Annotated in this window: 117 protein-coding genes, 1 tRNA gene, 4 pseudogenes and 2 riboswitches (1 of these 124 running past the window's edge); of the genes and pseudogenes, 23 read left to right on the top strand and 99 right to left on the bottom strand. The window is 47.3% G+C overall.

The window, feature by feature from the left end:
* Nucleotides 1-432, bottom strand: partial view of a glucose PTS transporter transcription antiterminator GlcT gene (gene glcT / locus ACKX14_RS04670; protein WP_422445139.1) — the 5' portion only. The gene continues 429 nt to the left of window position 1, outside the view; the window shows 432 of its 861 coding nt (coding positions 1-432); it begins with the start codon at nt 430-432; its stop codon lies beyond the left edge, outside the window.
* Between the two features lie 362 nt (nt 433-794).
* Between glcT and ACKX14_RS04665 the strand changes: the two are divergent.
* The 6 genes and pseudogenes from ACKX14_RS04665 to ACKX14_RS04640 form a co-directional block, all read left to right on the top strand.
* A pseudogene (locus ACKX14_RS04665) lies at nt 795-971 on the top strand (IS3 family transposase); the annotation flags it as partial.
* Between the two features lie 355 nt (nt 972-1326).
* Nucleotides 1327-2370 carry an Ldh family oxidoreductase gene (locus ACKX14_RS04660; RefSeq protein WP_422445137.1) on the top strand — a complete coding sequence of 348 codons (1044 nt, stop codon included), beginning with the start codon at nt 1327-1329 and terminating at the stop codon, nt 2368-2370.
* Nucleotides 2371-2401: 31 nt separating this feature from the next.
* The gene (locus ACKX14_RS04655) at nt 2402-3313 is read left to right on the top strand and encodes a peptidase (protein ID WP_422445135.1); all 912 of its coding nucleotides are present in this window, start codon (nt 2402-2404) and stop codon (nt 3311-3313) included.
* Nucleotides 3314-3481: 168 nt separating this feature from the next.
* Entirely contained in the window at nt 3482-4327 is an 846-nt protein-coding gene (locus ACKX14_RS04650; protein WP_422445133.1) for a fumarate hydratase, read from the top strand.
* Between the two features lie 18 nt (nt 4328-4345).
* Nucleotides 4346-4897 carry a Fe-S-containing hydro-lyase gene (locus tag ACKX14_RS04645; protein ID WP_422445131.1) on the top strand — a complete coding sequence of 184 codons (552 nt, stop codon included), beginning with the start codon at nt 4346-4348 and terminating at the stop codon, nt 4895-4897.
* Between the two features lie 15 nt (nt 4898-4912).
* On the top strand, nt 4913-6157 hold the full coding sequence (locus ACKX14_RS04640) for an NAD(P)-dependent malic enzyme (RefSeq protein WP_422445129.1): 1245 nt from the start codon (nt 4913-4915) through the stop codon (nt 6155-6157).
* 154 nt (nt 6158-6311) lie between these two features.
* On the opposite strand, the gene ACKX14_RS04635 is transcribed toward ACKX14_RS04640, so the two are convergent.
* From ACKX14_RS04635 to ACKX14_RS04520, 25 genes and pseudogenes are all read right to left on the bottom strand, one after another.
* The gene (locus ACKX14_RS04635) at nt 6312-6578 is read right to left on the bottom strand and encodes an MFS transporter (protein WP_422445163.1); all 267 of its coding nucleotides are present in this window, start codon (nt 6576-6578) and stop codon (nt 6312-6314) included.
* 366 nt (nt 6579-6944) lie between these two features.
* Complete coding sequence (locus tag ACKX14_RS04630; protein ID WP_422445127.1) at nt 6945-7301, bottom strand: cupin domain-containing protein; 357 nt, start codon at nt 7299-7301, stop codon at nt 6945-6947.
* Between the two features lie 34 nt (nt 7302-7335).
* Nucleotides 7336-7560 carry a ubiquitin family protein gene (locus tag ACKX14_RS04625; protein ID WP_422445125.1) on the bottom strand — a complete coding sequence of 75 codons (225 nt, stop codon included), beginning with the start codon at nt 7558-7560 and terminating at the stop codon, nt 7336-7338.
* A 16-nt stretch (nt 7561-7576) separates the two neighbouring features.
* A complete protein-coding gene (locus tag ACKX14_RS04620) occupies nt 7577-9280 on the bottom strand; it encodes an aldehyde ferredoxin oxidoreductase family protein (protein ID WP_422445123.1) in 1704 nt (567 codons plus the stop codon).
* An 18-nt stretch (nt 9281-9298) separates the two neighbouring features.
* Entirely contained in the window at nt 9299-10771 is a 1473-nt protein-coding gene (locus tag ACKX14_RS04615; RefSeq protein ID WP_422445121.1) for a tripartite tricarboxylate transporter permease, read from the bottom strand.
* A 21-nt stretch (nt 10772-10792) separates the two neighbouring features.
* Nucleotides 10793-11275 (bottom strand): tripartite tricarboxylate transporter TctB family protein, encoded by a 483-nt coding sequence (locus ACKX14_RS04610; RefSeq protein ID WP_422445119.1) that lies wholly within the window; start codon nt 11273-11275, stop codon nt 10793-10795.
* Between the two features lie 11 nt (nt 11276-11286).
* The gene (locus tag ACKX14_RS04605) at nt 11287-11475 is read right to left on the bottom strand and encodes an ATP-binding protein (protein ID WP_422445117.1); all 189 of its coding nucleotides are present in this window, start codon (nt 11473-11475) and stop codon (nt 11287-11289) included.
* Between the two features lie 329 nt (nt 11476-11804).
* Nucleotides 11805-12872, bottom strand: coding sequence for a tripartite tricarboxylate transporter substrate binding protein (locus tag ACKX14_RS04600; RefSeq protein ID WP_422445115.1), 1068 nt, complete (start codon nt 12870-12872; stop codon nt 11805-11807).
* Between the two features lie 81 nt (nt 12873-12953).
* The gene (locus ACKX14_RS04595; RefSeq protein ID WP_422445113.1) at nt 12954-13712 is read right to left on the bottom strand and encodes a CoA-transferase subunit beta; all 759 of its coding nucleotides are present in this window, start codon (nt 13710-13712) and stop codon (nt 12954-12956) included.
* An 11-nt stretch (nt 13713-13723) separates the two neighbouring features.
* Nucleotides 13724-14632, bottom strand: a complete 909-nt coding sequence (locus ACKX14_RS04590; RefSeq protein ID WP_422445111.1) for a CoA transferase subunit A — start codon at nt 14630-14632, stop codon at nt 13724-13726.
* Between the two features lie 6 nt (nt 14633-14638).
* The gene (locus ACKX14_RS04585; protein ID WP_422445109.1) at nt 14639-15082 is read right to left on the bottom strand and encodes a hypothetical protein; all 444 of its coding nucleotides are present in this window, start codon (nt 15080-15082) and stop codon (nt 14639-14641) included.
* 22 nt (nt 15083-15104) lie between these two features.
* Complete coding sequence (locus tag ACKX14_RS04580) at nt 15105-15764, bottom strand: nitroreductase family protein (RefSeq protein WP_422445108.1); 660 nt, start codon at nt 15762-15764, stop codon at nt 15105-15107.
* 47 nt (nt 15765-15811) lie between these two features.
* Nucleotides 15812-16768 (bottom strand): 3-dehydro-scyllo-inosose hydrolase, encoded by a 957-nt coding sequence (gene iolN, locus ACKX14_RS04575; RefSeq protein WP_422445106.1) that lies wholly within the window; start codon nt 16766-16768, stop codon nt 15812-15814.
* A gap of 267 nt (nt 16769-17035) precedes the next feature.
* The gene (locus tag ACKX14_RS04570; protein ID WP_422445104.1) at nt 17036-19018 is read right to left on the bottom strand and encodes a sigma 54-interacting transcriptional regulator; all 1983 of its coding nucleotides are present in this window, start codon (nt 19016-19018) and stop codon (nt 17036-17038) included.
* 453 nt (nt 19019-19471) lie between these two features.
* Nucleotides 19472-19813, bottom strand: a pseudogene (locus tag ACKX14_RS04565) (IS1634 family transposase); the annotation flags it as partial.
* A 797-nt stretch (nt 19814-20610) separates the two neighbouring features.
* Nucleotides 20611-21195: a hypothetical protein gene (locus tag ACKX14_RS04560; protein ID WP_422445102.1), complete on the bottom strand. Its 585-nt coding sequence runs from the start codon at nt 21193-21195 to the stop codon at nt 20611-20613.
* Between the two features lie 102 nt (nt 21196-21297).
* Complete coding sequence (locus tag ACKX14_RS04555) at nt 21298-21753, bottom strand: hypothetical protein (protein ID WP_422445100.1); 456 nt, start codon at nt 21751-21753, stop codon at nt 21298-21300.
* Nucleotides 21754-22406: 653 nt separating this feature from the next.
* Nucleotides 22407-22496, bottom strand: a complete 90-nt coding sequence (locus tag ACKX14_RS04550) for a hypothetical protein (protein ID WP_422445161.1) — start codon at nt 22494-22496, stop codon at nt 22407-22409.
* A 37-nt stretch (nt 22497-22533) separates the two neighbouring features.
* Nucleotides 22534-22782: a transposase gene (locus ACKX14_RS16545; RefSeq protein WP_479685978.1), complete on the bottom strand. Its 249-nt coding sequence runs from the start codon at nt 22780-22782 to the stop codon at nt 22534-22536.
* Between the two features lie 21 nt (nt 22783-22803).
* A pseudogene (locus tag ACKX14_RS16540) lies at nt 22804-22989 on the bottom strand (ISLre2-like element ISTxy1 family transposase); the annotation flags it as partial.
* Nucleotides 22990-23096: 107 nt separating this feature from the next.
* Nucleotides 23097-24353 carry an N-acetylglucosamine-6-phosphate deacetylase gene (gene nagA / locus ACKX14_RS04540; RefSeq protein WP_422445096.1) on the bottom strand — a complete coding sequence of 419 codons (1257 nt, stop codon included), beginning with the start codon at nt 24351-24353 and terminating at the stop codon, nt 23097-23099.
* A 76-nt stretch (nt 24354-24429) separates the two neighbouring features.
* Nucleotides 24430-25176 carry a glucosamine-6-phosphate deaminase gene (gene nagB / locus ACKX14_RS04535; protein ID WP_422445094.1) on the bottom strand — a complete coding sequence of 249 codons (747 nt, stop codon included), beginning with the start codon at nt 25174-25176 and terminating at the stop codon, nt 24430-24432.
* A 104-nt stretch (nt 25177-25280) separates the two neighbouring features.
* The gene (locus ACKX14_RS04530; protein WP_422445092.1) at nt 25281-25994 is read right to left on the bottom strand and encodes a GntR family transcriptional regulator; all 714 of its coding nucleotides are present in this window, start codon (nt 25992-25994) and stop codon (nt 25281-25283) included.
* 80 nt (nt 25995-26074) lie between these two features.
* Nucleotides 26075-26884 (bottom strand): TRM11 family SAM-dependent methyltransferase, encoded by an 810-nt coding sequence (locus tag ACKX14_RS04525; RefSeq protein ID WP_422445090.1) that lies wholly within the window; start codon nt 26882-26884, stop codon nt 26075-26077.
* Nucleotides 26885-26908: 24 nt separating this feature from the next.
* Entirely contained in the window at nt 26909-27862 is a 954-nt protein-coding gene (locus ACKX14_RS04520; protein ID WP_422445088.1) for a DNA adenine methylase, read from the bottom strand.
* 215 nt (nt 27863-28077) lie between these two features.
* Between ACKX14_RS04520 and ACKX14_RS04515 the strand changes: the two genes are divergently transcribed.
* Together ACKX14_RS04515 and ACKX14_RS04510 are read left to right on the top strand one after the other, a co-directional pair.
* Complete coding sequence (locus ACKX14_RS04515; protein WP_422445086.1) at nt 28078-29268, top strand: PDDEXK family nuclease; 1191 nt, start codon at nt 28078-28080, stop codon at nt 29266-29268.
* A 224-nt stretch (nt 29269-29492) separates the two neighbouring features.
* Nucleotides 29493-29795: an ArsR/SmtB family transcription factor gene (locus ACKX14_RS04510; RefSeq protein ID WP_422445084.1), complete on the top strand. Its 303-nt coding sequence runs from the start codon at nt 29493-29495 to the stop codon at nt 29793-29795.
* Nucleotides 29796-29814: 19 nt separating this feature from the next.
* On the opposite strand, the gene hemL is transcribed toward ACKX14_RS04510, so the two are convergent.
* The 29 genes from hemL to ACKX14_RS04365 form a co-directional block, all read right to left on the bottom strand.
* Entirely contained in the window at nt 29815-31107 is a 1293-nt protein-coding gene (gene hemL / locus ACKX14_RS04505) for a glutamate-1-semialdehyde 2,1-aminomutase (RefSeq protein ID WP_422445082.1), read from the bottom strand.
* A gap of 5 nt (nt 31108-31112) precedes the next feature.
* Entirely contained in the window at nt 31113-31703 is a 591-nt protein-coding gene (locus ACKX14_RS04500) for a precorrin-2 dehydrogenase/sirohydrochlorin ferrochelatase family protein (protein WP_422445080.1), read from the bottom strand.
* Entirely contained in the window at nt 31685-32659 is a 975-nt protein-coding gene (gene hemB, locus ACKX14_RS04495; protein WP_422445078.1) for a porphobilinogen synthase, read from the bottom strand. The genes ACKX14_RS04500 and hemB overlap by 19 nt, the downstream gene beginning before the upstream one ends.
* Nucleotides 32660-32710: 51 nt before the next feature.
* Nucleotides 32711-34231, bottom strand: a complete 1521-nt coding sequence (gene cobA / locus ACKX14_RS04490) for a uroporphyrinogen-III C-methyltransferase (RefSeq protein ID WP_422445076.1) — start codon at nt 34229-34231, stop codon at nt 32711-32713.
* Entirely contained in the window at nt 34231-35142 is a 912-nt protein-coding gene (gene hemC / locus ACKX14_RS04485) for a hydroxymethylbilane synthase (RefSeq protein ID WP_422445074.1), read from the bottom strand. Before hemC ends, cobA begins: the two co-directional genes overlap by 1 nt.
* Nucleotides 35135-36400: a glutamyl-tRNA reductase gene (gene hemA, locus ACKX14_RS04480; RefSeq protein WP_422445072.1), complete on the bottom strand. Its 1266-nt coding sequence runs from the start codon at nt 36398-36400 to the stop codon at nt 35135-35137. The genes hemC and hemA overlap by 8 nt, the downstream gene beginning before the upstream one ends.
* Nucleotides 36390-37148, bottom strand: a complete 759-nt coding sequence (gene cobK / locus ACKX14_RS04475) for a precorrin-6A reductase (RefSeq protein ID WP_422445070.1) — start codon at nt 37146-37148, stop codon at nt 36390-36392. The genes hemA and cobK overlap by 11 nt, the downstream gene beginning before the upstream one ends.
* Nucleotides 37145-37876 carry a precorrin-3B C(17)-methyltransferase gene (cobJ, locus tag ACKX14_RS04470; RefSeq protein WP_422445068.1) on the bottom strand — a complete coding sequence of 244 codons (732 nt, stop codon included), beginning with the start codon at nt 37874-37876 and terminating at the stop codon, nt 37145-37147. The genes cobK and cobJ overlap by 4 nt, the downstream gene beginning before the upstream one ends.
* 42 nt (nt 37877-37918) lie before the next feature.
* Entirely contained in the window at nt 37919-39001 is a 1083-nt protein-coding gene (cbiG, locus tag ACKX14_RS04465) for a cobalt-precorrin 5A hydrolase (protein ID WP_422445066.1), read from the bottom strand.
* Between the two features lie 42 nt (nt 39002-39043).
* Nucleotides 39044-39796: a precorrin-4 C(11)-methyltransferase gene (gene cobM, locus ACKX14_RS04460; RefSeq protein ID WP_422445064.1), complete on the bottom strand. Its 753-nt coding sequence runs from the start codon at nt 39794-39796 to the stop codon at nt 39044-39046.
* Nucleotides 39793-40476, bottom strand: coding sequence for a precorrin-2 C(20)-methyltransferase (gene cobI / locus ACKX14_RS04455; protein WP_422445159.1), 684 nt, complete (start codon nt 40474-40476; stop codon nt 39793-39795). Before cobI ends, cobM begins: the two co-directional genes overlap by 4 nt.
* Before the next feature lie 49 nt (nt 40477-40525).
* Nucleotides 40526-41047: a precorrin-6Y C5,15-methyltransferase (decarboxylating) subunit CbiT gene (cbiT, locus tag ACKX14_RS04450; RefSeq protein ID WP_422445062.1), complete on the bottom strand. Its 522-nt coding sequence runs from the start codon at nt 41045-41047 to the stop codon at nt 40526-40528.
* A gap of 14 nt (nt 41048-41061) precedes the next feature.
* Nucleotides 41062-41697 carry a precorrin-6y C5,15-methyltransferase (decarboxylating) subunit CbiE gene (gene cbiE, locus ACKX14_RS04445; protein ID WP_422445157.1) on the bottom strand — a complete coding sequence of 212 codons (636 nt, stop codon included), beginning with the start codon at nt 41695-41697 and terminating at the stop codon, nt 41062-41064.
* A 32-nt stretch (nt 41698-41729) separates the two neighbouring features.
* On the bottom strand, nt 41730-42818 hold the full coding sequence (gene cbiD, locus ACKX14_RS04440) for a cobalt-precorrin-5B (C(1))-methyltransferase CbiD (protein WP_422445155.1): 1089 nt from the start codon (nt 42816-42818) through the stop codon (nt 41730-41732).
* A gap of 17 nt (nt 42819-42835) precedes the next feature.
* Nucleotides 42836-43468, bottom strand: a complete 633-nt coding sequence (locus ACKX14_RS04435) for a precorrin-8X methylmutase (RefSeq protein WP_422445060.1) — start codon at nt 43466-43468, stop codon at nt 42836-42838.
* Nucleotides 43456-43830, bottom strand: a complete 375-nt coding sequence (locus ACKX14_RS04430; protein WP_422445058.1) for a sirohydrochlorin chelatase — start codon at nt 43828-43830, stop codon at nt 43456-43458. Before ACKX14_RS04430 ends, ACKX14_RS04435 begins: the two co-directional genes overlap by 13 nt.
* Nucleotides 43827-45206 (bottom strand): cobyrinic acid a,c-diamide synthase CobB, encoded by a 1380-nt coding sequence (locus ACKX14_RS04425; protein ID WP_422445056.1) that lies wholly within the window; start codon nt 45204-45206, stop codon nt 43827-43829. Before ACKX14_RS04425 ends, ACKX14_RS04430 begins: the two co-directional genes overlap by 4 nt.
* Nucleotides 45207-45276: 70 nt before the next feature.
* A complete protein-coding gene (locus ACKX14_RS04420; RefSeq protein ID WP_422445054.1) occupies nt 45277-46107 on the bottom strand; it encodes an energy-coupling factor ABC transporter ATP-binding protein in 831 nt (276 codons plus the stop codon).
* The gene (cbiQ, locus tag ACKX14_RS04415) at nt 46104-46880 is read right to left on the bottom strand and encodes a cobalt ECF transporter T component CbiQ (RefSeq protein ID WP_422445052.1); all 777 of its coding nucleotides are present in this window, start codon (nt 46878-46880) and stop codon (nt 46104-46106) included. Before cbiQ ends, ACKX14_RS04420 begins: the two co-directional genes overlap by 4 nt.
* Nucleotides 46867-47160, bottom strand: coding sequence for an energy-coupling factor ABC transporter substrate-binding protein (locus ACKX14_RS04410; RefSeq protein ID WP_422445050.1), 294 nt, complete (start codon nt 47158-47160; stop codon nt 46867-46869). Before ACKX14_RS04410 ends, cbiQ begins: the two co-directional genes overlap by 14 nt.
* The gene (locus tag ACKX14_RS04405) at nt 47150-47863 is read right to left on the bottom strand and encodes an energy-coupling factor ABC transporter permease (protein WP_422445153.1); all 714 of its coding nucleotides are present in this window, start codon (nt 47861-47863) and stop codon (nt 47150-47152) included. The genes ACKX14_RS04410 and ACKX14_RS04405 overlap by 11 nt, the downstream gene beginning before the upstream one ends.
* A 157-nt stretch (nt 47864-48020) precedes the next feature.
* Nucleotides 48021-48206: riboswitch (cobalamin riboswitch) on the bottom strand.
* A 179-nt stretch (nt 48207-48385) separates the two neighbouring features.
* Nucleotides 48386-48988, bottom strand: coding sequence for a class I SAM-dependent methyltransferase (locus tag ACKX14_RS04400; protein WP_422445048.1), 603 nt, complete (start codon nt 48986-48988; stop codon nt 48386-48388).
* Nucleotides 48989-49003: 15 nt separating this feature from the next.
* Nucleotides 49004-49534: an ECF transporter S component gene (locus ACKX14_RS04395; RefSeq protein WP_422445046.1), complete on the bottom strand. Its 531-nt coding sequence runs from the start codon at nt 49532-49534 to the stop codon at nt 49004-49006.
* A gap of 299 nt (nt 49535-49833) precedes the next feature.
* A complete protein-coding gene (locus tag ACKX14_RS04390) occupies nt 49834-50628 on the bottom strand; it encodes a P-loop NTPase (RefSeq protein ID WP_422445044.1) in 795 nt (264 codons plus the stop codon).
* Nucleotides 50629-50662: 34 nt separating this feature from the next.
* Nucleotides 50663-51031, bottom strand: coding sequence for a NifB/NifX family molybdenum-iron cluster-binding protein (locus ACKX14_RS04385; protein ID WP_422445042.1), 369 nt, complete (start codon nt 51029-51031; stop codon nt 50663-50665).
* Nucleotides 51032-51128: 97 nt separating this feature from the next.
* Nucleotides 51129-51485, bottom strand: coding sequence for a NifB/NifX family molybdenum-iron cluster-binding protein (locus ACKX14_RS04380; protein ID WP_422445040.1), 357 nt, complete (start codon nt 51483-51485; stop codon nt 51129-51131).
* A 210-nt stretch (nt 51486-51695) separates the two neighbouring features.
* Entirely contained in the window at nt 51696-52094 is a 399-nt protein-coding gene (locus ACKX14_RS04375) for a DUF5320 domain-containing protein (RefSeq protein WP_422445038.1), read from the bottom strand.
* 80 nt (nt 52095-52174) lie between these two features.
* Nucleotides 52175-53014, bottom strand: a complete 840-nt coding sequence (locus ACKX14_RS04370) for a P-loop NTPase (protein WP_422445036.1) — start codon at nt 53012-53014, stop codon at nt 52175-52177.
* A gap of 112 nt (nt 53015-53126) precedes the next feature.
* Entirely contained in the window at nt 53127-53591 is a 465-nt protein-coding gene (locus ACKX14_RS04365) for a DUF134 domain-containing protein (RefSeq protein ID WP_422445034.1), read from the bottom strand.
* 240 nt (nt 53592-53831) lie between these two features.
* On the opposite strand from ACKX14_RS04365, the pseudogene ACKX14_RS04360 reads away from it, so the two are divergent.
* A pseudogene (locus tag ACKX14_RS04360) lies at nt 53832-54164 on the top strand (AAA family ATPase); the annotation flags it as partial.
* 833 nt (nt 54165-54997) lie between these two features.
* Here ACKX14_RS04360 and mtnA read toward each other — a convergent pair.
* The 3 genes from mtnA to groES all read right to left on the bottom strand — a co-directional run bounded on the left by mtnA (nt 54998) and on the right by groES (nt 58200).
* Complete coding sequence (gene mtnA / locus ACKX14_RS04355; RefSeq protein WP_422445032.1) at nt 54998-56053, bottom strand: S-methyl-5-thioribose-1-phosphate isomerase; 1056 nt, start codon at nt 56051-56053, stop codon at nt 54998-55000.
* A 218-nt stretch (nt 56054-56271) separates the two neighbouring features.
* A complete protein-coding gene (groL, locus tag ACKX14_RS04350; protein ID WP_422445030.1) occupies nt 56272-57882 on the bottom strand; it encodes a chaperonin GroEL in 1611 nt (536 codons plus the stop codon).
* Between the two features lie 33 nt (nt 57883-57915).
* Nucleotides 57916-58200: a co-chaperone GroES gene (groES, locus tag ACKX14_RS04345; RefSeq protein ID WP_422445028.1), complete on the bottom strand. Its 285-nt coding sequence runs from the start codon at nt 58198-58200 to the stop codon at nt 57916-57918.
* Between the two features lie 453 nt (nt 58201-58653).
* Between groES and ACKX14_RS04340 the strand changes: the two genes are divergently transcribed.
* The gene (locus ACKX14_RS04340; RefSeq protein ID WP_422445026.1) at nt 58654-59289 is read left to right on the top strand and encodes a lactate utilization protein; all 636 of its coding nucleotides are present in this window, start codon (nt 58654-58656) and stop codon (nt 59287-59289) included.
* 30 nt (nt 59290-59319) lie between these two features.
* On the top strand, nt 59320-59724 hold the full coding sequence (locus ACKX14_RS04335; RefSeq protein WP_422445024.1) for a bacteriohemerythrin: 405 nt from the start codon (nt 59320-59322) through the stop codon (nt 59722-59724).
* An 86-nt stretch (nt 59725-59810) separates the two neighbouring features.
* Here ACKX14_RS04335 and ACKX14_RS04330 read toward each other — a convergent pair whose 3' ends face one another.
* From ACKX14_RS04330 to ACKX14_RS04310, 5 genes are all read right to left on the bottom strand, one after another.
* Entirely contained in the window at nt 59811-60731 is a 921-nt protein-coding gene (locus tag ACKX14_RS04330) for a molybdenum cofactor synthesis domain-containing protein (protein ID WP_422445022.1), read from the bottom strand.
* Nucleotides 60719-61213: a cyclic pyranopterin monophosphate synthase MoaC gene (gene moaC / locus ACKX14_RS04325; protein ID WP_422445020.1), complete on the bottom strand. Its 495-nt coding sequence runs from the start codon at nt 61211-61213 to the stop codon at nt 60719-60721. The genes ACKX14_RS04330 and moaC overlap by 13 nt, the downstream gene beginning before the upstream one ends.
* A 2-nt stretch (nt 61214-61215) precedes the next feature.
* Nucleotides 61216-62187 carry a GTP 3',8-cyclase MoaA gene (moaA, locus tag ACKX14_RS04320; RefSeq protein WP_422445018.1) on the bottom strand — a complete coding sequence of 324 codons (972 nt, stop codon included), beginning with the start codon at nt 62185-62187 and terminating at the stop codon, nt 61216-61218.
* Nucleotides 62188-62226: 39 nt separating this feature from the next.
* Nucleotides 62227-64173 (bottom strand): molybdopterin biosynthesis protein, encoded by a 1947-nt coding sequence (locus ACKX14_RS04315; RefSeq protein WP_422445016.1) that lies wholly within the window; start codon nt 64171-64173, stop codon nt 62227-62229.
* Nucleotides 64174-64236: 63 nt separating this feature from the next.
* Entirely contained in the window at nt 64237-65469 is a 1233-nt protein-coding gene (locus tag ACKX14_RS04310) for a molybdopterin molybdotransferase MoeA (RefSeq protein ID WP_422445014.1), read from the bottom strand.
* Nucleotides 65470-65638: 169 nt separating this feature from the next.
* On the opposite strand from ACKX14_RS04310, the gene ACKX14_RS04305 reads away from it, so the two are divergent.
* From ACKX14_RS04305 to ACKX14_RS04280, 6 genes are all read left to right on the top strand, one after another.
* On the top strand, nt 65639-66958 hold the full coding sequence (locus ACKX14_RS04305) for an MFS transporter (RefSeq protein WP_422445012.1): 1320 nt from the start codon (nt 65639-65641) through the stop codon (nt 66956-66958).
* Nucleotides 66959-67271: 313 nt separating this feature from the next.
* Nucleotides 67272-68435, top strand: a complete 1164-nt coding sequence (locus ACKX14_RS04300; RefSeq protein ID WP_422445011.1) for an ABC transporter substrate-binding protein — start codon at nt 67272-67274, stop codon at nt 68433-68435.
* A gap of 79 nt (nt 68436-68514) precedes the next feature.
* Nucleotides 68515-69387, top strand: a complete 873-nt coding sequence (locus tag ACKX14_RS04295) for a branched-chain amino acid ABC transporter permease (RefSeq protein ID WP_422445009.1) — start codon at nt 68515-68517, stop codon at nt 69385-69387.
* Nucleotides 69388-69398: 11 nt separating this feature from the next.
* Nucleotides 69399-70283 carry a branched-chain amino acid ABC transporter permease gene (locus tag ACKX14_RS04290; RefSeq protein ID WP_422445007.1) on the top strand — a complete coding sequence of 295 codons (885 nt, stop codon included), beginning with the start codon at nt 69399-69401 and terminating at the stop codon, nt 70281-70283.
* Complete coding sequence (locus tag ACKX14_RS04285; protein ID WP_422445005.1) at nt 70284-71072, top strand: ABC transporter ATP-binding protein; 789 nt, start codon at nt 70284-70286, stop codon at nt 71070-71072.
* Nucleotides 71060-71764 (top strand): ABC transporter ATP-binding protein, encoded by a 705-nt coding sequence (locus tag ACKX14_RS04280; RefSeq protein ID WP_422445003.1) that lies wholly within the window; start codon nt 71060-71062, stop codon nt 71762-71764. Before ACKX14_RS04285 ends, ACKX14_RS04280 begins: the two co-directional genes overlap by 13 nt.
* On the opposite strand, the gene ACKX14_RS04275 is transcribed toward ACKX14_RS04280, so the two are convergent.
* From ACKX14_RS04275 to ACKX14_RS04260, 4 genes are read right to left on the bottom strand one after another with little or no spacing between them, the layout of a single operon-like run.
* Nucleotides 71749-72639 (bottom strand): DMT family transporter, encoded by an 891-nt coding sequence (locus ACKX14_RS04275; RefSeq protein ID WP_422445001.1) that lies wholly within the window; start codon nt 72637-72639, stop codon nt 71749-71751. The two genes, ACKX14_RS04280 and ACKX14_RS04275, sit on opposite strands and share 16 nt — an antisense overlap.
* 14 nt (nt 72640-72653) lie before the next feature.
* On the bottom strand, nt 72654-74075 hold the full coding sequence (locus ACKX14_RS04270) for a peptidoglycan D,D-transpeptidase FtsI family protein (protein ID WP_422444999.1): 1422 nt from the start codon (nt 74073-74075) through the stop codon (nt 72654-72656).
* Entirely contained in the window at nt 74068-75291 is a 1224-nt protein-coding gene (locus tag ACKX14_RS04265) for an FtsW/RodA/SpoVE family cell cycle protein (RefSeq protein ID WP_422444997.1), read from the bottom strand. Before ACKX14_RS04265 ends, ACKX14_RS04270 begins: the two co-directional genes overlap by 8 nt.
* Nucleotides 75263-75697, bottom strand: a complete 435-nt coding sequence (locus tag ACKX14_RS04260; RefSeq protein WP_422444995.1) for an FHA domain-containing protein — start codon at nt 75695-75697, stop codon at nt 75263-75265. Before ACKX14_RS04260 ends, ACKX14_RS04265 begins: the two co-directional genes overlap by 29 nt.
* 127 nt (nt 75698-75824) lie before the next feature.
* On the opposite strand from ACKX14_RS04260, the gene ACKX14_RS04255 reads away from it, so the two are divergent.
* Nucleotides 75825-76316, top strand: coding sequence for a YhcN/YlaJ family sporulation lipoprotein (locus ACKX14_RS04255; protein WP_422444993.1), 492 nt, complete (start codon nt 75825-75827; stop codon nt 76314-76316).
* Nucleotides 76317-76390: 74 nt separating this feature from the next.
* On the opposite strand, the gene ACKX14_RS04250 is transcribed toward ACKX14_RS04255, so the two are convergent.
* From ACKX14_RS04250 to ligD, 5 genes are all read right to left on the bottom strand, one after another.
* The gene (locus ACKX14_RS04250) at nt 76391-77059 is read right to left on the bottom strand and encodes a hypothetical protein (RefSeq protein ID WP_422444991.1); all 669 of its coding nucleotides are present in this window, start codon (nt 77057-77059) and stop codon (nt 76391-76393) included.
* Between the two features lie 27 nt (nt 77060-77086).
* A complete protein-coding gene (locus ACKX14_RS04245) occupies nt 77087-79507 on the bottom strand; it encodes a homocysteine S-methyltransferase family protein (protein ID WP_422444989.1) in 2421 nt (806 codons plus the stop codon).
* Nucleotides 79492-79929: a methylenetetrahydrofolate reductase gene (locus ACKX14_RS04240; RefSeq protein ID WP_422444987.1), complete on the bottom strand. Its 438-nt coding sequence runs from the start codon at nt 79927-79929 to the stop codon at nt 79492-79494. Before ACKX14_RS04240 ends, ACKX14_RS04245 begins: the two co-directional genes overlap by 16 nt.
* A 58-nt stretch (nt 79930-79987) precedes the next feature.
* Nucleotides 79988-80101, bottom strand: a riboswitch (SAM riboswitch).
* A 140-nt stretch (nt 80102-80241) separates the two neighbouring features.
* Complete coding sequence (locus tag ACKX14_RS04235) at nt 80242-81312, bottom strand: NAD(P)/FAD-dependent oxidoreductase (RefSeq protein ID WP_422444985.1); 1071 nt, start codon at nt 81310-81312, stop codon at nt 80242-80244.
* A 186-nt stretch (nt 81313-81498) separates the two neighbouring features.
* On the bottom strand, nt 81499-82392 hold the full coding sequence (gene ligD / locus ACKX14_RS04230; RefSeq protein WP_422444983.1) for a non-homologous end-joining DNA ligase: 894 nt from the start codon (nt 82390-82392) through the stop codon (nt 81499-81501).
* A 340-nt stretch (nt 82393-82732) separates the two neighbouring features.
* Here ligD and ACKX14_RS04225 point away from each other — a divergent pair, with 340 nt between their 5' ends.
* On the top strand, nt 82733-83683 hold the full coding sequence (locus ACKX14_RS04225; protein ID WP_422444981.1) for an ATP-dependent DNA ligase: 951 nt from the start codon (nt 82733-82735) through the stop codon (nt 83681-83683).
* Between the two features lie 52 nt (nt 83684-83735).
* Here the strand turns inward: ACKX14_RS04225 and ku are convergent, their stop codons facing one another.
* A complete protein-coding gene (gene ku, locus ACKX14_RS04220; protein WP_422444979.1) occupies nt 83736-84569 on the bottom strand; it encodes a non-homologous end joining protein Ku in 834 nt (277 codons plus the stop codon).
* Nucleotides 84570-84993: 424 nt separating this feature from the next.
* Between ku and purK the strand changes: the two genes are divergently transcribed.
* Together purK and purE are read left to right on the top strand one after the other, a co-directional pair.
* On the top strand, nt 84994-86139 hold the full coding sequence (purK, locus tag ACKX14_RS04215; protein WP_422444977.1) for a 5-(carboxyamino)imidazole ribonucleotide synthase: 1146 nt from the start codon (nt 84994-84996) through the stop codon (nt 86137-86139).
* Between the two features lie 152 nt (nt 86140-86291).
* Nucleotides 86292-86804, top strand: a complete 513-nt coding sequence (gene purE, locus ACKX14_RS04210; protein WP_422444975.1) for a 5-(carboxyamino)imidazole ribonucleotide mutase — start codon at nt 86292-86294, stop codon at nt 86802-86804.
* 29 nt (nt 86805-86833) lie between these two features.
* Here purE and ACKX14_RS04205 read toward each other — a convergent pair whose 3' ends face one another.
* The 10 genes from ACKX14_RS04205 to ACKX14_RS04160 form a co-directional block, all read right to left on the bottom strand.
* A complete protein-coding gene (locus tag ACKX14_RS04205; RefSeq protein ID WP_422444973.1) occupies nt 86834-86998 on the bottom strand; it encodes a hypothetical protein in 165 nt (54 codons plus the stop codon).
* Nucleotides 86999-87012: 14 nt separating this feature from the next.
* Nucleotides 87013-88119: a DUF917 domain-containing protein gene (locus ACKX14_RS04200; RefSeq protein WP_422444971.1), complete on the bottom strand. Its 1107-nt coding sequence runs from the start codon at nt 88117-88119 to the stop codon at nt 87013-87015.
* A gap of 42 nt (nt 88120-88161) precedes the next feature.
* On the bottom strand, nt 88162-89205 hold the full coding sequence (locus ACKX14_RS04195; protein WP_422444970.1) for a 2,5-dihydroxypyridine 5,6-dioxygenase NicX family protein: 1044 nt from the start codon (nt 89203-89205) through the stop codon (nt 88162-88164).
* A 20-nt stretch (nt 89206-89225) separates the two neighbouring features.
* Entirely contained in the window at nt 89226-89345 is a 120-nt protein-coding gene (locus ACKX14_RS04190) for an S-methyl thiohydantoin desulfurase domain-containing protein (RefSeq protein ID WP_422444968.1), read from the bottom strand.
* 30 nt (nt 89346-89375) lie between these two features.
* Nucleotides 89376-90350, bottom strand: coding sequence for an ABC transporter ATP-binding protein (locus ACKX14_RS04185; RefSeq protein ID WP_422444966.1), 975 nt, complete (start codon nt 90348-90350; stop codon nt 89376-89378).
* A complete protein-coding gene (locus tag ACKX14_RS04180; protein ID WP_422444964.1) occupies nt 90331-91326 on the bottom strand; it encodes an ABC transporter ATP-binding protein in 996 nt (331 codons plus the stop codon). Before ACKX14_RS04180 ends, ACKX14_RS04185 begins: the two co-directional genes overlap by 20 nt.
* A 12-nt stretch (nt 91327-91338) precedes the next feature.
* Nucleotides 91339-92232 carry a nickel transporter permease gene (gene nikC / locus ACKX14_RS04175; RefSeq protein WP_422444962.1) on the bottom strand — a complete coding sequence of 298 codons (894 nt, stop codon included), beginning with the start codon at nt 92230-92232 and terminating at the stop codon, nt 91339-91341.
* A 13-nt stretch (nt 92233-92245) separates the two neighbouring features.
* Nucleotides 92246-93256 (bottom strand): ABC transporter permease, encoded by a 1011-nt coding sequence (locus ACKX14_RS04170; protein ID WP_422444960.1) that lies wholly within the window; start codon nt 93254-93256, stop codon nt 92246-92248.
* A 64-nt stretch (nt 93257-93320) separates the two neighbouring features.
* Complete coding sequence (locus ACKX14_RS04165; protein ID WP_422444958.1) at nt 93321-94931, bottom strand: ABC transporter substrate-binding protein; 1611 nt, start codon at nt 94929-94931, stop codon at nt 93321-93323.
* A gap of 312 nt (nt 94932-95243) precedes the next feature.
* Nucleotides 95244-96377 carry a PucR family transcriptional regulator gene (locus ACKX14_RS04160; RefSeq protein ID WP_422444956.1) on the bottom strand — a complete coding sequence of 378 codons (1134 nt, stop codon included), beginning with the start codon at nt 96375-96377 and terminating at the stop codon, nt 95244-95246.
* Nucleotides 96378-96651: 274 nt separating this feature from the next.
* Here ACKX14_RS04160 and ACKX14_RS04155 point away from each other — a divergent pair, with 274 nt between their 5' ends.
* Complete coding sequence (locus ACKX14_RS04155; protein ID WP_422444954.1) at nt 96652-97293, top strand: MtnX-like HAD-IB family phosphatase; 642 nt, start codon at nt 96652-96654, stop codon at nt 97291-97293.
* A 55-nt stretch (nt 97294-97348) separates the two neighbouring features.
* Here the strand turns inward: ACKX14_RS04155 and ACKX14_RS04150 are convergent, their stop codons facing one another.
* From ACKX14_RS04150 to ACKX14_RS04090, 13 genes are all read right to left on the bottom strand, one after another.
* Nucleotides 97349-98314 (bottom strand): acyl-CoA dehydratase activase, encoded by a 966-nt coding sequence (locus ACKX14_RS04150; protein ID WP_422444952.1) that lies wholly within the window; start codon nt 98312-98314, stop codon nt 97349-97351.
* Entirely contained in the window at nt 98315-99442 is a 1128-nt protein-coding gene (locus ACKX14_RS04145) for an acyl-CoA dehydratase activase-related protein (RefSeq protein WP_422444950.1), read from the bottom strand. It abuts the gene before it with no gap.
* The gene (locus ACKX14_RS04140) at nt 99439-100398 is read right to left on the bottom strand and encodes an acyl-CoA dehydratase activase-related protein (protein ID WP_422444948.1); all 960 of its coding nucleotides are present in this window, start codon (nt 100396-100398) and stop codon (nt 99439-99441) included. Before ACKX14_RS04140 ends, ACKX14_RS04145 begins: the two co-directional genes overlap by 4 nt.
* Before the next feature lie 173 nt (nt 100399-100571).
* On the bottom strand, nt 100572-104183 hold the full coding sequence (locus tag ACKX14_RS04135) for an NAD(P)-binding protein (RefSeq protein ID WP_422444947.1): 3612 nt from the start codon (nt 104181-104183) through the stop codon (nt 100572-100574).
* A 17-nt stretch (nt 104184-104200) separates the two neighbouring features.
* The gene (locus ACKX14_RS04130) at nt 104201-105955 is read right to left on the bottom strand and encodes an NADH-ubiquinone oxidoreductase-F iron-sulfur binding region domain-containing protein (RefSeq protein ID WP_422444945.1); all 1755 of its coding nucleotides are present in this window, start codon (nt 105953-105955) and stop codon (nt 104201-104203) included.
* A 13-nt stretch (nt 105956-105968) separates the two neighbouring features.
* Complete coding sequence (gene nuoE / locus ACKX14_RS04125) at nt 105969-106493, bottom strand: NADH-quinone oxidoreductase subunit NuoE (RefSeq protein WP_422444943.1); 525 nt, start codon at nt 106491-106493, stop codon at nt 105969-105971.
* Between the two features lie 207 nt (nt 106494-106700).
* Nucleotides 106701-107516, bottom strand: a complete 816-nt coding sequence (locus tag ACKX14_RS04120; protein WP_422444941.1) for an Asp23/Gls24 family envelope stress response protein — start codon at nt 107514-107516, stop codon at nt 106701-106703.
* 181 nt (nt 107517-107697) lie between these two features.
* Nucleotides 107698-109155, bottom strand: a complete 1458-nt coding sequence (locus ACKX14_RS04115) for a stalk domain-containing protein (protein WP_422444939.1) — start codon at nt 109153-109155, stop codon at nt 107698-107700.
* 37 nt (nt 109156-109192) lie between these two features.
* On the bottom strand, nt 109193-109420 hold the full coding sequence (locus ACKX14_RS04110) for a hypothetical protein (RefSeq protein ID WP_422444937.1): 228 nt from the start codon (nt 109418-109420) through the stop codon (nt 109193-109195).
* Between the two features lie 162 nt (nt 109421-109582).
* Nucleotides 109583-110155 (bottom strand): DUF2284 domain-containing protein, encoded by a 573-nt coding sequence (locus ACKX14_RS04105; RefSeq protein ID WP_422444935.1) that lies wholly within the window; start codon nt 110153-110155, stop codon nt 109583-109585.
* A 23-nt stretch (nt 110156-110178) separates the two neighbouring features.
* Nucleotides 110179-110256 (bottom strand) — tRNA-Arg (locus ACKX14_RS04100).
* An 89-nt stretch (nt 110257-110345) separates the two neighbouring features.
* A complete protein-coding gene (locus ACKX14_RS04095) occupies nt 110346-111104 on the bottom strand; it encodes a prolipoprotein diacylglyceryl transferase (RefSeq protein ID WP_422444933.1) in 759 nt (252 codons plus the stop codon).
* 64 nt (nt 111105-111168) lie between these two features.
* Nucleotides 111169-111594 (bottom strand): PaaI family thioesterase, encoded by a 426-nt coding sequence (locus ACKX14_RS04090; protein ID WP_422444931.1) that lies wholly within the window; start codon nt 111592-111594, stop codon nt 111169-111171.
* A gap of 213 nt (nt 111595-111807) precedes the next feature.
* Between ACKX14_RS04090 and ACKX14_RS04085 the strand changes: the two genes are divergently transcribed.
* Nucleotides 111808-112047, top strand: a complete 240-nt coding sequence (locus ACKX14_RS04085; RefSeq protein ID WP_422444929.1) for a YkoF family thiamine/hydroxymethylpyrimidine-binding protein — start codon at nt 111808-111810, stop codon at nt 112045-112047.
* Between the two features lie 135 nt (nt 112048-112182).
* Here ACKX14_RS04085 and ACKX14_RS04080 read toward each other — a convergent pair whose 3' ends face one another.
* The 3 genes from ACKX14_RS04080 to ACKX14_RS04070 are packed head-to-tail and all read right to left on the bottom strand — an operon-like array spanning nt 112183 to nt 115153.
* A complete protein-coding gene (locus ACKX14_RS04080) occupies nt 112183-113670 on the bottom strand; it encodes a tripartite tricarboxylate transporter permease (protein ID WP_422444927.1) in 1488 nt (495 codons plus the stop codon).
* A gap of 16 nt (nt 113671-113686) precedes the next feature.
* A complete protein-coding gene (locus ACKX14_RS04075) occupies nt 113687-114121 on the bottom strand; it encodes a tripartite tricarboxylate transporter TctB family protein (RefSeq protein WP_422444925.1) in 435 nt (144 codons plus the stop codon).
* 42 nt (nt 114122-114163) lie between these two features.
* Nucleotides 114164-115153, bottom strand: coding sequence for a tripartite tricarboxylate transporter substrate-binding protein (locus ACKX14_RS04070; protein WP_422444923.1), 990 nt, complete (start codon nt 115151-115153; stop codon nt 114164-114166).
* Nucleotides 115154-115343 lie beyond the last annotated feature (190 nt).

Here is a 115343-nt window from a genome sequence, read left to right as displayed (position 1 = left end):
TATCATGGCGGCGGCTCTACATGCCAGTTCGTAATCTACAGGATAAAGGGCTTTTATTTCTTCCAGAAAGGGATTGGTTATCTCAAGACCGCCGGCCAGGCGCTCCAGAGTAAAATTTATATGATCCGCCAGCGCCACATGTATGTGTTCGTTTAAAGGTTCCTGTAATTCGCGGGAGACCATTGCCAGGATTTCTTCGGTAAGTCCTATTATGTTCGTGTCAATGTGGTCAATTAGGCTCTTATACTGTTTAAACTGACTTTCATCGAAAAAATAGAATTGTTTTTCTATTTTTTCACCGGGCACACGCTCCCCCGCCCTGGCGTTATACCCCAGGCCCCTTCCCACCAGCACCGCTTCCTGGCCGCTCTTTACTTCCTCTGCAAGGATCACGTTGTTGTTAAAGACCTTTTTGACAATAAAATCCCGCACCCCTACCAGTCCTTTCCCGCCGCTGTACTTTTGATATTATTATAGCACATCCGGCCCCTAATCGTAATAATATACACTTCAGGGCCGACCTTGACATGGAACCTCGCAACCATGTTGCTTTGGAGCCAGAGGGTTCAGTGAGACAATACATCGAAGAATTCAAAGAACAAATCTTAGCCGAATGCCAGGAAGTCGGTTAACGTAGCCCTGGTGGCCATGCGTCAGCAAATCTCCGAGAATACTATCTATACCTGGATTAAAAAGATGCGTAAAAACGGCTCTCCGAAACCTCTGCCTAAAGCTTAAAAACAACGCCTCGAAGAACTCCAAAAAAGGCTTAAAGCTGTCAGAATGAATTTCAGAGCTTTATGGAAGCCTATGCGGAGGTCTCCAGGTATATTGAGTATTATAACCGTAAAAGGAAGCATGGTAGCCTTGGATATATGAGCTCTGAGGAGTTTCACAAAGCATTCATGAGTAAATTGATGAAAACAGAATCTTTTGGGAGGATAATTTCTATAATTAGGGGGCCAGCCTGACTTTTTTATAAAATCATATTGATTAAAAGCGGAATATAATTGCAAATAATTTAAAACCCGGGAGACATCTAGCATCTTCCCGGGGCATTTTTTATTTTTCTTGCATACATTTGCGAGTATACTCTCATTCTCATCCGGATAAAAACCAAAACATTTCAATTATTATTTCATTATGATTTATTTAATTCATTATGAAATGCCTATTTCAACCTGCCTCATTAAATACAAAGGCAAAATAATTACTCATTGTAGGCTTCAGGGAAATCAGGCCGAAAAATCCTCAAAATGTGAAGGTTGGCATAAGTTTTGCTGGCTCTAATACATCAGAACAGCAGGTGAATCCGGAGGTGATAAAGTGAGCAGCCAACCAATTAATGTAAGCAGAATTCAAGACTTCTGTACCAGCATTTTTTTAAAAGCAGGCCTGAGCCAGCACAACTCCAGAATAATCGCCGAATCGCTACTGTGCGCCGAATTAAGAGGCGTAAAATCCCACGGAATAGTCAGAATACCGACTTACCTGCAGCGCTTAGAGACCGGGGCAATCAACGTCCAGGCCAGGATGAGGGTCGAGAAAAGGCAGAAGGCAGCAGCCCTGCTCAATGCCGATAACGGATTTGGGCAAGTCGCCGGTTACAATGCCATGAGGCTGGCCATAAGCCTAGCTGAAAATTATGGAGTGGGTTTAGTCGGGGTAAGACAGTCTAATCATTTCGGAATAGCTTCATACTACTCAATGCTTGCGCTGGAAAAGGACATGATAGGTATTGTCCTTACAAATTCTTCTCCTGCCATAGCTCCCTACGGGACATCCAAACCCCTTCTCGGGACGAATCCTCTTTCAGTTGCGATTCCAGCCGAAAACGAAAAGCCCATAGTGCTGGATATGTCTACCTCGGTCGTAGCCAGGGGCAAAATAAGGTTTGCCCAGCTGAAAAAAGAAAAAATACCTCTGGGATGGGCGCTGGACTCTGAAGGAAATGATACGGAAGACCCGGAAAAGGCTTTAAAAGGCAGCCTTCTTCCAATCGGCGGGGTAAAAGGTTCTGGCCTTTCGCTGGTTATCGATATTCTGTGTGGAGTCCTGACAGATTCCTGCCTGACTGGGCAGGTAAAGAACGTAACCGATATGAGCGGCCCTTCTAAAACAGGTCACATGTTTTGCGCCTTAAATATCTCAAGTTTTATCGACGTTAATCTGTTTAAGTCAAACATAGACTTGATAATCAAAAAAATAAAGTCTTTGCCTGCAGTTAATAACACCCAGGTTTTTCTACCGGGTGAAATTGAATACAATCTAACTTCAAAAGCAAAGGAGGTAGGTATTCAGGTTGAATCCACCGTAATTGAAAGCTTAAATTCAATTGCCCGCCGGTACGGTATTTCTGAACTGCATTAAAAAATATATTATTATGAAAGGAGTAATTTTAATGTTTGAAAAGACAAGAGAATTCATGAAAAAGCTGGGTTTGCCGGAAGGGGATCTGTACAGTTTACCCACTTCCACAAAAAAATTTCCTGATGGTGCGGATTACAGGCTTGAAGTTCCCACAATAAACTCTGCTGAAGCCATGAAAGCGCTTCTGGAAGAAGCGGAAAAGCTCGGAATAACCATCAACCGTGTGGATGAGACATACGGAGCTTTCCGCCATACCCTTGCAGAATTAAAGGAATATGTGGCCATAGCAAAGCATTACAGAGTTGAGCTGAATCTGTCAGTCGGGCCGAGAGCTACTTACGACACCAGTGCTACAAGGCTCAGCCAGCAGGGCGTGAGAATCGGTTACCGCCTCAGAGGTATGGAACAGGTTGTCAGGGCAGTCGAAGACGTAAAGAGAATTGCAGAAGTCGGCTGCAGAGGCGTACTTGTTTACGACGAAGGTTTGCTCTGGGTATTAAATGAGATGCGCAAGGCCGGAGAACTGCCGAAAAACATGCACTTCAAATGCTCAGCCCATGTGGGTCACGGAAATCCCGCCAGCTTTAAACTGATGCAGGACCTGGGAGCAAATTCCATCAACCCTGTCAGGGACCTTACATTACCCATGATTGCAGCATTAAGGGCCGCAGTAGATGTGCCCATTGACGTACACACAGATAACCCGCCAGGATCAGGTGGATTCATTCGAGTGTATGAAGCCCCTGAAATGGTGCGCATAGGTGCCCCAATTCACCTGAAGACGGGCAACTCAGTCATATCAGCCCATGGAGAACTGACCACCGCCCAAAACGGCAGAGACATGGCAAAACAGGCGGCAATTGTAAAAGAAATGGTAGAAAGATACTATCCACAGGCAGTGCAGAGCAAGGCCGGAACCCCAGACATGGCCATACCCGAGTAATTTTTACAAGCCCCTACTATATTTCATAGTGGGGGCGCTGAGTTATTGCAAAGGATTAAGCTGGGCGGTTGTTTTAAAAAAATTAAGGCATTTTAGCCTTTTATATTATTAAAACAAGTTCAAGTATGTAGTTTTTTAACAATACTTATGAAAGGAGAATTGTTCAGAGTGAGAGAGATCAGTGTAAATGAAATCACGTCTACAGTCGAGAGGCTCTGCATCGAATCCAACATAAAATTGCCCGGTGATGTCAGGTGCGCCCTAGATGAGGCATTAAAGAAAGAGGCTTCCCCTCTCGGCCAAGAAATTTTAAAAGACATAATAAGAAATGCGGAAATTGCTGAAAGCAGGAGTATCCCCATCTGCCAGGACACCGGCTTTGCCGTGGTGTTCCTGAAGCTCGGCCAGGATGTAAGGATAACCGGGGGAAGCCTCGTCGATGCCATAAATGAAGGCGTAAGGCGCGGTTATGTAAATGGTTACCTGCGCAAGTCCATAGTCACCGATCCGTTTTTGACAAGAAAAAACACCAAAGACAACACTCCCGCCATAATTCACACAGAAATAGTTCCTGGGGACAAAATCAACATAATCCTCGCACCCAAAGGCGGGGGCAGTGAAAACATGAGCGCACTCTGCATGCTGAAGCCGGCGGACGGAGTGGAAGGCATAAAGAAATTTGTGCTGGAAACAGTGGATAAAGCTGGACCCAACCCTTGCCCTCCAATAGTTGTGGGAGTAGGTGTGGGAGGGACAATTGAAGTTGCAACACTTATAGCAAAAAAAGCACTCCTCCGCCCCATAGGCCAGCACCACCCGCAGGTGGAAGTAGCCAACCTCGAAAAGGAACTGCTGGAGGAAATAAATAAGCTCGGGATAGGGCCCCAGGGCTTCGGAGGCACCACGACAGCCCTTGCCGTTCACATAGAAACTTTCCCTGCCCATATCGCAAGCCTTCCCGTAGCCATAAACATCCAGTGCCATGTGGCAAGGCATATGGAAGCAGAAATATAGGATCAGGGGGTAATTCGAATGACAAAAATAGTTACCACACCTTTAACCATGGACACGGTAAAGGATTTAAAATGCGGCGACAGGGTGCTACTCAACGGCACAATATACACAGGCCGTGACGCTGCCCATAAGCGCCTGTTTGAAATGATACAAAGAGGCGAAGAACTCCCCTTTGACCTGAAAGGGCAGGTAATATACTATGTCGGCCCATGCCCGGCCAAACCCGGCACCGTAATCGGTTCTGCAGGCCCCACCACAAGCGGCCGCATGGACCCGTATACCCCACTCCTGCTGCAATCAGGCCTGAAGGGCATGATCGGCAAAGGCCTGCGCTCGCAGGCGGTTGTGGATGCAATAATAAAATACAGCGCCGTGTACTTCGCCGCCATAGGCGGAGCCGGAGCACTTCTTGCCGATTCCATTAAAGAAGCAGAAGTTCTGGCCTTTCCTGACCTGGGGCCAGAAGCAATATACAGGTTGAGAGTGGAAGACTTTCCGCTCACAGTCATAATTGACGCAGAAGGAAACAACCTTTATACTTCAGGGAGAGAAAAATACAGGCAAAAGTAAAAAGGAGGAATTTTCATGGCATTAAGAGAGGATGCTTTAAAACTTCACAGAGAAAACAAAGGTAAGCTGGAAGTAATAAGCAAAGTCCCGGTTAAAGACAAGGAAAGTTTGAGTCTTGCGTATACTCCTGGTGTTGCGGAACCGTGCAAAGAGATTCACGCTGACAGAGAAAAGGTATACGATTACACCGTAAAAGGAAATATGGTTGCAGTCGTATCAGACGGCACAGCAGTTTTGGGGCTGGGAAATATCGGAGCCCACGCAGCCCTTCCGGTTATGGAAGGCAAATCGATTCTTTTCAAGTGCTTTGCGGGCATAGATGCTTTCCCGATTTGCGTAGACACTACCGATGTGGATAAAATCGTTGAAACAGTGACCCTCCTTTCACCGGTGTTCGGAGGTATTAATCTTGAGGATATAGCAGCACCTGCCTGCTTTGAGGTGGAGAATCGCCTGAAACAAAAACTGTCCATACCTGTTTTCCACGATGACCAGCACGGCACCGCAATAATCGCTCTGGCTGGCCTTATAAATGCCCTGAAAATTGTCAAAAAGGACTTAAAGAATATAGTTGTGGTGATAAACGGCTCCGGCGCTGCGGGCACCGCCATAGCAAAGATTTTTTTAAAAGCAGGCGCCGGCGATATACTGATGTGCGACCGCAGCGGAATAATTTACAGAGGTAGGACCGCAGGCATGAACTGGGCTAAAGAAGAGCTGGCTCAGATTACCAACAAGGAAAACCGTAAAGGCACTCTTGCTGATGCGATAAAGGGTTCAGACGTTTTCATCGGCGTATCTTCTGCAAAAGTTGTAAACCAGGAAATGGTAAAGAGCATGAAAAAAGACCCGATTATTTTTGCAATGGCAAATCCCGTCCCCGAAATTGACCCGAAAGAAGCAAAAGAAGCTGGCGCCCGCGTGGTGGGGACAGGAAGGTCAGATTATCCAAACCAGATAAACAACGTGCTGGCTTTCCCCGGAGTATTCAGAGGAGCGCTCGATGTGAGGGCCACTGAAATCAATGAAGATATGAAGCTTGCTGCAGCTTACGCCCTGGCGGACCTGATTCCTGAAGGTGAGCTAAACGAGGATTACATCATACCAAAACCCTTCGACCCCAGAGTCGCCCCGGCAGTTGCCAAAGCTGTGGCCAAAGCTGCCATGGAAAGCGGAGTGGCAAGATTGAAAGCTGACCCTGAAGAAATAGCCAAGAACACGATGGAACTGGTGAAAAAGGCCAACTCATATTTTAAATGATTTAAATGAATTTAAAGAATATAATCCCGCCACAGGAAAATTTTTTGCGGCGGGATTTTCTCTTCTCTTTGCAAAAGGTGATTTCTTCATTAAAAATCCCGCCGCATAACCGTGTATAAACAGCCTGTTGACCTATCATGAGAAATGCTCTCCTTTAAAATCCCAATTTGTTCCATTTCAAATATAAAAGCACCCCTGCAAGCGGCGCCCAGGAAGCTGCTATGTACATAGCAGAATACCCGCCGTAATTTGCCAAAACCCCCAGCAATACCGACCCGGCACTTACCCCCAGGTCAAAGGCAGACATCACCGTCCCTTTGGCCGCACCTCTCCTGTGGGTCTCTATGCCTTTAACCGACAGGGCAAGAAGCGCCGGCTGCAACGAGCCATAACCTGCGCCAAAGACAATACCGCTTATTATGAACAGCCAGATTTAAATGCAACTGCCATTAATATGTTTGATATAAAATAGTGCCAGCACGCTCATGATAATAATGAGGGCGGGGCCTCCTTGTGTAATAGTAGTTTCCCCTCAATCCCCGAGCTGGTGCAACTGCCATAGCTATGGTGCGGAAATAACCCGAAATAACCATGCCTTCTCCTCTACGCTCTGCAGGGACCAGATCGGTTGTTATTGTATTTGAAGATGTTGAACACTCTGCCCAGCAGGCACCGTGAATCATTTGCAGAGCAAGACAATGTCAAAAAGGAGCCTGAGCAGAAATAAACCGACGGCTTTGAGCATTTGATGTAAAGCTCAAAGCCGTCAAATTTACTCCAATTCGCATCATCCCAGGTGTTCCGGCAGCGGAGGCCCATATGCCCACACTATTTTAAACGGTTCATCCCCTGTGTTTATTATCTCGTGTTTCACACCTACCGGCGAAAATATTGCCATTCCAGGGGAAAGTTCATATTCCTCTCCCTCTGCTATCAGTTTTCCTTTCCCGGAAATGACATACATGGCTTCCTCCTGATTCTCATGACTGTGGAGAGGAATTTTGCTGCCCACTTCGGTGATATTTACACCCATGGATATTTTCGTAGCTCCGACCGTCTTGTTGCATATCAGCACTTTTGAAACCCTCGGCGGTATCTTTTTTGTGCCCTCGATTTCACTTTCCTTTACCACCAATTTTGCCATCTTTAATAACCCCTTTCAATATAATTTTTAATATTTAACCTCCAAGAAGGTATGGAAATAATTCGATGCTGTCGCCATCTTCCACTGTACAAGTTTTGCTCTGCCAGATGCCGTTGACGACCACTATCCCCACTTCATCTTCTGGCACTCCTATTTTAACCAGAATTTCTTCCAGAGGTGTTTCCCTTTCTATATTTAAGTTAATCTCCCTTTCATTCGAATGCATTGTCAGATGAAGGTGCAACTTAATTTTAACCACTTTTTCCACCCTGACCTTATACTATTGCCTTTTCCATTTCTTCAACACCCAGGTCGAAAACTGAATTTGTAGGTGCAAGCGGTTCCCTGTAGCAAAACTCCGGCAGCTTATCTTGCGCCGGGCTGATACCCGCCTTAACATTAAACTCTCTCTCGATCTTCAAAGTAGTTATCCCGATTTCCCATATATCGTCGACACTGAGATTGACACCTAAAAAGTTATTTACCAATGCAGCCATACTAGAAGGTTCTTTGAACAGCGGGCCACGGGCAAATATGCAGAATCCCAGGCTGTCCAGAGTAGCTATTCGCTTCTGAAGCGTGTTTGATAATTCACCCTGGTTCTCGCGGCCCAAGGGATTTACTTCCTTCCTTGAACCAAAGGCATTGCCAGCTGTATGATCAGCACCCATGGGCGACATGGCATAGGTGACTCCATTTCCCTTGAGCGCCCTTGGGTCGTAGCCCGGAAAAGCCTGTCCTTTTGCTGCTGGAATCCTGTTGGTCCCGAGCACTCTCCCTGTAACCTCAACTCCATTTGCCAGCACTCTTCCCAAGATGGTATTTTCCCTTATTTCTTCCATCAACCTCATGCACCTCTCCTCATCGCCGAATTTGGCCAGCCCGGCATCTATTGCTACACCAAGTACAGCTCCCATTTCTATAGTGTCAAGGCCCAGGTCATTGCACTGCCAGTTCAATCTTGCCACAGAGTCCAGGTTGTCAAACCCGCAGTTGGAACCCATCAGCGCTATTGTCTCGTATTGAAGTGTCGATACCATCTTTTTGCCGTGCGAATCAGGATACACGTTGCTGCACTGTATTACGCACCCGTTCATGCACGGAATTCCTGTTTTGCCGCATCCGCCCCTCTTTATTATGGTATCATACATAACTTCACCGCTCAGTCTCTCTGCAAATTCAAAGGAACCGTATCTGAAATTTTTTGTGGGCAGTGCCCCTATGGCATTTACCGCATTTACAATTCCCGCCGTCCCGTACTTCTTATACGTGTCGCCCGTCTTTGGATCTGATATTAGTTCTTTGTTTATTTTCCTCGCAACATCCATAAATTCATCTTTGGCGTGGTACTCTACCTGTCTGCTGCGGTTATCGCGGACAACCACAGCTTTTATTCCTTTGCTGCCCATTACAGCCCCAACTCCTCCTCTTGCGGCAAACTTGAGTTCACCAGTTGGGTCTGTGGCAGCAATTGATGCTGCCCTCATCAGCCTTTCGCCGGCAGGCCCTATGCAAAGTATGCATATGTCTCTACCGTATATCTCTTTTAGCCTGGAAACGGTATCGTAGCATCCCAGGTACCTTAACTCATTTCTAACCGTCAAGCTTGTACTCTCACCGTCTATTTCCAGCACATAGCAGTTATCATCCCCGGCTAACTCTTCTAATACTATGGCTTTTACGTCATTTTTGGCCAGGGCAGCACCTATAGTCCCACCGCAGTTGGCTTCTTTTATGCCATTGGTCAGGGGGCTTTTGCATCCCACTGACAGTCTGCTGGCACTTGATACGGCAGTGCCTGCCAGCAAACCCGGAGCTATGACCAGTTTGTTGTATTCCCCCAGCGGGTCGCAGGTTGGATCTACCTCTTCGTATACTATCCTGGAAGTTAATGCCCTGCCGCCCAAAAGTTTGTATTTTTCATTGCTGGTAACCTCAATTTCTTTTGTGTTCATGTTTACTCTTACAATTCTGTCCAACCACATCCTCCCCCTTGTTTATTCATTTGCACTTAACTTTTCCATTTTAGACAAGATTATAGACTGGGCTACAAAAGTAGCTATTATTATTATCAATAAAACCAGGCTCAATGGACGAGTTACAAAAGATGCAAGCAAACTTCCCATGCTGCCGGTGCTTATGAGGGCCTTTCTGAAATTGGTCTCTATCATGGGCCCCAGTATCAATGCTAGAACAATCGGGCTCACAGGAAATCCGGCCTTTTCAAAAAGATATCCAACCAGTCCGAAAATCACCATAAACAGCACGTCATATATATTGTTTTGCAGAGCATAGGAGCCTACGATACAGAGAATCGAAATAAACGGAATCAAATACCACTTGGGCAGATTCAGCATCTTCAGCATCACATTGCTTCCCAGAATACCGAGAAAATAAGCTATAAACTCGCTTATAAGCAGAAAGCCTATAATCAAGTAAAAGTAGTTTCTTTGAGTCATCATAAACGTCGGTCCCGGCAAAATGCCGTGCAGATAAAAGGACCCTAATATGACTGCTGTGACGGAGTCTCCAGGAATTCCCAGGGTCAGCATGGTTGTAATCGCGCCGCCGATAGCCGCATCATTCGCGATTTCGGGGGCAGCCACTCCTTCGTATGCCCCCTCACCAAAAGGCCTGCTGGGATTCTTTATAAGCTGTTTTGTAAACCCGTATGCAACGAGTGATCCAATATCTCCTCCCGTCCCCGGAAGTAGACCTATAATTGCGCCAATCGGCGCTGACCATGTAAAACATCCGAGTGTCTTTTTAATAATTTTAAATTTCGGTAACAGATCCTTTATTCTGTAATGCTCATTTTCAATTTTAAAGGTCTGCTTGCTACTTAGCTGGGTAAAAACTTCCTTCATTCCAAATAGGCCTATCATTGCCACTATATAATTGATGCCGCCGCTCAGCAGCTTGGATCCGAATGTAAATCTCATAAGGCCTGTGATGGGGTCCATTCCGATCATGGCGATAATCAGACCCACACATGTGGCTGCAATTCCTTTCAACAGATTACCTTTACTTAAAACGGCTATCAAAGATAATCCCCACAGGGTTATAAGAAAATATTCCTGGCTTCCGAATTTCAGGGCAATGTCTCCCAGCAGTGCTCCAAAAACCGCAAGAAAGACTATACCGAACAAACCACCCAACAAACTTACAAATAACGCCACACCCAATGCGTTGGCCGCTTCCCCTTTTTTCTTCAGAGGATAGCCGTCAAAAATCGTTGACACCGCTGCTGCAGTCCCGGGAATGTTCAAAGTGATCGCAGAAATGGACCCACCCATAACTCCGCCGCAAAACGCCCCGATTATAAACGCCAGTGCATCAATCATGTTCCAGCCAAAAGTCAGCGACACCACTAAAACGATTGTCATTGTAACCGTCAAACCCGGCAATGCTCCCATTATCAAACCGATTATTGCTCCCACCGTCATGTAAATCAGTAATAAAAGGCTCATTAAAGTTCCTCCTCTTAATATTTACGGTAGTATTACATCGAATATGCCGTTAAACACAAAATACACAATTGGAACTGTAATCAAACACGGAATCAGTATTTTGTAAACCCTTTCAACAAAACGATTCGACTCATGGAGTAAAAACATCACTGCAAAGATATAAATAATTGTTCCCAGAATGAAATGCAAGTTTTTCAACAGCATGATGTAAACCACTGTTCCAACAAAATAAATCACAACAGCCTTTAAGTCCTTTATAATCTCTGCATCATCTTTATCTGAGCCTTTGCGGGCAGTCCATATCCTTATTTCTCTAACAGCAATAGAAATCAAGCAAATTAACAACACCATGCAAATCAGAAAAGGAAAGATGATGGGCGAATCCACCGTCAGCAGCGGAATTCCCTGGGTAAACACAAAATACCCAATGTCCCCGAAGGTAAGCAAACAGACTGCAGCAACTATAATAATCGATGTTGCGTTCATCAGCTTCGAATCCTCCACTGTAATCACCCCTAATCTTTCTTTTCTATTACTTCATATATGGCTTCCTGAGGGCATACATTTATACAGGCATAGCATTCTACACACATATCGGGAGATATTTCTGCCTTTCCGGAATCTGTCATACGAGCGGCACCTGTGGAGCATACTGTGGTGCATACTTGATCTCCTGTGCATTTGTTTTTATCAACTTTTAGCATCGTTATCCTCCTTAATCCTTTATTAAGAAGACTATTATATTTTTTAGTTATCATAAAAAACGCAATTTTAAATCTTACACTGGACTATGATAACTATCTATTCATTTATTTTCCAAACCATACCATTTTTCAGGAGGTTTGAGCTGTTAATTTTGCTAACTTGCTGTCATTGTGGGTAAAAATGGGCAAATTCAATTTGTTGACCTAAAGGTTCCGGCTAAAGCCGAGGGATTTAACCCCATTATACAGACATTTAGAACAATATACTTACTTCATGCTATGCATCCGCCCTCTAAACTCTTAGAGGGCGGATTTTTATAATTTAATTTTTACTGCTGAGGCCTTGGAATGCCGAATTCAGCTGGCGATTTTTTAGCACCGCCGGCATCGTATAATATCCATGCCGATTTTGAAGTCCAATCGTTGAGGAATTTTATCGCTTCTTCTCCGCTGTAATCTATTGGAACCAGATACAGCTTCTTGCAGTAATCAAGCCATTTTGGATCTTTTACTGCATTGTCCATGCCCGCTTTCAATACATCAATAACCTCCTGCGGTGTGCCCTTCGCCGCAAAAAGTCCGAAATAAGGACCGTAAGGCAGGTACTTGCTCATCTGTGGATATACTTTCCCTATGGCCGGTATAGTCTCCAGCCCTGAAATAGGTTCGTTTGTAAAGGAGGCGAGAATCTTTAGCTTATTGCCTTTATATGCCTCAACCATGGACTGCACCATTTCAATAGTAGCGTCCACCTGCCCGCCCATGACGGCTGTTACTGCAGGCCTACCGCCATCATACGGGACGAAAGTGAATTTGCTCCCGAGTTCTTTTTCCAGGAGCAGCCCGGAAATGTGAGGCACTGTGCCGGGACCTGCTGTACCTATCCTCAATTTCGATGGGTTTTCTTTGGCAAATTTAATAAAGTCTTCCACTTTGTTGAATTTGGAATCTGGCGGCACTGCAATCACGGGTATGGCCTGGCTTACCAATTTTATGGGAATAAAGTCCCTGGTCGGGTTAAGATCGATTACACCCATTGTCTGCCAGATCGACATGATTTCAGACCCGAAGAACAGAGTGTAGCCGTCCTTAGGCTGTGACAAGACGTTGGATGCAGCGGTTGCGCTGGCAGCACCCGGCATGTTCGTAATCCCGATTCCCACGCCCAGTTCTTGCTGTAGTATTGGTAGGATACCGCGCCCGATCAGGTCAGTGGGCCCACCCGGAGCAAAACCTATAATCACATTTATGGCCCTTTCAGGGTATTTGGTTTTTGTCTCAGCTGCCCCTTTGTTTTCTCCTGACTGCTGTTGCTGTTGTTCACCGCATCCTGTCAAAACTATACTGAGGACGAACACCATCAGCACAACAAAGACAAAGACGCTTTTTCTTTTCATCCCCTAGCTACCTCCTTAATAATTTTGGAAATTCAAGCCTTTTCTTATCACACCCCTTTATCCTTTCTATCTTTATCTAAACTAAATATACATTTTGAGTGGATCGATGCGGTTTCTCAGCAGGTAAATCTCTTCATCGCTCGGTTCACTGGTCCTTGCCATACCATCAGGTAAGAATACTTTTACTCCTGTGTTTTCGATGACTTCCTGCACGGAGACTCCAGGATGCAGTGTCTCTATCTTCAGCACTCTTTCTTCGTTAAAGCTGAATACGCATAGATTAGTTATGATCTTTATATACTCGCACATAGGCACTCCATGCTGGCTTCTAGAATCAAACCCTTCCAAATATCCCACACTGGTGATATAATCCACCTTTTCCACAAGTTTTCTCTTGTCGTGCTTCATTATTATAAGCAGCCTCTTGGCAAAACACGCGATATCCGATGCCCCACCGCTGCCGTTGATGTGCCTGCTGCCGGAATCGGTTTTCACAAGCGTGCTGTTAATATTCCCATATTTATCCACCTGCAGGCCGCCAAGAAAGCCCACATCCACCATGCCTTTTTGCAGTACCTGACCCAGTGAACCGACAAAACTGGTAAAGTGCTCGCAATTGTACCACAGTCTCGGGTCCGCGATTCCGACCCCCATTTCTACCGCATCGGGATTTATCACACCTATCTCATATATTATGTTGAGATTTGGAGCATGGGTGCTCTTTGCAAGGAGTGAAGCTATCTGCGGCAACCCCAATCCCACTACCACGTTGTCGCCATCTCTAAGCAATCTCGATGCCGTAACAGCCATCAACTCATTGGTGGTATACTCCTTGACCATTTCATCTCACCTCATACTCTGTATCCAAATACAGGGTCTGCCTTGATACCATTCAATCTAGCAAGCCCTCCGATTTTCTCTAAAAACTCGTTGTGGTCTTTCGTTCCGAAGACATATTCTGCCAAGTAGTTATTAAAATCCTCTTCATTCTTGTTTATTTTTGCATATCTGGTCAAAAAATCTTTGTCGTAGTCATAAACCTTGTAGACCGCCGTGGGGAAAGCCCCGAAAGGTACTTCTATGACCGCATGGGTGTAGACACTGGGTATCGCCACTTTTTCAGGATGCTGCTTGATGTATTCCGTCGAAACTATTTTTTCTACGGTGACATACAGTTTTTTAGCGGCTTTGGCCATTTCTACATCCCACACCGGCCCTTCGATCACCACATTTCCGTTTTCGTCTGCGTACTGAGCATGAATCACTACTATATCCGGCTGCAGAGATTTTAGAAAAACGTATTTTTCTCCATCAAAAGGCGAAGTTTCGATTTTCACGGAATCGTCTTTTTTTGCAATCAAATCCCTCAGCATATCAGTCCCAAGCAGCGATTTTGTGGGTATAAACGGAATGCCCATCGAACCTGCCAGAAACCTCAGTGTCAGGCTCAAACCGCTGTATTCGCGAATATCAAGCCTTCCCCTATCAATGGCCTCATTTATCCTCTCCAGCCTGCCGAATCTATCCAGTGAACCCCCGCTGTAAGTAAGTTTTCTTACGGCTCCGGCACCCACCAGCAGGTCCGTATCCATACCGGCTATGGTTTGATAGACATTCAGCTCTTTCTTTTTCTGCCTTATTATTTCATTTACAAAGGCAATCGGATTTCTTGTAATAGCAAATCCGCCTACAGCTATATGGGCACCCTCATCAGGTATTTCTCTTACCGCTTCACCCAATCCCATTACCTTGCTTTTCAAGGGAGCTCACCTCGTTACGACATCAGAAGTAGCCATCTTAGCCAGGCTCAGCTTGCAGGAGTCTCCTTCGCTTTCAATCGGCAAAAGTTCCGGTGCAAGACCGCTGTTGAGTTCCAGACAATACATGAATATATTTGCAACCGGGCATCCCAGTGGCTTCATATTAGCACCGGCAAAATAATCTCTGATATTTTTCAAGCAGCAGTTCTTAACGGAAATGTTTAAAGATACGTCTTCTTCCTTAAAGTCAATCTCTTCGCAAAAACCGTTTTCAACCAGCCATTTTTTGATGCTTTCCTTATCTTTCAGCTGGTCCTTGCCCAACTTTTCTTCAAAGAACGGAACACCTATCCGCGTTAGCCTGTAACGCGCCCCTTTTCCACGCTCGTTCCAGAATTCCTTCTGCACTTCGAAAATCAATTCATCTTTAAATTTGCTGATCTCCTCCATATCACAAAACCTCCTATCTGAATTATTCAGCATAATAGCGGTTGCCGAATTTCTCTTTAAAGACAAGTTCATTCAGAGGTATTCTGGGCCGAGCATTCGGTATCCTGGAAGGTCGCCCTATCGAAATGATGCTCACAACCTTAAACTCTTCAGGGATGTCAAAGTAGGACTTCACTTTCAGTTCGTCCCTTATGTCTATGCAGGGGGCCACAAGCCAGCACGCACCCAAATCCAGGCTTGTGACGGTGAGCAATATGTTTTCTATGGCAGCCGAGCAGTCAAAGGGCATATCCCAAACATCTTTCTTCCCAATAACTATCAGGATCACATCAGACTCGCTGACAAAACCGGAAACATCCCCCGATGTCAATTTTTTAAAAGCCGCCAGTCTTTTCTCCTCGTCCTGGAGGGTTTTGAACCTCTCCTGCATCTGCTTGCTCAAAAATTCTCCGGTAAACCTTCTCCCGCTGGCGTTCTTGGAAACCTGCGCCAGGTATTTTTTACCTTCTTCGTCTCTTACCACGATGAACCTCCAGGGCTGGGCATTCTCCCCGGACGGTGCCAGCCTTGCACTTTCGAGTATAAGACGAAGGTCTTCTTCCGAAACTTTATCACTGGTGTAGTTTCTTATGCTCCTGCGGTCTGCAACCACCTGAAATAATACATCCTTTTTTTCTCCCATGATTCTACCTCCCGCTAATTGTTTTTTTTGCATGGCACCTGCCCAAATCAAACCGGATATCGCAAAGAATAAATACTCTTTCCACCGTTGAAAGGCCCTTTTATCAGGGCTTCAATTGTTTCCCTATCCCTCTCTGTCACAAGCTCTATATCAGGCAATTTCCCGGGCGGGAATTTTTCTCTGATATCATTGTGCAGCTTTATGAGATAGTCAATCAGCTTTTCCAGGCCAGCCTCAGCCTTGCTGGCATCTGCCAGTGTTGGCTTCCCTATGACGCCCTGCGGGTACACGAGCACCTCCAGCCCGCCCATTCCTATCTGGCCATGACCCGGAATGGGATACTGGTAGATGTCTCCTCCCTTGTCCACATGGCCTTCCGGCATGAAGCCCATCGGTACGCTATCTTCCATATCCTCTTTATGGTTCATCTCAGGGAATAAGGCCAGAGAATAAGACGCCTCTACCTCATCGGCATGCCTGAAGGGTGTTTCAAACTGGCCTCCGTGCTTCTTATCCTTCAGATACGGCGCAATTACTGTTGGCCAGTTTACAAAGCAGATGACCGCCGGCACCTGATAAATCTTGCCGAACTGCTGAATGGCATTGGGAATTACGTACTCCTGACCATGGCCGTTTATCAATATCTGTTTCCTGAAGCCAGCGTTCCAGTATCCCACAATGACGGCACGGATGTAGTCTACAAAAGTCTCCTCAGGCACGACGATGGTGCCGGGCATGCCCAGCTGAGACCACGGGTGCGAACCAAACCAGATCGGCTGGGATACCGTGCATTTGCATTCCCGCGCCACAATTTCCGCCATCCGTGTTACCAAAAAAGTATCTTCTCCATAGCACTGACCCTTGCCGTGGTACTCAGTGCTCCCGATAGGTATGATGATTATGTCATTTTCTTTTAGCCTTTCCTCAACCTGTTTTCCCGTCATGTTCTGAAAATATATGCCATCAGCTTTGTCCATGGAACCTGATGAATACTTATATTTCATTTCAACACCTCCGAAACCTTACTTATATTTTTCTAATAGTCGTTTAATGATGACGATTCCGACTTCTTCACCTCCACATAATATTTTGACTTAAAAATAATCAAAACTCCATCGCCTGTAGCTTGTATGATTTTCTTTTCTGTTTTCACTCATCGATATATAGCAAAAACAATGCCACTACAAAAGCGCAACTTAATTGACTCTTTTGATATATAGCAAATTCATAATATTTACTTTTTGCAATTATTGTTTTGCACTTTGAAATATTCACTTGAATTTTGTTTCAGAATTAAATGTACTGCTGTCTTTAAACCGTTTTAATTTTCTCCACAAGGTCGTGGTGCTTATCCCAAGAATCCGAGCGGCTTTTTTCCTGTTCCCATTGACCTCTTTTAGCACCCTGATTATGTTCTCCTTCTCTATCATATCCAATATGCCGGTGCCCTCTTCGCTGCTCACTTCGCTTTTTCCACCCGAAACCTTAATACCCGGGATGATGTAGCTTTCTAGGGCCTGGCGGCTTTGCAGCTTCATGCCCAGCAGCTCATAAACATCGTTTTCGCAAATGATGTCGGAGTCTACGGTCAGCACTAGATGCTCCACAAAATTTTGAAGTTCCCTTATATTCCCCGGCCATAAATAACTGCACAGTACAGATATGGCGTCTGGAGAAAACTTTTTCATCCCCAGATTGTTTTTCGCACAGTACTCTTTGCTGAAGTGGCTGACCAGCAACGGTATATCATCCTGCCTCTCTCTCAGCGGCGGCATTTTAATGTTTAAAACGTTTAACCTATAATACAAGTCCTCCCTGAACCTTCCCTCAGAAACATAATGCTGCAGGTCTTTGTTTGTGGCGGAGATAATCCTTATATTTACAGGAATGACCTTATCATCCCCGATTCTGGTCAACTCTTTCTCCTGTATCACCCTAAGTAGATGCGCCTGCAGGTCAAGAGGCATATCAGCTACCTCATCCAGAAAAATGGTCCCCATGTGCGCCAGTTCAAAAAGCCCGGGTTTTCCGCCTTTTTTTGCACCTGTAAACGCGCCGTCCACATAACCGAAAAGCTCACTCTCCAGCAAATTTCTAGGCAGAGAGGCGCAATTTACCGCCACAAAAGGGCCGTTTTTTCTTAAACTTTCATTATGGATGCTCTGAGCTATGAGCTCCTTACCTGTACCTGATTCTCCAGTTATCAATATGGTGCTCTCGGTCTTTGCGATCCTCTTTGCCGTGTTTATGAGCTTTTTCATCTTTTCATTGTTCGTCAATATGTCATTAAATGTGTATTTTGCAGTCAGCCCTTTGGCATACTGTTCCTTTCTTATCTTCCTTTCCAGTTCCTCTATCCTTGTAATATCATGTATAGAAATTATGCTGCCGACCTGCACACCGTTCATAAACAGGGGAATATAGTTTACAATGGCTTTTATACTGTTTATCTGGTCATATTCCGCAGTTAGCTGCTTTTTTTGTTCGATAGCATCAATAAGTTTTGAGCCTGCAATAAATTTTTTAATATCCACTTCTATAATTTCCTCGTAACCGCTCATCAGTATCTTCTGGCCCACCGGATTGATATACGTTACCCTGTTCTTTTCATCCAGCAGAATTATTCCCTCATTGCTGTAGTCAGAAATTGCCCTAAACTGCATGCTCTTTTCTGCCTTCTCCATCATAATCCTGGCAATGCGTATCCCTTCGGCAATCGACCGGCGTATGGTTTCTACACCGCAGTCCATCAATATCCCTTTTAAGCCGAGGTCCTCCGCTACCTTTACTACCGCCTCTCCGCCGATAAAAACCTGAATACCAAATCGCTTGTAGAGCTCCAACATCTTTTCTTCTATTTCTTTGTGGTTCTTGATCTCGGTAAAATAAATCCTGCAGCCCATCATATTTTCGATACCGTTTATTTCCCCAATTAAATTCTTGTAACCTATAATTCCGATTGAATTTTTGTTGAAATTTGCTTTTGCCAGGGTTCTCACAAGGTCGTACGCCGAAAAGGTAATCGGTACAACGGTTATATTCAGCTCCTCTTCTATCATCAGGGCCGTCCCGCCCCTGCTTATGATAACCTCGCTGCCGTTGGCCAGAGCCTTTTTAGCTGCCTTCACTCCTTCTTCCAGATTGCCTTCATAAATATCTAAAATATTATCATATTCTTTTGAAATTTTACGGGCTAAATCTGAAATGTAGGAGTTTGGCGCTATTAAAGCTACCTTGCCTTTTAGCTTATCCATGATTATCTCCCTTTCGAAAAATTAATAACCTTTATAGAAGGTTATTTTTTTAATTAATATTTATTGATTTTATATTAAGAATTCTATACTTTAATCTCATTTCCTTCATACTGAATGTTATATTTTTTTGTTTATAAAAATAAAAAGCATATGAAACAATGCATCTTAAGATAGGCAAAACCTTCGGTTGGGTCTAAATCCGTAGCTTGAACCGGAGAATTCAAGGTCAAAGATGGGTGTGAGCACCTGAAGGACGGCCTGCTGGATTAGGCGCTATAAAACGGTTGGATCCCTAACAGTCTCACCCTACGACTTTGACACTTTAGATCCTGAAACTCGCATAAAATGGGCATTCTTATCCTAAAAAAAGCAAGTTTGCCACCACCCACCTTTTTATGGTCATTCGTTGAATTCTTCTACAGTAATGACAGTATTTGGTGGTTGAATGTGCATAACTTTGGTCTTAGTCCAGTGAAAAATTGGTATTACTTCCAGGGTGCTTTTCATTATCCTGAATGATTCTTCTATCTTCCACAGAGTATGATAAGCTTCGAGAATTTCTTCAGGTTTCATATTTTTTTCACTGGTTTGTATACCGTAATAACCGTCATATTGTTCATCTAATTGAATTTTTTCTTCATCATGAATCCAGTGGATATCTTCTGCTTCTTTGGAATCTTTCTTGAGATATTTTCAGCCGCCCCGTTTTATGCCGGGATTTATTTTACCCGGTTCCTCCACCAATTTCTTGGCTTTCTCTATAAGGCGCTCCCGGTCAGCTTTATCTTTTTCTGCTATGGCTTTGGCACTTATCGCTGCTGCTTGAACTATTCTATCTTTTTACAATGGGTATCCCACGTAGCCTTTTCTTGCCGTTATCTTTGGGTATTTTTACTACTGGTTGAGGCCTGTATTTTCTTTGTTTTAGGTTTTCGGCTATTTCGTTTAGTACAGTTTCTACTCCTATTTCTTCATCTTGGCAATGGTTTGGCCATCAATACCGGCACTTCCGGCATTCTCTTTTACGTTGAACCACGCTTTCCATAGTATGTCTTTTCTCCAAAGTTTGTCGTATAGTGCATGAAATCTTGTGGTTCTGCTTCCCCCTCACACTCCCTCCCTACAGAATAGCAATTTCACCCTTTTGGCTTATATGCTTCTCTTTACGGTTTCCCGTGCAGGGTAGGGCCTCCCCAGTTCCGCAATCTAGTGTAACTTCATACCGTCTCCCCTACGCCGGAGGATTCCTCTGTGTTGCATCCAAGTTTTTCACACATTCCATGGGCTTCGCCCGTACGCCAGAGGCTCGCCATCCTCTGTTCTCCCATATGGGTTTTCTAACAGCGCTGCAGAGTTCACTTTATGACGGTCTGAAGTCTTGCATATTCAGGGCGCTCTGACCGTATCATTTCTGACACAACCAGCCCTGAAGCCAACCGGCCCATTGGCGGCTACCGGTGCCGGACTTCACCGGCAAGCAAATTGCGGCTTTGCTTGGCACGCGGCACACAATAATTGAACCCCCCAGTGGTAACTGGGGGGTTCAATATCATTACCCTATTTTGATTATTTTTTATTTTTATCTATTGGACTTATCGCAATGTGTTTTTTCTTATTATATTGTCAACCCAGGCAAAGAGCTGATCTAGGTCGTAATCCCCACCGTGTCCTATACCCCACGGTATTTCGAAGTCAACGTCGAAGCCTTCGTTCTGTAGCTTTGTAGCTAGGATAATAGGAATGGCTAAAGAAGTATCTCTATCAAGGGCGCCGTGACGAATCCGCCAGTACTGAGCGGTTGTGGTCCCCTTGGTACCGATGTAGTTCATTGGGTTCATCATCTTCACTCTTTTCGCCTCAGCAAGGGAGCCGTCTTTCGTGCTATTATCCTTGCTGAACTTAGTAAAGTGTTGGTTGTCAACAGTCGACGTGCCGAACAAGTTATTCTCCCAGCTGCTTAAATCCAAAGCGTCAAAAGCAGGAGCAGGCTTCATTCTGGTGGCGTACGCGACATATTTGTCAAAGTCGACATCTGCTACGGTTCCATCTTTTATTGCTATCCAACTCATACTATGTAGGACTTCACCTCTATTTAGGGCTTTTTGCGCCGATGAAATTAAAAAGGATTTGACATAATCTCTAAAAGTACCGTTGCCGTTTAAGTCTAATATTAACACAGTCCCGTCAGCCTTCTGAAGCCTTAGACAATTCAGATACTGGGGGAACATAGCTTTTAGTTGGTTAGAAACCCTAATCTGTTCCTCCGTTAACGTGCCCTTTCACCCACCGAAATTGTAATCGTTTATATCATTGAACTGCCACTCATATGCCATGTCAGCGTTATCTAGACTTGTAATGGGGCAATAGCAGGAGGCGGCAAAGATATCGTCACGCTCACTAGCGGCACCGATTACCTCCAAATAAGATTCATAATCCATATTATTTCCAGTTACACCAAGCAGTGCGGAGAGTGCTCCGCCCGCACTAGTGCCGTTGGAAATGATCCTTTCAGCACTACCTGGCATAATCTTGTCGTTATAGCGGAGGTATCGAACTGCTGCCTTCAGGTCCACATTGCAGGCAGGTGCCTTGCCGGTATATAGCCCATTTTCGTCCTTTAATGTACGACCGCATACACCGGGCGATGCCACCACATATCCCTTTGAAAGAGCTATTAACGCAGCATTCGGATTGCCATTTTGTTCTATATTGGGGCTTTCAGGTTTCGCCGGCATGTAACCGCCGACCTTGTTTGGTAAGAAGATGGGAGCCGTTTCGGCGGAAATTCTTTGTCGGGGAGGAGCAGTTTAAAAATTTCCCTTCTTTTACGAGTTATTGAGATTAATGTGTCCTTTTGATTACTCTTTTCGGACTGTTATCTGCATTCTTTCCTTTACATGTAACAGGTTTGCTCGAACTATTATATATCCATGTTGCTTTAAAAACCAAGTCAGGAGCCTTTTATAATGGTCACTTGTTTAAGACCTTGTTTTTTCTTTATTCTTTGAAACTGGACGCCAGCAGCCATCTTTGCTATATCCTTACATAGTAATTCTTTTCAGTAACGTCGATCCCAACGACAAAACCATTATTTGCAAAGGCTATTTTAATTTATTACAGAGATGTAAAATATAATCACCACTTTTGCAACTTAAAGTCCGTTTTCATTGAAAAATATCGCCCTCAAACCCACAGAAAACCCTATCTTCATTTCCAAAAATTGGAAATTTAATAGTATAGTGTACTGGCCCCCTATTATTTGGACTTAAACGACCAACACGCCACGATTCACAGCATTTCTTTAAAAAGCTTCATAAAATGCAATGTGTAATAAAGTCATAAATTTATGGATTAGCGAGATCTTTCGCAAAAGTTAAATTTTATATAATTAATCCAGGCCTTTAAAAAATGACCTAAAACTTGCAAAATCATTTATGTTACCATATTCTTCTTTCAAGGTTCTATGAAATCTTTCAATATTCGGGTTTCTTTCAGGCGACCTTACTGGTATTCGCTCATGAAATCTTTTTCAACAATGATGGAACAAAGCTAATATTTTCTTTTCTAAGATTTACTTTTTCATCATCATAGTTATTGTCATTCGGATTCAAAAGTTTTTTTCTCCAGTAATCTATTGTAGTTTTTGATATGTCGTACTTCCTACAGACAGCAACTTTAGTGGTACATGAGCTCTGAGCTTCGGATAAGATAGCGAGCTTTTCTTCAGTAGAAAAATTCTTCCTTTGCTCCCCTTCAAGAGTTATTTTATCATGTTGTGCGTTTTGGACCCAATTCTCTTGAGGGCAAGCAAGTTCATGAAGTATTTCTGTGCAGATTTCTTTTCCCAGGTCATTTAGCAATCTTTTCGGTTCCATTTCAAATTTTGGATAGGTGTATTTGCCATCCAGTAATTCAATTACTTTTTCTGCGACAAGCAAGAATTTTTGTAATACAGGTTGAATTAGTTTTATATGATCTCATCTTCCTGTTGAGTTTTTTAACTCATCCTGTTCAAAAGAGGTGAGGTCTTTTTTCTACATACGTCCGCCGTTTTCCTGATTTTTAACCTATAAAAATTTTACACTATCGGAATTGAGCCGGATTTTCCGCCAATTATGACCGCAATTACATTTACATTATCATCAAATATCACAAGGTCCGCATCTTTCCCCACCTCTATGCTGCCCTTTTTACGGGCAAGGCCGCAAGCCCTGGCGGGATTTAATGTCGCCATACGCACGGCGTCGCAGAGGGAAACCCCCACCATGTGGACCATGTTGTATACGGCCTTATTCATAGTCAGGGTGGAACCGGCCAGAGTGCCGTCGGCAAGCCTTGCCTGTCCATTTTTCACCATTACCTTCTGCCCTCCCAGTTCATACTCTCCGTCTGAAAGACCGCAGGCCATCATGGCGTCGGAAATAAGGATGATTCCGTCTTTCCCTTTGGCCCCTGACACCAGCCTCATAGCCGCCGGGTGAAGGTGCACGCCGTCGCAGATCATCTCACATGCCACCCTTTCATCGGTGAGAAAAGCTCCCGCCGCGCCCGGTTCCCGGTGGGAAAAACCCCTCATGCCGTTGAATATGTGAGTGGCCTGGGTGATGCCGCAGTCTATCCCTCTTTTCGCCTCGGCAAAGCCGGCGTCGGTATGGCCGGCGGATACGGTTATGCCCCTGGATTTGAGATAAAATATGACCTCCGGCGCTCCCGGAAGTTCCGGAGCAAGAGCCACAATTCTTATGGTGTTTCGGGATATCTTGATAAAATTTTCCACCTCTCCGACCGAGGGATTTTTTATGTATTCGGCGGGCTGAGCTCCCTTTCTGGCCATGGAAAAATAGGGACCTTCCAGGTAAATACCCAGGAGTCCGGCCTTCAAATTTCCTTTATGAGCCGGGCCGCTTTTTGTTTCCGTTTCTCCTCCAGCGGTTCCAGTTTTGTCTTCGATCCCGGTACAGCTATTTCCCCGTTCTTGAAAACTCATATAATCCGCCACGTTTCTTATGGCTTTCTCTATATTTTCGACGGATGACGTAATGGTGGTGGCAAGGAACCCCGTAACGCCGTGCTTTGCATGAAAGCGCGCCATTGAATCCAGAGCATCAAAAGTGGAATCCATTACATCATGGCCGGAATTGCCGTGGTTATGGATATCTATAAAGCCGGGAGAAAGGTAATTTCCCCCGGCGTCTATAACCCTGTCAAAACTCCTTCCTTCCAATTCGTTATTCTTTTCTACGCCCGCAATTTTGCCATCTTCTATTATCACCGCATGATTTTCCAGAATTTCATAGGGAGTTATTACCCGGGCGTTTTTAATTGCCGTTATCATCAAAGATTCCTCCCGCAAGTTATTATATTTTTATGGTTTTCCGGTTAAGGTTTCTCGTTTTTAAAGTTTACGACATTCATATTGTCTGCCTTTTTTTCAAAAGTTTTGCAGCCTCTTCATCAATTATCACCGTCACATCCTGGTGCAGCAGCAGGAAAGACGCGGGGACTTTCGTGGAAACCGCCTCTTCACCCAGCAGTTCCGCCATGATCCTTGCTTTGTTTTCGCCGCTGGCCAGCAGCAGGATTTTTTTGGCCTGCATTATGGTGCCAAGGCCCATGGTAATGGCTTTTTTTGGCACTTCTTCGATGGAATTGAAAAATCTCGAATTGGCCCTTATGGTGTCCTGGGTCAATTCCGTCAAATGGGTAACCGTCAGAAGCTCATCCCCCGGTTCATTAAAACCTATATGCCCGTTCCGCCCTATTCCGAGAAGCTGCAGATCTATGCCCCCGTACCTTGCTATTTCCTCATCGTACTTCCGGCAGTGAGCTTCCACGTCTTCGGCCATGCCGTCGGGTATGTGGATGTTTTCGGGCTTTATGTTTATATGCTTGAAGAAGTTTTCGTACATGTAATAGTGGTAGCTCTGGGGGTTATCCGGAGACAGGCCGTAATACTCGTCCAGGTTAAAAGTCACCACCCCGGAAAAATCCAATCCTTCTTCCCTGTGCATTCTTATAAGTTCCCTGTAAGTGCCGAGAGGGGTGCTGCCGGTGGCCAGGCCCAGCACCAGGTCAGGCTTTTTTATTATTTCCCCGGCAATAATTCCGGCAGCCCTACTGCTCATGTCGGAAAAACTTTTTTCGATTATTAACTGCATTTCACGTCAACCTCCGATAATTTTTTAATTTCCTCTAAAATTTAAATTTCGTGTTAAAGGTCATTTTTGGCGGCGGTAACGGCCCGTCAAAAATATCACACGGATTACTTACGGTTCAGGTTTACAGTTATTTTAAACTGGTCGGACCTGTAATAGGATATTTCAAAATAGACCGGTTCTGCAGAGAAGTTCACGCTTTCCACCTTCAAAAGCGGAGTTGCCTTTTCCAGCTTCAGCAGATCCTCCAGAAAAGGCGTGGACATAGCAGCGGAGAAGCTGGTCTTTGACCATCTTATTTCCATGTCATAATCCATCTGCAAAAGGTTGTATAGCGAACCGGTAAGGTCTTTCTTTTCTATACCGGGGACAAATTTCCCCGGAATGTGAACCGTCTCGAGAGCCACAGGAAACCCGTCAGCTTTTCTCAGCCTCGTAATTTTGTATACTTCCTCTTCCGCCTCAATCCCCAGCATATCGGCAAGGCCCTCCGCAGGAATCTTCAAAAACTCTATCATTTCGGTCTCAGGCTTCATACCCCTGGCTGTTACCATCTCGGTAAAACTCATCAGACCTTCCTGCTCAATGCGGGGAATGGCCACAAAACTGCCCCTGCCCCTTTCCCTGACAATAACCCCTTCCAGCTCCAGTTCTTTGAGCGCCTGCCTCACCGTCATCCGGCTTATGCCGAAGCGTTCGCAGTATTCCCGTTCGGAGGGCAGGGCGTCCCCGGGCTTCAACCCCCGCTTTTCAATATCTTCCTTGATAAAATTTTTCAGTTGAAAATACACAGGTATGGGGCTTTTCTTATCTATCACCATCCGGCCCACCTCCATATAAATTATATCATATAGATGTATGGTTGTATAGATATGTTGAAAAAAATAAAAAGATATAGCTTTTATTCTAAACCTTTTATTACTATTTTCGTGCTATCTCTATATATCGATAAATCCTCATTTTTATCAGGTTTTCTAAATATAAAAAGATGTTCATGCATAATTAAATAAAAATCATATTTTTTTACTTTAAGTTTCCAAGGATTAGTTGTCGAACAATTATGCTGTATCTTTATTATGTCCTCTTTCAGGATAAATCCCTGCCTGAAAAATCTTTCTAATACAAAAAAAGAAAGTGGAACATAGTGCTTTTTTCTTCGAGTATCTCCTATTAAAATACAGCAGTATTTATTTGGTTTTAACACACGATAAAATTCCTTTATAGCAATCTCAAACTCATCACAAAACTCTTGAATACTTGATATGTTAGATAAATCACCCTTTATTCTTCCATTTGAATATTTTATTATATTTGCATATGGCGGGTGAGTGATTATCAAGTCGATACTTTGTGATTTAATATTGTACAAATTCAGAGCGTTGCCGACATAAACTTTTTGAACAGAATTGTTATCCACATGAAAATTCAAATTTTTCTTGGTCAATTCAACAAAATCAGGGTTAATATCTATACCTATTGCATTCCTATTCAACAATTTAGCTTCAATTAAAGTTGTCCCGCCACCTACCATTGGATCCAGTATGATATCACCGGGACTGGAATACTTTAGTATTAAGTTTCTTGGAATCTGAGGGGCAAAGTTGCCTCTAAAACTTGAATTATGAGTACACCATTTTCCTCTTTCAGGAAACGACCATACAGTGGTGCTTTCCAGTTCAAAATCGTTTAAGTTTCCAGCAGAAATTTTCATAATCAATCACCGGTGGCAAATTTTTCAATAATTAGTTATTATGAGTTCGCTAATCCCTCCTCTTTTTGTTGCATCACAGTTTATCATTCGAGATGCCTTGATCTTAAATATGTTAAAACCAGAATATAAGTCTTCAAAAAAATTGTCCTGTGGATCTTCATTTTTTGGATCTGAATTGCTTAACATCAACTTTGCCCCTTTAGCATCCATTTCTTTATAAATCCTTGCCAATCTTCTCTGGGCTTCATCATCAAAGTTATCTTTTGAATAAGACGTAAAGTTGGCAGTTTGACTAATGGGTCTATATGGAGGGTCTAAATACACAAATGTACTTTTATCTACATAAGTAAAACACTTTTCAAAATCACCTTGTAAAACAACTGCCTTTTGAAGACACTTATTTACAGCCAATAAATTTTTTTCATCACAAATTTTAGGATTTTTGTATCTACCAAAAGGAACATTAAACTCTCCTTTTGAATTGACTCTAAATAAGCCATTGAAGCATGTCCTGTTTAAAAATATAACATACGCTGCTCTTTTTATCCAATTGACATCGTATTCACTAAAATTAAATTTGGCCTTTTCTTTGTTAAAATCTCTCCTTATTTTATAATAAAATTCTCTTCTTTTTTCTACAGAAAGTGAAAGATAGATATTTTCTAGACATTTTAACTGTTGAAGCAACTCGTGAACATCATTCTGGATTACCTTATATGTCAGGATCAGTTCTTCATTTATATCAATCAAATAAAACTCATCAACATCATAATTTTGCACTATGTGAAAAAATACAGCCCCTCCTCCCAGAAAAGGCTCTACATATCTTTTGATTTTTCCGCTTGCTAATTCCTTGGGAAAGTACTGTTTAAATGTGTCCAATAACTGTCCTTTCCCTCCGGCCCATTTTAAAAAGGGTTTTGCTTTAATTGCTTCATTTTCCGCATGTTTTGTTACAACTGATTGTCTAGTTAACATTATTATCTCTCCAAAAATACTTTTTATAAAAACATTAGTTCGACATTTTTTTATAAAGTCCTTCTCCATTAATATAATTCTATCCCACAAGTTTTTTCAACAGGTGACCTTGACAAAATAAAACTTCTTTGAAGGAATTACTTATTTCCAAATAGAATAAATAAAATAAAGTTGTTGCGCAATAAAAAATTCTAATATAGAAAAGGAGCATCATTATGGGTGGTTATTTAATCTCGCTGGATAGTCTGGACACTCTGGAATTATATATTAAAAATGGTTTTTATGGAACAAAAATAAAGTATCCAAAAAACGGGCAGTGGTCCCCAGCCCACGAGTATACTCTGGCAGATTATTGTTCTATGAAAGAAGGGGAATTTATTTTTTTCTTTATAAAAAGAATAATTTACGGCGTAGGAAAAATCGTATCATTGAATAAAGAATTAACCACTAAACCTGTGGCATTATGCAATTACCCCAAATCTTACTTTGCCGGCGAGCGCGGCAAAAATAAGGCTCTTCTCTGGAATGAAAATGTTCCAGCCGATTATGATATCCGCTGGGTTGTGTTTTATAAGCCGGCCCCCCATTTTTTTAAAAAGGGCCTTGATATGGACGAAGTACTAATGAGTGATAGGAGTAACATGGTTAGATCTCTGAGAACCTTCCAGGGTCTTAGTTTTATTAAAATGGATACTACAGAATGCAATTTTATTTTGCAATTACTAATTCGAAAAAATCTAGATTGCTGGGATAATCCTGATGAAAATGATATATTTTATTCCGCACCTGAAGACTACCATCATTATATCAATGAAAGTTATAACCTGGCGGAATATCAAATAGATGTTGATGAATTAATTTCAAAATTTATTCAAGATGATAAAATAAAGCATGAAGCAATATTACAAACCTGGCTTGTTTCAAAATTAACTCATGACCCCACTTCGGTATCAAACATATTTAGTGGACCATGGAACTATATAGCAAATCAAGTTTCCGCATCACCATATAAGCCAATAACTTATATGGATAAAATTGATATATTCGGGATTAAAGAAAAACCAGTTTATCCTTTTGCCAGTCCTATTGCCTCTGAATATTTAATTATAGAAGTTAAAAAAGACTTTATAACTTCTGTAGAAAGCATGGAAATAAATCCCATTGGCCAATTAATGAAATATGTAGATTGGGTGGCTTATAACACAGCCGGTGGAGATTACAATCTCATAAAAGCTTATTTAATCGCAAACGGATTTTCCCAAAATATTATAAATCTTACAAAAGAAATTGGAAAAAGGCAATTTGTTCTACCTCGCAGACCTTATTTGTCAGGTTTGTGGCAAAATATACATCTGGTTTCTTATATAATTAACAATAAATCCATCCAGCTTAAAAAAATATTATGATAAACTCAGCTTTTACTGAAAAATGCGAATATATGTCTGTGCACTAATGCGCAAATAAGGCCAACCTTATCCCATCCCCTTTCATCTAACAGTCATATGGCTTGTATAGTCTCTGGGGCGCTATTCAATTTTCTGTAAAGTTAAAAGATATAAATATGCGTTTGACAACAGGGCCGTTTATATCATAATATTTATATATAAGATTTTCTTTCGGGAGGTTGAAAATGGACGGTGAATATAAAAACAAACTTATCAAAACCGCGGAGATTTTAAAAGCCCTTGGCCACCCGGCGAGATTGTGCATTGTCTGCCGGCTGATGTCGAAAGACTGCAACGTCTCCAAAATGCAGAGCTGCCTGGAACTGCCTCAGTCGACGGTATCACAGCACCTGGCGATCCTCAAGTCCAAAGGCATTATTGAAGGAAGAAGAAACGGCGTAGAGGTGATTTACTCCATCGCCAATGAAGACGCTAAAAAGATAATAAAGGCCCTTTTTGAACCGGGAGAAATACCCGAAATGGAATAACTGCGGGGGATACCGTTATTTATTTTAACGCCCCCGCAGCTTTATAAGCAGCTTCTATCGTCCTGTCAATATCCTCGTCAGAATGGGCATAAGACAGGAAGAACGTCTCAAATTGGGCGGGAGGTAGATAAATGCCCTGTTTCAGCATTTCCCTGAAATATGCGGCGTATAAATTGGTATTGGATTTTATCGCCGAATCATAGTCATAGACACCCCCGCCGTTAAAGAACACGGTCATCATGCTGCCCACCCTGTTTATGGTAACCGGTATTTCAAAATGTTCCATGGTTTCCTTTAATCCCCTGCAGAGCTTTTCCGCCCTTCTTTCAAGTTCTTCGTATATACCGGGATTTTCCGACAGGATTTTTAGTGTGGCATAGCCCGCCGCCATAGCCAGCGGATTGCCGGACAGAGTCCCGGCCTGGTATACGGGGCCATCGGGTGAAACATACCTCATGATTTCCTCTTTTCCACCGTAAGCGCCAACCGGCAGCCCACCACCTATGATCTTCCCCAGTGCGGTAATGTCGGGGGTTATTCCCAATAACCCCTGAGCACCGGAAAAGGAAACCCTAAAGCCCGTAATGACTTCATCGAATATCAGCAGTGCACCGTATTTTAATGTCAGTTCCCGCAGGGCTTTTAAAAAATTTTCTCCCGGCGGTACGGTGCCCATATTTCCCGCTACGGGTTCTACTATGACAGCGGCAATAGCCTCACCGTACCTGTCGAAGATTGTCTTTATCATTTCCGTATTATTGTATTCAGAAACAATGGTGTCTTTTGCCGTCTCCTTTGTAACCCCGGCCGAATCGGGAACCCCGAAAGTCAGCGCTCCCGAACCCGCTTTGATTAAGAGACCGTCGAAATGGCCGTGATAGCAGCCCGCAAATTTCACTATAAGATTCCTTCCTGTATAACCCCTTGCAAGTCTAATGGCGCTCATGGTGGCTTCGGTACCGGAATTAACCATTCTAATAACTTCAACGGAGGGCAACGCCCGTTTTATCTTTTCCGCCATCAACACCTCCAGTTCTGTACATGCTCCGAAGCTCGTCCCCATCTCCGACTGTTTTTTTACGGCAGATACCACATCAGGATGGGCATGCCCCAAAATGAGCGCCCCCCAGGAAAGTACGTAATCTATGTAATCATTGCCGTCTTCATCCCACAAATGACTTCCCCGCCCTCTTTTTATAAAAACGGGATTCATGCCCACCGACCTGAATGCCCGCACCGGGCTGTTCACACCACCGGGCATAACCCTTTTTGCCCTCATGAAAAGTTCTTCCGACTTCATATTGTCACGCATTTTTATTATCCTCCATTTTTAAAAAAATTTTTTAATTCGCTATCCTCGATTATTTCTCTATATATTTTCAGTTTTTCTTGTGAGGGAAGTTCCTTTTCTTTTGCCCTTTCTCTCGCTTCTTCCAATTTTTTTAGCAGTCGTTCACACTCAGCGGGTAAAATTTCTTCCAGCTTCCGCCTTAGCATTTTTGATAAAAGAGGACTCTTCCCGCCGGTAGAAATGGCAACCGTGAGGTCCCCCCTCCTTATAACGGAAGGCATTATGAAAGAAGAAAGTTCCCTGCTGTCAACCACATTTACCGGCACCCCTTCCGCGCCGGCTTCTTGGGCTATAAGTTTATTTACATCTCGATCATCCGATGCGGCCACGACGATAAAATAACCCCTCAGGTCACTTTTAATGTAGTTTCTCCGAATTAACCTTATGCGGGACTCCTCCCAGAGCTTCAGTATACTCTCGTTAACCACCGGAGCTATGACGGTAACAATCGCTCCACACTCCAGCAGGGATAGCACTTTGCGGTGAGCCACCGACCCGCCGCCCACCACAAGGCACCTTTTGCCTTGTATATTCAGCATCACAGGGTAGTAAGCCATGCCGCCACATCCCTTGCAAAATAGGTTATTATCAAACTGGCTCCCGCTCTTTTTATCGATGTCAGGATTTCCATAGCGGCGGCCTTTTCATCAAGCCCCCCTGTCTTCGCCGCGGCCTTCACCATAGCATACTCGCCGCTCACATTGTAGGCCGCCACGGGGATGTTGAAACTTTCCTTTACCCGCCTTATTATATCAAGATACGACAGGGCGGGCTTTACCATCACTATGTCGGCACCTTCTTCAATGTCGAGCTCAATTTCCCTCATGGCCTCATCGGAGTTGGCGGGGTCCATCTGATACGTTTTCCTGTCCCCGAATTTCGGAGCGGATTCGGCGGCCTCCCGGAAAGGGCCGAAAAAAGCTGAAGCGTATTTTGCGCTGTAGGCCATTATCGAAACATTTGTATAACCTTCTTCATCAAGCAGTTTTCTTATGGCGCCTACCCGCCCGTCCATCATGTCCGAAGGGGCCACCATATCGGCTCCTGCTCTTGCATGGGAAAGGGCCGTTTTTGCAATAAGTTCCGCGGTTTTGTCGTTTACCACATAGCCCTTCTCAACTATTCCGCAATGGCCGTGACTGGTATAGCCGCACATGCAAACATCGGTTATAACAAACATGGAAGGCACGGCATCTTTCACGGTCTTTATGGCCCTTTGCACGATGCCGTCATCGGCATATGCCTCGCTTCCCACTTCATCCTTAACGGCCGGCACGCCGAAGAGGAGAACCGCCGGTATACCGAGGCTGTAAATTTCTTTTACCTCTTCCACCAGTGTATCTATGGAAAAGCGGTACACCCCGGGCATAGAATTTATTTCCTGCTTAACCTTTTTCCCATGCACCACAAAAAGAGGATATATGAGGTCCTTCACATCGATCCTCGTCTCTCGCACCATATCCCTTATGGCACCATTCAATCTAAGTCTCCTTGGCCTTTTGATAAACTCCATTTCATCCACCTTCTCCCGTATTGCTCAAAGTTGCGGTTTAAAAATGCCAGTTTAAAGATTTTTATATTCCAGTATCTCTCTTATGACACCTTCCAGCGTATGCTCCCGTGGTATTACATCAACCCTGTACCCTTCACCTTCAATGGCCTTTTTTGTGGTGGGGCCTATGGCGGCGATGATAGATTTGCTGATTTTCCCAATGCTCTCCCCGGCTATCTCTTTCATATAGTAAAAAGTGGACGGGCTTGTAAATATGACAATATCGATGCCTTTTTCAAATTCCTCGAGGAACCGCCCCCTGATTTCATAATTGGGCCGGTTTTTATAGGCGATTATCTTCCGCGGCTTCAAGCCAAGCCGTTCTAAACCACTCATCAGGTCCTTACCCCCGATGTCGGAGGTGACTACGGCAGCGTTCTTTCCAATTTTTTCTTCTTTAATTACATCAAGGAGGGCATTTGATGTAAATTCCCGGGGCACAATATCCGGGTAAATTAGCATTTCTTCCAGTTTTTCCTTTGTCTTGGAACCCACTGCCGCTATCCTGATATTGTCTAATTTCCTGACATCAAATCTTTTTTCCCGCATAGCCCTGCTAAAGCTTTCCACACCGTTTTTGCTGGTAAATATAAGGATATCGTAATTTACAATTTCATCGAGCAGTCTTTCTATATTATCAAGGACATGTATTATTTTTAAGGCGGGACAATGTATGACCTCTGCTCCTTCGTGTATTAAAGCGGCTACAGGATCATTTCTGATAAAACCTTCTTCCCATTCCTCCCGCTCGTCCATGCCGGTTATAAGAATCCTTTTCCCGAAAAGTTTTTTTGTCTCGTACCAGTTAAGATCCTGCCTTAAGTTTACTACATCGCCCATAACCATAACCGCAGGGCTTTTTATGCCGTTTTTTCTTGCCTTTTCAGAAATATCCGCAAGGCTTCCAACTACCACCCTCTGGGCCGGGGTCGTGCCATTCATTATGACGGCAGCCGGAGCGGCGGCGGATTTGCCGTATTTTAGGAGGCTTTTGGTAATAAAATCCATATTTTTTACGCCCATCAAAAATACCAGGGTGCCGTTTAACTTTGAAATAGCTTCCCAGTCGGGGTTATCCTCCCTGGCTCCGGCTTCATGGCCGGTGAATACGTGAAAGGAGGAGGCAAAATCCCGGTGGGTTAAAGGTATCCCCGCATACGCCGAGACGGAGACCGCAGAGGTAACGCCAGGTATTACCTCGAAGGGTATCCCTTTTTCTTTTAAGAACAACGCTTCCTCTCCCCCCCTGCCGAACACGAAGGGGTCCCCTCCCTTCAGCCGGGCTACCGTCCTTCCCTCCCCGGCTTTTTCTGCCAAAATTCCGTTTATCATCTCCTGAGGCACCGGATGATGTCCGGGCATTTTACCCACGTCGATAAGTTCGGCCCCAGGCCGGGCAAGCTTTAATATTTCATAATTTATCAATCTATCGAAGACTATAGTATCGGCTCTTTTTAAGGCACCTACGGCTTTCAACGTCAGGAGACCAGGGTCGCCGGGCCCTGCTCCGATGAGGTATACCTTTCCTTTCATCACAGCTCACCCAATTCTCTCGCAAGTTTTGCGCCCGCTTTTTCTGCAAGAGATACATCCTGCGATATGCTGCCCTTTTTTATCGTCCCATCTTTTTCTACCATTCCGATCAAATTCAGGGTGTTCCCATCCACTTCGGCGTAAGCCCCTATAGGGATTTTGCAGCTCCCCCCGAGGGCCTGCATGAAGGCCCTTTCGGCCCTCACCGCGCTTTCCGTACCGGCGTCGTTTATGCACCGGATATATTCGCTCAATTCATCGTCTATACGGGTCTCTACGGCAAGAGCCCCCTGGCCTACAGCCGGTACCATCATCTCCGGGGTAAAATACTCCGTAATAACCTCCTCCATGCCCAGCCGCTTTATCCCCGCCGCCGCCAGCACGATTCCGTCCAGGCCCAGTTCCCGCATTTTTCTTATTCTGGTAAGGACGTTTCCCCTGATGGGCAATATCTCTACATCGGGCCTCATGGCTTTTAGCTGGACGGCCCTCCTTAAACTGGAGGTGCCTATCCGGGCCCCGGTCGCCAGTTCCGAAAATCTCACCCCGTTCATCGATATAAAGACATCCCTCGGGTCCTCTCTTTTAGTGACAGCCGAGATATGAAGCCCCTCCGGCAGCTCCGACGGCACATCCTTCATGCTGTGCACCGCCATGTCTACGGCGCCGGAAAGCAGCGCTTCCTCAATTTCCTTTACAAAGAGCCCTTTTCCACCGAGTTCGCCCAAATCAGCGTTGAGAAACTTATCTCCCCGGGTCTTTATTCTTACTATTTCAAACTCCCAATGGGGATAATGTCTTTTTAATTGTTCTATGACAATATCAGTCTGTATTAAAGCCAGTTTGCTTTCCCTGCTTCCCGCCCGTAAAAGTCTTTTCGTTATAATCGCCCCCCGGTAAAAATTAATCAAATATTGTATTTCCGTTTGCGGATTCAAAAACTTTGAGCACCGATGGATCGAGCTTACCTGCCTCTGCCAGGGCTTTTAATCCCATTAAATAACGGTTCACGATTTTGGCGCCAACTCTCTCCAGGGAGTATTTTATTTGCTGCCTCTCCCTTTCCTCGATGCCTGTCAGTTTATTTATAACCCTTTCGTATTCTGCATGGCAGACATTTGCCGCATAATCATTTAGATGTCTAATAGCCGGAACTATCAGGAGAGCATTATGCCATTTTACGAAATCCGCCACCGCTTCATTCACCATATTCTCTATTACGGCAATCTGCTTTTCCCTTTTTTTTCTGTTCTCCTCTGACGCGTTTTTCAGATCATCGATGGTATACAAGGCGATTCCTTCTATTTCACCTATCCTGGGATCGATGTCCCTCGGTAGTGCGATATCCACCATGCATATTTTTCTTCCGTTGAAGCTCGCCTTGAATTTATCATAATCTACCGTATAATGCGGGGCATCGGTGGCACTTATTACGATATCGCTTTGAGCTATTTTTTCATATTTTTGTTCCCAGGGAATCACCTGAATTGCCGGCATCTCCCGTTTTAAATCTATTACTTTGGAATAAGTCCTGTTGGAAACAAAAACATTTTTGATTCCTTTTTCCAGAAGGTATTTGATAACAAGTCTCCCCATCTCTCCGGTACCGATTACATAGGCCGTTTTATCGCCCAAATCTATAAATACTTCCTGGATAAATTTAACCGCAATGTAACTTATGGACAGCGGGTGGTCCGTTATATGTGTCTCTGCTCTTGCCCGCTTGCCGAGTGTCACGGCATCTCGAAACAGTTTGTTCAAAATTTTACCGGAGCTCCCCGTGTCCCTGGCCAAATCCCCCGCTTCCTTTACCTGCCCCAGGATCTGGTCCTCCCCCAATACCATCGACTCCAGTCCGCAGGCCACCCTGAAGAGGTGTTCCACCGCATCACACCCCCGTAAGGTAAAAAGATACGGCTTTAATACATTTTCGCTTACTTCAAAAAATTCGCTGAAAAACTTTCTCACAGTGCCGTCATACGAAGCGGCGGATATAAAATAAATCTCACTTCTGTGACACGTGGAAAGCACAGCAGCTTCTGAAATCCCTTCCATCTCCTTTATCTCTTTCAGGGCATCAACCGCTTTTTTTCCAAAAGATACCTTTTCTCTTACATCTACGGGAGCCCTCCGGTCGATTCCAACAATGTACAGGTGATTAAGCCCCATTTTTAAAATCCATCTCCTTTAAAAGAGCCGTTATATCTTTTACCACAACCGGGTAATCCACCCGCGGCCTTTCTATCAATACAACCGGAATATCGAGTCTTTCGGCGGCCTCCAGTTTTTCAAAAACTCCTCCCTGAGCACCGCTGTCTTTTGTTACGACGACATCCGCGCGAAAGTCCCTGAACATGTAATAATTCATCTCAACGCTAAAAGGCCCCTGCACGGCTATTATTTCTTTTGGCAAAAGCCCAAGTTCTTCGCATCTTTTCAATACACCGCTTTCCGGGAGAACCCGGGCGATAATTTTTTTACCCCGGGCCTTCAGTTTTATGAATTTGTCCAGATTTTTGCTACCGATGGCCAAAAAGATGCGGTTAAATTTTTCAAGCTTCTGTGCTGCTTCATCAAAATCTTTCGTGTGTATGATTTTGGAAGAATAAATCCGATGGATACCTTCCCGTTCATATCTTATGTACTTTATTTTTGTACTCCGGCACGCTTCGATGGCGTTAAGGCTTGCGTCCTTTGCGAAGGGGTGAGTGGCATCGATGACCACTTTTATGCCGTTTTCCTCGATGAATTCTTTCATAGCCTGGGTATCCAACGGGCCCGTTTGCACGTGTACACCTTTATCAAAAAGCCTTTCTCCATATTTTGTAACCGTGCTGGCTATAACGGAAAAGCCCATGGATGACAGGCTTTCGGCTATTGTCCTCCCTTCTTTCGTGCCCGCCAGCACCAGTATCATAGGGCATATCCCCTCGGTGTTATCATTTTCCCTTTTTCGGTAAAGGTGTCTTTATTGCCCACAATGATAACAGTAGTCATATCCACCTCGTACTTTAACATATCACAGAGGCTTGTAATAATCACCGTTTCCCCCTCTCTTGACGCGTTCTTCACTATGCCTGCGGGAGTGCGGGGACTTTTATACCTCATCATAATTTCCCAGGCCCTGGAAAGGTTCCCCTTTCGCTCACGGCTCTGGGGATTATACAGAACCATCACAAAGTCTCCTTTTGCCGCAAATTGGATTCTTTTTTCGATAACCGGCCATGGTGTGAGATGGTCGGATAAACTAATTACAGCAAAATCATGCATAAGCGGCGCCCCAAGCACTGAAGCCGCGGAGTTGGCGGCACTCACGCCGGGTATGACTTCAATATCGAAATCCCCGCCGTTTTTTCTGACCATTTCGAATAACAGGCCTGCCATGCCGTATATTCCAGGATCTCCTCCGCTCACGAGACACACGTTCCTTCCCCGTCCGGCTAACTCAAGAGCTTTTTTGCACCTTTCGACCTCCTGTCGCATGCCTGTGGAAATTATTTCCTTGCTTTCGAGCAGATGTTTTATGAAATTTATATAGGTGATGTAGCCGATGACTGCATCGCATTCTTTCAGGGCGTTCAGTGCCCTTACGGTCATGTCGCCGTAGCTTCCCGGCCCGATCCCCACAACCTTTATCCAGCCCATATAATCCTCCCTGTCTCAATTTTTAAAAAGGACGCCCCGTGTTTATTGCCGCTCATCTTCAATAAAGGCTTTTTTATATACAGCAAGGGTTACCCCGGCCCCCCTGAAGTAGCCTAACTCCTCGCCACATCCACTTGCCAGGTACCCCGAAGGCCTTGCAACCGAGCCCACGCCGACGGTCTCCTTTACGAAAGAAGACATTGGGAATTGATTTTCCACTTCCGCAAGATTTTTTATGCTGTAAAATTGCAAAGGCGCGTTGAAGTATTGCGCAAGTTTTTCTATGCATTCCTCCCCCCGTTTTATATCGATGGTAGAAATATATCCGACGCTATTTTGGCTTAAATTAAGCTTACCCAGGGCGCTTTTAGCTAACATCAGCGTTTCTTCACAGGCTGCCCCCCTCTTTGCTCCGACGCCGAGCACCGTGCGCCGGGGCCTTAAAATTACGTGAGGGATTCCCGGCGGTTTTATATTAAAGTCGGTTATATAAACACAGGCGGCGGCATCCGCCGGCACTTCATTACAGAATACGGCCTTTGCCCCCTTGAATTTTTCTTTTATTTTATCTACGGGAAATCCCCTTTCCACCACAAATGCCACCTTTTCCCCATTAACGAGACAGGAGCTTATCTTTTTTAGTTCGGCAAAATTTTCGACGTAAAGCCCCAGTCTCTCGGCCATTACATCAATGCCCTCAAAACCCGAAACATCGCTGGCTGTGGTTATCACCGGAGTGGCCCCCAGGATCTTAGCGACCGTGCGGGCCAGGTCGTTGGCCCCTCCCAGGTGGCCGGAAAGGAGGCTTACGGAAAAGCCGCCCTTTTCGTCCACCACCACGACGGCGGGATCCACCAGTTTTCCCCTTAATACCCCGGCGATGGCCCTAACCGCAATTCCCGCCGCAGTCACGAATACGATTCCTTCATACTTGTTAAAAATGTTGTGGACGAAATCGATAAAGTTGCCTTCTATTTGAAATGTTCGCCCGCTTTTTGAGCGCCGGTTTTGATCCACCGGGTTTAAAAATCTTGCCGGGATATAAAGATCGCAGCCTAAAGCTTCCCGTATTTTCCCACCTATGATGCAACCGTTTTTAGTTACGGCTATTGCCGCTATTTTCACATTCAGTTCCTCCTTAAAACTTTACAACCTCTATCCAATCTTTCACACACCGCCCGCCCTGAAACCGTGGGTGAAGGTTGAATCATACAGCTTCGAAAATTCAAACCGGTCGCCCAAAAAATCCCCCACAAGGATGACGGCAGTCTTGCTTATTTTACGTTCTCTAACCTTTTTAGCTATATCGGCCAAAGGGGCTGTTATAACCTCCTGGTCTTCCCAGGTGGCCTTATACACCACCGCCGCCGGGGTATCCTCACCATACGATTCTTTTAGATCTGCCGCGATTTTTTCTATTTTATCCACGCTCAAAAACACGGCCATAGTGGCCCTGTGTTGTGCAAGTGACTTTATATTTTCCCTTTCTGGAACGGGCGTTTTGCCCGCCGCCCTGGTTATTATGACGGTCTGGCTTATCTCCGGCACCGTCAGCTCCCTTTTCAACACCGCTGCGGCGGCGGTAAAGGAGCTTACTCCCGGGACCACTTCGTAGGGTATGCCGAGATTCTTAAGTCTTTCCATCTGCTCCCTTATGGCCCCGTAGATAGAAGGATCTCCGGTATGAATCCTTGCCACATCCAGCCCTTCTTCATGGGCCTTTTTTATGACATTTATTATGGCCTCCAGGTCCATCCCGGAGCTGTCGTATATCACCGCATCCTTCTTTGCATACTTAATTACTTCGGGATTTACTAAGGATCCGGCGTAAATTATCACCTTACAGCTTTTGATGAGTTTCATGCCTTTTACAGTAATGAGTTCCGGATCTCCGGGACCGGCACCGATAAAATAAATCACGAGCCCACCTTCTTCCCGATGATCAGAGAAAGATAATCGATTTTTCCGCCCCTGTATTTTTCAAGATCAAAGGTTACCTCTTCCTCCTGGTGTCCGCACCTTATGATAAGCCCCGCCGTAAATCCTTTTTCCTGCAGCAAATCGGCTATTTGAACGTAATTCCGGGATACCTTCATCAAGACCACATTGTCAAAATCGGAAAGGGCGCGTTCCACAATCTGGAGATCTCCTGCCGGCACCACCGCAAAGGGCTCTTTCCCTTCGGCTATGGGCAAATTGAGCCTGGCTGCCGCCGCCGAAAAGGAGGTTATGCCCGGAATCGTCGCAACTTCAAAATCCTTGAGCCTTTTTAAAATATATATATAGCTGCTGTAAATCATGGGGTCGCCCAGGGTTATAAAAGCCACATCTTTGCCCCCGTAAAGCAGTTCTTTTATCTTTTTAACATTTTCGTCCCATACCGGTTCAAGGGCTTCCTTTTCATAGATCATTGGAAACTCCAGTTTAAACACTTCTCCTCTGATATAGGGTTTTGCGATTTTGAGGGCGATACTTTCGCCCTTTCCGCGAGGAGCGATTACGGCATCCACCTGTTCCAGAATCCTTATCGCCTTAAGTGTAATGAGCTCCGGGTCCCCCGGGCCGACTCCTATTCCATAGAATTTTCCAGTTTTAGATATCAAACCGTACCTCCCCCAATTCAAACTGAACACCATGCTAATTTTTGTATTAAACTTTGACCGCAGTTATGATATAAACTGGATTGCGGGCTAACATCATGGTCTTGCCGCCCGCCTTTTTTGATGCGGCTATACTGACCAATATTGTTTCTACCTCAAATCCGCGGCAGGCCAAAAACTTTTGGGCGAAATATGCGGTTTCCAGGGTGATGCTGTTTACGACAATGATACCGCCCTTCGAAATTCTTTCCGTAACAATTTCAAAAATGTCCTCCATCATGTCTCCGGTGCCTCCGATGAAGACCCTGTCGGGCTCAGGCAGCTCAAGAATCACCTCGGCAGCCTCGCCGGGTACGATGATTAAATTGCCCACCCCGAAGGCACCGGCATTTTGCCTTATCAATTCCCTGGCCTCTTGTTTTTTCTCCACCGCATAGACCCGGCCTTTGTTGCAGTAAAGAGCAGCCTCTATCGAAACCGCTCCGGTCCCCGCACCGATATCCCACACTGTGCTGTCCCTTTTCAGCCTCATCTTTGAAAGGGAGATGGCTCTTATTTCCTCCTTTGTCATAGGGACATCCCCCCTCATGAAAAGATTATCGGGGATGCCGAAGGCAGATTCCCACATGTTACCACCACCACATTCATGGCAAATTCCTTCTGGCTTTTCGCCAGCTCTTCAACGGTATACTCTTCTATAGTTTCATCTTCATAAGAAAGGTTCTGCCCCACATATATTGTCCTGTTTAAAATGCCGTTCTGTTTCAAGATACCGGCTATATACCCCGGAGTGTGCCTTTCATCGGTGAGAACGACGACGGTGGCATGTTCCTTCATCTTTGACAAAAGATCCTGCTTTCTCCCGTGCAGACTTACCACCGCCAGATCCTTCATAGGTATCTTGAGCTTTGCCAGAAAATACTGGACCGAACTTATCCCAGGGATAACTTCCACCTTCTCCCTTTCCACGCACCTTAAGACCAGGTCCAGTATGCCGTAAAGGCCCGGCTCCCCGGAAGCCAGCACCACTACATTTCCTTTTCTATTCAAAATTTCTTTAAAGTCCGTTCCGGCTCCCAGAACTTTTTTCTCACAGTCTAAACCCGTAAAAAGCTCAAGATGCCTTTTTCCTCCCACCAGTACATCGGCTTTTCCTATCCTCTGAAGAGCCGCCGGGGTTATGTATTCGGGAGCCCCGGGACCCATCCCCACAACGGTCACCAACTGTCATCCCCCCCGTCTAAGCGGTGAATTTAATCCCCTGCACCGGCTAAAAGGCCTCTTTTTAGCGAAAAAAGTCTGACCTTTACATTCAATCTATCACCGGTGTACCACCTGCATTTATCAACGATCCTCCCGGCTATAAACCGGGCAAACTCTCCTGTGTCGATGCCCGCCTTCTCCACGATGTCCAGCGCTTCTTCAGTAGTACCGGAATTTAATATTTCGGCCGCCACCTCTTTTCCCGAACCGAAATACGCCGCATAGGCCGCCATTATTTCCGCCCGAGCGTCGGCCACCCGACCGGCGGTGTTAAATATCCCTGCCGCAACCTTTACAAGCTTGCCTATATCTCCTATGAGGTACACATCTTTAAATCCGTATTCCAACGCCTTTTCCAGCACGAAGCCCAGGAAATTGCCGTAACGTACGATTAACCTTTCATCCACACCGCTTTTTACGGCGAAATTTTTGCCGTAATTGCCGGGGGTGAGCACCACTTCACTCCGGCCTTGAGACGAAAGCATCGAGAGTTCGAGGGCCAGAGTTTCCTTCAGGGCTTCAGCAGACATGGGCTCCACTATACCGGTAGTGCCAATAATGGAAAGCCCTCCCGTGATACCCAACTTTGGGTTAAAGGTTTTTCTGGCGATGTCTTCGCCTCCGGGTATGCTGAGGGTGATCTTAACCCCGCAACCTTCGGGCAGCACCTTTTTTACTTCATTTTTTATCATGGCCATAGGCACAGGGTTTATAGCAGGTTCGCCGGGCTTAACCCTGAGCCCGGGTCTGGTGACTGTTCCGATGCCTTCGCCTGCGGTTACTGCTATATCACTGCCCGTCATTTTTTCAGCCTTCGAATAAACAATGAGGCCGCTGGTTACATCGGGGTCGTCTCCGCCGTCCTTTTTTATGCCGCATTTCACCCACCCGTCACCCTTTTCCCAGCGCTCTATTTTAAGTCGCAGCGGTAACCCTTTTGGCGTATCAATGTCCACAATCCGGGGGAAGGTTCCGTAAAAAAGTCCAAATACGGCTGCCTTTGAAGCGGCTGCGGCACATGACCCGGTGGTATATCCACAGCGCAGCTTTTTTCCTTCTTTGACTATATACATTTCCATGGCTTTCACCCGACCTTTTATTCTCCCAGCATATATAAAAGCGCATTTACAACAGCCGCCGCCACGGTGCTGCCGCCCTTCCTGCCGCATGTTATTATGTGCGGAACATCCAGGTTCGATAGGGCATCTTTAGACTCGCCGGCGCCTACAAAGCCCACCGGAACACCTATAACCAAAGCCGGGCTTAAAGTCCCCTTTTTTACGAGTTCCACCAGCTTAAAAAGCGCCGTCGGTGCATTGCCAATCGCAAATATCCTGTTATCTTTATTCCCTGCGGCCATTATTATGGAAGCCATGGCCCTTGTAATTCCAAGTTCCCGGGAAATCCTGGCCGCATCCGGGTGGTCTATATAACATCCCACCTCACAGCCTGCAGCTTTCAGTGCCCTTTTGTTTATCCCCGCTTCAGTCATCCGGGTATCGGTGATTATCCTGCACCCTTTTCTAAGGGCGTTAAGCCCCTCATCTACCGCCTCTTTAGAAAACTTAAGAATTCGTGCGTACTCAAAATCTGCGGTGGCGTGAATTACCCTTTTGACAACGGCCAATTCCTTATCATCAAAATTCGCCCTGTCAATGCAACTTTCGATTATTTCAAAACTCTTTTTTTCTATCACTCGGGGGTCTTTGATATACTCTAAATCTCCCACTGCTCGCCCTCCGCCCTTTCCGTGATGATGTCGACGATTCTTTCATCATAACCTATGGGCTTTGCCAGCGAAATCCTGAAATCCGGGTGAGCCTCTTTCGCCTTTTTAAGCTCTTGTGGTATATCGTGAATTATATGATTCCCCTCAAACAAAAACATCGGCACGGTCACGATATCCTTAATTCCATCTTTATATAATCCTTCTATCGCTTCTTTTATACCGGGCCTGTTAAATTGTAGAAAAGCCACCCTTACATCGTCGTATATATTTTTAAACTTAATCCTTTCCCTCACTTTAAATATCACGTCTTGAGTTCCTTCTGCTTTGCTGCCATGAGCCAGCACCAATAAAGCTCTTTTCATCCGCCACACCTCTTGTTTGAATATTCAATACAGGCTTTAACAAAATTTTCCACAAGCTGCGGATATGCGAAAAAATCAATGTGGACATAGGTGGCAAGGCAATTTTTGTAGACCGGACCGCACCTCCACTCTTCCTTCTTCCCCGGCTTTTTGACACTGTAGCTGGGGTTTTTTAAACAACCCATCATTTCCGAATGATGAAATTCATGCCCTCTCAGAACCTCTCCCCGTCTTGCCAGCACATTATCCGATATCAGCTCGGCCTCAACATACCCGAAGTGTTTCAGCCCCCTGGTCATAACAGCCTCCACATCGTAAACACCCGCCATGGGGTAACTTCTGTTCTCCAAATCCCGGATGCCTTTTGCCAGATACATGAATCCCCCGCACTCGGCATAGGTGGGAAGGCCAGCTTCAACGGCATCTTTTACGGATTCCTTCATAGAACGATTCCTGCTCAGAGCTTCGGCAAACATCTCGGGAAAACCCCCGCCCAGGTAAAGCCCCGAAACGCCTTCGGGAAGGCCGGAGTCCTTTAAGGGGCTGAAGGGAACCAGTTCCGCTCCCATTTCTTCGAAGAGCTCAAGACCGGCGCGGTAATAGAAATTGAAAGCCTCATCCATGGCTATGGCGATTTTCACCTTACCTTTATTTACAACGGGATTGTAATTTTGGTCATCGAAATTCACCAGCCCCGCTTTTTCCGCCGCTTTTAAAATCATATCCAGGTCTATGTGCTTTTCCACGTGTTCGCACAGCCTTTGAAATTTTTCTTCCAGCCCTTTCATCTCACAAGCGGGCACAAGCCCCAGGTGGCGTTCGGGCAGGGACAGGTTTAAATCTTTCGGAATGAACCCGACGACGGGAACTCCCGTATCTTTTTCGATGCATTCTTTCAGTAGTTCATAGTGTTTCTGACCTCCCACCTTATTCAGTATAACCCCGGCGAAATTCACATCGCGGTCGAAATCCCTGTAACCCAAAACCATGGCGGAGGCGCTTTTTGCCATGCCGGCAGCATCCACCACCATGAAAACCGGAAGCCCCAGCAACCTGGCCACATGGGCACTGCTCCCGAAACCGGTGGAATCTCGGCCATCAAAAAATCCCATGACACCTTCCACCACCGCAATGTCCCCTTTGCGTGATTTTTCCCTGTACAGGGCTTTAAGTCTTTTCTCACCGAGCATGTAAAGGTCCAGATTGTACGAGAAATGGCCGCAAGCAAATCTGTGATAGGCCGCATCTATGTAATCGGGCCCCACCTTAAAGGGGATTACCCTGTACTTTTTCGATAAAACACCCATTAAACCCAGACTCACGGTGGTTTTACCCGAGCCGCTGTGAGTTCCGGCAATCATTATGCCCCTGCCCACAAAAAATCTTCCTTTCGCAAAAATTTCTTTTTTCGACCCGCTACCCTACGGCGGGCAACAAAATTTACGCTCACCGGGTCTGCAAACCTTCCTTCAATTCGCCGACGCTTCTCGGCAATCTGCAGCTCAAGAGACCCTTTTCCCTTAAAACCAATGAAATTTCCAGCAGCAACGGTTTTTTTAAATCCGCCGCTTTGAGCAGTGCATCATTTTGAAAAACCTCCAGGGGAGTTCCCGAGTCTATAACCATACCGTCTTTCATGACAAATATGCGGTCCGCCCAGGAATAAGCCAGGTTCACATCATGGGTTGACAGGATGATCTGTTTCCCTTCTTGATATAACTTTTCAATTATTTCTATAAGTTTCTCCGAATGCTTCGGGTCCAGATAGGCTGTAGGCTCATCAAATATGATTACTTCGGGCTCCATGGACAGCACATCGGCAATGGTCGCCCTTTTCTTCTGGCCATAGCTTAAAAAGTGTACCGGCCTGTCTTTTAACTCCTCAATTTCCGTGGCTTTTAATGCCTCTTCCACCTTCCTTTTAACCTCGGAAAATGGGAGATTCAAGTTCACGGGCCCGAAGGAAACCTCCTGAAACACGCTCCCGGCCAAAAGCTGGGTATCCGGATCTTGAAATACGATGCCTACATTTTTTCTCAATTTCGCAAGAAAAGAACGGGTATATCTTATCTCCTCACCCTTGTAAAACACCCTGCCCCTCTTAGGCCTTAAAATCCCGTTGAAGTGGAGGAACAGCGTGGATTTTCCGGCTCCATTGGGGCCCAGAACCGCTATCCTCTTTCCCTTTTCTATTGCCATCGAAACGCCTTTTAATGCCATGATGCCGCCGGGATACTCAAAATCCACATCTTTCATCTCCAGGATGTATTTGCTCATTTAAAAAGACCTCCGGTTAAAAATGCAATCAATAAGAGTGCCATTTCGGCTGCCGCAATTAAAAGGATATTTTTTGGGCGGATGCGATAATCATTTTCCGGCACATTAAGCTCCCCGTCATAGCATCTTGCTGCAAGCGCCGTATAGAATTTTTCGGCATCGTCATACGCTCTGATGAAGAGTGCCGATGAAAGCATGCTTAGAGAAGAAAAAGTTGATTTTAAAGATGCGTATCCCAGCCGGGAATTCTGCGATACATATATCCTGCCGGCAGTTTCCAGAAGAACGAACAGATATTTATACATCAGGTGCATGAGCTCCAGAAAAATCACCGGTAGCTTCAACCTTTTCAGTACCATCATAAGGTCCGGCACGGGTGTTGTTAGCGCAAGAAAATACACGCAGGAAACGAGGCCTATGGACCTGAAAAACAACAACCCCGCCGTCTTCAAACCCCCGTATGTCACGCCGATTCTCATGTTGAACACCGCAAAATCCATCAACATATCACTTCCGGCAGGCAATACATTTATCACTACGGCCGGAATGCTGATTAAAAGAAAAAATATCGGGGGAAAAAGAATTTTTAAATAAACCCTGACCGGAATCTTTGCTTTAAATACCAGCACCGCCGCAACAATGAAAATAACCGCCATATTTACATATATATTGGGAACAAAGCAGAGCACCCCGGAGATAAAAGCAAAAGCCAGTTTCTCCCCCGGATGCACACTTTTAAGTCTGTTATTATATGCAAAATTATCTATCAGCATTTTTCCTCGCCTTTAACTGACCGAAATAGTAACCTATGAACCCCGCCCCTATGGCAGCTTGAAGGGCAAACAAAAGGCTTTCTATCTCGCCGCTGGGAGGCTCCCATAGTGGTTTAAACCACGGCTGGTAACCGGATTTTACCGCAAGGATGACTTCCTCCGCCTTGCCATCGGCACCTCCGAACTCAGCGCCTTTTAATATAAACAGCGGAAAGACTGCAAGTAGTATTACAAGCAGAGCAAGAAATAAATTTTTTAGTAAAAGGTCTTTACTCTTCATAACGACCCTCCCCTGAAATCACCGAAAGTCCGGTAAGCATATCCTCGTTATACGCAGACAGCAGGTTTATCACCATCACGGTCAAAAGCCCTTCACTTATGGCCAGGGGCACCTGGGTAACCGCAAATATTGCCATAAACTTCATAAAGGATACGGCAAATCCGCCGGTATCGGCCGGAAATGCCAGAGCCAGCTGGAAAGATGTGGTCACATAAGTAAATAAATCTCCCAGAGCGGCTGCCAGGAAAACCGAAAGCCGTCCAGACCGGCCCATCTTTTTTATGCTCCGGTAGACTATATATGATACAAAAGGCCCCACCACCGCCATGGAAAAAATGTTTGCTCCAAGAGTTGTTATACCGCCATGGGCTAAAAGTAATGCCTGGAAGAGAAGAATAATACTTCCCAGCACGCTCATGGCCCACGGCCCGAACAGGATGGCTCCCAGGCCCACTCCGGTCGGGTGGGAACAGCTGCCCGTCACCGATGGGAGCTTAAGTGCAGATAGCACAAAGGCGAAAGCCCCGGCAAAACCCAGGAGCATTTTCAATTTAGGGTTTTTATTTACCAACTTTCTTATGGAGATTAAACCGAGTATAATAAACGGGAGTGCCAGTAAATCCCAGACAATGGCCCACTTTAATGGTAAAAACCCCTCCGTTATGTGCATGGCAAAAACCTGCCGCGGTAAAAACCACAGCATTAAAGCAGCTGCAAATACTTTTTTAATCAAAATCGTTACCTCCCTCTTTTGAATAATCTTCATCAGCTATAACGAAAAACCCCTTAACTACGAAAAGTTAAGGGGTTTTATGTCGAGTTGAAATGCACATCAACACACCTCCCTATCTCTCGTAGGTGAGTGTATCCGGATGCAGGCAGGTCTCCTGGCTCAGGTTCATCGCCGCCTTATGCCTTCCCGGTTTCCCAGTGGCGTATTATAAGGCGGCTCACCTTCACAGTGGCGGGACCGCGCGGGATTTTCACCCGACTTCCCTTTTAAGTTTAATCCTGAGGATTAAAACACCTGCATCTCAAATATTCTATTTAAACTTTCACGCCGTTGATGCAGCACCAGCGAATGATTAAAACGTAATGACTTGCTTTTTAAAGACACTTTAATTATCTATCATTTTTAATTTATTATACTAAATTCTGGTTAAAAAAGCAATAAGCAGGGTTTCGCATGCAATCCGGCAAAAATCTTATCTATTTAGCCATCTTCTTATCCTTTAATACCTATAATCACATATTTTTCTTCATCATCTATTACAGTTTCCACTTTTAACCCGGCCGACTGCATATAGGCCGCCACCTGCAGGCCGGCGGGCAGAATGTCCGAAGATACGGCTTTATCTAGAGACCGGTGCAGGCCGTTTATCTTTTCCCTGCTTTCGGAATGGCATATGATGAGCTTGCCTTTAGGATTTAACAGGGAGGTCATTTTTTTAATGCTTTGTTCTTTGTCGGAAAAATGCGGGAAGGAAGAATAACATATTATAAAGTCAAAGGAATCGCGGGAATTATAATTCATAATGTCTCCAGCGACAAAATCCACATTCGGAAAGTCTCTTTCCGGAAATTTTTCCCTGGCCCTTTCCACCATTTTTTCCGCGATGTCAAGGCCCACAATGCGGCCGGAGCGCCCTATTTTTTCAATTATATAAGGAACCAGCACTCCGGTGCCACACCCCACATCTAAAACACAGGCACCTTCTGATAAATTTATCAGATTTATTATTTCCGCCAACTTGAACGGATCATGTGTTACTTTATTGTCCCACTCAGAAGCCAAATTGTTAAAAAAATCTCTCTGAGTCAACACCATTTTTATCACATTCCTTTAAATTTTATGCGGTTCATTTTTCCTGCTGCCGGTTACAATCAACTTTACGAGGATCGGTAAAAGAATTAATTGAATGGCTATTCCGGGCAGCGCCACCACAAAAAGCCCGTAAGTAAATTTTACAAAATTAAAGGTTTTGCCCATGATAACGGCAGCGATAATCCAGTTGCCTACAATAGATACAAATCTCCCGGCAAGCATTGATGTTATCAAAGACGGATAGATTCCCAGCCTGAGTTTATTATAAGCTACAGACGCAACGAACCCGTATGTAAAAAGTTCTGCCATCATACCAAACACCCCCGGCACCGGCGGCATGGAGGTAAACAGGAAGCTCAGGAAGGGGGTAATTAGTCCTACGGCTCCGGCGAATTGCCAGGGCAGCATAAAACCGCCCAAAAGTACCGGCAGGTGCATGGGCAAAAAGATTTGCCCTCCCATCTTAAAAGAGTGAAAAGCTATAGGTAAAAGGATACCGATGGCTATCAGCAAACCGGAAGTGGCAAGATTATAATTTTTTGATGGCATTTGAGATACCTCCTGATGATTTTATTATTTCAAGGCATACACAAAAAACTTTGATAAAACAAAAGACCATGAAGCCCTGACGGATTCATCCGCCATAGACCTTCATGGTCATGCTTTCGTATCTTCATGATACCTGCTTTCGTTTTTATTATATGATATTGTCTATTTTCTTGTCAATCTTTTCTATGAGGTTTAATTAAACTGGCAGGATTGCGGACCTTTTCTGAAAGCCTGTTTAAGTCAATCTTATTTATGACATTTAATTAAATCCGTATTATTTAGAGCCATGACTATATCCCTCAAAACCTCCGCCGGTCCTGAGGAATTACAACGCCGAAAGGGATTCCGAGTTCCCTGACAACTCCTGCGGCCAGCTTCAGGTCGTTTAGCCCGAAGGGCGTGGGTTCGGTCACCAGCACGCAGTAATCGGCTCCGGATACAGCATTTATCATGGGGCACGACGTGCCGGGAGGCGAGTCGATTATAACAACTCTTAGATTTTTATCTTCGAGGCAAGCCTCGAAGTTATTTAAACGGTAGATTTGATGAAACTTTGTGCGGCATCCATCTTGCCTGCTTGCGGGCAGATTTTCTGCCGCAGTCGTTATAACCACAGGGCCGCTTTTAATCCTGCTTTTCACTTTCTTGATTACCGGTGGAGCCAGAACCGAGCCAATGGAAAGGGTCCCCTGGATAAATTCCATACCTCTGGCAGTTCCCCGTTCCACAAACCCTATTTCCTTATGAATTTCCGTTATGGCTCCGGGAGGACAGAGCAGGCTGCATCCCCCGCAGCCGTGGCAGAGTTCTTCAAATACCAGTATCTGTTTGCCCAGGTCGGCCAGGGCATGATAGGCGCATATTTTGGTGCAAATTCCGCAGTGGGTGCATTTATCGGAATCTATGGAAGGCACCGGCAGGGTAACAGGCTCCTTTTCGGTAAATTCAGGCATAAGGAAAATATGGGCATTGGGCTCTTCCACATCGCAGTCCAGTAATGCCACCGGCATATCATCTTTTAATGAAAAGGCAAGATTTACGGCCACCGTGGTCTTCCCTGTGCCGCCTTTCCCGCTGGCAATGGCAATTATCATGACTTCACCGCCATTTGGAAAATAATCTTGTGCGTCAGTGGGAGCAATGCCCGCTGTGATCTCCTTCTCCGTGATCGCACAGATTGCCGCCGCCCGCCATATTCCCTTTGAGATATTCCCGTATCACATCGTCCACCCGGCCGGATACACCGGTTATGGTTGCAATTTTATTCTGGGCAAACAGTTCCCGAGCCCTTGGGCCCATGCCCCCGGCTATAATGCAGTTAACCCCTAATTCTGCCAGATACCCGGGCAGGAAGCCGGGCTGGTGACCCGGATTTTCAATTACCAATTTCGAGTTTATCCTGTTTTGCTTTTCGTCCACATCATATATGGTATACTGGGGACAGTGCCCGAAATGGGCCGAAACCATATTCCCATCGGTGGCTATGGCTATCTTCATGATAAAATTCCTCCAAATCTATAGATTGATTAATATGAGTGTGGAACTTAGTGTAGAAAGTCGCTCTTCTGCCGGAAATGGTTCACTTTTTGTCGTTTTACATATGCGGTGTTGTCGTGGGGCCAGAAGCCATGCTCAATTTGCCTTCTCTATAATATTCCACGGCTTCTCTGACGCTCATAGAATTGGTGGTAAATACTTTTATTCCGGATTCCGTCAATACCCTCATGGCGTTGGGGCCCACATTCCCCGTTATAAGGGCGGAAACCCCCTTATCAACTATGAACTGGGCTACCTGAACACCCGTGCCATGGGTGCCGCCCGTATATTCATTTTCCATGGCTTCAAATTCCTCAGTATCCGGGTCAACAAAAATAAAATACCTGCAGCGCCCGAATCTCTCATCCACCATGGAATCCAGATCACTGCCTGTGGATGTAATCGCAACTTTCATTCTCAGTCCCCCGCTTAGTTTAATTTTGGGTTATCCCTTTCTTTATCCAAAAATGCCCTCTCTTTTTTTCGCCAGAAGAAAGTTAGATATTCTGTTTTGATTGTGATATAATAGATTTGAGCTATAATATAATTTTTTATCGATAATCATCCTACTTTACAAAGTCCGGCAGGGGCAGGCCGCCACCCGCCCCCTGCCGGTAAGCTCATTTTATTCCCGGCCTTTTTCTTCATCAAGGCCTTCTTTTTTTGCCCTTTTGAGCTGTTCCAGTCTCTCTTCTATTTCTTTTAGCTGCTCTCTTAAGATTTCGGCCTCTCGGGAAAGGACCTCTGTCTCATACTTTTGTTCATCCCCGGCGGCAGGATATACCGCTGCGGGACCATATAGGTAGTATCCCCTTGCCCAGAACGGCAGACCCGTGGCATAGTAGCGCCGCCTCCATCCGCGGCCGGCACCAAACCCGAGGCCAAGTCCATAACCTGCCGCTCTCGGCCAGAATCTCCCGACAGGGTTCATATAGCCCGGTACCGGAAAACCGGCGCAGAAACCTGCGGCTCTGCCAGTCATGGGGCCGAACCCCATGGGGCCCGTTCCATCGCCTCTCGGCATGTTTTTCACCTCCTTTCTGTGATCGTAAATACTAAGTCCGCTGCCGGAGGTGTCGGGCCATCTCCGACAGTCAAGTAGTTTTATTTCTTTTTAAGACGTTCCAGATCTTTTACCCATTCTCCCATACGCTTTATCTCATCGCTATTGTACATTTCTATTTTGCCGCTGTCGCACAATTCCGTGAGCCTGTGGTCCACCGGCAGGGAACCTAGATATGGAATCTGCACCTGCTCTGCAGCTTCCTTTCCGCGGCTTTCACCGAATACTTTTATCTTTTCGCCGCATTTGGGGCAAACCAGGTAACTGTAATTCTCCACAAGGCCCAATACGGGAACGCCCATCATCCGGGTCATTTTTATGGCCTTTTTCACTACCATCATAACCAGATCCTGAGGCGATGAGACGATTACCAGTGCGTCCACGGGTAAAGACTGCATGACGGTAAGCGGTGCGTCCCCGGTGCCAGGAGGAAGGTCAATGAGCAAAAAGTCAAGGTCTCCCCAAATCACATCGCTCCAGAACTGTTTTACTGCGTTTGCAATAAGCGGACCTCTCCAGATGACAGGGTCATCTTCATTATCCAGCAATAGATTCAGCGACATTATCCGAATTCCCGAGGAGCTTTCGGGCGGCATCAGGCCGAAACCTATATTCTCGGGGCGCTTTTTTACGCCGAACATCCTGGGTATGCTGGGGCCGGTGATATCGGCATCAAGGATGCCCACTTTGTAGCCTTCCCTCTGCAGGCTTACAGCCAGAAGCCCGGTTACGGTGGACTTGCCTACACCGCCTTTCCCGCTCATGACAGCTATCACGTTTTTTATGCGGTTTAATTCACCTGCAGGGATTTTGTCTACCTCCGGAGCATTATTGGCTGTTTTGACCCCATCTTTCTGTGCATCAGCTTCATTTTGATTCATCAAATACACCCTTTCTTTTTTGATTATGAGCACATTCAAACCGCATATGCGGCAACAGCATATGATAAAAATGTCAGGCTCATTCGGCAGATTAACCGCCTTTTGCCCAGGGTTAATCTACATAATCAAACGGCCCTCTTCGCCGGCGGCCATGGCACCATCCCCGGTGATTTCCTGCTGGAACCCACTCTCTGCTGTGACATTCGGGGCATTCGTAGTCCTGATTCATATCGGGCTTCCCGCTCTCACGCCAGACATGCCCGCATCTTTTGCATCTTACCGGCCACGATATTCTGAAATTTCCTCCTTCTATTCTGATGGCCTTTCCTTTTACAAGGGCTTCGGCCACTTTGCTGCGGGCCGAATTTATTATCCTGAAGAAGGTGGGCCTGGAAATGCCCATCCTCGCGGCACATTCTTCCTGCTCCAGCCCCTCCTGATCCTTTAATCGAATGGCTTCCAGTTCTTCCACCGTCAGGATAACTTCTTCCAGCTGCCGGAGCGGCACACCCGCTGGCTTAAAATATGTTATGTCGGGCAAAAACTCCACTCTGCGCCATTTGGGTGGTCTCGGCACTCTTTCTCTCCTCTCTTGTTATGGTCTTATGTTCATAACCTCCAGTTTTATTATAGTAATATTATGAGCATATGTCAATAACAATATTCGATTAAAAATACTTTTCAAAACTTAACTTGCCTGATATTAAAAGTCTTTTTTATAATCAACTTCATGAAAATATATTAAAAACGTACGGTTATCTTTATTTTTTTCCTGGAAATGCTATACTCGAGAAAATAGGAATCGAGGTGAAAACCCTTGAAAAAGATTCCTTACGGCATTTCCAACTTTAAAATTTTAAGAAAAGAAAATTATTTGTATGTCGACAAGACAAAATACATAGAAGTGCTGGAAAACTATGCTCCATATCAGTTTTTTATAAGGCCCCGAAGGTTCGGCAAAAGCCTTTTTATATCCATGCTGGAAAGTTACTATGATGTAAATTCCCAAAAGGAATTTAACGAGCTTTTCGGAGACCTGTATATAGGGAAGCACCCCACCCCGAAGAAAAACAGCTACCTCATATTTAAAGTAAGCTTTGCAGGCATTGATACCAGCTCCGGCGAGAAAAAGTTAAAGGAGAGCTTTAATTATTGGTTTTACACAAAAAGAATTTATTAAACCGGGTTATACTATCAATACCCAATTATGTTATCAAAACGGTTTACTGGGAAAGGTTTTACGAGAATTTGCAGAGAGGTCTAAATTTAGACAATAACCGGCTCGTAAATGCTGTAGCTCTTCACGCAAGAAGGCCTTAAACAGCTGAAAAGATATATAGATAGCCTGAAGGCCCGGGAAAGGCTCAAGGAAGAAACATTAAAGAAAGTTCTCATACTTGTAGTAGGTAAAAAAGATGTTTACTATCAATATAATTGATTATATCAAGGGCTGTCCACTTTTATGATGCAATAAACATTTCAATATCAAAAATAAGGAGGATTTTAAAATCCTCCCTAAAAAAAGTTCCTACACTAATTCCCGTTTTTCTAACCATGGCATCATAGCCCGAAGTTGGTCACCAACTTTTTCAATCAGGTGTTCTTTAGCTCTATTTTTCATAGCTGTATATTTAGTGTATATTTAGGCTGGCCTTTTGTTCTCTCATCCATGGGATTAGTTCTTGCAAATCCTGTTGCTGGTTGATTTTTGCAACCACTTCCCGGAGGGCTTCTTCTTGTTCTCAATATAAATTTTACCAGAGTAGAAAAAAGAGAGAGAACGATATGGTTTTAAAGGACGAAATGGACGGTTTTCTGATGCTCGGGTTAAAAGTGCCACCTGTAATGAAAGAAAAAAAGCCTTTCAAAAAAGTGAAGACGCGACGGTTGCCGCACGCCTCAAGAACTCTGCCTTGCGGGCAGGAATATACGCGAGGTCGAAAGAGCAGTCAACACGTTGTCCTTCACTTGCCTTTAAATATATCAGCTTTTAGTATGGCAGTATTTCAATTTCATAATATTCTCCATAAACGGCGGTTTAATAATGCCCTTTTCCGTTATTATTCCGGTTATGTTTTCGGCAGGAGTTACGTCGAAGGCGGGGTTGTATACTTCAACGCCTTGCGGCGCGATTCTCACTTCGCCAATATGGGTCACCTCGCGGGAGTCCCTTTCCTCAATGATTATTTCCCCGCCGCTTTCTATGTCAAAATCTATGGTGGAGGTGGGGGCAACCACATAAAAGGGCACTTTGAAGTCTTTTGCCATCTGGGAAACCATGAAGGTCCCTATCTTGTTGGCGGTATCTCCATTCAAAGCAATTCTGTCGGCACCCACCAGGATCACATCTATTTTCCCGTCTCTTATAAGCACCGGGGCGACGCTGTCGGGTATTAAGGTAACGGGGATGCCTTCCTGCACCAGTTCCCAGGCGGTAAGCCTCGCCCCCTGGAGCCGCGGCCGGGTTTCGTCGGCAAAAACCCTTATCTTTTTTCCGGAATAGTGAGCCTCCCGTATCACCCCCAGGGCTGTCCCGTAACCCACTGTGGCCAGGGCTCCCGTGTTGCAGTGGGTGAGAATGGTTGCCTGCTCGGGGATAACACTGTTACCGTGCCTTGCCATTGCGAGGTTTGTCTCTACATCCTCCCCAAATATGGTGTCGGCCTCGTTTTTCAAGGCTTCATATATTTCTTTGTTGGACTTTCCGGCGTTTTTTTCTATGACGCTTTCCATCCTCCTTACGGCCCACATAAGGTTCACGGCCGTGGGCCGCGCATTCCCTATAAAGTCGGCGCTTTCCTTTAGCTTTTTCAAAAACTCTTCCCGTGGAAGGCCCATACTTTCCCCGGCGGCCAGCACTATGCCGTAAGCCCCGGCAACCCCGATGGCCGGCGCCCCCCGCACCACCATATCTCTTATGGCAAACTCCACATCTCTGCAAGTCCTGCATTCGAAAATACTGAGCTTTTCCGGCAGCTTCCGCTGGTCAATCAACTTCAGGACTCCATCCCTGAACTCAATGGACTTTATCCCTTTCATTTGGTTAAAGCCTCCTTCATAAATTTGAGTATTTTGATGTCTTGGAGTTTACAAACCGCAAAGCAAATTTCTTTTACTCCCTTTTCCGGCTGCCTCGGAAAGGGCCGGCCAAACCCTGCCACATTCCGGACGCCGGAAGTCAGAAGTATATTGGAACCGCATTAATTATATCAAAAAAAGACCCGCGAATCTCGCGGGTCTTCGATTGTTTATTAATATTAATACATATCAGAAGGGGGCATTGGTGGATTCTTTTCTTTCTCAGGGATGTCTGCCACCACGGCTTCGGTGGTCAGCACCATGGCCGCTACGCTGGCCGCATTCTGCAGAGTAGATCTGGTAACTTTTGTGGGATCCACGATACCCTTCTTTATCATGTCGCCGTACTCTTCGCGGAGTGCGTCGAATCCAATACCTTTTTCGCTGGATTTCAGTTTCTCAACCACAATGGAGCCTTCGATTCCGGCATTGAAGGCGATCTGCCTTACGGGCTCTTCCAGCGCCCTCCTGATTATCTCAACGCCAACCTTTTCGTCACCTTCGACATTTAACCTGTCAAGGGCGGGAAGGGCGTTGATGAAAGCGGTGCCGCCGCCGGGTACGATACCCTCTTCCACGGCTGCCCTGGTTGCAGAAAGGGCGTCTTCAATGCGGTGCTTCTTCTCTTTGAGCTCCGTCTCGGTGGCAGCGCCCACCTGAATCACGGCTACGCCGCCTGCAAGTTTGGCAAGTCTTTCCTGAAGTTTTTCACGGTCAAAATCCGAAGTGGTTTCTTCAATCTGGGCTTTGATGGCGTTGATGCGTTTCTTAATGGCCTCTTTGTCTCCGGCTCCGTCGACAATGGTGGTGTTTTCCTTGTCGACCCTTACCTGCCTTGCCTTGCCGAGCATGTCGATGGTCGCGCTCTTGATATCAATACCCAGTTCTTCGGAAATTACCTGGCCGCCGGTGAGAATCGCTATATCTTCCAGCATGGCCTTTCTTCTGTCACCAAAGCCGGGAGCTTTTACCGCTACGCTGGTAAGGGTGCCGCGCAACTTGTTGACAACGAGCGTGGCCAGCGCTTCTCCTTCCACGTCCTCGGCGATAATCAGCAATTTCTTGCCCTGCTGCACCACTTTTTCGAGGATGGGCAGGAGGTCTTGAACATTAGAAAGCTTCTTGTCAGTAATCAGGATATACGGCTCGTCGAGAACAGCCTCCATTTTTTCGGTATCGGTTACCATGTAGGGGGATATGTAACCCCTGTCAAATTCCATGCCTTCGACCACTTCCAGGGTGGTGCCCATGGTCTTGGATTCTTCAACGGTGATGACTCCGTCTTTTCCTACCTTTTCCATGGCTTCGGCGATGAGTTCGCCTATCTCTTCGTCGGCAGCGGAAATGGACGCCACCTGCGCAATGGCTTCTTTGGTTTCGACAGGCTTGCTGAAGGTTTTAATCTCCTCCACCACAGCCTTTACTGCCTTTTCAATACCTTTCTTTATCAACATCGGGTTGGCGCCTGCCACCACGTTCTTCATGCCTTCATGGATGATGGCCTGGGCCAGCAATGTAGCGGTAGTGGTGCCGTCGCCGGCCACGTCCTGGGTCTTGGTGGCCACCTCCTTAATCAGCTGTGCTCCCATGTTCTCGAAGGGGTCTTCCAGTTCGATTTCCCTGGCTATGGTTACACCGTCATTGGTGATGGTGGGCGTTCCAAACTTCTTGTCCAGTACCACGTTGCGGCCTTTCGGTCCGAGCGTAACTTTTACAGTATCGGCCAGTTTGTCAATGCCTTTTAATAGCGCCCTGCGGGCATCTTCATCAAATTTAATTTGCTTTGCCATTCAAAATCCCTCCTCCTCTAAATCAATCTTAGATTATTCTATTATGGCAAGGACATCGCTCTGCCTCAAAATGAGATATTCCTGATCATCGATTTTTACTTCGGTGCCGGCGTATTTGGAGTAAATTATCTTGTCCCCGACTTTTACTTCCAGGGGCACCTTCTTGCCATCGATGATTTCGCCGGTGCCTACAGCTATGACTTCACCTTTCTGGGGTTTTTCCTTGGCTGTATCGGGCAATACTATACCGCCCTTTGTTTTCTCCTCTTTTTCCAGCACCTTGATGACAATGCGATCGCCCAACGGCTTGATGTTCATTTATACCCCTCCTTTTGTTGATTTTCACTTTGTTAGCACTCGTTTTAGGTGAGTGCTAATTCCAAATTATATCTTATACAAAGCTTTATTCAAAATCAATTCTTTTGTGCCGGATTTTCCCAGAAAAATCATTGTTTCTGGCGTTTTATCAGGCTATTTATGAACAAAGCGCGATTTTTCACCAGTTATCTTATTATCTTTCTATCCTGAAAATATCGAGCGCTTCATTTTATTCCCGGCTGTCGGTTTTAGTCTATTTATGTCTATGCTCAAATTCGCCAGCCGGTTTACTTTAATTATTTTTTCCAACGAATATCAAATTATGCAAAAACCTGTAGAAAAAATGGAAGGAATTTTATAATTAATATTGAATTATTTCCATTAAGCATAATGCGTAAAAACGTCATAAAAACCTTTTCTTGCCGTTAAAAAAAATAAAGGCGGGTGACACCGGTGAATATCAAGGCAAAATTTTATGAAGGCAGAGCCCTGAAGGCGGTAAATGCCCTGAAAAAAAACGGGTTCGACGCCTTCTACGTCCCTACAAAAGATGAAGCGGCCAGAAAGGTCCTGGAGATGGTGCCCGAAAACGCTTCGGTTGGCGTGGGCGGGTCCGTCACCATAAGGGAACTGGGGGTCGTAGAAGCTTTAAGAGCAAAGGGCCATACAATCTTTGACCATTCCCAGGCGCCGACCCCCGAAGCCAAAATGGCCGCCCGAAAAGGGCAGCTAACCTGCGATGTCTTCCTGGCCAGCGCCAACGCCCTTTCCATGGACGGTAAGCTGGTGAACATTGACGGGACCGGCAACAGGGTGGCTTCCATGATTTTCGGCCCGGGGTATGTAATTCTTGTGGTGGGGGCCAACAAAATAACGGGGAATTTACAGCAGGCCATGGACCGGGCAAAAGATATAGCGGCTCCCATGAACGCCGCAAGGCTGAAGCTGCAAACTCCGTGCCTGTCCACCGGCCGGTGCGAAGGCTGTATGTCGGAGGACCGGATATGCAACGTGACCACCATCATCGAAAGAAGGCCGACGCTGACACCTTTTACGGTAATAGTTGTGGGAGAGGACTTGGGTTTTTAACCGATAAAACACAAAACGGGAGGGAATAATATGAACATACAGTGGACCGAGGACCTGGCTGTAGGGGTAAGCATCATCGACATACAGCATCAGGAACTGTTCAACAGAATTAACCGGTTATTTTCAGCCTGTTCCAAAGGAAAAGGCAAAGAAGAAATCCGGGAGACTCTTAAGTTTTTAAACGACTATGTCATATTCCATTTTGGAGAAGAAGAAAAAATTATGACAGAGCATAATTATCCGGATTATCCAAATCATAAAGCACAGCACGAGTTTTTTACAAAGAGCCTGGACGAAATTAAAGAACAGTTTGAGGCAAAAGGGTCCACAGTGGACCTCGTGATACGTACCAACCGGTTTCTTACCGACTGGCTGATTAACCATATCAGAAAAATCGACAAGGTGCTGGGAAGCTTCCTTAAAGATAAGATATAAGCAAAGAAAAAGGGCATAATAATTCCCGGGGTATTGGAGCAAAAGCAAAACCTACCGCCGGGATTTCTTGTATCTCGCAATAAATTTTACCGGCCCGTGCCGCAATCCTTAACCCGGCCCCTTAAGACTTCCACCGCATGTGGCAGGGCAGGAAGAATGACCTCCAGGTTTTCCCGGACGGCCCTTGGGCTTCCGGGGAGGTTCACAATGAGGGTCTTGCCGCGTATCCCGGCCCGGGCTCTGGAAAGCATGGCGTGAGGTGTTTTTTCAAGGCCCTTTTGCCTCATGGCTTCCGGAATCCCCGGCACTTCCTTTTCTATTACGGCCAGAGTGGCTTCCGGAGTATTGTCCCTGGGAGAAAGTCCCGTGCCTCCGGTTGTCAGTATAAGGTCAATACCACTGTCGCACATTTCAATCATGGCGTTTTTCAATGCATCCGGGTCATCGGGCACCACCCGGTATTTTATGACAATGCCGTTGATGGAACTTACCATTTCCTCTATTATTTTGCCGCTGACGTCTTCTCTTTCTCCTTTAGCCCCCCGGTCGCTGGCGGTGAGTACACCTGCGGTTATGCATTCCACCACTTCGATGTCGTCTCCGCAGGATACCGTTCCTCCCTTCAGGACCCTGGCGAAGATTCCTTCCCGGGGCATGATGCAGTCCCCGGCCTGGTAGTATATGGCGCACCGGTTGTGGCAAACCTTGCCTATCTGGGTGACTTCCAGCAGCGTTTCCCCGGCCCTGAGACGGGTTCCCACGGGTAAAGCGGCAAGGTCAATTCCGCTGGTGGTTATATTCTCCGCAAAATCTCCGGGCCCCACTTTCAACCCCTTTGCCGCCATTCTGTCAATGCTTTCCAGGGCGAGCAGGCTCACCTGCCTGTGCCATGCCCCCGCGTGGGCATCTCCTTCAACACCAAAGTTTTCAACGAGGCGCGCGGAACCCACGTTTACCTTGCGTTCACCTTTTTTCGCGCTTTTGCATACGGCCACTATTTTTCCCACGGTAAAATCTCCTCTCTTATAAAATCGCCGCTCTTCCCACCGCTCTTTTCAACCAGCTGTATATTTTTAATGACCATCCCCCTGTCCACCGCCTTGCACATATCGTATATTGTAAGGCATGCCGCCGATACCGCTGTCAGCGCCTCCATCTCCACCCCCGTCTTCCCCACGGTGGCGACCTTCGCTTCCACGCCGATGGTGCTTTTTTCTTCATAAATGTGAAATTTTATATCCACGCCCGTCAAAAATATATTGTGGCACATGGGGATTATACGGGAGGTTTCCTTGGCCGCCATTATGCCGGCCACCTGGGATACCGCCAGCACGTCGCCCTTTTTCATCTTTTTCTCCAGTATCATCCTGAGCGTCTCGGGGCGCATCTCTACAAATCCCACGGCCACAGCCTCCCGCTCGGTGTCCCGTTTCTGCCCCACATTTACCATCCGTGCCCTTCCTTCTTCATCAAAATGAGTGAATTCCATACTCATCCTCCTATCTGCCACATCATACGGGAATGCCATTCATTCTCTCCCCGCTTCATGCGATGGCAGGCGGGTTTTGCCGCCAGGGCCTCCTTGAAAAGACGCTGCAGTTCTTCTTTCCCCCTTCTTTCCCTTAGAGCTTTCTTCACGTCTATCTCCAGATCTCTCTCCAGGCAGGGTTTTAACTTTCCATCGGCGGTGAGGCGCATTCGGTTGCAGGCCCCGCAGAAATGGCGGCTGATAGGTGTTATGAATCCTAATGCCCCCGAAGCGCCGGGGATTTTATAATAAACGGCGGGCCCGGCTCCGGCCGGCACACCGGTGGGAATCAATTTCTCATTAATGGAATTTTTAATTTCTTCGGCGGAAATAAACCGCCCCCTTCCCCAGCCCGTTTCTCCCAGCGGCATGAGTTCGATAAAGCGCACGAAAATCGGATAGTTCCCGGTCAGATTTACAAAATCCATGATTTCGTCGTCATTAAACCCCCGCGCCACCACGCAGTTTATTTTAACCGGAGTAAGCTCCGCTTCCAGGGCCGCTCTGACGCCCTCCAGCACGTCTGAAAGTTTTCCCCGGCGGGTGATTTTTTTAAACCTGTCGGGTTTCAGGCTGTCAAGGCTTATGTTCACCCGGTCGAGACCCGCATCCTTCAGGTCCCGGGCCATGGTCGAGAGGAGAGACCCGTTGGTGGTCATGGATATGTCCCTGATTCCATCAATGGTCCTGAGAGCCCGAATGAAATCCACAATTCCCAGCCTCACCAGAGGCTCGCCGCCGGTTACCCGCACCCTGGATATGCCCAAAGGCACAACCGCCTCCACAAACTCCGTTATCTCTTCGAAACGGAGGATGTCGCCGTGTGATTTCAACTTGATTCCCTTTTCGGGCATGCAGTAAAGGCACCGGAAGTTGCACCGGTCCGTGACGGAAATCCTAAGGTAATCTATTTCCCTGCCGATGGCGTCTTTCATCATACCGCCTCCATCTTTTGATTCCCCGGCGGCAGGCCTTCAACTGCCGCACCAGGTTACCCTGCCGGTTTCCGAAGTGTCATAGCCGCCGAGGGCCGTGACCTTTTTTTTGAATTCTTCAGTCCTTATGACTTCGAGCACCTTCTGCACCGATTCCATGTCGAAAAACTCTTTCGGCACGGCCAGGTCGTATCGCTCCGGGGCAATGGGTATGAAGTCGAGCCCCAGGGCGTTGGCCGCCGCCAGGATCCCCAGCCCCACGTCGGCTGTTCCGCCGGCGACAGCCGCCGCCACAGCCATGTGGGTGTAATCCTCGCGCTCATACCCCGTAATTTCTGCTGGATCGATCCCGAGTTCTTTCAGTTTTAAATCCAGCAGCAGTCGGGTGCCCGCTCCCCGCTGGCGGTTGACAAAAATTATATCTTCCCTCTTGAGGTCCTGTATTCCCCGGATGCCCCTGGGGTTTCCCTTCGGCACCATCAGCCCCTGCTGGCGGTAAGACAGGTTTATCAGGGCGATTTGCTTTTCCGGCAGGTACCTCTTTATATAGGGGAGGTTGTATTCACCGGTGTCCGGGTCCAGCAGGTGAATTCCCGCCATATGGGCTTCCCCGCGCTTTAAGGCCATGATGCCGCCCATGCTGCCCACATGGGCCGAGGATAAATTAAGCTCCGGATAGAGCTTTTTTACCTGATTGGCCAGGAGATCCAGCGTCACATCATGGCTGCCGATGATTACTACGGTGTTTTCAATCTCATTCTTTCCCCTCAAAAGCTCCACTTCTACCGTCTCACCGGCTTCCAGGCCTTCTTTCAGGGCCGGTATCCTGACAATGCCGTCGGCCCTGACCATGGAGGTGATTACCCCCGCTCCCCGCGAGAGGGGTGACGCCACAAATTTCTCTCCTATGCGGCCGAGCTTGACCCTTAAAAACTCTTCGGTACCGATGGATGAAACCACCCGGCGGGATATGGCGGCATTCAGTCTTTCAGCCTCCGGGGCCGCTATTCCCTGCATAAGGTAGAGCAGTGGCTTCACGAAGAGATTCATGGTAAGGGCCGCTGAAACCGGATAACCCGGTATGCCGACTACCGGCTTCTTGCCTATCCTGCCCAAAATCACCGGTTTTCCGGGCCTTACGGCAACCCCGTGCACCAGGAGGGTGCCGAGCTCTTTAACGCAGAGGGCGGTATAATCCTCACTCCCCGACGAAGAGCCGGCATTTACCACAACCACATCCGCCTTTTGCAGTGCTTCTTTAACCCTTGCCTTTATCTTTTCGTAGTCGTCTGCGACTTTTTCCAGCACCAGGGCCTCGCCGCCCCATTCTTCCACGTACCCCGCCAGCATGGCGGAATTGTATTCTATAATGTCGCCGGGTTTTAAATCCTCGCCGGGGGATACCAGTTCGGTGCCGGTCGGTATAATGGCCACCAGCGGCTTTTTCCTGACGGCTATTCCGGTATGCCCGCCCGCAATGATTGCCGCCAGGTCCGGAGGCCGGAGCCTGTGGTTTTCCGGCACTATGAGTTCGGTGGCCACGATGTCTTCCCCTATACTCCTGACATTGTCCCACGGCGAATAGGAGCTTATTATCTCCACCTCCCCTTCCCCCACCGGATGTACTTCCTCAATCATAATAACCGTGTCGCACCCCGGCGGCAGGGGGTCGCCGGTATCCACATAATAAAAATCAACGCCTTCTCTAAGCCTTTTTGGGTTCTTCTCATCGGCGCCGAAGGTTACTCTGGAATTCACCGCAATGCCGTCCATGGCCGCCGCGTGGTAATGGGGCGACGAAATCTTCGCAAAAACAGGAGCCGCGGTAATCCTCCCAAGGCACCGGCGGACATCCAGAAATTCCGCCTCCGTCGGCCCGATGGCGCCGTTTTGCCTCAGATCCTCAAAAAATATCTTCCGGGCTTTCGTAAGGGGTATGTTGTCCAGGTAAACGTCCCTTTTTTTCAAAATTACACCACCCTGCATAATTTTTCTTTTAAAACTTAAAATCAAAAACCGATGAACACTAGATAAACCAGCGGCAGCACATCAGAACAGCTCCACCTCCACCGGTTCCCCCTCCAAGACACCCTGTTTTTCCGGCGGAATCCTGGCAAGGCCGTGGGATTCCACCATCGTGGATATCAGGCCCGATTTGCCCAGGACGGGGACAGCCCACATCTCTTGTTGCCTTCTTTCCAGCTTAACCCTTATGAAGTCTTCCCTGCCGGCTGCCGAAGGAATATTGCGTGCAATCCTGGCGGACACTTTTATTCCACCGAAATCCTCCGGCCTTCCAAGCAGAATGGAAATAGCAGGCCTGACGATAAGTTCGAAAATGACCATGGCCGAAACCGGATGGCCGGGAAGGCCGATAATCGGCTTTTCTCCCACAGCGGCGATTATCGTGGGCTTGCCCGGCTTTACAGGGAGGCCGTGGACCAGCACTCCGGGCTGTCCCAGGCTTCGGATTACTTCCACAGTATGGTCCCGAGCCCCCACGGAGCTGCCGCCCGATATAAGCACCAGGTCGCTCTCGCTTAAAGCCGATTTTAGGGCCTCAAGCAGTTCGTCGAAGCGGTCTCTTACTATCCCGGCCGGCCGGGGGGCGCCACCCCATTTTATAACCTGCCCGCAAAGGGCATAGGAGTTTATGTCCCTTACCTCTCCGGCTTTAACCCGTTCTCCCGGAGGCCTTATTTCGTCACCGGTAGATATGACAGAAACAATCGGGGGTTTCACAACCTTCACCTCGCCCACACCTACGGCGGCCAGCGCGCCAAGGTCCTGCGGCCTCAGGGTATGCCCCCTTTTGAGGACGATGCATCCCTTTTTTATGTCTTCCCCTTTCGATACCACATTGTCGCCGGGGGCCGCGGGCTTTTCTACACACAGGGTGCGGTCGTCAAGTAATTGTGTATATTCAAGCATAACGACTGCGTCAGAACCCTCCGGCAGCATTCCTCCGGTAGGTATTTTAACCGCCTGTCCCGGTTTTACGGACAGCCGGGCCTCTTCTCCCATCCTGACTTCCCCCACAAGCTCCAGGAGCGACGGCATGGACTCGCTTGCCCCAAAAGTGTCTCTGGCTATTACCGCAAATCCGTCCACCGTAGAGCGGTTAAAAGCCGGGATATCCTCCGAGCACACCACATCTTCCGCCAGCACCCTGCCGTAAGCCGACAGCAGATCCACCGTCTCGGTCTTTTTTGCATAACCCTCAAGGTGATCTCTCAACACACTCCTCGCCTCTTCAACTGTGGCGGCGTTAAACAGCGGCAACCAAACTCATCCCCTTCCGTCGATGGAATGCGCAACTGTTATAATATTCTAGACTTTTTTATTGTCCTTTTTATTCTACCACAAATTTTTGTGATTGTAGAGGAATAAAATGAGAAATGTAGAAAATAAAACTCAAGTATTACATACATATACATACGGGGGTTTTATGGTGCGCAGAAAGTTTCACAGTGAAGGCAGTGCAGGAAATGTTTTGAGGGGTGACGTAGATGAGGAAAAAATACGCGCCATCAATTTCAATGCCCTCAGCCTTGACTCGACTTTTTTCAACATTGGTTCGGCCTTCCTCGACCCGGGCACAGTGGTGCCTTCTTTTGTCAGCCTTCTCACATCCTCACCGGTTTTAATCGGCCTTACTACTACCATACGCAATTGCGGCTGGTTTTTGCCCCAGCTTCTTGTAGCACACCGCGTGGAAGCCCTCCCGCATAAAAAGCCGGTGGTGGTATGGGCGGGAGGCCTTCTCCGACTGGCCGCAGGTGTGATGGCATTCTCCACACTGCTGGCCGCAAATAATCCAATTCTGGCCCTGACCCTGTTTTATTTATCTTTTGTGGTATTGTCTTTTTGTGACGGCATCTCCGGGGTGCCCTGGATCGATATATTTGCAAAATCCATCCCTGCCGAAAGAAGGGGCCGGTATTATGCCGTAACGCAGTTTTTCGGGGGCAGTTTCGCCTTTGCCGCGGGTTTTTTGATCAAGAAGCTTCTCGACAGCAAAAATCTGGTTTTTCCTTACAACTATTTCGTGATATTTTTCCTGGGCTTTCTGCTGGTCTCGATGTCTTATCTTTCGTTTTTAATGGTGAGAGAAAAAAACTCCGAAACCAGTCCGCAGAGGGTCGATCTGTGGAATTTTCTTAAAAACGTTCCCGCTGTTTTTAAGGCCGACGGGGCTCTAAAAAGGCTTGTCTTTGTAAACGTACTTTTTAGATGTTTTTTCTTACCGCTGCCTTTTTACGTCGTTTTTGCCCGGGAGAAGCTGGGGCTTGCCGCGGACTCAGTCGGCTTTTTCGTATCGGCGCAGATGCTTGGCTATGTGATCTCCGGTGTAATCCTGGGGAGAATAAACGACACCCTCGGAAGCAAACCGGTGATTTTAATCACCGGATTCGCCACCATGATTTCTCCTCTTCTGGCTCTCACCAGTTACCGGCTTTATTTAAACGGTTATCCCTTCATCTTTTTATATACGGTTATTTTTGCTCTTCTGGGGCTTACATACAGCGGGTCGTGGATCGGCATTTTCAATTTCCTCTTAAAGATGGCACCCGAAGAAAAAAGACCGCTTTACATAGGCCTTCTCAACACCGCCACCGCGCCGATGACATTCCTGCCCGTGGTGGGGGGGTTTATTATCCAGAAATTAAATTATACATTATTATTTTTGATCACCTCTATTCTCGTCCTGAACGGCCTCCTGCTCGCCGTCACCTTAAAAGAACCCGGAATCCATAAAAAAATCGAATAAAAAATAAATTATAACCTTTGAAGGTAGTGACAATTTATAAAAATTCGTTTATAATTATATATAAAATTCAGCTGCATCTTGGTAAAGTGGGAGTGTACCTAGGGTTCCGGCCTTTCAGGCGTCCGGTCCAAGCGGTACAGCCAGAGATTTTCTGGTACACCGTGAGTATAAAAGACTCCAGCGGCAGGTTCCACTTGTGTTTTGTCATGGGTGAAGCCTGCTATTTTTTTATCCTGGAGGTGATCGCCTTCATAAAGCTCGCCAGAGAAGTCTGTTGGTTAAATAATATTTTGAAAATTTAAGGGGGATATGCATGCGAAAATATTTTAAAGTTTTTATCTTATTAACAGTTTTAGCCCTGACTTTCTTCGCCGTTACAGGCTGCGGGCAGAAACAGGCCGGCAGTTCTTCCACCTCTTCAGAGCAGCCCAAAGGCGAAGATGTAATTAAGATCGGCACCATCGGCCCTCTCACGGGGAATGTGGCGACCTACGGCATCAGCACCAAAAACGGTGTGGAGATAGCCGTGGATGAGTTCAACAAGGCGGGCGGAATCAACGGAAAGCAGATCAAGCTCATCTCGGAGGACACCCGCGGCGACCAGGCCGAAGCCGCCAATGCCGCGACAAAGCTCATCCAGCAGGACAAGGTGATGGCCATCGTGGGCGGCGTAATTAGCTCCGAAACCATGACGGCCGGTCCCATAGCCAATGACGCCAAAGTGGTCATGATATCGTCTTCTTCAACGGCCACCGGCATTCCAGACATAGGCGATTACATCTTCAGGAACTGCCTGTCGGACGACGTGCAGGCCACACAGCTGGCCGAATTCGCCGCCAAGGACCTCGGGCTTAAGAAATTCGCCATAATGTACACCAACAACGATTACGGTCTCTCGCTTAAAAACGCCTTTGAAAAAAAGGCCGGGCAGCTGGGGCAGGTGGTGGATATAGAAACATATAATGACGGTGAAAGCGACTTCAGAGCCCAGCTGACCAAGATTAAAGGGTTCCAGCCCGACGCTCTGTATATAGCCGGTTACTACACCGAAGCCGCCAAGATTGCCCAGCAGGCCCAGGATCAGGGATTAAAGGTGCAGATTCTCGGAGCCGACGGCTTCTACTCTCCAAAACTTATAGAGCTGGGCGGAAAAGCCGTCGAAGGAGCCATTTTCACCGCGGGATTTTTCACAGATGATCCTTCGGAAAGCGTCCAGAATTTCGTCAAAGCATACAAAGAAAAATTCAACAGTGAACCCGATATGTTTGCCGCCCAGGCCTACGATGCGGCAAAGATACTGCTTACGGCTATAAAGAACGCCGGCGGGCAGGGGGGAGAAGCCCTGCAGGCCGAAATGGCAAAGACAAAAGACTTCCCGGGCATTACAGGAAACACTTCCTTTGCTGCCAACGGCGATGCCGTAAAGGATATCATTATACTTAAAGTTGAAAACGGCAAGTTTGCCAAAGTTAGGTAATCCAATTAATAAACAGACAGTAGGTCAATGGGTGTTTTATGCCCATTGACTTTCCCATTTAGAAAGGAATGGAGCCCATATGTTCATCGAGCAGATAATTAACGGCTTAACTCTTGGCAGCACTTACTCTCTTATAGCTCTGGGATACACGATGGTTTACGGTATCCTCGAACTAATAAATTTTGCCCACAGTGAAATCTATATGACGGGAGCTTTTATAGGCCTTATAATGGTTACTGTATACAAGCTTCCTTTCGCCCTGTCGCTTCTTGCAGGCATGGCCGGTTCCTGTATTCTGGGGGTGGTCATAGAAAAAGTGGCCTACAGGCCGCTGAGGAAAGCCAACCGCATTGCCCCGCTTATCAGTGCCATCGGGGTGTCCATATTCCTCCAAAATGTGGCGCTTCTTGCCGCCGGGCCTCAGGCCAGGGCTTTCCCGGTGAATTTCAATATTGTCAGCTTTAAGCTGGGGAAATCAATTCAAATATCTTCATTGCAGCTTTTAATATTGCTGATTTCAATTTTCCTGATGGTGGGCCTGCACCTGCTGATTCAAAAGACGAAAATCGGCCAGGCCATGAGGGCTACGGCCCAGGATAAAGAGACGGCCCAGCTCATGGGCATAAAGATAGACCGGGTGATTTCTTTCACGTTCGCCATCGGCTCGGCTCTGGGCGGCGCAGCCGGTGCGCTGGTGGGCGTTTATTTTAATTCCGTGGACCCGATGATGGGATTTTTCCCGGGCCTCAAGGGCTTTGTCGCCGCCGTACTCGGAGGTATCGGCAACATCCCGGGCGCCATGGTCGGAGGGCTTATCCTCGGCCTGGTGGAAGTCTTCGGAGCCGTTTACATGTCCAAGTACAAGGACGCCATAGCCTTTGCCGTATTGATTATAATACTGTTATTAAAGCCCACCGGCCTTCTGGGTCGAAGGGCTCAAGAGAAAGTGTAGGTGACAAATAGGTGAATGATTATTATCTGCAGATCCTGACAGTAATCGGAATAAACATCATACTGGCCGTCAGTCTCAACCTCATTTCCGGCTACACCGGCCAGCTTTCTCTTGGCCACGCTACTTTCATGGGACTGGGCGCCTATTCGGCGACTCTACTAGTCCTGAAACTTCACCTTCCTTTTCTTGTGGCGCTTATCCTGGGAGCCGCCGTTGCCGCCGTATTCGGATTTATAATCGGAGTGCCTACGCTCAGGCTGAAGGGCGATTACCTGGCCATAGCCACTCTGGGGTTCGGCGAGATCATGCGGAACATCATCCTGAATCTCAAAATTACCGGCGGACCCATGGGTCTGCGCGGCATTCCGAAAGTAACCAACATATATATTGTGGTGATAGCGGTAGTTTTGACGATTTTCTCACTGAACAGGATTATGAATTCCAGGGTGGGAAAATCGTTTATCGCCATCAGAGAAGATGAGCTGGCCGCCGAAGCTATGGGGATTAATACAACGCGTTTTAAAATTCTGGCGTTTGTCCTCGGAGCCTTTTACGCCGGCATTGCGGGAGGTCTTTACGCTTTTCTATTCCGTTATATTAATCCCAATATTTTCGGCTTCATGAAGTCCATTGAAATCCTCTGCATGGTGGTGCTCGGCGGCATGGGCAACACCTACGGGGCCATCCTGGGAGCCGGCATCATAACGGTGCTGCCGGAATTTTTAAGGTCCATATCTCCCGCGGTCTCCCAGTACCGCATGGTGTTCTACGGCATACTGCTCGTAATAATGATGATAGTGAGGCCCCAGGGCATAATGGGCCAGACCGATGTTTCAGTTTTTAAGGGTTCGGGCATCTTTAAAAGAAAAACTGTAGAGAAAGGGGGTCAGGAATAAATGACACTTTTAGAAGGAACGGGTTTGACGATGGTTTTCGGAGGCCTTGCAGCCCTGGATTCCGTCGATATAAATATAAAACGGGGAGAGATCCTGAGCCTTATAGGGCCCAACGGTGCGGGCAAGACCACCCTCTTCAATCTCCTGACCGGGGTTTATTCCCCCACCGGCGGCACAATCAGCTTCAAGGGAAAGCAGATAAACAATCTCAAGCCATATGAGATCACAAAGATGGGCATTGCGCGCACCTTCCAGAACATAAGGCTCTTCGGTGAAATGAGCGTTCTTGACAATGTGATAATAGGCCAGCACTGCCGCACACGGACGGGTGTTTTGGGAGCGATCTTCAAAACCCGCCATGTGCGCAAAGAAGAAAAGGAAACAAGAGAAAAGGCTATGGCAATCCTGGAATTTGTGGGTCTTGATGGCCTTTGCGGCGAAAAGGCCAAAAACCTCCCTTACGGCATGCAGCGCCGCCTGGAGATGGCCAGGGCTCTGGCCACGGAGCCTGAGCTTGTATTGCTGGACGAACCCGCGGCGGGCATGAACCCCCAGGAGACCAACGAGCTTATAGATTTGATAGAAAAGATAAACGAAATGGGGAAAACGGTGCTGCTTATCGAGCACGACATGAAACTGGTTATGGGGATATCTCAGAGGGTAATGGTGCTGGATTACGGCAAAAAAATCGCCGACGGGCCCCCGGATGAAGTGCGCAACGATGAAAGAGTTATTAAGGCCTATCTGGGCGAAAAATCTCACAAGGGGGACCGCCGATGCTTAAATTAGACAATGTAGTAACCCATTACGGCAATATTCAGGCACTAAAGGGGGTCTCGCTGGAAATAAATCAGGGCCAGATAGTCACCGTCATCGGAGCCAACGGCGCCGGAAAAACCACGACGCTCAAAACCATCTGCGGTCTGGTGAACCCCACGTCGGGAAAAATTTACTTTCAGGGTAAAGACATAACAAATAAGCCCACCGCAGACATAATCGAATCGGGTATAGCCATGGTCCCGGAAGGGCGGCGTGTATTCCCCCGCATGACGGTGCTGGAAAACCTCCAGCTGGGAGCCTATCTTAACAGGGACAAAAACGAAATAAAAAAAGACCTGGACAGGGTCTTTGAACTTTTTCCCGTATTAAAGGCCAGGCTCAAGCAGATCGCCGGTACTCTTTCCGGCGGCGAACAGCAGATGCTGGCTATCGGCAGGGCCTTGATGGCCAAGCCGAAACTACTGCTTCTGGACGAACCTTCCATGGGCCTGGCGCCAAAAATAGTGTCAAATATATTTGACATCATTCTGGAAATAAACCGAGAAGGTACAACCATCCTGCTCGTCGAACAGAATGCTCAGATGGCCCTTTCCATCGCCCACAAGGGTTATGTCATAGAAACAGGCCGCATTGTCTTGGAAGACACCGCTCAAAACCTGCTCAATAACGAAGATGTAAAAAAGGCCTATCTTGGAGAATGAAAATCGAGAGCTTCGGGTTTTTCCGCGGCCGGCATCAATTCGGTTATCAAGACGCCGGCCAGCATCAGGGCAAAACCGCACACGGTTTTAAAGGTTAAAGGTTCTTTCCAGAGGAGCCAGGAAAACAGACCAGCAAATACCGATTCCAGCGACATGATAACGGCCGCGTGAGTGGAGCTGGTGTATTTTTGCGCCACGTTCTGGATGACAAAGGCCCCGGCTGTGCAAAATATCACCCCGTATATAATTGCCGCCCACAGACTGCCGTCCAGGTGTTTTGGCAAGGGTTCCGCGGCAAGGCCTATGGCCGTCGTGAGGACGCCCACCAGGCTTATTTGAACCACGGCGATGTTTATAGGATTCGCCCTTTTTACGTAGTACTCTGTAAAGACAATCTGCAGGGCGAAAAACACGGCGCATGCCAGGGTAAGTACATCGCCGTAATTCACCGTAAAGTTTCTATTAATGGATACTATTCCCATGCCAATAAATGTAATTGATGCCCCCAGCACCTGGTGCCAGCCGGGGAAGTTTTTGTTCAGGAAATAAGCCAGGAACGGTACCATCACCACATTACTGCCCGTGATAAACCCGGATTTTGCCGGGGTGGTATAGATAAGCCCCACCGTCTGGGTGACGAAACCCAAAAACAAAAAAGCGCCTATGAGAAGACCTCCTGCAAGGTCTTGTTTTTTTATATGAAGCAGCTGGCGGAAAAAAACAAGTGCCAGCAAAAGCGAAGACAGGATGAATCTGACGCCCAGGTACATGTAAGGTGTTATATCGGACAGAGCGTCTTTCATTATCACGAAGTTAAGGCCCCAATTTATCGTTAAAAACAGGAGTGCCCCGTCAGCCAGAAGACTTTTCTTCAATTAAATCTCCTCCTCTATCGTTTCTCATTCTCCCGGCTCAGGTAGTGCAGCATCACTTCCCGGGCGATGGGGCCGGCGTTTTTTCCTCCCGAACCGGCGTTTTCCACCACTACGGCCACGGCTATCCTGGGATTTTCCGCCGGTGCAAAGCCCACAAACCATGCATGGGCTTTGCCGTGGGGGTTTTCGGCGCTGCCGGTCTTGCCCGCCACCGTAATTCCCTTTATGCCGGCCGGCATGCCGGTCCCGTTTTGCACCACATCCACCATGAGCTCCTTTATCCTATCGGCTACAGCCCTGTCAATTATCTGTTTTGACGCCTCATTCTGGTGATATATTTTAACGCCTCCCAGGGGAGACACCGATTTTTGAATGATGTAAGGGATTGTAAGCCTCCCTCCGCCGGCGATAACCGAAACCACCCTCGCCATCTGGAGAGGGGTGGCCAGAATTCTGCCCTGGCCTATGGCGTCTTCGGCCAGCTCCACCTGACCTCCAATGAGCGGCGGCCTGGGAAAGCTGCTTATGGCGGCCGGCATATCGAAGGAAGCCGCCGAGTTAAAGCCGAAGGCTTCGGCCATGGCAAAAAGTTTGTCTCTCCCCACTTCCTGGCCTATTTTTACAAACACCGAATTGCTGGAATAGCGAAATGCGGTTTTCAAATCGTATTCACCGGCCCGGAGGCCCTCGTAGTCCCGTATTATCCTCCCGTTTACCTTGACATAACCAGGGGTATAATAGACCTTTTTTTCGATACCGGGTATGTTTGAAAGGGCGGCGGCAAGGGTAATTATTTTAAAGGACGACCCCGGTGGATACAGGCCCGTGGTGGCCCTGTTTATGAGGGGTTTATCCGGATTCCGCACAAGGTCATCCCAGCTTTCATTCAGTTTTGAAGGGTCAAACCCAGGCGAACTGACCATCGCCAGTATTGCCCCGGTATTCGGATCCATGGCCACAAGGGCGCCTTTACGGCCCCGAAACATTCTATAGGCCGTCTTCTGAAGTTCGGAGTCGATGGTGAGGTAAACATCATTGCCCCGATCCGAGACCCCAAGGATTTTCTGGCGCAGGACAACCATGGGGTCCTTTTCCGAAAGCCCCAGGAGTTCACCGTTCAGGACCTCCTCCAGACCCGCCCGGCCCAATTTTCTGTCGGAGTAACCTATTAAGGGGCCGAAAGCTTCCCCTCCGGGGTAAATCCTTTTCTTTTGATCGCCTTCTATGATTGAGTCCGCCAGAGGCCTTCCTCCGGCGTCATAAATGGTTCCTCTCAATACCTTTTCTTCCTGTTCCCAAAGTCTCCTGTTGTAAGAACTCTGGATGAGTTTATCCCTCTCGTAGACCTGAAAATATGTCAGGTATGCGATAAGGAATAGAAAAAGCGCGCAAAAAACGGCGAAAACCACTTTAGTGTTTTTTTCGAATTTATTCACCGGCCTCTTCACTTCCTTCTCTGAGTTTGATGCCGTTCAGTATCCCCAGGGAAATGAAACTCATCAGCATGGAACTACCCCCATAACTCATGAAGGGCAGCGTTACGCCCGTCATGGGGATGAGCTTTATAACGCCGCCTATAATCGTAAATATCTGCAAGCCGAACAGTGCGGTAATTCCCAGAGCCACCATGGCCAGAAATTCATCCTTTGACGAAAGTGAAATCTTAATTCCCCGATATACCAGCAGAAAGTAAAGTATTATCACCGCGGCGGCCCCCAGGAAGCCCATTTCCTCTGAAAAGGCCGAAAAAATAAAATCGGTGGCCACCGCCGGGATATACTCCGGATGGCCCAGACCCAGCCCCGTTCCAAAAAAGCCACCCTGGGCTATGGCAAAAAGGGACTGCACGATCTGATAGCCCTTGCCGGGTACATCCTGCCAGGGATTGAGCCATGCCTCCACCCTGATCCTGACGTGGCCGAATACATAATAACCGGCAATGCCGGTAATCCCCAGCATTATTAATCCCAGTGCTGTTAAATCCCATCTGGAAGTGGCGGCGAAGACCAGGACCAGAGCGGTGAGATAAAAGAGCAGGGCTCCGCCCAGGTCCCTGGAAAGCACCAGCAGGCCCGCCACCGTCAGTATTTGCGCGGAAAACCACGGTAAATTCTTTATTTTCCCTTCTTTTAAAACTCCGGCCAGAAACAGCACAAAAGTAATTTTGGCCAGTTCCGAAGGCTGAAATGTAAAATCACCGATCCTTATCCAGCTTCTGGAGCCGCCTTTTTCCACGCCAAAAAGCAGGGGGGCCAGAAGCAGGGCCGCCGTCGCTAAATAAAAAAACACGGGAGCCAGATTTACCTTAATCCAGTACTTCACTACAATCGAGCTAAATATAAATAGCAGGGCGCCGGCAGCAAACCAGGTTATCTGTTTTAAAAATATTTCGGGATTTATTCTGTAAAGTATTATGAGTCCCAGTTCCGTGATAAAGCACGCCAGTATAAAAAGAGAAGCATCCTGCCCGTTAAGTATGTGACCCGTCAAAAAATGCGCCGTGAACATAATCACCGCAAAGGCTATTGCACCGTAAACAGGCAGAGGGGAAAAGGGGCGGGTCCTCACGGCGAGCAGCGAAAATGAGACAAATCCCACCAGAACTATGGCGCTCAGGGACTTGTTATAGACGGCTTCCATCTTTGACTCCACCGGTTTCCCTCCTCAAAAAAATAAACTTCTTGCCTCCCAGCACTATCTCGTCTCTGTCTTTTAAAGCCACGGGTTTTTTCACCCGTTTGCCGTTGACAAAAGTCCCGTTGGTACTGTGCAGGTCTTCTATTATCATCCTCCGCCCCCTCCTGGCAATCAGGGCGTGCTTGCTCGAAAGATACGGGTCTTCTATGATTATGTCCGAATCGCCGGCCCTGCCGATGGTATTCACGTTAAACAGCGGGTATTCCCTGCCGTCCTCGGTTAAAAGAAAAAAACCCGTATCCCTGTTGGCATTCTGCTGCATTGTGAGGTCTGCTATCATCACTTTCAAAAAATTATATAAAAAATAGTAGATCAGCGCTATTAATACATATTTGGCAAGCTGAGCCATAAGCTCATACACAAAAAATCACCTCAGATATATTATAACACAAATAATACATGGTAAACTGCTTCCAGATAAACCGGAAAACAACAGTATAAAAACAGTCGAGTTGCTCATCATAAATTCAAGGAAGGAGGGTATTTTTATGAAAAGATTTCTAGCCTCGATCCTGATAATGATTACCGTCTTTGCTCTGACCACCGGCGGCTGTGCCGTGAGCCGCAGACCGGCCCCAAAACCCGCCCCTCCGAGCCGCATAGTCAGGAGGACTCCGGCCAAAAAGCCCGCTCCTTCGCCCGCCAATGCTCTGGCCTCCAAACTTTCCAACGCCGCCGCAAAAGTGGAAGGCGTAAAATCCGCCACAGTGGTGGTCTCCGGTTCCACGGCCTTTGTAGGCCTGGAGATAAAACCGGGAGTCGAGGCCAAAAAGACCAATGAAATCAAGACAAAGGTGGCGGACGCGGTAAAAAGGGCGGATACCCGGATCAAAGCCGTTAACGTGACCACCGATCCCAACCTGGTAACCCGCCTTAAAAAAATCGCCGAAGGAATCCGAGCGGGAAAACCCATTTCGAGCTTTACAAGGGAGCTTACCGAGATAACCCGGCGCATGGTCCCAAAAGGCAAAGTAAAATAGCAAAACAAGCGCCGTATAAAAAGCATAATAAGTTTTATAAAGCTAAAATCCTGCGGTTTTAAGCGCAGGATTTTTTATCGGTAATTGCACATTTTCATATCGCATCCGCTGCATAAAACATCGTGCGGCACACCCACATTTTCTCCTGTGCCGAAGACCACGGTAAGAGATTTTGCAGGGCTCATCATGCGGTTTTCATTGAGGGTGACGCCGATGGCCTCCGCATCCAGCAGTGAAAAAATGGCCTCCTGATCTCCTATGTCCCAGTCGCCCCGGCCCGGGCTGAGGCAGCGGGTGAGGCCGCGGTTTTTGAAAGCGGCCGACCTTAAAAGATGAGCCTTAAAATCTTCAACCAGCCGATTTAGCGCGGCATTCGCCGCGGCGTCAAGGATAATCCCCCTCAAAAAATCCCCCCTGTCAAAACATCGCGAGATCTCTTCGTCCACGCCCCGGCCCAGGGTGGCTACGGCCGCCACGACGCAATCCGTCTCGATAAGGCTTTTGACTATATATTCGCCGGAAAAGAATTTCCCTCCCGGGAGAAACACTTTTTTTTGCCTTTCATCGGCAAAAAAGTTGAAGAAATCGTAGCACACCGCGGGATGCATAAATTCCTCCGCACGCGCTGAAGCACCGTCAATTTCCTCAAGGATGCGTGAAGAAAATCTTCTTTTTCCTCCGCAGCCCAGGTATTTTAAAACCAGCTCTTTATCAACCCTGACAGGCAACTCAACTACAGGCAAGTTCAACACCCCGTCAAAAAAATGTTTCTAGGTTTCCGCGGGCTGTCCTGCTGCACCGTAGACCTTTTCCGCCACTTTTACGCCTTCCATGGCGTCCCTGGCGTAAAAATCCGCCCCTATGCGCCTTGCCAGCGCCTCGCTCAGTACTGCGCCCCCCACCACCACCTTGCACCGGGGGAATCGACTTTTTATCTCCCGAATTGTTTTTTCCATGGAAGGTATGCTGGTGGTCATAAGGGCACTGAGACCCACCAGCATCACATCGGGGTGTTTTTCTATTTCTCCCGCTATTGCCCCCGGATCCACATCTCTGCCCAGGTCTATAACTTCAAAGCCGTAGTTTTCCATTATCACCCTCACTATGTTTTTCCCCAGGTCGTGGATGTCGCCTTTGACCGTCGCCAGCACCACTTTCACGGCACTTTTTTTAAGTCCCGACGGGAAGCGCTTTTTTACTGCGTCGAAAGCCCGCCGGGCGGTTTCCGCCGACTGCATAAGCTGGGGGATAAAATATTCTCCGCTTTCATACTTTTCTCCCACCTCGTTCAGAGCGGGCACTAATATGCCGTCTATGATCTTCAAAGGCTCCATCCCCTTGCGGAACAATTCTTCCAGGTATTCTTCCACCGCCGCCCCGCGGCCCTCCACCACCGCTTTATACAGCTCCTTGTCCGCCCGTGTGCCGCCTGAGTTTATAGCCGCGTTATTCTCCCCGGCCCCCGATTTTACAAAGGCTATATATTCGGCCGCATTTTTGTCCCTCCCGGTCAGCACGCCGGCGGCCCTTACGACTTTCCACAACCCGTCATCCAGCGGGTTTATAATGGGAAGGTCCAGACCCGCCTCCAGCGCCATGGCCAGAAAAACGCCGTTTACGGCATTTCTTTCCGGAAGGCCGAAGGAAATATTGCTGACCCCCAGGACGGTGAGGCACCCCAGCTCTTCTTTGACCATCCTTATGGCTTTAACGGTTTCCATTGCCTGTTCCTGCCGGACTCCCGCCGTAAGGGTGAGACAGTCGATTATCACATCTTGCTTTGGAATGCCGTACCCGGCGGCGGCTTCTACGATCTTCTTTGCTATCTTAAATCTTTCCTCTGCCTTCTCGGGGATACCCCTCTCATCCATGGTAAGGCCTATGACGGCCGCCCCGTATTTTTTGACGAGGGGCAGTATTTTTTCAAGACTTCCGCCGGTGCCGTTTACCGAATTTACCAGCGCCCTGCCGCTGTATACCCTGAGGCCCGCTTCAATGGCATCGGGATTGCTGCTGTCAAGGCAAAGGGGAAGGTCTACAGTTTCCTGAAGGCGCAATACGGCCCTTTTCATTAAAGCCTGCTCATCTATGCCGGGAACTCCCAGATTCACATCCAGGATATGGGCCCCGGCCTTTTTCTGGGCAAGGGCCTCTTCCACCACGCGGTTTAAGGAACCGGCCTTCAGTTCTTCGGCCAGGAGCTTTTTTCCGGTGGGATTAATCCTCTCTCCTATGACCTTTACCGGTTTATCCCGGCATAAGAACACCGTCAGCCTGTCGGAACACAGGACGGTTTCGGATCCGGGCGTTATTTGCCGGGGTTTTCGCCCGCGGACTTTATCCTTCAGCAATCTTATATGTTCCGGGGTGGTGCCGCAGCAGCCCCCCAGCGCGTTTAATCCCGCATCCGCCAGCTTAACGCAGCTTTCGGCGAACTCTCGGGGTGAAAGGTGGTAAACGGTCCGGCCGTCGGCAAATTCCGGTATGCCGGCATTGGGCTGGACCAGAAGGGGGATATGGCGGTATCTTGCCATTTCAGCCAGGATCGCCGCCATTTTATCCGGGCCCAGGGAACAGTTTATCCCGACCACATCGGCGCCGATGGAGCCCAGGACAAAGAGGGCCGTGGCCGGGTCTGTGCCCGTGATGGTCCGGCCCGTCTCTTCGAAGGTCATGGTGACCGCCACCGGAATGTCGCAAAGCTCCCGGGCCGCCAGCACCGCAGCCCGGGCTTCCGAAAGCTGGCTCATGGTCTCCACCACTATCAAATCCGGCCCGGCCTCCAGGGCGCCGGCTATTTGCTCTTTAAAGACGTCTATGGCCTCCTCCAGGGCCGTAGGGCCGTACGGCTCCACAGGCATCCCCGTGGGGCCGACGGATAAAGCCACAAGAGCCTTTTCGCCCGAGGCCTTTTTTGCGATTTCCACCGCCCTTAAATTTATTTCTCTCACCCTGCCGGACATGCCGAAGTGGGAAAGTTTGACGCGGTTGGCCCCGAATGTATTTGTCTCTATTACGTCGGCTCCGGCCTCGATATAGGCCCTGTGAATATCCATTACCGCCTCCGGGCGGTAGACGTTCCAGGCTTCCGGGCACTCGCCGGCTTTCAGGCCCCGTTTGATAAGTTCGGTGCCCATGGCGCCGTCGAAAACCACTATTTTCTCTCTAATTGCTTCTAAAAAAGTCGACACACTTTTATCCTCCCAACGAAAATATTTCTTATTCCGAGGGCCCAGGCTCCTAAAACTTCCGACTGGAGGCCGATCACATTCCCGTCCCTGCAGGCTAAGTGGGGAATTGTTTCGACCCCCGTTCTTTCCTGAATTATATGCGCAAGGGGTATTGCCCCCATCCTCATATTGGCCATCGGGTTGTCGCAAATATTAACCGCATCCGCGTAATCTTCCAGTTCCCTTACATCAGCAAGAACTCTTTCCAGATCCGTGCCTTTTGGAGATGAAATTTCCACGGTAACAGTAAATAAACCTTTCTTCAACTTGTTTTTCAAGCCAGATTCCGTACGGCTGACTCCTTTCACAATATTTTTCATGTTTTTATATGAGCATTTCCCTTGCGCCCGGATTCTCTTCTTAACCGGCGATGAAACTGCCATATAAAAACTTGAGGCCTCTTCTCAAGATAAGAGGCCTCAATCTCTCCATCCGCAAGATCTCTTATCTTTCAGAAGACTATGCTTCTGCAGGAATTGGCACCATTTTAGAAGGGGGGCTTCTAACGGTTGCCGGGTTTCATCGGGCCAGTCCCTCCACCTCTCTTGATAAGAGGTTTTACAACCTTTATCGTATTCAGTTTTTTATGATTATATCAAGCAGGCCAAATTGCTGTCAATATAAAAATATATAAAATATGATTTAAAATTATGATTTTGATGCGGCTCCGGAAATATTTGCTGCAGTTTTTCTTGCTAGGCGATAAATTTAAAAAGCGCGGCTGTGGCTGGGGTGTAAAATCGGGGGTTGAATAAAACCCTGTAAAACTTAAATTTGCAAGCCCTTGCCAGGACCCTTTCCACCCTTTCAAAGGACATCTTTCCCCATGCCGTGGCAACGGTTTTTTCGAATTCCAGCCTCCGTGAAAAAATGCTCCTTATCCGCCGCTCGTAGCCGGTCAGGTCTCTGGATATGGCGCGGGCCGCTTCGATGCCGCTAATAACCGCCATATCTATACCCCCGCCATGCAGCGGTGATGTTAGCCCCGCCGCATCTCCCACCAGCAGGATGTTGTCGTAGATGAGCTTTTCCGGCATTTTCGAAGGGCAAATCCCGCCGAGGGATTTTATAACCCTGTAGCCGGGGCCGTCCAACCCTTCCCGCCTCATCACATCATCCAGCATGCCCCACAATTTCCGTTTATCCGCCGAATCAAAGTTGCCTATGCCCACATTGGCCGTCTCCCTCCCCTGTTCATCCTTTCCTTTCGGGAATATCCAGTAATAGCCCCAGAAATCCGGCAAAAAACCGACTTTAAGGCGGTTGCCGATGTGGGAGAAGTCTCCTTCCACAGTGTACTGGACCGTCCTGCCGCAGTGATTTTTATAAAAACCCGAAAAGCCGTAAACCCTGGAGGTTATTGAAGGCGCCCCGCTGGCGTCTATTATAAAATCGTAATCTCCCTTCAATTTTTTCAGGTCTTCTGGCTTAACCGGCGAGTCCTCTTTTATAATCACGCCCGTTTCCGCAGCCCTCTTCGCCAGTTCTTTTTGCCAGGTGCTCCTGTCTATCATCCATAAAAACAAAGGCCTTACGTCAAACCGGTATGTAGAACCTGCTTTTATAACAAGTTCTTCCACCTTGAACCTGACTCCGGCGCAGGGCTTACCCAGGCGTTTCAGTACATCAAAAAAGCCTTCTGCGCACCGGATATTTTCGCCTATTTTACCCTTTTCCATTAGAGTCACATCAAATCCGTGTTTTGCCGCCTCGGCAGCGGCATAAAGGCCTCCCGGCCCTCCGCCGATAACCAGAACTCTGGCCACAACAATCCACTCCCTGAGACCCGTAGTTTTTACGAAAATTTACCTTCGAAGAAAAATTCCAAGGATACTCCTTATTATCAGAAAAAAAACTACTCCCGCCATTATAAGAAAAAAGATAATGGACAAATCCAGAAACCAGCCAAAAGTTATGTTCATGCAATGCCCTCCTTCATTTAAAAAAGGCCTTCATTTCAACCACCTGTCTATGTGCTGTTTAATCGTCAAAACACCTTTAAACAGATCGCCCTTTTCCTTAGCCCTCGCGGGCATGTTCCTAATGTGGAACATTTGCGGCACAACCCCCTGTTTCAGCTCCTCCCAGGTCACCGGGCACGAAACAGGCGCCCCCTTTTTCGGGCGCGGGCTGTAGGGGGCCACTATGGTCTTGCCTCTCACGTTTTGCAGGTAATCCAGGTACATCTTGCCTTCTCTCTTATCCACACTGCGTTCGGTGGTGGTTATATCGGGGAAGGTCTTTTCCAGAACTTTGCAGAAAAACCGGGCAAAAACCCGCACTTCTTCGTACGTGTATTTGGGCTCTATGGGGATATAAACCTGCAGCCCCGTGGCCCCGGAAGTTTTGGGAAATCCCACCAGACCGGACATGTCCAGCAGCTTTTTCAAGGCCAGGGCCACTTCCCTGGCATCCTCGAAATTGGTGTCCTCCATTGGGTCAAAGTCAAACACCACAAAATCCGGGTATTCCACCGAACCTATTCTGGAGAGCCAGGGGTGCAGCTCTATGCTGGCCTGGTTGGCCGCCCATAGCAAACTTCGAGTGTCGTTTATAACGGCGTACCGCACCGTTTTCTCATCATGGAAATCCTCGTAAGTTTTAAGCCAGTCAGGGGCGTATTCCGGGATATTCTTTTGGTAGAAGGCTTTGCCGTATATGCCGTCCGGATACCGGGTAAAAACCATGGGGCGGTCTTTTAGATGGGGCAATATAAACGGAGCCATTTCTGTATAGTAGTTTATAAACTCGGCTTTGGTAATGCCGTCTTCGGGCCACAACACCTTTGAAAGGTTTGTGAGGTTGAGTTTTTCATTTTCCACATAAACCAGCGGCAAAACAGACACCTGCCCCAAACACATTTTCAAATTCCATCGGGGTCTATAAAGTTATGATTCCCTTTTAAGGGCTTTTTAACAACCCGTGCAGGCCTGTTCCATTTTTGCCGCAAACTCAAGATTTTCGTTTTACAGATATTTCTCCACCGCCAAGGCCGCACCCCTGTCCTCAAATCCCGGAAGAGCAGTTTAATTTACTTCTATTATACCAAAAATCCCGGAGTACAAATTTTAAAAAATCTCGAAAGCGGGCATCCTATTTAAATAAAGAACGGTCATTAATCAGTAACGCTTATATCTAGAAACTTACAGTCGGGAAAATAAAAAATCGATTTATCAGGGAGCGGACATGTTGCTTACACCCGTTATTCCGTTTGAACCAATACGTGCGGAAAAAATACCGGCCGGAGAGCGGTGGATAGCCCAGGTTAAGTGGGACGGCGTCCGCGTCCTCACTTACTATGATGGAAATGAGGTCAGGTTGTTCAACCGCAGGCGAAATGAAAGGACCGTGCAGTATCCGGAATTCCTCGATATCGCTCGATATTGTTCCGCTTCATCGGTCATCCTGGACGGTGAGATAATAGCCCTTTCTGGCGGCAAGCCTTCATTCCACGAAGTTATGCGAAGGGACGGAATCCGTAAACCCGAAAATGTGGAACGAGCCCGGCGGTCGATTCCAGTCTCCTATATGATATTTGACATCTTATATTACAACGGGAAGTGGATTACGGGGCTTCCTCTGCACCAGAGGCAGCAAATCCTGGCGGAAACAGTCACCCCGCAGGAGGATTTACAACTTGTCGAAAACTTTACCGACGCAGAAGGATTATTCAATGTGATAAAGGCGGAGGATATGGAAGGTATCGTGTGCAAGGATATTGACAGCAGGTATATTGTCGGCGGTAAAAACGACCGCTGGCAGAAGATAAAAAATTACAGGGACCTGACTGCCGTCATAGGAGGAGCAACTTTCCGGGGCAACGTGGTAAACGCCGTGCTGCTGGGCCTGTATGACGAAACGGGCCGGCTATGGTACGTAGGGCATGCCGGCACGGGAAAATTGACCGCAAATGAATGGAAGGACCTGACACAAAGATTAAAACCGCTGGCAGCCCTTGAGCGGCCGTTTGTCAATAAACCGGAAAGGCTCAAGGGTATTCTTTGGGTTAAACCCAGGATCACCGTAAAAATTAAATTTATCGAATGGACCGAAAGGGGGACCATCAGGCAGCCGAGCATCCAGGCCATTGTCGATGAACCCCCGGACAGATGCCTTTTGCCCCAGCCTTCATCTTAGCCTGAGGTAAAGACAACTTAAAGGGTTTGGGCCATCGGACATCAGGGCTCATTTAGCCGGCGACTTTCTTTTTGCGCCCCCTCCTGCCGGGGGTTTTGGCTTTATCCTCTTTTTCCTTTTCTTTTTCCGCCAGGGCAAGGCTCGCCTTTAAGGCTTCCATGAGGTCCACAACCTTTTCTTCCCGGGCCGCGGGTATTGTCACTTCTTCACCTTCCACCTTGGCCCGTATGATTTCAAGCAAGGCCTTCCGGTACTCGTCGGTATATTTTTCCGGCCTGAAGCCGGTGGAAAGGGAACTCACCAGTTGAACCGCCATCCTGACCTCGTTTTCATGAAGCTTTACATCCGGCGATATGGGAATTTCCGCCGCATTTCTCACCTCGTCGGGGAAAAACATGGTCTCCATGACCAGATGGTGTTCACCGTAGGGGCGGAGACAGGCCAGGCTCTGCTTTGCCCGGATCACCACCTTTGCGATGCCAATCTTCCCCGCTTCCTCCATGGCCTTTCTCAAAAGTATATAAGCCTTCTGCCCGGTTTCCTCCGGCCCAAGAAAATAGGAATGGTCGAAATAGATGGGGTCAATTTCCTTCAAATCCACAAAGTCCACAATATCTATAGTCCTGGTGGTCCTGTCTGGTATGCTCTCCAGGTCCCCGTCCTCGATTATCACAAATCTCCCCTTTTCATACTCGTAGCCCCGGGCGATTTCATCATCTTCTACCTTGCGGCCGCATACGGGACATACCTTTTCATAGCGAATGGGGGTACCGCACGCCCTGTGAATCTGGCGGAAGCTTATGCTCTTTCTCTCGGTGGCGGCGTACATCTTTACGGGAACATTAACCAGACCGAAGCTGATGGAACCTCTCCACAGCGCTCTCATCTTCATCACTCCAATTTTAATCGGCATAACAGTAATGTTGAATAATAACTCAGCGCAATAGGTTTTACGAAATTACACCATGCGATGTTCTTTGCTCATTGATATAATTCCCCACAGCTTCACTCTTTATTTAATTTTCATTTACCTTGTGGCGGTATTTCCCAATGGCTTTTTTCCCAGGCTTTCCAGAAGATTGTCATTATAAGGCGTTTTTTTCGGGAGAAAATAATAATACCTGCCGGGGTTAGCGAGGTACCGCAAACCAATTGGTATCGATAGTTAGCCGCCGGCGGGCTTTTAATTTTTTATTTTATATTGACAAACCAGGCAAACTCTGCTTTATTTAAAAGTAAGGATCTTGCCGTATATTTTTTTTATTTATTACCATTTAGTTCGAATTTTAAATTGTTTGGGAGTGGAAATAATGGGTTTTGCCGCGCACTTGAAAATCGGGATTATAGGCGGCGGACAGCTGGGGAAAATGCTCACCGTGGAAGCCAAAAAATTTGGTTTTTTCGTCACGGTTCTGGACCCCACGCCGGATTCCCCGGCCGGCCAGGTGGCGGACCGCCAGATTGTGGGGGACCTGTACGACGGGGAAAAAATAAGGGCGGCCGTTTTAAAAAGCGACATAACCACCTACGAAATAGAACACATCAACACGGGCGTCCTTAAAGAGCTGGAAGCGGAAGGTCACAGGATTTACCCGTCGCCGGGCCTTTTAGAAATCATTCAGGACAAATCCGCACAGAAAGAGGTGCTGATTAAAAACCGCATACTCACTGCCAGATGGAAAAAAGTAGAGGATAGTTTGGAATCTTCGGTTAAGGAGCTCGGTTTTCCTGTCGTTCAAAAAGCGTGCAGGGGCGGGTACGACGGCCGCGGTGTTTTTATCATACGGGATGAAGGGGACCTAAAGGACGCTCTACAGGGGGAAACTTTCCTGGAAGAGTTCGTCGATTTTGAAAAAGAGCTGGCGGTGATGGTGGCGAGGAGCACATATGGAGAGATAAAGTGCTACCCGGTTGTGGAGATGTCCTTTGACGAAAGGGCCAATATCTGCGATATGGTAATAGCCCCGGCGCGAATAAGCGAAAAAATAAAGAAAGAAGCGGAGGAAATTGCCGTGGGCTGCGTGGAGGCCCTGGACGGCGTAGGTATTTTCGGCATAGAGATGTTTCTCGCTAAGGATGGAAGGGTTCTGGTAAACGAAATAGCCCCCAGGCCTCATAACTCCGGCCATTATACCATTGAGGCCTGCGTTACTTCTCAATTTGAACAGCACATCCGTGCCATAACGGGTCTGCCCCTCGGCTCCACGGACCTGCTGTGCCCCGCCGTGATGGTGAATATCCTGGGGGAAGAGGGTTTTGAAGGACCGCCGGCATACACCGGAGTGCCGGATATTTTATCCATGCCCGGAGTAAGCTTACATATATACGGCAAAAAAAACACCAAGCCTTTCAGAAAAATGGGGCACGTGACGGTGATTGACATGGATCTGGAAAAGGCCATACAGAAGGCTGAAAGGGTAAAGCGAACCCTAAAAGTAATTTCCGGGGTAGTGTAAAAAGTTATATGAAAAACTTAAGTGTCTATACTAAAAGAATTGAGGAACGAAGTAATGAGACACTATAAGAAATAAAAAGGCAGCCATCGCCGTTGACAGACCGCTTACAAATTGTTTGCAACAGGCAACTTAAGAGGGGAGGAAGCAAAAAAATGAGAGAAAGCAAGCCTTTAGTGGGGATCATAATGGGCAGCGACTCGGACCTTCCGGTTATGGAGGAAGCGGCAAATATTTTAGACCATATGGCGGTAAGTTACGAGCTCACAATAGTCTCGGCCCACAGGACCCCCCAGAGAATGTTTGATTACGCCAGGACCGCCGAAGAAAGAGGGCTTGAAGTGATAATAGCAGGCGCGGGCGGTGCGGCTCACCTGCCCGGCATGGTGGCGGCCATAACCCCGCTCCCAGTCATAGGCGTTCCTGTAAAGACATCCAGTTTAAACGGCCTTGATTCGCTTCTATCGATTGTACAAATGCCCGGCGGGGTTCCGGTGGCCACCGTGGCCATTAACAACGCCAGAAACGCCGGCATCCTGGCAGCCCAGATTCTGGGGATTAAGTATCCTTATATAAGGGAGCGGATAAAGGATTTTAAAGAAAAAATGAAGAACGAAGTGGAATCAAAGGCGGAAAAACTGGAAAAAAATAATATCCCGGGCCTCTAAAATCTGCAAGCTCATTCAGTTCCCTCCGATTAATAACCGCTTATCTTCCCTTTATAGGGAGTCATGTACAGCCCGACTTTTGAGTGCTTCAGCCTTAGATCAGCCATCATTACAGCCATTTTGAAGGCTGCAGCCATCCGGTTCTCTATCCCGCAGGTACCGGCTTGTAGCCATTCCACGGCCCGGGAATTCATTTAAGCCTCCCGTTTTAAAACATTTTTTCGATGGGCACATAATCGATATCATACCCAAAGTGCTTTGGCCCGAAGACCTTTAGGCCTTCCGGTGTCCTCCATTCTTTTGGTGCGGGTAACCCGATCACGGAGACCCTCAGCCCGGGTTCAAAATTCGGGTTTGTCACGGGTTGTTTGGTGTCGTCGGCGACGATGCATATGAGGTCGGGAACGGTTACGTCGATCTTGCCGTTTCTCCATGAGATGATGTTCTCGTTTTTAAACCATATTCTGTAATCCGATCCCGTAAATTCTCTGTCGCCTTCAATAATCGTATCCCCGATGGTAAATCCGTCTTTGTCCTGCCATTTTAAATCCTTTACGATTCCCCTGAAGATTACATAGCCGCTTCCGGCCTTCGCAAGCTCCGCCGCCAGGTCTTTGTCGGCCTCTTTTGCCTGTCTGTACGCCCTGCCTATCTTTAAAGCGTAGGAAATGGCCCCGGGAATCACGGCTTTTTTAAGGTTTCCCGCCGCAGTCAGGTGGTCGGCGACTCCAACGTGGTTCTTGCTCGCCACCGCCATCGCCCTGACAAGAGCCTCGGCCCGGAAATCGTCTACCACATCCTTCACAATGACTGTATCCCCGAATTCGTTGGCCACAGCCATTGGTGTTATCGGCAGTTTGTTGATAAAAAAGGTGGAGTGTTGCAGTTCGGGGACCGAACGGCCTGCAGGGTCCGCATCTATTATGTATATGCCCATCATGGCCGCCACGTAAAAGGCCACGGCGGTATTTGAGCCGCCCAGTTCTGTAGAAATCGCACCGTAGAACTTTTGGCCCCTGTATTCCTCCAGTACCCTGAAAGCCCTTAATGCGGGTTCTTCATCTATGTGCGGCAGAGCGGCGTACTTCGCCTCCTGCTCGGGCGTGGTCGGCGATATGGAGCCGCAGTAGTAGGGGCATGCAATGAGAGCGTCATCCGGTATTTCAGAAAGATCGGCTAAAACAAACTCTTTTCCGGCATTCAGGGCCCGGTCGACCAGGGCAAGCCCTTTCTCCAGTTTTCCCCCGCCGCCGGTGCCAAGTATGGTGCACCCGTAAAGTATGTCATATAGGTCCTGTCTCGTCAGTTTTTGCATAAACTGCTTCCTCCTTATCTTATTTCATAATTATTTGCCCGGTTATTTCCCCAGTTTTCTTACCATAGAGGCGAGTTCCGGATGGACAACTATGCCGTTATCCAGGATCTTTACCCCGTCCAGCCAGACGGTGGAATTCATGCAGATTCCGTCACAGTGGGATTTGGCATTTATCCCCTCGGGCGGAGCGTCTATCGGGCTCAGGTAGCCGAGGCCCCATTCCGTAGAACCCCAGACCCTCTCGTCTTCCAGGACATTTCCGGTGAGTTTTGCACCGGGGTTGAAGCCGTAGCACACGTGGGCCAATCTGAACATATTGGGGTCATCGAAGCTTTCAAGCCAGGCCTTAAATTCAATAGCCTGGTCGCCGCCTTTTATGTCAACCACCCTGCCTTTCTCAATCTTCATCACTATGGGTTGTTTCAGATGACCGCAGGGCGGGGAAAGAGTGCCGTCAAACACAAGGGTGCCGTTTATTGTCTCGAATCTGGGTATCCAGCATATCTGGCCCGCCAGCATGTGCATACCCGGCTCTGAAGCATCGCCGTCGTCGCATGTAAATTTATACTGCGGCTCATTGTCAAATTCCAGGTCGGTGCCAGCGGGAGTTGTTATCCGCACGTGTTTGGCCTTTGCCGTCAATTCAGTTGCCTTATGCAAAAATTCGGATAGGGTCGGCTGGTCCACCCTGCCGATTACCCTGACCATCATGTCTGCATCCATACCAACAAGGCACAGGTATCTGAGTTTTTTGTTTTTTTCCATGGCGGTTTCAAAGGGTGTGGAATAAAGCAGCCATTCGTTGTTGAATTCCACCCAGGCGTCCGCTTCGCATAAAGCGGCCGTCAGGGCGTTTACGGGGAGCATGGGATCGGCTGCCTTGCCTACGCCGTGTGGAGATGCAAGCCATATCACCATGGGTTTTGCTCCTACTGCAAAGGCAGCAGCGGCGGCGGCATTTACCACGCGTTCATCGGACTCGGTGTCCGCCGTGATTATTATGGTCTCTCCCGGTTTTAATTTAAACATCTCCCTCATCAATATGTCGGCGGATTTTGCCAGTTCATACTCGTAAAGTCTTGCCATTGTAAATCCCTCCTGGAAAATCATTTTAATTTTTTCTCTATGGGAATATAATCAACATTAAATCCAAAAAAGCGGGGGTTCAGTACAGACAGGCCATTTTCTGACCTCCATATGTCGGGTGCCTTAAATCCGAGAACCAACCTTTTTCAAAAGTTCCACCTCCGGGTTGTCTATGATTTTTCCAGTAAAAAGCATGACGCCTCATGCTCATCATCCAGTTTCACCGCCGGCGGCTCCTTCTTGCTGCAGATTTCCCCCGCCAGCGGGCAGCGGGTATGGAAGCGGCAGCCGGCCGGAGGATTTATGGCGCTGGGCACATTGCCTTCCAGCGTCATTATCGATTCTATGCCTTCTGTATCCGGATCAGGAATGGCCATGAACAGGGCTTTTGTGTAAGGGTGCGCCGGATTTGCAAATACCTTTTCGGCCGGCCCGTATTCCACGATTTTCCCGAGATACATGACCGCAATCCTGTCGGCCATATAGTTTACTACACTCAGGTCATGGGATATCAGGATGTATGTCAGGCCCATTTTTTCTTTGAGGTCTTTTAAAAGCATCAATATCTGCGCCTGTGAAAGTACGTCTATAGCCGATGTGGGTTCGTCCAGGACCACTAGCTTGGGCCTTACCGCCAGTGCTCTTGCAATGGCTATCCTCTGCCTCTGCCCGCCGCTGAATTCATGGGGGTATTTGTAAACCCCTTCTTTTGGAAGGCCCACCAGCTCTAAAAGTTCTTCAACTTTTTTGACAAGTTCCCCGGGGCTTAATTTCAGGTGGACATTTAAGGGTTCTCCTATGATGTCCCTTACGAGCAGCCTGGGGTTTAAAGACCAGAACGGGTCTTGAAATACTATCTGTACGTCTTTTCGAGTTTCTCTCAAGTCCTTCTGATTTAAATTAAATAAATCCTTGCCTTCGAATATAACCCGGCCCGAAGTCGGTTCTTCAAGCTTTAGAATGACATTTACGAGGGTGGTCTTGCCGCACCCGGACTCGCCGACAAGGCCGAGGACCTCCCCCCGGTTGATGTTTAATGTGACGCCGTCGACGGCCTTTACCCATGCTACAGGCCTTGAAAAAAAACCCGCCTTTACGGGAAAGTATTTTTTTAATTGTTTTACTTCAAGAAGCGGTTCGCTCATTCATTGCACTCCTCTCGACAGCCTTTAAGCAGGCTACCAGATGGCTGCCGTCAACAGGTGTGAGGGAAGGATTGGATTTGCTGCATTGCTCGGATCTTTCGGGACATCTGTCGAAGTAGCGGCAGCCGAGGGATTCCTGCCCGTGTTCTCTTCTGACCAATATCCTGCTCAAATCGATTTTTTCTTCCCTGTTTGCCGGTATGGCCTTTAAGAGGGTCACCGTGTAAGGGTGCATCGGGTTTTTTATGACTTCTTTTACCGTACCCGTTTCAACGATCCTGCCTTCATGCAGTATGCCCACTCTGTTGCACACGGCGGAAACAAGCCCCAGGTTGTTGGCTATGAACAGGACGGTAACCTTCAGTTCTTTTTTTAGCTCAGCTATGAGTTTCAGGATACCCGCCTGAATGGTTACATCCAGGTTGCGGGTGGGTTCGTCTGCAATCAGGAATTCGGCGCCGCAGGAAAGGGCGATGGCTATTATTATCCTCTGCCTCTGGCCGCCGCTCAGTTCATGCGGGTATTTTCTCAGGATATTTCTGGCGTCGGGCAGTTTGACAAGTTCTATCATTTCAAGGGCTTTTTTTTCAGCCTGCTTCCTGTTTACTCCTTCGTTGTTGCGGATAACTCTGATGATCTGTTCTCCCACGGTAAAAACCGGGTTTAAAGTCGACATGGGGTCTTGAAAAATCATGGATATTTTTTTGCCGCGGATTTTTCGCATTTCGTCTTCTCTTTTTTTGAGAAGGTCTTCGCCGCCGAAAATTATCTGCCCGCTTTCAATTATGCCGGGCGGTACCGGCAAAAGCCCCAGGATGGTCAGTGCGAGCACGCTCTTGCCGGAGCCGCTTTCTCCCACCAGGCCAAAGGTTTCTCCTTTGTTAATGTTCATCGATTCCAGTTCAAGGACTTTTTTTATTCCTTCAAATGTTCTAAAGCTTATTTTCAGGTCTTTTATTTCAAAATAATTTTGCATTAGCCCCACTCCTCAATATTTTCTTGTTTTTGGATCCATTATTTCCCTCAAGCCGTCGCCCAATAGGTTAAAAGCCAGAACTGTAATGAATATGGCAATGCCGGGGAAGACGCTGTACCACCATGCATTTAAAAAGTAGTTCCTGCTCGTGCTTACCATTAAACCCCATTCTGGAGTGGGAGGCTGAGCGCCTAATCCAAGAAAGCTTAAGGATGCCGCGGTCAATATGACTCCGCCTAAATCCATTGAGGCCTGTACTATTACCGGCGCAATGCAGTTGGGCACTATGTGGCCGAATATTATTTTAAAATGAGGTGTGCCTATGGCCCTTGCAGCCTTTACAAACTGCCGCTCTCTTATGGAGACGGCCTGCCCCCTCACCAGTCTCGTATACCACGGCCACCATGAAATGGCTATGGCCAGCATGGCATTCTGGAGGTTCGGCCCCAGAAATGCGGCGATGGCTATGGCGAGAAGGAGTGGAGGGAAACTCAAAAATATGTCGGTTATCCTCATGATTATTTCATCCACGTATCCCCCGGTAGCGCCCGCTATGGCCCCCAGGGGAATGCCTATCAGGAGCGCAAGACCCACTGCCAGTACGGCCGTCTGGAGGGATATCCTGGTTCCATAAAGAACGCGGCTGAATACATCCCTGCCCAGTTCGTCGGTGCCAAAGATGTATTTTGCCGACGGGGGCAGCAGCTTGTCCTGGGGATTTGCAATGCCGTATATATGTGACGGGTACGGAGCAATAAAGGGCGCTAAAATAGCAATGGCAACCAGTAGCATAACGGTTATCATGGACAGCCTTGTTAATTTGTTTTTATTTAAAAGATAGATAGATAGTTTCAATTCCCTTATTCGAGGCTTTAATACTTCCGGCGAAAATATTTTGCCAAACATTTTAACCACCTTCCTATATCCGAACGCGCGGGTCCATGGCGATGATTATGTCTGCGATTAGATTCAGTATGACATAAGCGCAGGCGGAAAATATTGTAACTCCCATTATGGCCGGATAGTCGAGGCTCATTACGGCTGTCGCCACATAGTTGCCTATGCCCGGCCAGCTGAATATGGATTCCACCAGAAATGTGTTTACCAGTGTGTAGCCTATTGACAGGGTTACTACCGTGACCGTGGGCCCCAGGGAATTTTTGAGGGCATAGGACCATAAGACCATGCGCTCGGGCAGGCCGTAAGATCTTGCCGCTCTTATATAGTCTTCGTTTAATATCTCCAGAAGTGCCGACCGCGTCATGCGGGCCACCAATCCTATGGGATACAGGGCTATTGTTATGCCCGGAAGGATAAGGTGGGTCAGCGCATCTTTAAAGACTACAAAATTGCCTGTAATTAGGCTGTCTAATGTTAGAAAGCCGGTTATTCTCGGGATGTTGTACATTAGTTTTATGTTCATGCTCAGCTGGTCGCCCATCGGCAGTATGCCCAGCCATCTGTAAAATACAAGCTGCAGAAATATGCCTATCCAGAATGTGGGAAGCGATACCGCCCCTACGGAAAAAAATCTGCAGATATGGTCTACCCATTCGTCTTTTCGCTTCGCCGACATCACTCCCAGCGGAAGACCGATAAAGACCGCTCCTATTGTGGATAGAAGGACAAGTTCCATCGTGGCGGGGATATACGTTTTTAGTTCATTCATCACAGGCTGATGGCTCTTCAGCGAATAGCCCAGGTTGCCCTTGAGTAAATTTTGTAAATATATGGCGAACTGTATATAAAGAGGCTTATCGAGCCCGAGTTCTATACGCGCAGCTTTAATTTGTTCCGCCGTCGCTCTCGGCCCCACCCATTGGGCTGCCGGGTCGGAAGGTATTACTCTGGTAAGTGTAAAAGTGATCAGTATGACTCCAAACAATACCACAATACCCAGTAGCAGTCGTTTGGCTATAAAAGTCTTCAATGTTTCATCCCCCTGAAGTTTATAGCAGGGGCCGAAATTTCAGCCCCTGCCATTTTTTCAAAACTTATTTCTCTCGATAGGTTTCATAAAAGAACACCACGTTTGGATAAGCGGGATTATCTTTGTAGCCTTTTAACGATTTATTGAAAATTTTTATATACTGCTTGTCATATACAAAGATCGCGGGGGCTTCTTCAGTGAGTATTTCCTGCGCCTTGATAAACAGTTCTTCCGCTTTCGTCATGTCAATGCCGCTCTGCCTCGAGCCCTCATCAACCAGATTGTCAAATTCCCCGTTTTCCCAATAGGCCAGGTTAAACAGTATATCATCCTGGCTGTGGAATATGTTGTAAAGATAAGAATAAGGGCTTGCGATATCCGGCCACCAGTACATAGTAAATATGTCCTGGCGCTTGTCAGGGTCCTTGTCTTTTGCCATTTCCCACTGGGATTCCCATGGCATTGCTCTGATTTCCAATTCTATATTTAGCTTTGAAAGTTCGGATTTATAAAGTTCCGCTGTCTTCTTTTCGGCTTCGTCCCCGGCCGTGTAAGTCAGCAGCAATTTGAAACCGCCGTTGGGATAGCCGGCCTGTTTCAATAATTCTTTGGCTTTCTCCAAATCATATTTATACTGGAACAGGTTCTCTCCGTGCCCCCAGAGGCCATAGGGCACCGCACCTCTAGCCTGGGTTGCATAACCACCCGCGGCATATTTCACCACATCATCATACGGAAAGGCATACGATAGCGCCTGCCTTACAAGTTTGTTGTCCAGAGGTTTTTTATCGGTGTTAAACAGCATTAACAGGTTTTCAAAAGACGGACCCGTCTCTACAACAAGATTCTGGTTATTTTTTAAAGCTTCTACATCTTCATACGGAAGGTCCCGTGTAATATCCACTTCACCTTTTTCCACCATCTGGCGGCGCGTCGCGGTCTCAGGGATTTTTTTGATTACTGCCTTGTCAAAATGTTTACCTTCCCATCCGCCCCAGTAATCGTCAAATTTTGTCAGGACCACCTCCTGGCCCATTTGAAAGCTTTCAAGCTTGTAAGGACCGGTGCCCGCTTCGTGTCCCTGGGTAAGCCAGCCTTCGGGGTTTGACTTCACCGCAGTGGGTGACATGATAAAAGCCGCATATGCCGATGATGCAATTAAATCCAGTGGCGCCGGATATTTGAGCTTGAATTCGACAGTATATTCATCTTTTACATTTATCTCTTTCACCGGGTCCCAAATGAATGAAGCTCCTTTCCCAAGCTTTATAGTCCTTTCAATGGAAAATTTCACAGCTTCAGCATTTAAATCCGTGCCGTCGTGGAATTTGACACCCTTCCTGATATGGAAAATCCAGGTCAAACCGTCTTCACTCTTCTCATAATCCGTGGCCAGCACGGGCGTGAATTTTTTCTCCAGCGGATCATATCTCAAAAGTGTTTCATAGATATTATTAAGAGTAACAACACCGTTTGAAAACTCGACACTTGGGTCAAAGTCCGTAATCGGGGTGCTGTTCTGGGCATAGAAGACAATTTGCCCGGGGGCATTGGACTGTTTTTGCCCCGTTGAATTCGATGCGTTCTGCCCGCCGCACCCAGCGAGAGTTATAACGGCAACTAAAAGAACGGTGAACAGAAAAACAAGCTTTTTAGAGATAATCAAGTTTCTCAAGGCATTCCCTCCTACTGGTTATCGAAATTGACAACATCCCAAATTAATCATATACCTGTTAATCTTTTTACACCCCTCCCCATGCCCGTTTTTAGCTTGTACGCCGTAAAACAGTCCATTATGCTAGTTTAAATTGTTAACTTATTAAAGTAATAATAATAAAATAAAAATTAAAATTAACTCACCCTACCAATAACTTTACTTTATATTCGAGAAATAATTTTACTCTATATTCGATATACACAGGTTATTTCCTTTGTAAATTATAAAAACATAAGTCTTTTTATTTGTATTTATTACAAACAGTTTGGATTATAACAATTTATAAATCTTTACAGCTACCGAAAGCTGTTCATAAAAGCTGTTGTTAAGGTGTTCCATATGCAGGATTTCCTTAACTTTCTCAATGCGATACCTTATTGTATTCACATGTTGAAACATGGCGCTGGCGGTCCTGCGCAAATCGCCGTCATTTTCCACATAGCATATCATCGTCTGCAATAACTTGGTATGGTACTTCTCATCGTAATCCGCTATGGGACCTATGATTTCATCTTTAAATTTTTTGAGTTCAGGCTCGTTTCTCAGAAGCATCAGTAATTTATACAGCCCCAGATCCCTATAAAAAATAATATTTTTGTCATTTAGTTTCTCCCCTGCATCGGCTGCCAGAAGGGCCTCCTTTATCCCAGCACCTAATTGAGACAGGTTTTCATGAAGGTCGCTTACGCCCAGTTTAAAACATGAATTTATACCCGCCAGTTCTTTTATAAACTCCTGCACATAAAGCTCAACGCTCTTTTTGGTCTCTCTCGAAAAACTCAGGATGAAAAGGATTCCCCGGCGGTACTTTAATACGGACCAGTGGGGAGGTATTTTAATTTTGTTTTTTATCAGCATTAAATCTTCATTTATATCGGTTCGCGGGTTGCTGTAAAATATTGCTGTTACCCTTTCTTTGAAATCGGGATTTATCTGATTTGCAAGACTGATTATCTCATTTTCGGTCTTACCGGGCTGCAGCAGGCTGTCTACCAGCATTTCCTTTATGGTATCGTCTTTGCGCTGTATAATGGCGTCCATCACGTTTGTAATTATTTCCCCGTAAGGGACATCGTTTGGTAAAATCATTACAGGATATAACACCTCATCGGCATACCGTTTTATTTCGGGAGAAAGGTCCTTTAAATACATATCAATTACACAGAGGCCGCTGGAATTGGAGCTCACCAGTGCCTTCACCATATCAAGCTGGGATTTCTCGTCATTTTTAAATGCATAAAATGCGGTTATAAAAAAATCCCCCTCGGTAAACAATTCCGGGGATTCGGGGCATTCTATGACACTAACCCTTTTTATGCGCCTGTCAAGTCCACCCTTCCCCGCCACCAGTCTCGCCTTATCAAGGCCTTTAAGTTTCAGGGCGTCACGGACGGTTATTCCCATTGGGACACCTCCACGGTCACACAATAATTTAAAACATGGATTCCATCAACCTGCATTCTCTTAGGTTATAAAAGTTCTATGAAAAATCAAAAACTCCTTTTGCCAAATTTTATAATGAGGCTATTGTGTAAATTCATTTTGGAATTCTAATAAAACACGTCATGTGATATAATGTTGCGTGACCGGATCGGCCTTTTAAGGAACAGCGAACAAAAATGGTGCAAATGCGGTCAGTCCGGCAACAAACTTCAGAGTGTTTAAAGGAGAGAGCTAAATGGTTGTGACCTTTTTTGTGGATTTTGACGGTACAATAACAAAGCAGGATACCTGCGACGCCATGGCTAAAGCCTTCGCCCGCGGCGACTGGGAAAGCATAGACCTCCTGTGGAAGGAGAGGAGGCTTTCCACCGAAGATTGCGCCCGGGAAACCTTTAAGCTTTTTGATGCGGACGGAGAGAAATTGAAGAAGTTTTTGCAGGATAATATAGAGATAGACGATTACTTTATCCCCTTTTTAAAGCTATGCGGTAAAAAGGGATACATGGTGTATGTGCTGAGCGACGGTTACGATTTTAATATAGACACCGTTTTTAAAAAGTACGGCATAACGGACATCCCCTACTATTCCAACAGGCTCATTATTGACGGCAGCCTTTTTGACATTGAGTGCACCCACCGGTCGGTGTCATGCCCCCAGTGCGGCACATGTAAGACCGAAATCATGGAAAAACTCAAACCTGAAAATGGCCTTGCCGTTTATATCGGTGATGGGTATTCGGATATATGCCCGGCAAAAAAAGCCGACGTTGTTTTCGCCAAAGAGTCGCTGCTCTCTTACTGCAGGAAAAACAGCATCCCGGCCAGATCGTTTAAAGATTTTGAGGATATAATCAACTGGGTATCTGCTTTAAGTTGAGCCACAGTAGGTTTATTAGAGAGGAAAAAAGACCCCCTGAATTTGGGAGGTCTTTTCATGCCACATCGGCGCCTTCCAGTGCTTTCCATTTGTTGCACCGGTCACCCCACCTGGCGATTATTTTGCCCTCCATCCTGATGTTCACCACTTCGCAGTGGTTGGGGCAGCCGCGGCACTCGAAGCTTTCGGCGGTAAAATTAATATCTGAAATGCCGAAGCCTTTAAATGCGGTCTTTTCCACTTCGGCCTCTTTGGCCAGAAGCGCCGCACCTATGGCTCCCATTACGTTATGGTGCTTCGGGACATATACGCTCTGCCCCAGGGCCTCCTCAAAAGCCGCCTTCATACCGGCATTGGCGGCCACACCGCCCTGGAACACGATCCGTGGGCGGATTTCTTTGCCCTTCCCCACATTATTTAAATAATTTCTCACCAGAGCCTGGCAAAGCCCGCGGATAATATCCTCTATCTTATATCCCAGCTGCTGCTTGTGAATCATGTCCGATTCGGCGAAAACCGCACACCTTCCCGCTATGCGCACCGGATTTTTTGATCTCAAGGCATAATTACCGAACTCCTCGATGGGGATTCCCAGCCTGTTGGCCTGCTGGTCCAGAAAAGAACCCGTTCCGGCGGCGCACACGGTGTTCATGGCAAAATCGGTGACCACACCTTCTCTAAGGATTATTATCTTGGAATCCTGACCGCCGATTTCCAGCACCGTCTGCACATCGGGAACTTCCTTCTGGGCCGCCACCGCATGGGCCGTAATTTCGTTTTTAACTACATCGGCGCCCACAATGACAGCCGCCAGCTGGCGGCCGCTGCCGGTGGTGCCCACCGCCCTTATATTCCAGCCCTTCTTATTCCGGAAGGAAAGCATCTTCATGCCTTCCTGGACGGCTTTTATGGGCTGCCCCTGAGTCCTTATGTATATGGCCTCCTCCACCTGGCCATCGTCATCAATTATTACAAGGTTTGTGCTGACAGAACCCACATCTATACCGAGATAATGTGCCATCTACGACATCTCCTTTACAAGCTGCGGCTCGAGCCCGGAATATTTTTTCTTTTTCTTCCTGGCGGAAAGCAGGTCGACAAAGGCTTCAAGCCTGGTCCTGATTCCCTCTTTACCGGTCTGTTCATCCAGGGTAATGGATAGGAAGCTCATGCCATGCTCCCGGCAGACTTTCGGAAGAATGCTCTTGGCGACTATTTCGGGAATGCAGGTAAAAGGCGACAGCTGGATTATGCCGTCAAACCCCCTCTTCGCAAAAAGAATGGCGTTGCCCACCGACTCCCGGCCGTGGCCGCCGCACATCTCTTTAAAGTACGGTGCCGCCATTTTCTTAATGTCACGCTCCCCCGCCATATGAAAGAGGTCCATCACCGCATTGGAAACGGTGTATCCCGCCAGGAACATGGAGCGCTCCACGTAAACCCCCAGGTCCCCGAGGGTTTCCTCTATCTCCAGGTTTGCGGCAGGCTCCAGCAATACATAAATCTCTCCCACAATGCCGATTTTCACCGGATCAAAATCTTTTTTTTCTATTCTCTGGTATAATGCTTCTATCTCCCGCTCTATCTCAAGCAGGTCTTTGTAGTTTCTGGCCGCCGCCACCATGTCCACGGATTTTTTATAGGCTCTGGTGGCTTCGCCTTTTCTGACTTCCAGGGGTCTTATTTTATGCGACAACCTTTCGGCCTTGTCCAGAAGAACCAGTTCCTTCCATACAAAATGCCCGATATTTATGTAATCCATGAAGGAAAGCCTGGCGTTGACAAGTTTTTTGATACTTCCTATTAATTCCTTCAGATGCCTGCCCGGCGGCTCCAGGGTGATCATCTCAAAATCATAGCCCATGTTCTTTAATATCTTTTCCTGCAGGGTCGTGTAAAGTCCGGCCCTGCACGGACCCACGCCGCCCGTGGATACAATGGTGTCGGCTCCCGCCTCCAGGACCTGGATATACGTTCCGAGCACTATTTTAAAGGGGAAACACGCAAACTCCGGTGCGTACTTGGTCCCCAGGCTTATGGTTTCGGCTGTGGGCTTCGGCGGCAGGACAACCTCATTGCCGAAGGCCGTCAGTAAATTCTTAAATGGGATGTAAGATGTCCCCATATACGGAAAAGAAACCCTTCTCATGCCAGCAGCGCCTCTTTCCTGGCTCGTTTTATCTTCAGCATGTCCACAAAGGCCTCCAGCCTGGTGTTCAACCCCTCCTGGCCGGTGTGTTCGTCCAGGGTTATGGTCAGGTACGGCATGTTATGGCTTTTTGCCTCAAGCTCCATGAGTTTATCCACTATAAAATCCGGACCGCACCCGAAGGCGGTGACATGTATTATGCCGTCGACGCATCTTTTTTCCAGGAAATGATATGCGGTCCTCACCACATTGTTGCTGAACGTCCAGAAAAGGGTTTTCTTTAACTTCCTGGCCTGTTTTAATTTTTCCCGGTCGGGCACCATTTCAGGGGTCACCACGTAGACGCCCATGTTGATGAGCTTTTTGATAAGATCAAGACTGAGGTAGGGGTCATAAAGCATATAGGGATACCCCACCACGCCGAGCCTTATGGAGGCGTTTCTCCTCTGGGCTAAAATACCGAGAGGCGGAATTCCGCCCTGAAGGAACTGATGGGCATAATTCTTGAAACTGAATATGGCCTTCAAATAGGCATTGTAAGCGGTAAAAAACCCCTTCTTGAACTTTCTGGCAATCCTAAGGCAGAGAAAAAACAGCTCCATCCTCCTCTTTTTAAGGTCTATCCTTACCTCCAGCATGTTCTGAAAATTTTCTATGGAACATGCAAGCATATCCGGCAATCCCAGAAATTTGGGGCAAAAAGTGGCTTCCCGGTTTATGCTGACAAGTCGTGGAACCAAAACAAAATCCACCCTGTCCATGAGGTTTTTGACATGCCCGTGAAAAAGTTTAACAGGTACGCAGGCGTCGGTAATGGCGTCTTCAACCCCCCGGTCCATTATTTCTTTGGTAGTTTCATCGGACACCACCACCTCGAGGCCCAGCTTCTCAAAAAAGGTCTTGATAAAAGGGTAGTAAGCGTAATAGGACAGCGCTCTCGGAATGCCGATTTTCATATCCGGTCTCTCCCCGTATGAAATCTAAAAAAAAACCGAAGGGGCAAGTAATTCCTATGAAACATTCTATCACATAAAACAAAAATAAAAAGCCCCATACGGGGCTTTTTTATATACTGGCAAAGCGATTTGAGAGTTTTTATGCGAATACCGTTTGAAATCTTTCAAAGCCTTTAACTTAATACTTTTTCCAAGTCCCATTGCCGCAGGTATTGCGCGAAGTGCCTTTCCACGGTATCAAATAACGTCTTTTCTTTAAAGGCGGGACCGTCAACAGGTATATACAGGCGGGCCTTTCTGTCGGATGTCGCAAACCCGTCGCCATAAAGCACCTGCCGGCCCGATGGGTTTTCCGGCGTATTAGGCCAGAAAACGCCCCGGTCTGACGGGTTTTCCGGTATTATGCCGTAATCGGCGAAGGAACGTGATATCTGCTCTCTTATTTCATCCAGGCGGCTGTACGGCACACCGAAGAGGCCGGTCAGCCCCGCTATCACATCGAGGTTGGACCTTCCGGTTACGGGTTTTACGGCGGCCCTTATGCCCTGTATCTTCCTGTCCGATCTGGTAAAGGTACCGCAGGTCTCGGCGGCGCTTACCAGCGGGAGCACTACATCGGCGTTTTCCGCGGTGGCGGTCATAAAGACGTCGGCCACCGCCAGGAACTCAAGTTTCTTGAAAATTCCGGCCAGCGTGTCATCCGCCCCCAACGGGTCCTGACCAAAGATGACTGCGGCTCTTACAGTTCCGTCACTAATAAGCTGTACTATATCCATACCTCGCTTGCGGATGCCCATATCCCAGGCGCCCTGGCCGTTGCTCACGGCCCTTACCTGAATTACGCCGCAGCGCGGCCTGCCCACTTTACCGGCCAGAACCGCCATGCTGGCCAGCACCTTTGCGGCTTCGGTCGTCACAGTGTTCTCATCTATGACTATCATGGCCCCTATGGCTTCCCCGTACATCCTGGCAATCTCCCGGGCCATGTCAGTAACTTTCACAGGTTCCAGAGCCTTTTTGAGCTCTTCCATACCGGCGGCTTTTCCGCCTACCACGTCCTCTTTTACAAACCCTAGCTCAAACAGGGCCTTCAAAACGGCCTTAAAGAAGCTCAGGTCGTTGGAGGGATTGTATGAAATGGCGGCCCATTCCTGTGCCCTCGTCTTGTCGTTATTTATTGAAATCAACCTCGACCCGGCTTCGACGGCTTTCTTTAATTTTGCGCCCATAACCGGGTGATTTTCGGCCACTTTTCCGACGGCGATAATGAGGTCTGCAGCATACAGCTCGTCGAAACTGTTGGTAGAGGCGTTGTAGCCGAACACCTCCTCCAGACCTGAAGGTGCGTCGATGTCAAAAGATCCGATGAGGTCCGTCTCGAGTTTTTCCGAAAGCTTTTTCAACAGGTAACTTTCTTCATTGGTAAGCCTCAAAGACGTTATTATGGCTATGCTGTTTTCTCCCCGGGCGGCCCTTACGGCCTGAAGTTTCTTTGCGGTATATAGCAGCGCATCGTCCCATGAAGTCTCGGCGAATTTGCCGTTTTTCTTTACCAGCGGTCTTTTTATGCGGCTTTCGTCATTGACATAGCTTAAGCCGAACCTGCCTCGGGCGCAGAGCATACCCTCGCCGGTTTTTGCGGGCAGGACACCGAACACCAGGGCCCCGCGGGCCTGAACCGTCATCTCGCAACCGACGCCGCAGAAAGAGCACACCGAAGGAGTTTCACTGGTTCTTACCGGCACCGGTTTTGCAATCGGGGGTTTTCCAACACACGCTCCCGTCGGGCATATGTCGGCGCACTGGCCGCAGGCGATGCATGCCGTGTCTTTCAGCGGCATGCCGAACTCGGGCTTAACTATGGTTTCAAAACCGCGGTTCACAAGGCCCAGAGCGGAAACCCCCACCACCTCTTCACACACCCTTATGCAGAGGCCGCACAGTACACATTTGTCCGGATTTCTCTCGATAAAGGGGTGGTCTTCGGGTTCATATCTTTTGTGTTTAAAACCGGATAATCGCCCGGGCTTAACATCGTATTCATTAATGTATTTATAAAGCCGGCATTCAAAGTAATCCATGCATCCGCATTCAAGGCAGCGCATAGCCTCCCGGCGGGCTTCCTCCTCGGTCATCATGGAGGTTATCTCCCTAAAGTTGTCTTTTCTTTCTTTAACCTCAAGTACCCTGGGCGCAACTCTGGGTTTCTTCTCCCGGCCGGCAAAATCTTCTTCACCGAGGTCCTCCTGCTTGACATAGAAGGGTTCCGTAACGGACTTAATCTTCCCATTGAGAAAACTGTCTATAACCCGCGCGGCGTTCTTGCCCTGAGCCACGGCCTCTATGGCAATTTTGGGTCCCGTCACGGCATCGCCGCCGGCAAACACTCCGGGAATGCAGGTCTGGAAGGTGCTTTCATCCACTTTGATGGTGCCGGCTTTGGTAAGCTCCAGGCCCTGGATGTCTTCTGCCCTGAGGTGCTGGCCGATGGCGGCAATGACGGTGTCGGCTTCGAATACCACTTCCTCGCCGGGGATGGGTTCCGGCTTTCTTCTGCCCGAAGCGTCCGGTTCGCCCAGCCGCATTTTCTGGCATCGAAGCCCTGTCAGCTTATTGCCGTCGCTTATAACTTCTATGGGGGCCACAAGGAAGTGGAATTTGACTCCCTCCTCTTCCGCCTCCCTGACTTCAATATCTTCGGCCGGCATTTCATTCCTGGTCCTTCTGTAAAGCACCAGGACTTCCGCGGCGCCCAGCCTCACGGCGGTTCTTGCGGCGTCCATGGCGGTGTTTCCGCCGCCCACCACCAGTACTCTGCGGCCCAGGTTTATTTGCTCGTTCATGGACACTTTTCTTAAAAAGTCGATGCCTCCCAGGACCCCGTCGGTTTCCTCGCCCTTGCATCTCAAGGCCGAGCTCTTCCACGCCCCCAGGCCCAGGAAGACCGCATCGTACTTATTTCTGAGGTAATCGAGCGAAATGTCCCGGCCGAGGCGGGTGTTGACCTTTATTGTGACGCCCATTTTCTTTATCAATTCAATTTCCCTGTCCAGGACTTCTTTAGGGAGCCTGTACTGGGGTATGCCGTACCTCAGCATCCCCCCGGGAGCCGGCATGGCCTCGTAGATGGTAACCTCATGCCCCTCTTTTGCCAGGAAAAAGGCGCAGGTCAAACCCGCAGGTCCGGCCCCCACCACGGCAACTTTCTTGCCTGTTGGAGGTTTTATCTCCGGCATGTAGCTTTCTTGCGCCAGGTCTACATCACCCACAAATCTCTTTAGCTCCGCTATGGCCACCGGCTGATCCACCATATTTCTGCGGCAGGCGGTTTCGCAAGGGTGCGGGCAAACCCTGCCGATGCTGGCGGGCAGAGGCAGTTGCTCTTTTATAAGGGCCACAGCCTCCCGATACTGGCCGTTAGCAATGAGCCCCACGTATCCCTGACAGTCCGTATGGGCGGGGCAGGCCAACACACACGGCGGGCGGCAGTCCCCGCGATGGTCGGAAAGAATGAGTTCCAGGGCCATTCTGCGGGCGCTTCTTACGCGCGGCGAATCGGTCTTTATCACCATCCCGTCGGTCGCTAAGGTGGAACAGGCTCTCACCAGTTTGGGGCTGCCTTCCACCTCCACCACGCAGAGGCCGCATGCCCCGTACGGTTTTATCCTCTCATCGTAACAAAGGTGCGGAATCTCAATGCCGTTTTCCAGAGCTGCCTGGAGTATATTCTGACCCGGGGATGCCACGATTTCCCTGTTGTCAATGTTTATTCTTATAACCTGCATGATTCCCACTCCCCTCATTATTCAACATTTACGGCGCCAAACCGGCAAACACTCGCGCAGGTTCCGCATTTGGTGCATTTTTCCCGGTCGATCACATGGGGCCGGCGCTTTTCTCCGGTTATGGCGCCTACCGGACATTTCCTCGCACAAAGCCCGCATCCGGTGCACCTGTCGCTCAGTATGGAATAAGTCAATAAGGCTTTGCACTGTTTGGCGGGGCATTTTTTATCCCTTATGTGAGCCTCGTATTCATCTCTGAAATACCTGAGGGTGGTAAGAACCGGGTTGGGCGCCGTCTGCCCGAGACCGCAGAGGGAACCGTCTTTTACGCTCACCGCCAGCTCTTCCAATAATTCCAGGTCGTCTTCCCGGCCCCGCCCCTCACAAATCCTCTCCAGAATTTCAAGCATGCGCTTTGTCCCCAGGCGGCAGTAAGTACACTTGCCGCAGGATTCCTTGCATGTGAAATCCAGGAAAAACCGGGCCATATCCACCATGCAGGTGGTCTCGTCCATTACTATCATGCCGCCGGATCCCATGATGGCGCCGGTCCTGGTTATGGATTCATAATCCACAGGGGTATCCATCAATGCCGCCGGGATGCATCCCCCCGAAGGACCGCCCATCTGGACCGCCTTAAACTTCCTGTCGTCTTTAATGCCGCCGCCTATGCCGTATATGACCTCCCGAATGGGCATTCCCATGGGCACCTCCACAAGGCCGCCCCTCTTTATCTTGCCGGCCAGGGCAAAGACCTTGGTGCCCTTGCTCTTTTCAGTTCCCAGTGCCGCAAAAACGCCGCCGCCGTTGTTTATGATCCATGCCACATTGGCGTAAGTCTCCACGTTGTTTATATTGGTGGGCTTGCCCCAGAGCCCCGACTGGGCCGGGAAAGGAGGTTTCAGGCGGGGCATCCCCCTCTCCCCTTCCAGCGAGGCTATGAGCGCGGTTTCCTCGCCGCACACAAAGGCTCCAGCCCCTTTTTTGATCTTCACATCGAAACTGAACCCCGTCCCCATTATGTTGTTCCCCAGATAGTTCCTTTCTCTGGCCTGTTTCAATGCTGTCTCCAGGCGCTTTATGGCCAGGGGGTACTCGGCGCGAACGTATATGAATCCTTCGCCGGCCCCGATGGCATATCCCGCTATGGCCATGCCCTCCAGCACCGAATGGGGGTCACCCTCCAGGATGCTCCTGTCCATGAAAGCTCCGGGATCGCCCTCATCGGCATTGCATACAATATACTTAACAGACCCCGAAGCTTTGCGGGTGGCGTCCCATTTGAACCATGTCGGAAAGCCGGCACCGCCCCTGCCTCTCAGGCCGGATATCTTCAATTCCTTTATAACGTCTTCCGGTGTCATTTCTTTAAGCACTTTTTCCAGGGCCGAGTAACCGCCCTCCCGGATATAGTCATCTATATTCTCGGGATTTATCCTGCCGCAGTTTTTAAGGGCAATTCTGACCTGGGACTTCAGCATTGGATAGGGGTTTTTACCACGGGAAACGATGTATTTTTCCACCGGTCGACTGTTTAAAACATGGGATTCCACTATCTCCGGCACCATCTCGGGAGTTACATTGCCGTAGGTGAAAATATCGTCTTCGTCGACGATATCCACCAGCGGTTCATAAAAGCAAAGGCCAACACACCCCGTCGGCTCCACTTTTATATCCAGATTGCGGGATTTCAATTCTTCTATCAATTTTTCCATAACCTTATTGCCGCCGGATGCCATTCCACAACTACCAAGGCCCACTCTGATCTTCATGGTAAACATCTCCTTATGCGTTTTTTTCCTTTTTATAAATTTGGCGTATGATGTCCCTGGCTTTATCCGGGGTAAGTTTACCGTAGGTTTCGCCGTTTATCATCATTACCGGTGCAAGGCTGCAGCACCCCAGGCAGGCCACTTCTTCCAGGGTAAACATACCGTCGGCGGTGGTCTCGCCGGGGTTTATGCCGAGTTCTTCACACAGGGCGTTGCTGACTTTTTCGGAGCCGTTGACATGACATGCGGTGCCCTGGCACTGCAGGATTACGTATTTTCCCACGGGTTTCAAACGAAACTGGGCGTAAAATGTGGCAATACCGTATATCCTGGCCTTCTTACTCCCCGTTTTCTCCGCTATATAATTTAAAGCGTCCAGGGGCAGGAATCCGTAAATTTCCTGGGTCCTCTGTAAAATACTTATGAGGCTGCCGCTCTGACCCGCATACTCCTCCAGGACCGGATCCAGCAGGCTCAGGTCGACCGCTGTACCCGGAAAACCTGACTTTAATTTATTTTCACATTCTGGACAACTCACCGGCTTCACCCTTTCCAGTTATAAAGTCTTAGATGGAATAATGTACACAAAAAATTAATATAATTGTTATTCTCCACAAAAACAAAAAACCCTCTTATTTCGACAATAAGTTTAATATTTCTTTATTGTTTTAAAAAATCGGCCCGATTTTGGAACTGTTTTAATTGTAATATTCACAGTTTTTTAGATTCAATCTAAATTTTACGATTAATCCTTAAAAGAAAATTTTTTGGCCGTCACGTCTACTCTGAGGACATTTAGAGCGGTCATAAATTCCACCGCCCGGGCCACCTCTTCCTGGACTTTCAACAAGACCGGCTTTAAAGGGATGCCGTATTCCACCACCAGTTCGATGCGTATAACGACCCCCCCGCTATAATTTTCCACAATGACCCGACCTCCAGGAGCAACCCCGGTGATCTGCCGGGCTGTGTACATTACTATCTGGCTCACGGTGGTGTCCGATATGGTGTACCTGCCAAGATAACTGTAAGTCGGCCTTACCACCGATTTTTCCGCCACTATTTCTGTCTGCCTGCCTTTTCGATAAAAAATTTTGAGGGGATCCAGCAGATATCCCGAAAAGTCTTTTTTTATCTCCAGCGTAGGTACAGGGATGACGTGTTTTCCGTCCACATTTCGCACCCGCTGGGCGATGTTTATTTCCGAAGGGGTGGATATATCTTCAATTCTGATCACTTTTTCCGGAGTTTGCAGAGAAAGCGTCTTACATATGGCGTTTATCATTTTTTCCGAAGTTCCCAGGATTAGAATACCGTCGGCGCCCATTTCCCTTATTTTAGACCTGACTTCGGCCGCGTGCTTCGGGTCTTGAAATATGGCCCTCTTAATGGCGCCCAGTTTGGTTTCCTCCCGCTTGGCCGAAAATCCGGCCACCACCCGGTTGCCGTGAATCAAAAGCCCGTCGTCTATGATAAACTCAAGGTCGTTTTGCCTTGCCACCAGGTGCGCTTTGTGGCTTTTGCCTGTACCGCTTTTTCCTATCAGGGCCACAATCCTCAAAATACCACTCCTCTTAAAGACCTACCCTTTCATTTTTATTAATATCACACCCGACCGTTTTTGACAACGACCCTGTTTGTTTTTTTGTTAATATTTTAACATGGGCTCCCCAATATGTCAAAAAGAAAAAATTCCCGGGGGGGCGGGAAATGCAGGCGGTAGGAACTTCCTCCAATCTTTTTCACTTTGCGGCTGTGAAATTGTCGTTAACGGTCTTCCAGAAAGATGCAGAAGTGTAACCCAGCCTCCAGAGAGCGATTCCTTTTAAGCCCTTTCTGACGGCCATCTTGGCCTTGGCGTCTACGGAATAATCGCTTTCCATCCAGATCTGGTGTTGCACCCCGCTTTCATCGGTGTAATTGCCATAGAGCATACCCGATTTTTCGTCAAGGGAAAGTTTTAAACCGTATTTTTTCACGAGTTCATCCGCAAATAAAATTGCCGAGTACGTAATCTTGCCCGTTACATCGTTTTTTTCCGGCAGCACCGCATATTTACTGTATTTGCCGCTGTCACCGGACCGCCACCAGTCGTAACCGTAATAACCTATGCCTAGAACCACTTTTGCGGCGGGTATCCTGGCTATGGCGTAATCCACAACCTGCTCCACCCAGTCGACGCCCGATTGGGGTTCGGGATTGCCGGGGTTTTTGTCGTATGCCATCAGGACGACAAAATCGCTGTATTTGCCAAGGGTCTCATAGTCGTAGCCGGGCCACCAGTCCTTTTGTTCGGTTTTTGCGGGCAGCGAAAGGTTCAGTGATTTTTCTTTCGATCTGAGAGCAGAGGCGAGTTCTTTTATAAAAGCGTTGAATTCATCCCTGTTGCCGGATTTCAAATACTCAAAGTCAATATTTACACCGTCGTAACCCTCCCTTTCCACTACCGTCATTATCTGGTTTATGAGCATCCCCCGGCTTTCCTGTGTTGCGAGCACTTTTTCAAGTTTTGACGAGTTGTTTTCAAAGAGCAGCATGTAAATCTTTAAACCCTGCTGTTTAGCCAGTTTAATTACGTCCCGATACCCTTCAGGCACCGCTATCCCTCGGGAAGCGGGCTCACTGCCTGTTACATCGCCGTTTTCATCCAGGGTGTACCATTTTGCCGCTATTGAAGACAGCTTATCGCCGTTTTTAATAAAGTCATCATACGACTGGGAGTAATAGTAGCCCATTATGTATTTCGACAACTTCTCGCCGGTATCAATGACCACCGTGCGGGTCTCGTTCACCCATGAAACCGTTGCCCCAAAGGCCTCGCTGAAAAATCTCAGCGGCACCAGAGTCCGGCCGTTTCGGATTACCGGCGGCGCGTCCAGCTTTAGCGGAACCTGATTTATATAAGCCGTATTACTTCCCAATCTCAGCATGACGCCTGTGGAACCTTTGAATGCCGCAATGGTTTGGTTTTTTTCATCCCAGTTGACCACGGCTCCTATGGCCTCGCTTGTCTTCCGGAGAGGCGCCAGAGTACGGTTATTTTCCATCACGGGAGGCACGTCGAAATCCAGTTTCACGCCGTTTAACACCACTTTCACATAGCCTGCGGCCGCGTATAGAGGTGCCGGCGCCGCCGCCGCCAGCAAAACCGCGGCAACTAATAACACGGGTAAAAACTTCCTTATAAATTTACCTCTCATCTCTTCTCTCCCTTCTTGATTTGTCGCGCGTATAAGTTCAGGGTTTTGTTGCGTCGATTTCTTCTGCGCTTTTTGCCTCACCGGGACTCCGGACCCATTCAGGTTTTCCATCTTTGCCCGGCGCCAGCATGTATATGTATTCCCGGTCCAGGTACTGCTCGATTTTGACAGGTTCCTGCTCACCCGGGATCAATGTTTCAACGACCTGATGGATGGTCCCCTTCGAAAATTCGCCGGAAAAAGCGTTCCTGGTTTCCACAGGCACCGGTTTTTACCCATTTTTGATATGCCTTGCCGTTTAGGCAGTTCTTACCGCTGCGGGAAATTTTCTCACATCACTATTATATATTAAAGGCAGGATGGGTTTCAACACGAGTCGAAGTTATTTAACGCAGTGTAACGGTATTGTAATCGTTTTGTAATATAATCAACTCAAGAGGAGCATTCCCGTCCAGACCACCTTGCCGGGGGAAAACTCAATATCCATGCACGCATTTTTGCAGGTGGCAATCACATCTATTCCCATTCCCTCCATGGAAGGCCTTGCCTTTTCCCTGCTAATACAGCCGGTTTGTTGGTTCCGGACTCCGGGGCATTCCCCGCACAGCTTGCACGGGCCTCCTATAAACCCCGCGGCAAAAGGAAACCCGAGTGAAAAGGCCTTTTTTTCAAGTCTATACACCGCATCGTGAAGCTTGAGGGCAAGAGCGTCGGTCTCAGGCTCCCAGTTTTCACCTGTTATACTGCCTTCTACCTGAAGCAGCATGGCCATGAAATAGCCCGACAGTACCCTACGGAACTCTTCCACTCCGGGGTTGTATGGAGGGCACATGAGGCGCCTGCCGTATTCCCTGCAGCCCGAGTGTCCGCACTGGAACCGTACCCGTTCGTCCACCACGATGTCTCTAGTATGTATCAGCTTGGCCCGGCACACTCCTTCGCACTCTAAAGCAAAATCCAGCAGTTTTCTTGCCCTGTCCACCTCTTCCAGCAGTTCCATCATAATCACCCCAACAAAAAAAATGGTGCGCCTAGAGGGATTCGAACCCCCGCAAAACCCGGCTCCGGAGGCCGGTGCTCTATCCCCTGAGCTATAGGCGCACTTGTTTTTCCGGACAGATAATACATCACTGTCCCGATTTATTTTATTTACTGTTGCAATATAAATATACCGTAAATCAGCAGTTAAGTCAAGCAGGGCGTCGTCCGCCGGTGGCCCTGTACATATAGTAGGCAAAACCCACTATAAAAGGCGTAATAAGCTGGGTCAGGGTAAAAAATCCAAAACCCCAGTGGTTATTCTCGTAGTGCACCAGGAACAGGGGATTTTCTCTCACCGTTTCTTCCACAATGGCCCTCAAGAGCTGGTGATACCAGATAAAAGACCAGAATTGATATCCCGGGGGGACGCCCCTTTTCTGCAGGTACAGAAATCTTACAAGTAGTATAAGGCCGATGGATGAACCTATTAACTGGGCCGGCCATCGGCCAAAGGAAAATTCCGTCATGCGGCCCAGGACCTCCTGGTTGAAAATGTTCCCGATGCGAACTATGATGTAACCGAAAGACAGGCCGAGTATGGTCCAGTCAGCTATAACGTTGGGGTTAACCCCGTGTTTGCGGCAGTAAGGCCACCCTGCCAGAAAACCGCCCAGCAATGCTCCATGCCATGAAAGGCCGCCCTCCCATATTTTTACCACCTGGATGGGATTTTTCACAAACCAAGACGGATAGTTTGTCAGGACGAACATGAGCCTGGCTCCCGCAATGCCGGCGATTATCACAATCATGGAGAGGTTAAGCAAAAAATCCTCGTCCATCCCGCTTTTTTTACCCATGACATACAGGTAATAGGACCCCACCAGGAAGGAAACCGCCATGAATATTCCGTACCAGTGGACGGCTATCGGACCTATTTTAAAGGCATAGGGGCTGAGATCGAGAAGCATAACAAAACCTCCGTTAAAATCGTATTTTAATAATCAAACAGGTGCAAAACCTATCGGCCCTAATTCAGTTCCTTAAATCGAAATATGTTCCCGAAGACTTCACAATCAGTTTTCCCCTCTTATCAAATATCTCTCCTTCCGTCACTATCAGGTTTTTCCCCTCTTTTATAACCTTCCCGACGGCAGTCAGCTTTTCTCCTGGCAGTCCCGGCGCCAGGTAATTGACTTTCATCTCCACGGTGGTGGGTACGGCCCCCAGAGACCGGGCCGCAAAACCCATCGCGGTGTCGCACAAACTGGCGGTGGCCCCGCCGTGAACTATTTTCATGGCGTTTAACAGCTCATTTCCCGCGTCCATCCGCACCACCGCTTTGCCGCGCTCTATTTCGATGAGTTCAAACCCGAGCAGCAAGTGGTATGGCGAAGGAAAAGTTTTTTCAACAATTTCATTAAAGAGACTTTCATCAATTCCCCTGTTTACTGCCTTCATCGTTGTTCCTCCTTGATGTTACTGCTAAATAAAGACTTTTTTATTGAATGATCCTCTTTTTTTGATAGTAACAGAATAAACCAGCAAATACAAGTATGCGACAGATATTTTACCCGCAGCCGCCGTTAAAGTGCAAGCTCAGGTTACATAAAGATTTGTATGCAGGCTAAAAATATGTTTAGAGAATTGAATTATTTCTGGAGGTGAGGTATATTGATAAGTTGCGAAGTTTCGTTATACCCCATGGAAACCGCTGACTCCGACCAGATAATCAACCAGGCTCTGGCTTCCATTCAAAACCAGGGAGTAACCTGCGAAGTGGGAACCATGAGCACTTTCATAACGGGTTCCCCGGAGCAGGTCTGGCAGTGCATCCGCACCCTGTATGACGCCGCCGCCAGCAGGGCTAAAGAACTGGCCATGGTGGTCACCCTGTCAAATTCCTCAAAGTAACGAATCTTCAATAAACTCAAGCGACAAATTGGCCCTTGGTTTCCCATAGGTAAAACCAAGGGCCTTTTTTGCTACTAAGGCAGCACCTCTTTCTATATGTATCTTTATAAAATTCCATTATTTTTATTCTGCTTCCTATTTAGTTGTCGGTCTTCTCTTAAATAAATCTCTAAAAATTGGCGCCAGTAGAGTTACTATACCAAAGAACAACAAGATAGCCGCAATAGGCCTGGTAAATAAAATGAAGATGTTACCGCCAGACATAATAAGTGAACGTCTTAAATTACTTTCAGCCATTGGTCCTAATATTAAAGCAAGCACGATAGGAGAAGCCGGGAAATCTAGTTTCATAAAAACATAACCAATTATTCCGCTCAATAACATAACACCAACATCAAAAAAACTGTTGTTTATTGCATACGATCCTATAAAGCAAAGTAAAAATATTATCGGCGTCAATAAATATTTTGGGACGGAAAGTACTTTTATAAAAAGCCTTATTCCGAGTAAACCGACTACTAACATAATAAAGTTTCCGATTAGTAATCCCGAAAAAAGTGTATAGACAAGACCGCTGTGCTCTTTAAATAGCAGTGGTCCAGGTTGAAGTCCCTGTATCATTAAAGCCCCTAATAATATAGCTGTTACTGCATCTCCAGGAACACCTAAGGTTAACAGAGGTATCATTGCTCCTCCAGTTACTCCGTTATTACCAGCTTCCGGGGCTGCAATCCCTTCTATTAACCCAGTTCCAAATCTATCGGGATTTCTAGACCACCGTTTTGCCTCATTATACGAAACAAATGCTGCTATATCAGCTCCGGCTCCAGGTATACTTCCTATAAAGGTTCCTAAAATACCTGAACGAATAACGGTGCCTAAAATCCTTTTAATATCAGAAGGTGTGGGCAAAACCCTTATAACTTTTTGCTCTACCTTTACATTGCTTACGCTTTCTTCTATATTAGTTAATGCCTGGGAAAGGCCAAAAAGCCCGATCATAACCGGAATAAAAGAAAAACCGTTTAAAAGGTTCACATTTCCAAAAGTAAACCTGGGATGAGATGTCATGGGGTCCATTCCAACGGTTGATGCGAGTAATCCTAAAACTCCTACAATCAAACCTTTAAGCAGTGATTTTCCCGAAATGCTAGAAATTATGCTTAAACCGAAAAAAGCCAAGGCGAAATATTCGGGGGCACTGAATTTTAAAGCCATTTTAGCAAGAAATGGTGCTATCGTAATCAAAAATACTGTACTTATAACTCCTCCCCCAAATGAAGCTATAGTGGAAATGCCCAATGCTCTTCCTGCTTCTCCTCTTTTAGCCAATTCAAATCCGTCAAGTGCGGTGGCAGCAGCAGCGGGGGTGCCGGGAGTCCTCAGCAAAATTGCGGATACAGAACCACCATAAATAGCACCAATATATATTCCCAAAAGAAGTAAAATTCCGGTAACCGGATCCATTCCAAAAGTGATAGGTAAAAGAAGTGCAACACCCATGGTTGCTGTTAGCCCTGGCAATGACCCTATTGCTATCCCCCCTATAACTCCTAACACTAAAAAGCTTAAAATTTTAGGGGTCATTACATTTAAAAAACCCTCTAATAATTGGCCAAACATACTTACCCTCCATAGATCAGAAATTTAATGATGGTAAAGGAACCTTTAATAGTATTTGAAAAACTATATAAATAATAAGAGTAAATCCAACCGAAATCAAAGCATCAAAAGCCAGCCTTCCACCCCCTGAAAGCCTAATTAAGATAAGTAAAAATAAAGGTGTGGCTATAATAAAACCCAGCATTTCTAAGGCTAAGTAAAAGATAATTAGTATAAAAATCGAAATTCCAACTTTTTTTGTAGCTTCGTTAAAACTCAAGACTTTACCGCTTTTTTTAATCAATGTGGTTCCCATTAGAAAAAGAGCTAATGTAAAAAGCAAAACTACCAATATTCTAGGAAAAAAGGCAGGCCCCGGGTCATTTACATTAAGCTCAGGAAAACTGGTTGTCTGCAGAAAAGCAAAAAATGATATTAATATTAAAATAACTGAAATAATTAAATCACCCATAAATATAACCACCCATCTTTAAAGGGAGCCATGAATGACTCCCTATTTTTTTGCTAAACCTAAAGATTTAATCAAGTTATCAAAAAGTTCACTGTCTTTTTGAATTCTATCGAGAAATTCCTGGCCGGTTTTTACTTCTATACCAAGGCCAGCTTTATTCATAAATTCTTTAAAAGAATCTTTTTCTGCGGCTTTTTTAAATCCTTCTTGCAAAATTTTTACTATTTCATCAGGCGTATCTTTCGGCACCGCAAACCCTCTCCAGGTACCTACTACCACATCTACACCCTGTTCCTTAAAAGTTTTGACATCAGGGAACTGCTCTATTCTATTTTCAGACGCAACCGCCAGAATTTTTAATTTTCCTGCTTTAATTTGAGCCGAAACCTCTGCAGGGCTTACGGTAACCGCATCAATGTGACCACCCAGCAAAGCGGTAACAGCCGGTGCAGCCCCATCAAATGGCACATGATTAAACTTGACACCAGTTTTCTGCTCGATTGCTGCAGCAGCCAAATGCCAGATGGCACCCGAACCTGAATTCCCTATTTGAATTTTACCGGGGTTATTCTTAGCATATTGAATAAATTCGTCAAGGGTGTTCCATGGCGCATCAGCTCTTACAGTTAAAGCACTTGGATCCGCGTTTATCTGCAGTACTGGTTTAAAGTCTTTATAAGTAAATGGAGCTAAACCCATAGGGGGTAATGTTACAAGCTCCACTGTCACCATGGTAACGGTATAGCCGTCAGGTTTTGCCTTAGCTCCTTCGGCCATTCCAACCGCACCGCCGCCACCTGTCTTGTTTACTACGACCACCGGCTTTGGAAATGTATCTTTTGCGGCCTCTGATATTGCTCTCGCTACAGAATCGGTACCTCCGCCAGCAGCATATGGAACAATTATTTCAATAGCCTTTTCGGGAAAATTAGTTTTACCTGCCTTTGTACTTGAACATCCACTTAATAAGTTAACGCCGAGTGAAACTATAATGCTCAAAACCAAAATTTTCATCATTTTTCTCGAAGACATAAATTTTATACCTCCACTTTTTGCACAGTTTTTAAAAATTTTTTCAGTTTTATACTTTAATTGTTAATTCCATAAAAATACTCAAGGTAACACCCCCTCGTATAATATATTTAGTAAATCAAACTTATTCAAATTCCAGTTAAACATGGACCTTGAAAACTAAATATAGAAGTTAAAAAGAGTAATGAGA

The organism is Thermorhabdus hydrogeniformans (genome assembly GCF_049310025.1).
Classification (GTDB): domain Bacteria; phylum Bacillota; class Thermosediminibacteria; order Thermosediminibacterales; family Tepidanaerobacteraceae; genus JBJYKD01.
The sequence above is the reverse complement of the archived record's forward strand: the minus strand, read 5'-3'. Positions and strand labels throughout refer to the sequence as shown.

What these genes read in the sequence shown, in the direction of transcription:
- ACKX14_RS04655 (WP_422445135.1), top strand. Translation starts at nt 2,402, where the DNA reads ATGTTTGAAAAGACAAGAGAATTCATGAAAAAGCTGGGTTTGCCGGAA.
- ACKX14_RS04645 (WP_422445131.1), top strand. Translation starts at nt 4,346, where the DNA reads ATGACAAAAATAGTTACCACACCTTTAACCATGGACACGGTAAAGGAT.
- ACKX14_RS04640 (WP_422445129.1), top strand. Translation starts at nt 4,913, where the DNA reads ATGGCATTAAGAGAGGATGCTTTAAAACTTCACAGAGAAAACAAAGGT.
- ACKX14_RS04630 (WP_422445127.1), bottom strand. Translation starts at nt 7,301, where the DNA reads ATGGCAAAATTGGTGGTAAAGGAAAGTGAAATCGAGGGCACAAAAAAG.
- ACKX14_RS04615 (WP_422445121.1), bottom strand. Translation starts at nt 10,771, where the DNA reads ATGAGCCTTTTATTACTGATTTACATGACGGTGGGAGCAATAATCGGT.
- ACKX14_RS04605 (WP_422445117.1), bottom strand. Translation starts at nt 11,475, where the DNA reads ATGCTAAAAGTTGATAAAAACAAATGCACAGGAGATCAAGTATGCACC.
- ACKX14_RS04600 (WP_422445115.1), bottom strand. Translation starts at nt 12,872, where the DNA reads ATGAAAAGAAAAAGCGTCTTTGTCTTTGTTGTGCTGATGGTGTTCGTC.
- ACKX14_RS04595 (WP_422445113.1), bottom strand. Translation starts at nt 13,712, where the DNA reads ATGGTCAAGGAGTATACCACCAATGAGTTGATGGCTGTTACGGCATCG.
- ACKX14_RS04585 (WP_422445109.1), bottom strand. Translation starts at nt 15,082, where the DNA reads ATGGAGGAGATCAGCAAATTTAAAGATGAATTGATTTTCGAAGTGCAG.
- ACKX14_RS04580 (WP_422445108.1), bottom strand. Translation starts at nt 15,764, where the DNA reads ATGGGAGAAAAAAAGGATGTATTATTTCAGGTGGTTGCAGACCGCAGG.
- iolN (WP_422445106.1), bottom strand. Translation starts at nt 16,768, where the DNA reads ATGAAATATAAGTATTCATCAGGTTCCATGGACAAAGCTGATGGCATA.
- ACKX14_RS04570 (WP_422445104.1), bottom strand. Translation starts at nt 19,018, where the DNA reads ATGGATAAGCTAAAAGGCAAGGTAGCTTTAATAGCGCCAAACTCCTAC.
- ACKX14_RS04555 (WP_422445100.1), bottom strand. Translation starts at nt 21,753, where the DNA reads ATGCCGGCGAAACCTGAAAGCCCCAATATAGAACAAAATGGCAATCCG.
- nagA (WP_422445096.1), bottom strand. Translation starts at nt 24,353, where the DNA reads ATGATAACGGCAATTAAAAACGCCCGGGTAATAACTCCCTATGAAATT.
- nagB (WP_422445094.1), bottom strand. Translation starts at nt 25,176, where the DNA reads ATGCAGTTAATAATCGAAAAAAGTTTTTCCGACATGAGCAGTAGGGCT.
- ACKX14_RS04530 (WP_422445092.1), bottom strand. Translation starts at nt 25,994, where the DNA reads ATGGTGATAGATAAGAAAAGCCCCATACCTGTGTATTTTCAACTGAAA.
- ACKX14_RS04525 (WP_422445090.1), bottom strand. Translation starts at nt 26,884, where the DNA reads ATGAAAATTTCTGCTGGAAACTTAAACGATTTTGAACTGGAAAGCACC.
- ACKX14_RS04520 (WP_422445088.1), bottom strand. Translation starts at nt 27,862, where the DNA reads ATGTTAACTAGACAATCAGTTGTAACAAAACATGCGGAAAATGAAGCA.
- ACKX14_RS04515 (WP_422445086.1), top strand. Translation starts at nt 28,078, where the DNA reads ATGGGTGGTTATTTAATCTCGCTGGATAGTCTGGACACTCTGGAATTA.
- ACKX14_RS04510 (WP_422445084.1), top strand. Translation starts at nt 29,493, where the DNA reads ATGGACGGTGAATATAAAAACAAACTTATCAAAACCGCGGAGATTTTA.
- hemL (WP_422445082.1), bottom strand. Translation starts at nt 31,107, where the DNA reads ATGCGTGACAATATGAAGTCGGAAGAACTTTTCATGAGGGCAAAAAGG.
- ACKX14_RS04500 (WP_422445080.1), bottom strand. Translation starts at nt 31,703, where the DNA reads ATGGCTTACTACCCTGTGATGCTGAATATACAAGGCAAAAGGTGCCTT.
- hemB (WP_422445078.1), bottom strand. Translation starts at nt 32,659, where the DNA reads ATGGAGTTTATCAAAAGGCCAAGGAGACTTAGATTGAATGGTGCCATA.
- cobA (WP_422445076.1), bottom strand. Translation starts at nt 34,231, where the DNA reads ATGAAAGGAAAGGTATACCTCATCGGAGCAGGGCCCGGCGACCCTGGT.
- hemA (WP_422445072.1), bottom strand. Translation starts at nt 36,400, where the DNA reads ATGGGGCTTAATCACCTGTACATTGTTGGAATCGACCGGAGGGCTCCC.
- cobK (WP_422445070.1), bottom strand. Translation starts at nt 37,148, where the DNA reads ATGATACTGGTGCTGGCGGGCACGAAAGAAGGGAGGACAATAGCCGAA.
- cobJ (WP_422445068.1), bottom strand. Translation starts at nt 37,876, where the DNA reads ATGGGCTGGATAAAGGTTGTGGGGATCGGGCCGGGAAGCTACGGCGAC.
- cbiT (WP_422445062.1), bottom strand. Translation starts at nt 41,047, where the DNA reads ATGACAAAGGAGGAAATAAGAGCCATCTCCCTTTCAAAGATGAGGCTG.
- cbiD (WP_422445155.1), bottom strand. Translation starts at nt 42,818, where the DNA reads ATGGAAATGTATATAGTCAAAGAAGGAAAAAAGCTGCGCTGTGGATAT.
- ACKX14_RS04430 (WP_422445058.1), bottom strand. Translation starts at nt 43,830, where the DNA reads ATGAAAAGAGCTTTATTGGTGCTGGCTCATGGCAGCAAAGCAGAAGGA.
- ACKX14_RS04420 (WP_422445054.1), bottom strand. Translation starts at nt 46,107, where the DNA reads ATGAGCAAATACATCCTGGAGATGAAAGATGTGGATTTTGAGTATCCC.
- cbiQ (WP_422445052.1), bottom strand. Translation starts at nt 46,880, where the DNA reads ATGCTGATAGATAATTTTGCATATAATAACAGACTTAAAAGTGTGCAT.
- ACKX14_RS04410 (WP_422445050.1), bottom strand. Translation starts at nt 47,160, where the DNA reads ATGAAGAGTAAAGACCTTTTACTAAAAAATTTATTTCTTGCTCTGCTT.
- ACKX14_RS04405 (WP_422445153.1), bottom strand. Translation starts at nt 47,863, where the DNA reads ATGCTGTGGTTTTTACCGCGGCAGGTTTTTGCCATGCACATAACGGAG.
- ACKX14_RS04400 (WP_422445048.1), bottom strand. Translation starts at nt 48,988, where the DNA reads ATGGTGTTGACTCAGAGAGATTTTTTTAACAATTTGGCTTCTGAGTGG.
- ACKX14_RS04395 (WP_422445046.1), bottom strand. Translation starts at nt 49,534, where the DNA reads ATGCCATCAAAAAATTATAATCTTGCCACTTCCGGTTTGCTGATAGCC.
- ACKX14_RS04390 (WP_422445044.1), bottom strand. Translation starts at nt 50,628, where the DNA reads ATGATAATTGCCATTGCCAGCGGGAAAGGCGGCACAGGGAAGACCACG.
- ACKX14_RS04385 (WP_422445042.1), bottom strand. Translation starts at nt 51,031, where the DNA reads ATGAAGATAGCCATAGCCACCGATGGGAATATGGTTTCGGCCCATTTC.
- ACKX14_RS04380 (WP_422445040.1), bottom strand. Translation starts at nt 51,485, where the DNA reads ATGAAAGTTGCGATTACATCCACAGGCAGTGATCTGGATTCCATGGTG.
- ACKX14_RS04375 (WP_422445038.1), bottom strand. Translation starts at nt 52,094, where the DNA reads ATGCCGAGAGGCGATGGAACGGGCCCCATGGGGTTCGGCCCCATGACT.
- ACKX14_RS04370 (WP_422445036.1), bottom strand. Translation starts at nt 53,014, where the DNA reads ATGAATCAAAATGAAGCTGATGCACAGAAAGATGGGGTCAAAACAGCC.
- mtnA (WP_422445032.1), bottom strand. Translation starts at nt 56,053, where the DNA reads ATGAAAGGGATAAAGTCCATTGAGTTCAGGGATGGAGTCCTGAAGTTG.
- groL (WP_422445030.1), bottom strand. Translation starts at nt 57,882, where the DNA reads ATGGCAAAGCAAATTAAATTTGATGAAGATGCCCGCAGGGCGCTATTA.
- groES (WP_422445028.1), bottom strand. Translation starts at nt 58,200, where the DNA reads ATGAACATCAAGCCGTTGGGCGATCGCATTGTCATCAAGGTGCTGGAA.
- ACKX14_RS04335 (WP_422445024.1), top strand. Translation starts at nt 59,320, where the DNA reads ATGAACATACAGTGGACCGAGGACCTGGCTGTAGGGGTAAGCATCATC.
- moaC (WP_422445020.1), bottom strand. Translation starts at nt 61,213, where the DNA reads ATGGAATTCACTCATTTTGATGAAGAAGGAAGGGCACGGATGGTAAAT.
- moaA (WP_422445018.1), bottom strand. Translation starts at nt 62,187, where the DNA reads ATGAAAGACGCCATCGGCAGGGAAATAGATTACCTTAGGATTTCCGTC.
- ACKX14_RS04315 (WP_422445016.1), bottom strand. Translation starts at nt 64,173, where the DNA reads ATGCAGGGTGGTGTAATTTTGAAAAAAAGGGACGTTTACCTGGACAAC.
- ACKX14_RS04300 (WP_422445011.1), top strand. Translation starts at nt 67,272, where the DNA reads ATGCGAAAATATTTTAAAGTTTTTATCTTATTAACAGTTTTAGCCCTG.
- ACKX14_RS04295 (WP_422445009.1), top strand. Translation starts at nt 68,515, where the DNA reads ATGTTCATCGAGCAGATAATTAACGGCTTAACTCTTGGCAGCACTTAC.
- ACKX14_RS04285 (WP_422445005.1), top strand. Translation starts at nt 70,284, where the DNA reads ATGACACTTTTAGAAGGAACGGGTTTGACGATGGTTTTCGGAGGCCTT.
- ACKX14_RS04280 (WP_422445003.1), top strand. Translation starts at nt 71,060, where the DNA reads ATGCTTAAATTAGACAATGTAGTAACCCATTACGGCAATATTCAGGCA.
- ACKX14_RS04255 (WP_422444993.1), top strand. Translation starts at nt 75,825, where the DNA reads ATGAAAAGATTTCTAGCCTCGATCCTGATAATGATTACCGTCTTTGCT.
- ACKX14_RS04240 (WP_422444987.1), bottom strand. Translation starts at nt 79,929, where the DNA reads ATGGCAGTTTCATCGCCGGTTAAGAAGAGAATCCGGGCGCAAGGGAAA.
- ACKX14_RS04225 (WP_422444981.1), top strand. Translation starts at nt 82,733, where the DNA reads ATGTTGCTTACACCCGTTATTCCGTTTGAACCAATACGTGCGGAAAAA.
- ku (WP_422444979.1), bottom strand. Translation starts at nt 84,569, where the DNA reads ATGAGAGCGCTGTGGAGAGGTTCCATCAGCTTCGGTCTGGTTAATGTT.
- purK (WP_422444977.1), top strand. Translation starts at nt 84,994, where the DNA reads ATGGGTTTTGCCGCGCACTTGAAAATCGGGATTATAGGCGGCGGACAG.
- purE (WP_422444975.1), top strand. Translation starts at nt 86,292, where the DNA reads ATGAGAGAAAGCAAGCCTTTAGTGGGGATCATAATGGGCAGCGACTCG.
- ACKX14_RS04205 (WP_422444973.1), bottom strand. Translation starts at nt 86,998, where the DNA reads ATGAATTCCCGGGCCGTGGAATGGCTACAAGCCGGTACCTGCGGGATA.
- ACKX14_RS04200 (WP_422444971.1), bottom strand. Translation starts at nt 88,119, where the DNA reads ATGCAAAAACTGACGAGACAGGACCTATATGACATACTTTACGGGTGC.
- ACKX14_RS04195 (WP_422444970.1), bottom strand. Translation starts at nt 89,205, where the DNA reads ATGGCAAGACTTTACGAGTATGAACTGGCAAAATCCGCCGACATATTG.
- ACKX14_RS04185 (WP_422444966.1), bottom strand. Translation starts at nt 90,350, where the DNA reads ATGAGCGAACCGCTTCTTGAAGTAAAACAATTAAAAAAATACTTTCCC.
- ACKX14_RS04180 (WP_422444964.1), bottom strand. Translation starts at nt 91,326, where the DNA reads ATGCAAAATTATTTTGAAATAAAAGACCTGAAAATAAGCTTTAGAACA.
- nikC (WP_422444962.1), bottom strand. Translation starts at nt 92,232, where the DNA reads ATGTTTGGCAAAATATTTTCGCCGGAAGTATTAAAGCCTCGAATAAGG.
- ACKX14_RS04160 (WP_422444956.1), bottom strand. Translation starts at nt 96,377, where the DNA reads ATGGGAATAACCGTCCGTGACGCCCTGAAACTTAAAGGCCTTGATAAG.
- ACKX14_RS04155 (WP_422444954.1), top strand. Translation starts at nt 96,652, where the DNA reads ATGGTTGTGACCTTTTTTGTGGATTTTGACGGTACAATAACAAAGCAG.
- ACKX14_RS04150 (WP_422444952.1), bottom strand. Translation starts at nt 98,314, where the DNA reads ATGGCACATTATCTCGGTATAGATGTGGGTTCTGTCAGCACAAACCTT.
- ACKX14_RS04145 (WP_422444950.1), bottom strand. Translation starts at nt 99,442, where the DNA reads ATGAGAAGGGTTTCTTTTCCGTATATGGGGACATCTTACATCCCATTT.
- ACKX14_RS04140 (WP_422444948.1), bottom strand. Translation starts at nt 100,398, where the DNA reads ATGAAAATCGGCATTCCGAGAGCGCTGTCCTATTACGCTTACTACCCT.
- ACKX14_RS04135 (WP_422444947.1), bottom strand. Translation starts at nt 104,183, where the DNA reads ATGCAGGTTATAAGAATAAACATTGACAACAGGGAAATCGTGGCATCC.
- ACKX14_RS04130 (WP_422444945.1), bottom strand. Translation starts at nt 105,955, where the DNA reads ATGAAGATCAGAGTGGGCCTTGGTAGTTGTGGAATGGCATCCGGCGGC.
- ACKX14_RS04115 (WP_422444939.1), bottom strand. Translation starts at nt 109,155, where the DNA reads ATGAGAGGTAAATTTATAAGGAAGTTTTTACCCGTGTTATTAGTTGCC.
- ACKX14_RS04105 (WP_422444935.1), bottom strand. Translation starts at nt 110,155, where the DNA reads ATGGAACTGCTGGAAGAGGTGGACAGGGCAAGAAAACTGCTGGATTTT.
- ACKX14_RS04095 (WP_422444933.1), bottom strand. Translation starts at nt 111,104, where the DNA reads ATGCTTCTCGATCTCAGCCCCTATGCCTTTAAAATAGGTCCGATAGCC.
- ACKX14_RS04090 (WP_422444931.1), bottom strand. Translation starts at nt 111,594, where the DNA reads ATGAAGGCAGTAAACAGGGGAATTGATGAAAGTCTCTTTAATGAAATT.
- ACKX14_RS04080 (WP_422444927.1), bottom strand. Translation starts at nt 113,670, where the DNA reads ATGTTTGGCCAATTATTAGAGGGTTTTTTAAATGTAATGACCCCTAAA.
- ACKX14_RS04075 (WP_422444925.1), bottom strand. Translation starts at nt 114,121, where the DNA reads ATGGGTGATTTAATTATTTCAGTTATTTTAATATTAATATCATTTTTT.
- ACKX14_RS04070 (WP_422444923.1), bottom strand. Translation starts at nt 115,153, where the DNA reads ATGTCTTCGAGAAAAATGATGAAAATTTTGGTTTTGAGCATTATAGTT.